At 69.5% G+C, this 113,428-nt stretch carries 99 protein-coding genes, 3 tRNA genes and 1 pseudogene (2 of these 103 cut by a window edge); 51 read left to right on the top strand and 52 right to left on the bottom strand.

Going from position 1 to position 113,428, the window contains the following annotated elements; genetic code table 11:
- The 3 genes from ACZ7L5_RS06015 to ACZ7L5_RS06005 form a co-directional block, all read left to right on the top strand.
- On the top strand, positions 1-1,306 hold the 3' portion of the coding sequence (locus ACZ7L5_RS06015; RefSeq protein ID WP_471514797.1) for a carboxyl transferase domain-containing protein. It extends 35 nt beyond the left edge of the window; only the last 1,306 of its 1,341 coding nucleotides appear in the window; the start codon falls outside the window, past its left edge; its stop codon occupies positions 1,304-1,306.
- Positions 1,307-1,699: 393 nt separating this feature from the next.
- On the top strand, positions 1,700-2,734 hold the full coding sequence (gene mreB / locus ACZ7L5_RS06010) for a rod shape-determining protein (protein ID WP_362382581.1): 1,035 nt from the start codon (positions 1,700-1,702) through the stop codon (positions 2,732-2,734).
- A gap of 378 nt (positions 2,735-3,112) precedes the next feature.
- Positions 3,113-3,424 carry a DUF1876 domain-containing protein gene (locus ACZ7L5_RS06005; protein ID WP_471514795.1) on the top strand — a complete coding sequence of 104 codons (312 nt, stop codon included), beginning with the start codon at positions 3,113-3,115 and terminating at the stop codon, positions 3,422-3,424.
- Here the strand turns inward: ACZ7L5_RS06005 and ACZ7L5_RS06000 are convergent.
- A complete protein-coding gene (locus tag ACZ7L5_RS06000) occupies positions 3,421-4,119 on the bottom strand; it encodes a response regulator (protein WP_471514793.1) in 699 nt (232 codons plus the stop codon). The genes ACZ7L5_RS06005 and ACZ7L5_RS06000 overlap by 4 nt on opposite strands.
- Entirely contained in the window at positions 4,116-5,807 is a 1,692-nt protein-coding gene (locus ACZ7L5_RS05995) for a sensor histidine kinase (RefSeq protein ID WP_471514791.1), read from the bottom strand. The genes ACZ7L5_RS06000 and ACZ7L5_RS05995 overlap by 4 nt, the downstream gene beginning before the upstream one ends.
- A gap of 145 nt (positions 5,808-5,952) precedes the next feature.
- On the opposite strand from ACZ7L5_RS05995, the gene ACZ7L5_RS05990 reads away from it, so the two are divergent.
- From ACZ7L5_RS05990 to ACZ7L5_RS05970, 5 genes are all read left to right on the top strand, one after another.
- Entirely contained in the window at positions 5,953-6,915 is a 963-nt protein-coding gene (locus ACZ7L5_RS05990; RefSeq protein ID WP_471515815.1) for a Bug family tripartite tricarboxylate transporter substrate binding protein, read from the top strand.
- Positions 6,912-7,451: a tripartite tricarboxylate transporter TctB family protein gene (locus ACZ7L5_RS05985; protein WP_471514789.1), complete on the top strand. Its 540-nt coding sequence runs from the start codon at positions 6,912-6,914 to the stop codon at positions 7,449-7,451. The genes ACZ7L5_RS05990 and ACZ7L5_RS05985 overlap by 4 nt, the downstream gene beginning before the upstream one ends.
- Positions 7,452-7,458: 7 nt before the next feature.
- Positions 7,459-8,961 (top strand): tripartite tricarboxylate transporter permease, encoded by a 1,503-nt coding sequence (locus ACZ7L5_RS05980; protein WP_471514787.1) that lies wholly within the window; start codon positions 7,459-7,461, stop codon positions 8,959-8,961.
- A gap of 49 nt (positions 8,962-9,010) precedes the next feature.
- Positions 9,011-9,406: a universal stress protein gene (locus ACZ7L5_RS05975; protein WP_471514786.1), complete on the top strand. Its 396-nt coding sequence runs from the start codon at positions 9,011-9,013 to the stop codon at positions 9,404-9,406.
- 622 nt (positions 9,407-10,028) lie between these two features.
- The gene (locus ACZ7L5_RS05970) at positions 10,029-11,768 is read left to right on the top strand and encodes a VanW family protein (RefSeq protein ID WP_471514785.1); all 1,740 of its coding nucleotides are present in this window, start codon (positions 10,029-10,031) and stop codon (positions 11,766-11,768) included.
- A gap of 46 nt (positions 11,769-11,814) precedes the next feature.
- Here ACZ7L5_RS05970 and ACZ7L5_RS05965 read toward each other — a convergent pair.
- The 3 genes from ACZ7L5_RS05965 to ACZ7L5_RS05955 form a co-directional block, all read right to left on the bottom strand.
- Positions 11,815-11,891: transfer RNA gene (locus tag ACZ7L5_RS05965), tRNA-Ile, on the bottom strand.
- A 178-nt stretch (positions 11,892-12,069) separates the two neighbouring features.
- Positions 12,070-12,142, bottom strand: a tRNA-Asn gene (locus tag ACZ7L5_RS05960).
- Between the two features lie 5 nt (positions 12,143-12,147).
- A tRNA-Asn gene (locus ACZ7L5_RS05955) sits at positions 12,148-12,220 on the bottom strand.
- Positions 12,221-12,379: 159 nt separating this feature from the next.
- On the opposite strand from ACZ7L5_RS05955, the gene ACZ7L5_RS05950 reads away from it, so the two are divergent.
- The 4 genes from ACZ7L5_RS05950 to ACZ7L5_RS05935 all read left to right on the top strand — a co-directional run bounded on the left by ACZ7L5_RS05950 (position 12,380) and on the right by ACZ7L5_RS05935 (position 18,175).
- Positions 12,380-12,688, top strand: coding sequence for a YtxH domain-containing protein (locus ACZ7L5_RS05950; RefSeq protein WP_362382565.1), 309 nt, complete (start codon positions 12,380-12,382; stop codon positions 12,686-12,688).
- Positions 12,689-12,887: 199 nt separating this feature from the next.
- Entirely contained in the window at positions 12,888-14,342 is a 1,455-nt protein-coding gene (locus ACZ7L5_RS05945) for an FGGY family carbohydrate kinase (protein WP_471514784.1), read from the top strand.
- A 171-nt stretch (positions 14,343-14,513) separates the two neighbouring features.
- A complete protein-coding gene (locus ACZ7L5_RS05940; RefSeq protein WP_471514782.1) occupies positions 14,514-16,247 on the top strand; it encodes an ABC transporter ATP-binding protein in 1,734 nt (577 codons plus the stop codon).
- Positions 16,247-18,175: an ABC transporter ATP-binding protein gene (locus ACZ7L5_RS05935; protein ID WP_471514780.1), complete on the top strand. Its 1,929-nt coding sequence runs from the start codon at positions 16,247-16,249 to the stop codon at positions 18,173-18,175. Before ACZ7L5_RS05940 ends, ACZ7L5_RS05935 begins: the two co-directional genes overlap by 1 nt.
- Before the next feature lie 121 nt (positions 18,176-18,296).
- Here ACZ7L5_RS05935 and ACZ7L5_RS05930 read toward each other — a convergent pair whose 3' ends face one another.
- The 5 genes from ACZ7L5_RS05930 to ACZ7L5_RS05910 all read right to left on the bottom strand — a co-directional run bounded on the left by ACZ7L5_RS05930 (position 18,297) and on the right by ACZ7L5_RS05910 (position 25,809).
- Positions 18,297-19,607, bottom strand: a complete 1,311-nt coding sequence (locus ACZ7L5_RS05930; RefSeq protein ID WP_362382559.1) for an RNA polymerase sigma factor — start codon at positions 19,605-19,607, stop codon at positions 18,297-18,299.
- Between the two features lie 114 nt (positions 19,608-19,721).
- Positions 19,722-21,623 (bottom strand): DNA primase, encoded by a 1,902-nt coding sequence (gene dnaG, locus ACZ7L5_RS05925; protein ID WP_471514778.1) that lies wholly within the window; start codon positions 21,621-21,623, stop codon positions 19,722-19,724.
- 108 nt (positions 21,624-21,731) lie between these two features.
- Positions 21,732-22,997, bottom strand: a complete 1,266-nt coding sequence (locus tag ACZ7L5_RS05920) for an NAD(P)/FAD-dependent oxidoreductase (RefSeq protein WP_471514776.1) — start codon at positions 22,995-22,997, stop codon at positions 21,732-21,734.
- Between the two features lie 172 nt (positions 22,998-23,169).
- The gene (locus tag ACZ7L5_RS05915; protein ID WP_471514774.1) at positions 23,170-24,423 is read right to left on the bottom strand and encodes a deoxyguanosinetriphosphate triphosphohydrolase; all 1,254 of its coding nucleotides are present in this window, start codon (positions 24,421-24,423) and stop codon (positions 23,170-23,172) included.
- A 513-nt stretch (positions 24,424-24,936) separates the two neighbouring features.
- Entirely contained in the window at positions 24,937-25,809 is an 873-nt protein-coding gene (locus tag ACZ7L5_RS05910) for a sirohydrochlorin chelatase (RefSeq protein WP_471514772.1), read from the bottom strand.
- Between the two features lie 223 nt (positions 25,810-26,032).
- Here ACZ7L5_RS05910 and ACZ7L5_RS05905 point away from each other — a divergent pair, with 223 nt between their 5' ends.
- The 3 genes from ACZ7L5_RS05905 (at position 26,033) to ACZ7L5_RS05895 (ending at position 29,517) form a co-directional block, all read left to right on the top strand.
- A complete protein-coding gene (locus tag ACZ7L5_RS05905; protein ID WP_328881844.1) occupies positions 26,033-26,719 on the top strand; it encodes a SanA/YdcF family protein in 687 nt (228 codons plus the stop codon).
- A 175-nt stretch (positions 26,720-26,894) separates the two neighbouring features.
- Positions 26,895-27,191 carry a hypothetical protein gene (locus ACZ7L5_RS05900; RefSeq protein ID WP_467480752.1) on the top strand — a complete coding sequence of 99 codons (297 nt, stop codon included), beginning with the start codon at positions 26,895-26,897 and terminating at the stop codon, positions 27,189-27,191.
- A 202-nt stretch (positions 27,192-27,393) separates the two neighbouring features.
- On the top strand, positions 27,394-29,517 hold the full coding sequence (locus tag ACZ7L5_RS05895; RefSeq protein WP_471514770.1) for a molybdopterin oxidoreductase family protein: 2,124 nt from the start codon (positions 27,394-27,396) through the stop codon (positions 29,515-29,517).
- Positions 29,518-29,665: 148 nt separating this feature from the next.
- Here the strand turns inward: ACZ7L5_RS05895 and ACZ7L5_RS05890 are convergent, their stop codons facing one another.
- On the bottom strand, positions 29,666-29,932 hold the full coding sequence (locus ACZ7L5_RS05890; RefSeq protein WP_471514768.1) for a hypothetical protein: 267 nt from the start codon (positions 29,930-29,932) through the stop codon (positions 29,666-29,668).
- Positions 29,933-30,210: 278 nt separating this feature from the next.
- On the bottom strand, positions 30,211-30,645 hold the full coding sequence (locus ACZ7L5_RS05885; protein ID WP_471514766.1) for a gamma-glutamylcyclotransferase family protein: 435 nt from the start codon (positions 30,643-30,645) through the stop codon (positions 30,211-30,213).
- A 298-nt stretch (positions 30,646-30,943) separates the two neighbouring features.
- Between ACZ7L5_RS05885 and ACZ7L5_RS05880 the strand changes: the two genes are divergently transcribed.
- The 4 genes from ACZ7L5_RS05880 (at position 30,944) to ACZ7L5_RS05865 (ending at position 35,223) form a co-directional block, all read left to right on the top strand.
- Positions 30,944-32,590: a M4 family metallopeptidase gene (locus ACZ7L5_RS05880; RefSeq protein ID WP_471514764.1), complete on the top strand. Its 1,647-nt coding sequence runs from the start codon at positions 30,944-30,946 to the stop codon at positions 32,588-32,590.
- 75 nt (positions 32,591-32,665) lie between these two features.
- The gene (locus tag ACZ7L5_RS05875; RefSeq protein WP_471514762.1) at positions 32,666-33,598 is read left to right on the top strand and encodes an aminoglycoside phosphotransferase family protein; all 933 of its coding nucleotides are present in this window, start codon (positions 32,666-32,668) and stop codon (positions 33,596-33,598) included.
- A gap of 272 nt (positions 33,599-33,870) precedes the next feature.
- Positions 33,871-34,389, top strand: a complete 519-nt coding sequence (locus tag ACZ7L5_RS05870; protein WP_471514760.1) for a hypothetical protein — start codon at positions 33,871-33,873, stop codon at positions 34,387-34,389.
- A 117-nt stretch (positions 34,390-34,506) separates the two neighbouring features.
- Positions 34,507-35,223: a class F sortase gene (locus ACZ7L5_RS05865; RefSeq protein ID WP_471514758.1), complete on the top strand. Its 717-nt coding sequence runs from the start codon at positions 34,507-34,509 to the stop codon at positions 35,221-35,223.
- Here the strand turns inward: ACZ7L5_RS05865 and ACZ7L5_RS05860 are convergent.
- Entirely contained in the window at positions 35,161-35,607 is a 447-nt protein-coding gene (locus ACZ7L5_RS05860; RefSeq protein ID WP_471514756.1) for a winged helix-turn-helix transcriptional regulator, read from the bottom strand. The two genes, ACZ7L5_RS05865 and ACZ7L5_RS05860, sit on opposite strands and share 63 nt — an antisense overlap.
- Positions 35,608-35,704: 97 nt before the next feature.
- Here ACZ7L5_RS05860 and ACZ7L5_RS05855 point away from each other — a divergent pair, with 97 nt between their 5' ends.
- Entirely contained in the window at positions 35,705-36,616 is a 912-nt protein-coding gene (locus ACZ7L5_RS05855) for an NAD(P)-dependent oxidoreductase (RefSeq protein ID WP_471514754.1), read from the top strand.
- Positions 36,617-36,623: 7 nt separating this feature from the next.
- On the opposite strand, the gene ACZ7L5_RS05850 is transcribed toward ACZ7L5_RS05855, so the two are convergent.
- Entirely contained in the window at positions 36,624-37,406 is a 783-nt protein-coding gene (locus ACZ7L5_RS05850) for a sulfite exporter TauE/SafE family protein (protein WP_471514752.1), read from the bottom strand.
- A gap of 211 nt (positions 37,407-37,617) precedes the next feature.
- Here ACZ7L5_RS05850 and ACZ7L5_RS05845 point away from each other — a divergent pair, with 211 nt between their 5' ends.
- From ACZ7L5_RS05845 to nirD, 3 genes are read left to right on the top strand one after another with little or no spacing between them, the layout of a single operon-like run.
- The gene (locus ACZ7L5_RS05845; protein ID WP_471514750.1) at positions 37,618-38,829 is read left to right on the top strand and encodes an NAD(P)/FAD-dependent oxidoreductase; all 1,212 of its coding nucleotides are present in this window, start codon (positions 37,618-37,620) and stop codon (positions 38,827-38,829) included.
- Complete coding sequence (gene nirB, locus ACZ7L5_RS05840; protein ID WP_471514748.1) at positions 38,829-41,435, top strand: nitrite reductase large subunit NirB; 2,607 nt, start codon at positions 38,829-38,831, stop codon at positions 41,433-41,435. Before ACZ7L5_RS05845 ends, nirB begins: the two co-directional genes overlap by 1 nt.
- Complete coding sequence (gene nirD, locus ACZ7L5_RS05835; protein ID WP_471514746.1) at positions 41,432-41,782, top strand: nitrite reductase small subunit NirD; 351 nt, start codon at positions 41,432-41,434, stop codon at positions 41,780-41,782. The genes nirB and nirD overlap by 4 nt, the downstream gene beginning before the upstream one ends.
- 27 nt (positions 41,783-41,809) lie before the next feature.
- Here nirD and ACZ7L5_RS05830 read toward each other — a convergent pair whose 3' ends face one another.
- From ACZ7L5_RS05830 to ACZ7L5_RS05815, 4 genes are all read right to left on the bottom strand, one after another.
- A complete protein-coding gene (locus ACZ7L5_RS05830; protein WP_471514744.1) occupies positions 41,810-42,736 on the bottom strand; it encodes an oxidoreductase in 927 nt (308 codons plus the stop codon).
- 38 nt (positions 42,737-42,774) lie between these two features.
- Positions 42,775-43,173: an excalibur calcium-binding domain-containing protein gene (locus ACZ7L5_RS05825; RefSeq protein WP_471514742.1), complete on the bottom strand. Its 399-nt coding sequence runs from the start codon at positions 43,171-43,173 to the stop codon at positions 42,775-42,777.
- 96 nt (positions 43,174-43,269) lie between these two features.
- Complete coding sequence (locus ACZ7L5_RS05820; RefSeq protein WP_471514740.1) at positions 43,270-44,949, bottom strand: SulP family inorganic anion transporter; 1,680 nt, start codon at positions 44,947-44,949, stop codon at positions 43,270-43,272.
- A gap of 50 nt (positions 44,950-44,999) precedes the next feature.
- On the bottom strand, positions 45,000-45,605 hold the full coding sequence (locus tag ACZ7L5_RS05815; RefSeq protein WP_471515813.1) for a carbonic anhydrase: 606 nt from the start codon (positions 45,603-45,605) through the stop codon (positions 45,000-45,002).
- Between the two features lie 192 nt (positions 45,606-45,797).
- On the opposite strand from ACZ7L5_RS05815, the gene ACZ7L5_RS05810 reads away from it, so the two are divergent.
- The 6 genes from ACZ7L5_RS05810 (at position 45,798) to ACZ7L5_RS05785 (ending at position 51,332) form a co-directional block, all read left to right on the top strand.
- Positions 45,798-46,724 (top strand): response regulator transcription factor, encoded by a 927-nt coding sequence (locus ACZ7L5_RS05810; RefSeq protein ID WP_471514738.1) that lies wholly within the window; start codon positions 45,798-45,800, stop codon positions 46,722-46,724.
- Complete coding sequence (locus tag ACZ7L5_RS05805; protein ID WP_471514736.1) at positions 46,721-48,217, top strand: sensor histidine kinase; 1,497 nt, start codon at positions 46,721-46,723, stop codon at positions 48,215-48,217. Before ACZ7L5_RS05810 ends, ACZ7L5_RS05805 begins: the two co-directional genes overlap by 4 nt.
- Positions 48,218-48,373: 156 nt before the next feature.
- The gene (locus ACZ7L5_RS05800; protein ID WP_471514734.1) at positions 48,374-49,534 is read left to right on the top strand and encodes an alkaline phosphatase PhoX; all 1,161 of its coding nucleotides are present in this window, start codon (positions 48,374-48,376) and stop codon (positions 49,532-49,534) included.
- Between the two features lie 390 nt (positions 49,535-49,924).
- Positions 49,925-50,128 carry a hypothetical protein gene (locus ACZ7L5_RS05795; RefSeq protein ID WP_471514732.1) on the top strand — a complete coding sequence of 68 codons (204 nt, stop codon included), beginning with the start codon at positions 49,925-49,927 and terminating at the stop codon, positions 50,126-50,128.
- A gap of 126 nt (positions 50,129-50,254) precedes the next feature.
- Complete coding sequence (locus ACZ7L5_RS05790; protein ID WP_471514730.1) at positions 50,255-50,428, top strand: hypothetical protein; 174 nt, start codon at positions 50,255-50,257, stop codon at positions 50,426-50,428.
- A gap of 577 nt (positions 50,429-51,005) precedes the next feature.
- A complete protein-coding gene (locus ACZ7L5_RS05785) occupies positions 51,006-51,332 on the top strand; it encodes an SANT/Myb-like DNA-binding domain-containing protein (RefSeq protein WP_471514728.1) in 327 nt (108 codons plus the stop codon).
- A gap of 29 nt (positions 51,333-51,361) precedes the next feature.
- Here ACZ7L5_RS05785 and ACZ7L5_RS05780 read toward each other — a convergent pair whose 3' ends face one another.
- The 5 genes from ACZ7L5_RS05780 to ACZ7L5_RS05760 all read right to left on the bottom strand — a co-directional run bounded on the left by ACZ7L5_RS05780 (position 51,362) and on the right by ACZ7L5_RS05760 (position 57,006).
- Positions 51,362-51,841, bottom strand: coding sequence for an SLATT domain-containing protein (locus ACZ7L5_RS05780; protein ID WP_471514726.1), 480 nt, complete (start codon positions 51,839-51,841; stop codon positions 51,362-51,364).
- Between the two features lie 7 nt (positions 51,842-51,848).
- Positions 51,849-53,327: a reverse transcriptase domain-containing protein gene (locus ACZ7L5_RS05775; RefSeq protein ID WP_471514724.1), complete on the bottom strand. Its 1,479-nt coding sequence runs from the start codon at positions 53,325-53,327 to the stop codon at positions 51,849-51,851.
- A 211-nt stretch (positions 53,328-53,538) separates the two neighbouring features.
- Positions 53,539-54,564: a tyrosine-type recombinase/integrase gene (locus ACZ7L5_RS05770; RefSeq protein WP_471514722.1), complete on the bottom strand. Its 1,026-nt coding sequence runs from the start codon at positions 54,562-54,564 to the stop codon at positions 53,539-53,541.
- 744 nt (positions 54,565-55,308) lie between these two features.
- Positions 55,309-55,572 (bottom strand): hypothetical protein, encoded by a 264-nt coding sequence (locus ACZ7L5_RS05765; protein ID WP_471514720.1) that lies wholly within the window; start codon positions 55,570-55,572, stop codon positions 55,309-55,311.
- Positions 55,573-56,193: 621 nt separating this feature from the next.
- Positions 56,194-57,006 carry a hypothetical protein gene (locus tag ACZ7L5_RS05760; protein ID WP_471514718.1) on the bottom strand — a complete coding sequence of 271 codons (813 nt, stop codon included), beginning with the start codon at positions 57,004-57,006 and terminating at the stop codon, positions 56,194-56,196.
- A gap of 842 nt (positions 57,007-57,848) precedes the next feature.
- On the opposite strand from ACZ7L5_RS05760, the gene ACZ7L5_RS05755 reads away from it, so the two are divergent.
- Both ACZ7L5_RS05755 and ACZ7L5_RS05750 read left to right on the top strand, forming a co-directional pair.
- A complete protein-coding gene (locus ACZ7L5_RS05755) occupies positions 57,849-59,858 on the top strand; it encodes a zinc-ribbon domain-containing protein (RefSeq protein ID WP_471514716.1) in 2,010 nt (669 codons plus the stop codon).
- Between the two features lie 434 nt (positions 59,859-60,292).
- A complete protein-coding gene (locus tag ACZ7L5_RS05750) occupies positions 60,293-61,387 on the top strand; it encodes a pentapeptide repeat-containing protein (protein WP_471514714.1) in 1,095 nt (364 codons plus the stop codon).
- A 43-nt stretch (positions 61,388-61,430) separates the two neighbouring features.
- Here the strand turns inward: ACZ7L5_RS05750 and ACZ7L5_RS05745 are convergent.
- A pseudogene (locus ACZ7L5_RS05745) lies at positions 61,431-61,678 on the bottom strand (IS982 family transposase); the annotation flags it as partial.
- Between the two features lie 248 nt (positions 61,679-61,926).
- On the opposite strand from ACZ7L5_RS05745, the gene ACZ7L5_RS05740 reads away from it, so the two are divergent.
- Positions 61,927-62,508 (top strand): hypothetical protein, encoded by a 582-nt coding sequence (locus tag ACZ7L5_RS05740; RefSeq protein WP_471514712.1) that lies wholly within the window; start codon positions 61,927-61,929, stop codon positions 62,506-62,508.
- Between the two features lie 149 nt (positions 62,509-62,657).
- Here the strand turns inward: ACZ7L5_RS05740 and ACZ7L5_RS05735 are convergent, their stop codons facing one another.
- The 5 genes from ACZ7L5_RS05735 to ACZ7L5_RS05715 all read right to left on the bottom strand — a co-directional run bounded on the left by ACZ7L5_RS05735 (position 62,658) and on the right by ACZ7L5_RS05715 (position 69,322).
- On the bottom strand, positions 62,658-62,972 hold the full coding sequence (locus ACZ7L5_RS05735) for a hypothetical protein (protein ID WP_471514710.1): 315 nt from the start codon (positions 62,970-62,972) through the stop codon (positions 62,658-62,660).
- 179 nt (positions 62,973-63,151) lie between these two features.
- On the bottom strand, positions 63,152-63,481 hold the full coding sequence (locus ACZ7L5_RS05730; protein ID WP_471514708.1) for a hypothetical protein: 330 nt from the start codon (positions 63,479-63,481) through the stop codon (positions 63,152-63,154).
- Positions 63,482-63,707: 226 nt separating this feature from the next.
- The gene (locus ACZ7L5_RS05725; protein WP_471514706.1) at positions 63,708-64,361 is read right to left on the bottom strand and encodes a hypothetical protein; all 654 of its coding nucleotides are present in this window, start codon (positions 64,359-64,361) and stop codon (positions 63,708-63,710) included.
- A 630-nt stretch (positions 64,362-64,991) separates the two neighbouring features.
- Positions 64,992-67,712 (bottom strand): pyruvate, phosphate dikinase, encoded by a 2,721-nt coding sequence (ppdK, locus tag ACZ7L5_RS05720; protein ID WP_328881794.1) that lies wholly within the window; start codon positions 67,710-67,712, stop codon positions 64,992-64,994.
- 407 nt (positions 67,713-68,119) lie between these two features.
- Entirely contained in the window at positions 68,120-69,322 is a 1,203-nt protein-coding gene (locus tag ACZ7L5_RS05715; RefSeq protein ID WP_471514704.1) for an ROK family transcriptional regulator, read from the bottom strand.
- A 120-nt stretch (positions 69,323-69,442) separates the two neighbouring features.
- Between ACZ7L5_RS05715 and ACZ7L5_RS05710 the strand changes: the two genes are divergently transcribed.
- The 3 genes from ACZ7L5_RS05710 to ACZ7L5_RS05700 all read left to right on the top strand — a co-directional run bounded on the left by ACZ7L5_RS05710 (position 69,443) and on the right by ACZ7L5_RS05700 (position 75,080).
- On the top strand, positions 69,443-70,930 hold the full coding sequence (locus ACZ7L5_RS05710; protein WP_471514702.1) for an MGH1-like glycoside hydrolase domain-containing protein: 1,488 nt from the start codon (positions 69,443-69,445) through the stop codon (positions 70,928-70,930).
- The gene (locus ACZ7L5_RS05705) at positions 70,927-72,864 is read left to right on the top strand and encodes an amylo-alpha-1,6-glucosidase (protein WP_471514700.1); all 1,938 of its coding nucleotides are present in this window, start codon (positions 70,927-70,929) and stop codon (positions 72,862-72,864) included. The genes ACZ7L5_RS05710 and ACZ7L5_RS05705 overlap by 4 nt, the downstream gene beginning before the upstream one ends.
- A gap of 176 nt (positions 72,865-73,040) precedes the next feature.
- Positions 73,041-75,080, top strand: coding sequence for a sulfatase-like hydrolase/transferase (locus tag ACZ7L5_RS05700; RefSeq protein WP_471514698.1), 2,040 nt, complete (start codon positions 73,041-73,043; stop codon positions 75,078-75,080).
- Here ACZ7L5_RS05700 and dusB read toward each other — a convergent pair whose 3' ends face one another.
- The gene (dusB, locus tag ACZ7L5_RS05695) at positions 75,081-76,247 is read right to left on the bottom strand and encodes a tRNA dihydrouridine synthase DusB (RefSeq protein ID WP_363040042.1); all 1,167 of its coding nucleotides are present in this window, start codon (positions 76,245-76,247) and stop codon (positions 75,081-75,083) included.
- Between the two features lie 64 nt (positions 76,248-76,311).
- On the opposite strand from dusB, the gene ACZ7L5_RS05690 reads away from it, so the two are divergent.
- Positions 76,312-77,757, top strand: a complete 1,446-nt coding sequence (locus ACZ7L5_RS05690) for an MFS transporter (protein WP_471514696.1) — start codon at positions 76,312-76,314, stop codon at positions 77,755-77,757.
- Positions 77,758-77,765: 8 nt separating this feature from the next.
- Here ACZ7L5_RS05690 and ACZ7L5_RS05685 read toward each other — a convergent pair whose 3' ends face one another.
- Complete coding sequence (locus ACZ7L5_RS05685) at positions 77,766-78,686, bottom strand: helix-turn-helix transcriptional regulator (RefSeq protein WP_471514694.1); 921 nt, start codon at positions 78,684-78,686, stop codon at positions 77,766-77,768.
- A 101-nt stretch (positions 78,687-78,787) separates the two neighbouring features.
- Between ACZ7L5_RS05685 and ACZ7L5_RS05680 the strand changes: the two genes are divergently transcribed.
- Positions 78,788-80,215, top strand: a complete 1,428-nt coding sequence (locus ACZ7L5_RS05680; RefSeq protein ID WP_471514692.1) for an MFS transporter — start codon at positions 78,788-78,790, stop codon at positions 80,213-80,215.
- 158 nt (positions 80,216-80,373) lie between these two features.
- Complete coding sequence (locus tag ACZ7L5_RS05675; protein ID WP_471514690.1) at positions 80,374-80,592, top strand: hypothetical protein; 219 nt, start codon at positions 80,374-80,376, stop codon at positions 80,590-80,592.
- A gap of 588 nt (positions 80,593-81,180) precedes the next feature.
- Here ACZ7L5_RS05675 and ACZ7L5_RS05670 read toward each other — a convergent pair.
- Together ACZ7L5_RS05670 and ACZ7L5_RS05665 are read right to left on the bottom strand one after the other, a co-directional pair.
- Entirely contained in the window at positions 81,181-81,780 is a 600-nt protein-coding gene (locus ACZ7L5_RS05670) for a TetR/AcrR family transcriptional regulator (protein ID WP_471514688.1), read from the bottom strand.
- A 41-nt stretch (positions 81,781-81,821) separates the two neighbouring features.
- Positions 81,822-82,829, bottom strand: a complete 1,008-nt coding sequence (locus tag ACZ7L5_RS05665; RefSeq protein WP_471514686.1) for an aldo/keto reductase — start codon at positions 82,827-82,829, stop codon at positions 81,822-81,824.
- A gap of 203 nt (positions 82,830-83,032) precedes the next feature.
- On the opposite strand from ACZ7L5_RS05665, the gene ACZ7L5_RS05660 reads away from it, so the two are divergent.
- Positions 83,033-84,079, top strand: coding sequence for a chitinase (locus ACZ7L5_RS05660; RefSeq protein ID WP_471514684.1), 1,047 nt, complete (start codon positions 83,033-83,035; stop codon positions 84,077-84,079).
- Between the two features lie 3 nt (positions 84,080-84,082).
- Here the strand turns inward: ACZ7L5_RS05660 and ACZ7L5_RS05655 are convergent, their stop codons facing one another.
- Complete coding sequence (locus tag ACZ7L5_RS05655; RefSeq protein WP_328881780.1) at positions 84,083-84,694, bottom strand: LysE family translocator; 612 nt, start codon at positions 84,692-84,694, stop codon at positions 84,083-84,085.
- A 207-nt stretch (positions 84,695-84,901) separates the two neighbouring features.
- Entirely contained in the window at positions 84,902-86,284 is a 1,383-nt protein-coding gene (locus ACZ7L5_RS05650) for a glycine--tRNA ligase (RefSeq protein WP_328881779.1), read from the bottom strand.
- Positions 86,285-86,446: 162 nt separating this feature from the next.
- Between ACZ7L5_RS05650 and ACZ7L5_RS05645 the strand changes: the two genes are divergently transcribed.
- The 4 genes from ACZ7L5_RS05645 to ACZ7L5_RS05630 are packed head-to-tail and all read left to right on the top strand — an operon-like array spanning position 86,447 to position 89,574.
- Positions 86,447-87,412, top strand: coding sequence for a metal ABC transporter solute-binding protein, Zn/Mn family (locus tag ACZ7L5_RS05645; RefSeq protein ID WP_363040022.1), 966 nt, complete (start codon positions 86,447-86,449; stop codon positions 87,410-87,412).
- Between the two features lie 19 nt (positions 87,413-87,431).
- Entirely contained in the window at positions 87,432-88,199 is a 768-nt protein-coding gene (locus ACZ7L5_RS05640) for a metal ABC transporter ATP-binding protein (RefSeq protein WP_471514682.1), read from the top strand.
- On the top strand, positions 88,199-89,101 hold the full coding sequence (locus ACZ7L5_RS05635) for a metal ABC transporter permease (RefSeq protein ID WP_471514680.1): 903 nt from the start codon (positions 88,199-88,201) through the stop codon (positions 89,099-89,101). Before ACZ7L5_RS05640 ends, ACZ7L5_RS05635 begins: the two co-directional genes overlap by 1 nt.
- 59 nt (positions 89,102-89,160) lie before the next feature.
- Positions 89,161-89,574, top strand: a complete 414-nt coding sequence (locus ACZ7L5_RS05630) for a Fur family transcriptional regulator (protein ID WP_363040018.1) — start codon at positions 89,161-89,163, stop codon at positions 89,572-89,574.
- A 117-nt stretch (positions 89,575-89,691) separates the two neighbouring features.
- On the opposite strand, the gene ACZ7L5_RS05625 is transcribed toward ACZ7L5_RS05630, so the two are convergent.
- The 5 genes from ACZ7L5_RS05625 to ACZ7L5_RS05605 all read right to left on the bottom strand — a co-directional run bounded on the left by ACZ7L5_RS05625 (position 89,692) and on the right by ACZ7L5_RS05605 (position 92,575).
- On the bottom strand, positions 89,692-90,537 hold the full coding sequence (locus ACZ7L5_RS05625) for an isoprenyl transferase (RefSeq protein WP_471514678.1): 846 nt from the start codon (positions 90,535-90,537) through the stop codon (positions 89,692-89,694).
- Between the two features lie 17 nt (positions 90,538-90,554).
- Positions 90,555-91,301 (bottom strand): DNA repair protein RecO, encoded by a 747-nt coding sequence (gene recO, locus ACZ7L5_RS05620; protein ID WP_471514676.1) that lies wholly within the window; start codon positions 91,299-91,301, stop codon positions 90,555-90,557.
- A 195-nt stretch (positions 91,302-91,496) separates the two neighbouring features.
- Positions 91,497-92,126: a DUF1266 domain-containing protein gene (locus ACZ7L5_RS05615; RefSeq protein WP_471514674.1), complete on the bottom strand. Its 630-nt coding sequence runs from the start codon at positions 92,124-92,126 to the stop codon at positions 91,497-91,499.
- A 30-nt stretch (positions 92,127-92,156) separates the two neighbouring features.
- Positions 92,157-92,372 (bottom strand): hypothetical protein, encoded by a 216-nt coding sequence (locus ACZ7L5_RS05610; protein WP_363051117.1) that lies wholly within the window; start codon positions 92,370-92,372, stop codon positions 92,157-92,159.
- On the bottom strand, positions 92,369-92,575 hold the full coding sequence (locus ACZ7L5_RS05605; protein WP_471514672.1) for a hypothetical protein: 207 nt from the start codon (positions 92,573-92,575) through the stop codon (positions 92,369-92,371). Before ACZ7L5_RS05605 ends, ACZ7L5_RS05610 begins: the two co-directional genes overlap by 4 nt.
- Positions 92,576-92,689: 114 nt before the next feature.
- Between ACZ7L5_RS05605 and ACZ7L5_RS05600 the strand changes: the two genes are divergently transcribed.
- Positions 92,690-93,523: a helix-turn-helix domain-containing protein gene (locus ACZ7L5_RS05600; protein ID WP_471514670.1), complete on the top strand. Its 834-nt coding sequence runs from the start codon at positions 92,690-92,692 to the stop codon at positions 93,521-93,523.
- Entirely contained in the window at positions 93,505-93,780 is a 276-nt protein-coding gene (locus ACZ7L5_RS05595) for a DUF397 domain-containing protein (RefSeq protein ID WP_471514668.1), read from the top strand. Before ACZ7L5_RS05600 ends, ACZ7L5_RS05595 begins: the two co-directional genes overlap by 19 nt.
- Here the strand turns inward: ACZ7L5_RS05595 and ACZ7L5_RS05590 are convergent.
- The 6 genes from ACZ7L5_RS05590 to ACZ7L5_RS05565 all read right to left on the bottom strand — a co-directional run bounded on the left by ACZ7L5_RS05590 (position 93,764) and on the right by ACZ7L5_RS05565 (position 100,327).
- On the bottom strand, positions 93,764-94,636 hold the full coding sequence (locus tag ACZ7L5_RS05590; protein ID WP_471514666.1) for a DUF6879 family protein: 873 nt from the start codon (positions 94,634-94,636) through the stop codon (positions 93,764-93,766). The genes ACZ7L5_RS05595 and ACZ7L5_RS05590 overlap by 17 nt on opposite strands.
- Positions 94,637-94,740: 104 nt before the next feature.
- The gene (locus ACZ7L5_RS05585; RefSeq protein ID WP_471514664.1) at positions 94,741-95,712 is read right to left on the bottom strand and encodes an SCO2521 family protein; all 972 of its coding nucleotides are present in this window, start codon (positions 95,710-95,712) and stop codon (positions 94,741-94,743) included.
- 1 nt (position 95,713) lies between these two features.
- The gene (locus tag ACZ7L5_RS05580; RefSeq protein WP_471514662.1) at positions 95,714-96,694 is read right to left on the bottom strand and encodes an SCO2522 family protein; all 981 of its coding nucleotides are present in this window, start codon (positions 96,692-96,694) and stop codon (positions 95,714-95,716) included.
- Entirely contained in the window at positions 96,691-97,608 is a 918-nt protein-coding gene (locus tag ACZ7L5_RS05575; protein ID WP_328427759.1) for an SCO2523 family variant P-loop protein, read from the bottom strand. The genes ACZ7L5_RS05580 and ACZ7L5_RS05575 overlap by 4 nt, the downstream gene beginning before the upstream one ends.
- 4 nt (positions 97,609-97,612) lie before the next feature.
- Positions 97,613-99,463, bottom strand: a complete 1,851-nt coding sequence (locus ACZ7L5_RS05570) for an SCO2524 family protein (RefSeq protein ID WP_471514660.1) — start codon at positions 99,461-99,463, stop codon at positions 97,613-97,615.
- 72 nt (positions 99,464-99,535) lie between these two features.
- The gene (locus tag ACZ7L5_RS05565; RefSeq protein ID WP_363051120.1) at positions 99,536-100,327 is read right to left on the bottom strand and encodes an SCO2525 family SAM-dependent methyltransferase; all 792 of its coding nucleotides are present in this window, start codon (positions 100,325-100,327) and stop codon (positions 99,536-99,538) included.
- 180 nt (positions 100,328-100,507) lie between these two features.
- Between ACZ7L5_RS05565 and ACZ7L5_RS05560 the strand changes: the two genes are divergently transcribed.
- Together ACZ7L5_RS05560 and ACZ7L5_RS05555 are read left to right on the top strand one after the other, a co-directional pair.
- Positions 100,508-101,047: a GNAT family N-acetyltransferase gene (locus ACZ7L5_RS05560; protein WP_471514657.1), complete on the top strand. Its 540-nt coding sequence runs from the start codon at positions 100,508-100,510 to the stop codon at positions 101,045-101,047.
- A 271-nt stretch (positions 101,048-101,318) separates the two neighbouring features.
- On the top strand, positions 101,319-102,800 hold the full coding sequence (locus ACZ7L5_RS05555) for an alpha/beta hydrolase (RefSeq protein ID WP_471514655.1): 1,482 nt from the start codon (positions 101,319-101,321) through the stop codon (positions 102,798-102,800).
- A 1-nt stretch (position 102,801) separates the two neighbouring features.
- Here ACZ7L5_RS05555 and ACZ7L5_RS05550 read toward each other — a convergent pair whose 3' ends face one another.
- Together ACZ7L5_RS05550 and ACZ7L5_RS05545 are read right to left on the bottom strand one after the other, a co-directional pair.
- Complete coding sequence (locus ACZ7L5_RS05550) at positions 102,802-103,236, bottom strand: VOC family protein (RefSeq protein ID WP_363039996.1); 435 nt, start codon at positions 103,234-103,236, stop codon at positions 102,802-102,804.
- Between the two features lie 14 nt (positions 103,237-103,250).
- The gene (locus ACZ7L5_RS05545; protein ID WP_471514653.1) at positions 103,251-104,411 is read right to left on the bottom strand and encodes an abortive phage infection protein; all 1,161 of its coding nucleotides are present in this window, start codon (positions 104,409-104,411) and stop codon (positions 103,251-103,253) included.
- 173 nt (positions 104,412-104,584) lie between these two features.
- On the opposite strand from ACZ7L5_RS05545, the gene bla reads away from it, so the two are divergent.
- On the top strand, positions 104,585-105,466 hold the full coding sequence (gene bla / locus ACZ7L5_RS05540) for a class A beta-lactamase (RefSeq protein ID WP_471514652.1): 882 nt from the start codon (positions 104,585-104,587) through the stop codon (positions 105,464-105,466).
- Positions 105,467-105,529: 63 nt separating this feature from the next.
- Here bla and ACZ7L5_RS05535 read toward each other — a convergent pair whose 3' ends face one another.
- The 4 genes from ACZ7L5_RS05535 to ACZ7L5_RS05520 form a co-directional block, all read right to left on the bottom strand.
- A complete protein-coding gene (locus ACZ7L5_RS05535; protein ID WP_471515811.1) occupies positions 105,530-105,955 on the bottom strand; it encodes a helix-turn-helix transcriptional regulator in 426 nt (141 codons plus the stop codon).
- 123 nt (positions 105,956-106,078) lie between these two features.
- The gene (locus ACZ7L5_RS05530; RefSeq protein ID WP_471514650.1) at positions 106,079-108,442 is read right to left on the bottom strand and encodes an ATP-binding cassette domain-containing protein; all 2,364 of its coding nucleotides are present in this window, start codon (positions 108,440-108,442) and stop codon (positions 106,079-106,081) included.
- Between the two features lie 94 nt (positions 108,443-108,536).
- Positions 108,537-108,947 carry a VOC family protein gene (locus ACZ7L5_RS05525; RefSeq protein WP_471514648.1) on the bottom strand — a complete coding sequence of 137 codons (411 nt, stop codon included), beginning with the start codon at positions 108,945-108,947 and terminating at the stop codon, positions 108,537-108,539.
- A 98-nt stretch (positions 108,948-109,045) separates the two neighbouring features.
- Positions 109,046-109,789, bottom strand: coding sequence for a FadR/GntR family transcriptional regulator (locus ACZ7L5_RS05520; protein ID WP_471514646.1), 744 nt, complete (start codon positions 109,787-109,789; stop codon positions 109,046-109,048).
- Between the two features lie 239 nt (positions 109,790-110,028).
- Between ACZ7L5_RS05520 and ACZ7L5_RS05515 the strand changes: the two genes are divergently transcribed.
- The 3 genes in view from ACZ7L5_RS05515 to ACZ7L5_RS05505 are tightly spaced (at most 10 nt apart) and all read left to right on the top strand, a layout consistent with a single transcriptional unit that may run on beyond the window.
- Complete coding sequence (locus ACZ7L5_RS05515) at positions 110,029-111,657, top strand: ABC transporter substrate-binding protein (protein WP_467480835.1); 1,629 nt, start codon at positions 110,029-110,031, stop codon at positions 111,655-111,657.
- Between the two features lie 10 nt (positions 111,658-111,667).
- Complete coding sequence (locus tag ACZ7L5_RS05510) at positions 111,668-112,627, top strand: ABC transporter permease (protein WP_471514644.1); 960 nt, start codon at positions 111,668-111,670, stop codon at positions 112,625-112,627.
- Positions 112,624-113,428, top strand: partial view of a dipeptide/oligopeptide/nickel ABC transporter permease/ATP-binding protein gene (locus ACZ7L5_RS05505; protein WP_471514642.1) — the start only. The gene runs 1,226 nt beyond the window's last position; only the first 805 of its 2,031 coding nucleotides appear in the window; its start codon is at positions 112,624-112,626; the stop codon falls past the right edge of the window. Before ACZ7L5_RS05510 ends, ACZ7L5_RS05505 begins: the two co-directional genes overlap by 4 nt.

The raw sequence follows: 113,428 nt of genomic DNA, 5'->3' as shown, positions 1-113,428 counted from the left end.
CGCGCTGGTCGCCGACGAATCCACGTTCACCGAACTCCCTTACCCGGCAGGGGACTCCGGGCCGGACGGCCCCCTCGGCTGGCAGGGCTACGACGCCTCACGCGCGCGTGCCGCCGAGCGCACCGGCGAGGCGGAGTCCGTCGTCTGCGGCACCGCGAGCGTGGCAGGCACCCGGGCCATGCTGCTGGCCTTCGAGTTCGGCTTCCTCGGCGGCTCGCTCGGCCGACGCACCGGGGACCGGCTGGAGTCGGCGTACGCCCATGCCCGCGCCCACCGTCTCCCGGTCGTCCCGCTGGTCGCCACGGGCGGCAGCCGGATGCAGGAGGGCATGTTCGCGCTGACCCAACTCCAGCGCGTGGCACGGCAGTCGACGCTCACCCGGGAGGCCGGGCTGGCGCAGATCGCGGTCCTCCGGGACCCGACGACCGGCGGCGGCTGGGCCACCCTGGGCGCGGGCGCCGACGTGACCCTCGCCCTGCCCGGCGCCCAGGTCGGCTTCGCGGGCTCCCGGGTCCGCCCGCCCGACGCCGATCCGACGGCATACACGGCTGAGGCGCAGGTGGCGGCGGGGGCGGTGGACGCGGTCGTCCGGCCGCAGGTGCTGCGGGCGGAGCTGGGGCGGTGGCTGCGGCTGCTGGCGGGGCCGCCCGCGCAGGAGGCCCCGGTGCCCCACGCCCTGGGTTCGCCCGGCCTGCCGGCCACCGGCTGGGAAGCGGTCCGACGGGCCCGCGCACCACAACGCCCGCGCGCCGGGGCGTACTTGGACGCCTGCTTCACCACCCGCGTCACGATCAGCGGCGACCGCTGCGGCGGCACCGACCCCGAGGGCATCCTCTGCGGCTTCGGCACCCACGACGGCCGTACGGTCGCGTACGCCGCCCAGACCGGCACCGCCACCCGCCCCGCCGGCTACCGCACCGCCACCCGCCTGATCCGCCTCGCGGACCGGCTCGGCATCCCGGTGCTCACCCTGGTGGACACCCCGGGCGCCGCCAACGACGCGGACGCGGAGCGGCAGGGGGTCGGCGCGGCGATCGCGGACCTGTTCGCCGCGGTGGCCAGCGCCCGCGTCCCGATCACCACGCTGGTCATCGGCGAGGGCGGCTCGGGCGGCGCGCTGGCACTGGCGGCACCGGGCAACACCTGGGCGACGCCCGACAGTTACTTCTCGGTGATCGCGCCGGAGCCGGCGGCGGCGATTCTGAAGCGGCGGGCGGCGGAGGTGGAGGCGACGGCGGATCAGCTGCGGATTCGGCCACAGGACCTGGTGGAGCTGGGGGTGATCCGGGGGGTCGTGGAGGGGTAGGGGGTGGCGGGGGCGTCGAAAGTCGGGGCGGGAGGGCGGGAGGGGGCGGAAACCGGGACAACCCGGATCGACGGCCGCCGAGGTCACCGCCGCCCGGCAACTGGACCTCCCCGTCATCGGCTACGCCGACTCCCCCGCCGCCGAGCGACGCCTCCGCAAAGCCGGCTGCGACGTGATCGTCGACTCCCTGCGCCCCATACTCGACGCGGCCCGCTCCCTGTGACCCGACACACCGACCTGACCTCCCATCAGAAACAAAAACCCCCATTCAGCGGCACCCCACCCGGCCCCCTCCAGAAGGCGGCCCCCTCCCTGCGGCACGCACGATCGAGGTCACGGAGGCCCGCCACCCAACCCGGCGGACCCACGGTCTGCGCTCTCGGGAGGACCCCCATGACCGCCACACTGGAGCAGCTGCGCCGCTGCCATTTCGCCGTCGACCTGGGGGCTGCCAGGACCCGCGTCTACGTGAAGGGCGCCGGACTCGTCGTCGACCAGCCCTCAGCCGCCGCCGTCAACACCCGCACCGGCGCCCTCATAGCGGTGGGCGAGTTCGCGGAGAAGATGACCGGCCGCACCCCGGACTACATCCGCGTCGTACGGCCCGTCTCCGGCGGCACCGTCGTCGACATCGAGATGGCGCAGCGCATGCTGCGGCACCTCCTCGGCGACAAGATGCGCCGCGCCCTGCGCCGCAAGCCCTTCCTGCGCGCCGCCGTGTGCACGCCGCACGACGCCGACCCGCTCGCCCAGCGTGCCGCGATAGAAACCCTGGTCGGTCTCGGGGCCAGGCGCGTCGAGCTCGTCGACACCCTCATCGCCGCCGCGGTCGGATGCGGTCTGCCCGTCGAGCAGCCCGAGGCCAGCATGATCATGGTGTGCGGGGCCGCCGCGACCGAGGTCGCCGTGCTCTCCCTCGGCAGCATCGTGACCGCGGAACGCATCCGCGTCGGCGGCGAGGCGGTCGACCACGCGATCGTGCAGCACCTGCGCCACCAGCACGAGCTGATGCTGCCCAGCCAGAACGTACGGCCCCTGCAGCTCGCCCTGTCCGGCAACGGGCTGACCCCGCAGGGCCCGGCCTCCACCGAGATCCACGGCCGGGACGTCTGCACCGGCCTCGCCCGCTCCGTCCAGGTCGACACCGCCGCCGTGCGGGACGCCATCCAGACCCCCCTCACGGCCGTCCTCGACAGCATCGGCAAGGTGCTGCGGGACTGCCCGCCGGACCTGGTCGCCGACCTCGCCGACCGCGGGATCATGATGGTCGGCGGCAGTGCGCTGCTGCCCGGGTTCGACGAGATGCTGCGCCAGGCCACGAGCATGCCGGTGCACATCGCCGAGCGCCCCGACGTCTGCGCCGTACAGGGCCTCGGCACCATGCTGGAGGGCAAGATCGAGCCCTTGGAGCTCGACCCGGCCACCTGAGTCGGTACGGCTGAGTCAGTAGGGCCGAGTCAGTACGGCAGAATCCGCCCCGAAGGAGTGCGCCGGTCGATCTCGCCCCTCGTGTCACGGGGAGCGGCAGGCCGGCGGGTGACACGAACGCGAACGTGGGTCTGGCGGTTCATGGCGCCCTCCTCGTATCCCGGGTCCGTTGCGACCAGCCTTCTCTCCGCAACCTTTCGGCACATCGTGCCCACGGAGGCACTTGTCATGCCTCCGCGGCAGGAGCGGGTGCGTGCCGGGGTACTTCCTTGGGAGGAGGGCACCCCTGGGGGAACTCGGCGACCTGCGACGGTCCGGCCCGGCAAAACGGGCGCACTCTCGTCAGTGGGGTCCCCAACCCGTACGGAAGTGATCTCGATGGAAGACAAGCACTGGACCGTCCGGATCCACATCACCGAGGACGGCGACGACACCCGCGCCGAAGCGGTACTCACCGCTCAGGAACCGACCACTCAGGACACGCCCGAGGACATGAGGGCCGTCACCGGCCGGGGCATGGCCCACCGCAACCCGGTCGACCGGCCCGCCCCCGAGATCGGCGACGAGCTCGCCGCGAGCCGCGCTCTGCAGGACCTGGCGATCAGGCTGCACGATCTCGCCTCCGACGACATCGTCCAGCTGGCGGGCCCGGTCGATCAGGACGGCAGCCGGGCGTGGGAGCGGCCCTAACCGTCCAGCCAGCTGTACCGCCGCTCCGGACGCCCCGCGTGCCCGTACCGCAGGGACACCTCCGCCTGCCCCGTGACGCTGAAGTGCTCCAGGTACCGTCGGGCGCTGACCCGTGAGACCCCGAGGCGGGCCGCGCACTCGGCGGCGGAGAGGCTGCCGTCGGCGGTGCGCAGCTCGCGTTCGATCAGTTCGGCGGTCTCCACGCTCATGCCCTTCGGCAGAGTGGCCGAAGTGGCGGACGGCGCCGCGCCCCTCGCCAGCGCCCGGTCCACGTCGGACTGCCCGCTGACCACGGCCGCGTACAGGTTGCTGCGCCGCGCGGCGTACTGCTCCAGCCGGGCCCGCAGGTCCTCGGCGTCGAACGGCTTGAGCAGGTAGTCCACGACGCCCTGGCGTACGGCGCCCCGGACCGCGTCCGACTCGCGGGCCGCGCTGATCACCATGACGTCGCAGTCGTGCCCGGCGCTGCGCAGCCGCGGGATGATCTCCAGGCCGAACATGTCGGGGAGGTAGAGGTCGAGCAGGACGAGGTCGGGCTGCAGCTCGGCCACCGCTGTGAGCGCCTGCTCCCCGCAGTTCGCCGTGCCGATCACCCGGAACCCGTCGACGTGGTTGACGAATCCGCGGTGGATCCGCGCCACCATGAAGTCGTCCTCCACGATCAGCACGTCCAGTGGGTCCGGTACACCGGTCATCGGGCTCCCTCCGTCACTCGTACGGCCGGCCGGCCGACGGACATCCGGGCGGTGAACATGGCCCCCGCCTGCGTGTTGGTCACCGACACCTCTCCACCCCGGCGTTTGCACACCAGCCGGGTGAGCGCCAGGCCGATCCCCCGGTCGCCGCCCTGCGCGGCCTTGGTGGTGAACCCGTGCGAGAACACCTCCTGCGCGAGCTCCGGAGCCACGCCCGGCCCCGAGTCCCGTACGACGATCTCCACGCTGGAGGCGTCCTGGCGCAGTTCCACCTCCACCCAGGCCTCGTGGTCGTCGTCCCCCGCCCTGGAACCGCTCGCGGCGGCGTCGACCGCGTTGTCCACGAGATTGCCGAGTACGGTCGCCACGTCCGCGGAGTCCGTCGGCTCCAGCCGGTCAAGTGCCGTGCGCTCGGAGATCTTCAACCGCACCTTGCGCTCCGCGGCGAGCGCCGACTTGGCCATGAGCAGCGCGGCGACGGCCCGGTCGCGGACCCGGCTGGTGAGGTTCAGGTCGAGCGACTCGCGGTGTTTGCGCAGGGCGCGGACGTACCGTACGACCTCGTCGTGCTCGCCGATCTGGATGAGCCCGGAGATGGTGTGCAGCTGGTTGGAGAACTCGTGGGCCTGTGCGCGGAGCAGCTCGGTGGTGCTGCGGAAGGAGCCCAACTCCCGTTCCAGCTGGGCGAGTTCGGTGCGATCCCGCAGGGTCGTGACCGAGCCGAGGCGGCGGCCGTCCTTGGTGACGTCCATCCGGTTCATCACCAGGACCCGGCCCCGGCGTACGACCACCTCGTCGCGCCGCGCGAGATCGCCGGGCTCCCCCTCGGGCGCGGTCCCGGCCAGGACGTCGTACAGCCGCCCCTCGATCCCGAGGTCGGCCAGGCTCATCCCGACGCAGGCCTCGGGCAGGTCCAGAAGTCTGCGGCCGACCGAGTTGACCAGCGTGAGCCGCTGCTGCGGGTCGAGGGCCACCACGCCCTCGGCGATCCCGAACAGCATCGCCTCCCGGTGTTCGGCGAGCCCGGCGATCTCGCGCGGCTCCATGCCGAAGGTCTGCCGTTTGATCCGCCGGGCCAGCAGCCAGGAACCGGCCACCCCGAGGACGCTGGCGACGCCGAGGTAGACCAGCAGATAGGACGAGGCGCCCACCAGCCGCTGCCCCACCGACGGCGAGGCCCGCCCGATCATCACCGTGCCGAGGTGGTCTCCGGCGTTGCCCAACTTCGCGCCGAGCACCGGCGCCTGGGCCACCAGCTGGATGACGCCGCTCACCGGCAGCTCGCCGGACCAGCCGCGGCCCCCGGCGACCTGCGGGCCGTCGGACGGCATGCGCGTGCCGACCAGCGTGGGGTCGGTGGCGGCGACGATCTTTCCGTGCGCGTTCGCCACCGCGGCGGACGTGACACCGGACCTGGTCAGCGTGGACTGGAGGAGCGGGGCGAGCATCTCGGCCGGAGCGGGCCGCACGAGCTGGGTGCGCACGAGGGGGTTGCCCGCCATCTCCTCGGCGAGCGCGGTCACCCGGCGTCCCTCGACGCGGTCGAACGTCGCCTTCGACTGCGCCAGCGACACCGCGGCCACGGCGGCCAGCACGATCACGACAATGGCGAGCTGCCATACGAGCAGCTCGCCGGCGAGGGTCTGACGCCGCTGTTTTCGGGACGGTGACCGTGACGCTATGACCACTATGAACTCAACCTTCAATGGTCACACAACCGAGACGGGGTGTCTCAGGAACCGCACAATCATGGCGCCGGAACGGGCCGAGCGAAAGAGATGAGCCATGAGAACTCGACGAGCCGCACTTGTCGGAGCACTGGCCGCCGTGTCGATGATCGCGGTCAGCGCCTGTGGCGCGACCGCCGACAAGGAGGAGTCCGGAAGTGGGAGCGGGTCCGGCAAGCCCGTGACCGGCCTCCGGCTCATGGTCCCCAACACCCCGGGCAGCGGTTACGACCTCACCGCCCGCACCGTCTCCCAGGTCATGCAGGACACCAAGGTCGCCTCCGGCATCCAGGTGTTCAACCTGCCCGGAGCCAGCGGCACCGTGGGCCTGCAGCGCCTGGTGAACGAGAAGGGCAACGGCAAGATGGCCATGCAGATGGGCCTCGGCGTCGTCGGAGCCTCGTACACCTCCAAGTCGAAGGCGACGCTGACCGACACCACCCCGGTCGCCAAACTGATCGAGGAGGCCGGCGCGATCGTCGTGCCGAAGGACTCCCCGTACAAGACGATGGACGACCTCGTCACCGCCTGGAAGAAGGACCCCAAGAAGCTTGCCGTGGGCGGTGGTTCGTCGCCGGGCGGCCCCGACCACCTCCTGCCGATGCAGCTGGCGAAGGCGGTCGGCATCAAGCCGAAGGACGTCAATTACGTCTCGTACGACGGCGGCGGCGAGCTGCTTCCGGCCATCCTCGGCAACAAGATCGCCTTCGGGGCCAGCGGTTTCGGTGAGTTCCTCGACCAGATCGAGGCCGGGCAGGTGCGGGTCCTGGCGGTGACCAGCGAGAAGCCGATCGACGCGCTCAAGGACGCCCCCACCCTCAAGGACTCCGGCATCGACCTGGTCTTCACCAACTGGCGCGGCATCGTGGCCCCTCCGGGCATCACCGACGAGCAGGAGCAGACCTGGGTCGACGCGATGACCAGGATGCACGACTCCGACGAGTGGAAGGCGCAGCTGGAGAAGAACGGCTGGGTCGACGCCTTCGCCACCGGCGACGAGTTCGGCGCCTTCCTGACCGAGCAGGACAAGGCGGTCGCCGACCTGCTGGCAGAGCTCGGGCTGGCATGAGCTCCGAGGTGAAGGACGAACGGACCGCGGAGGACTCCCCTCCGCCCCGGGAGGGCGGGGACCGCGCACAGTACGGCGTGTGCGTGTTCCTCGCCCTGCTGGGCACCGCGGTGATCGTGGACGCCCTCGGCATCCCGCACATCACCAGCGGCACCGACCCGGTCGGCCCGCGCGCGGTCCCGCTGATCCTGGGCGCGCTGCTGGTACTGCTCGCGGCGCTGTACGCCGTCGACGTGGCCAGGGGTGGCCGCGGTGAGCCGGAGGCCGGCGAGGACGTCGACCTGTCGGGCGGCAGCGACTGGCGCACCGTGGCCCTGCTGGTCGCGGTGTTCGTGGCGAACGCGCTGCTCATCGAGCGGCTCGGCTGGGTGATCAGCGGTGCCCTGCTCTTCTGGGGCACGGCGTTCGCCCTCGGTAACCGCCACTACGTCCGCAACCTGCTGATAGCGGTCACGCTCTCCCTCACGACCTTCTACGCGTTCGCGATCGGCCTCGGCGTGAACCTCCCCGCCGGTGTCCTGCAAGGAATCCTGTGAGGCCGCGATGGACAACCTGAACAACCTCATGCAGGGCTTCGCGGACGTCATGGCCCCGCTGAACCTGCTGCTCGCCCTGGTCGGCGTGGTCATCGGCACCGCGGTCGGCGTCCTGCCGGGCATCGGCCCGGCGATGACGGTGGCCCTGCTCCTGCCGGTCACCTACGGCATGGAGCCGGTGCAGGCGTTCATCATGTTCGCCGGCATCTTCTACGGCGGCATGTACGGCGGCTCGACGACGTCGATCCTCCTCAACACCCCCGGCGAGTCGTCGTCCGTGGTCACCGCGATCGAGGGCAACAGGATGGCGAAGGCGGGCCGCGCGGCCCAGGCCCTCGCCACGGCGGCGATCGGGTCCTTCGTGGCGGGCACGATCGGCACCCTGCTGCTGGTCCTGATCACCCCGTTCGTGGTCGACTTCGCGGTCAGTCTCGGCGCCCCCGACTACTTCGCGCTGATGCTGCTGGCGTTCATAGCGGTGACGTCGGTGCTGGGCTCGTCCCGCATCCGGGGCTTCATCTCCCTCCTCCTGGGCCTGACGATCGGCCTGGTCGGCATCGACTCGGTCTCCGGCCAGCAACGACTCACACTCGGCATACCGCAGTTGGCCGACGGCATCGACGTCGTCGTGGTCGCGGTCGGCATCTTCGCGGTCGGCGAGGCCCTGTGGGTGGCCGCACACCTGCGCCGCAAGCCGGCCGAGGTGATCCCGGTCGGCCGCCCCTGGATGGGCCGGGACGACTGGAAGCGCTCATGGAAGCCGTGGCTGCGCGGCACGGCGTACGGCTTCCCGTTCGGCGCACTGCCGGCCGGCGGCGCCGAGATCCCGACCTTCCTGTCGTACGCCACCGAGAAGCGGCTCACCAAGCACCCCGAGGAGTTCGGCAAGGGTGCGATCGAGGGCGTGGCCGGCCCCGAGGCCGCGAACAACGCGTCGGCGGCGGGGACGCTGGTCCCGATGCTGGCGATCGGCCTCCCGACCAACGCCACGGCGGCCGTGATGCTGGCCGCCTTCCAGTCGTACGGCATCCAGCCCGGGCCTCTCCTCTTCGAGCGTGAGGCGAGCCTGGTCTGGGTCCTGATCGCGAGCCTGTTCATCGGCAACCTGCTGCTCCTGCTCCTGAACCTCCCCCTCGCCCCGGCCTGGGCGAAGCTGCTGCAGATCCCGAGGCCGTACCTGTACGCGGGCATCCTCTTCTTCGCCTCGATGGGCGCGTACGCGGTCAACGCCCAGCCCCTGGATCTGTTCATCCTCCTCACCCTGGGCCTCCTGGGCTTCGCCATGCGCCGCTTCGGACTGCCGGTCCTGCCGCTGATCGTCGGCGTGATCCTGGGCCCGCGTGCGGAGTTGCAGGGCCGCCGCTCCCTCCAGCTCTCCGGCGGCGAGTTCTCGGGGCTGCTGGGCGGCCCGGTGTCGTACACGGTCTACGCGGCGATCGCGCTGGTCCTGGCGTGGCCGCTGATAGGCAGGTTCGTCGTACGTCCTCTGCGCGCGCGCAGTGCCGCGTGAGACTTCCTGAGACATCGCCTGGGACTTCCTGAGACATCTGGAGATCGAGATGACCATCCTGGTCGGCTACGTCCCCTCACCCGAGGGTGAGGCGGCCTTGCGCGCGGGGATCGGCGAGGCCCGGCGGCGCGGAGAGAAACTGCTGGTGGTGAACACGACCCGGGGCGACGCGTATGTGGACCCGCGCTTCGCCCAGGAACCCGACCTGTCCCATGTGCGCGAGGACCTCGCGGCGCTCGGCGTCGACTTCGACATCCGGCAGGTCCTCGGCGCCCGCGACGCCGCGGCGGAGATCATCGACATGGCGGAGACGATGGACGCGTCCCTGGTCGTGATCGGCCTCCGCCGCCGCAGCGCCGTCGGCAAGCTGATCATGGGCTCGGCGGCGCAGCAGATCCTGCTGGGGGTGGACTGCCCGGTCCTCGCCGTGAAGGCGGAGAGCTAGCCGAGGACGCGGCGAACCCTCGGCTGATCGTTCGCCGCGACGGCACCCGGCCTTGTCTGCGCCGCGTGGCAGTGAGGCCGGTAGGCCTGACCTGCACGCGGCGCGACCCGCAGGAACGCACCCGCCGCAGGCCAGCGCGGGTGCGTTCGCCCGGGCCCGACCGGAACGTGCCGCACATCGCCCGGAACACAGCCACCCCGCACGCCCCGGCCGCAACGCACCCGTCACCGCCCCGCACGCCTGCGATCCCCCACACCGCCCACCCCGACAGCAGCGCCACCCGACCACACGCCGCGCACCCACCCCCGACCCGCCCAGCCACCCCCGCACGCCCCGGCCGCACCCACCCGCCACCGCCCCTGCCCTGTGCGATGCCGCACACCCTTCGCCCGAGCCGCACCGGGGACACGACCAGGCGCGACGCGTTCCGTCGCCCGTCGAGGGGGGTCCGTCGGGGCCGTCCGTATGCCCGTGGGCGGGACACGGGCGTGATCCGGAACATACGTGTCCTGGGACATATACGTTTTCGCCCGATTATGGCTAGCTGGATGTGTTTGCCTCGCGCCCAGCGACGCGTCATCCGACCCGCCGCCGTCCTGTCGATCGTCCGCCCGGGAGACCCATGCGCCTGCGCGCCCCCTCCGACCCTCCGAACGCCTCACCACCCCGTATCGCGTCCATCCCGCCCCTTGCCCTGGCCGGCGGCGCCCTGGCCCTGGGTGTCGGTGGGCTGTATGTCGCCGGGCTGCTGATCGCGGGCGGGGACATAGACGCCGGGACGACGGTGCGCGGCGTGGACATCGGGGGCCTGAGCCGCGCGGCGGCCATCGAGAAGCTGGAGCAGCGGCTGGGGCCGGCCGGCTCGCGGGACCTGCCCGTGACGGTCGGTGACGGCAAGGGCACGGTCGATCCACGACAGGCCGGCCTGACCTTCGACTTCGGGGAGACCGTCGACCGGGCGGCCCGCACCCACGACGCCGATCCGTTCACGGTGATCGGCGGCCTCTTCCGGTCGGGCGGCACCGTCGATCCGGTCGTGGACGTCGACGAGGACAAGGCCCACGCCGCCCTCGGAAAGCTGGCGAAGTCCCTGGACCGGAAGGTCCGCGACGGCGCCATCACCTTCACCGACGGCCAGGTCCACCAGGTCACGCCGCACAACGGCTACGCCCTGGACAAGGACGCAGCGATCGACCCCCTGCGCACGGCCTTCCTGAAGGGCGGGACCGACGCGGTCACGACCCTGCCCACCAGCGAGACCAAGCCCAAGGTCACCGACCGGGAGATGCAGCGAGCGGTACGCGACTTCGCGCGCCCGGCCATGTCGGCGCCGGTCACCCTCGTCGCGGCCGGCCATCGCTTCACGATCGACCAGCCCGTTCTCGGCGAGTACCTGACGATGCGCCCGGACGACGGCGGCCGGCTCACCCCGAGGCTGGACGCCAAGGGCCTGCGGGCCGACCCCGAGGTGGACCGCCCGCTGTCCGTGCTGCCCAGCACGGCCCGGAACGCCGACCTGCGCCTCGTCGGCAACAGGGTCGCGGTGGCCGAGGACGGCCGGGCCGGTCACGTGATCACCGACAAGGCGCTGAGCAAGGCCGTCATGCCGCTGCTCAGGAGGACCGGCGCCGCCCGCAGCGGCGAGATCGCCACGCACGTGAGCGAGCCGCAGGTGACCCGCGACAACGTCGAACGGCTCGGCCTGCGCGAGCGGATGTCGTCCTTCACCGTCAACTTCGAGCCGGCGCCGTACCGCACCCGGAACATCGGCCGCGCGGTGGAACTCATCAACGGCTCCGTCGTCATGCCGAACAAGACCTGGAGCTTCAACCGCACCGTCGGCGAACGCACCGAGGCCAACGGCTTCGTCGACGGCGTCATGATCCTGAACGACGAGTTCCACAAGGCCCCCGGCGGCGGCGTCTCCGCCGTGGCGACGACCATGTTCAACGCGATGTTCTTCGCGGGGGTCGACCCCGTCGAGTACGGCGCCCACTCGTTCTACATCGAGCGCTACCCGGAGGGCCGCGAGGCGACGGTCGCCTGGGGCAGCCTCGACCTCAAGTTCAACAACGACTCCGGCAACGCCATCTACATCCAGGCCGAGTCCACCGACACGTCCGTCACCATCACCTTCCTCGGCACCAGGAAGTACGACGAGATCGGCTCGATCACGGGACCGCGCACCAACGTGGAGGAGCCGGCGAAGAAGGTCAGCACCGACAAACAGTGCGTGCCGCAGACTCCGTTGGAGGGATTCGACGTCACCGTGCAACGGGTGTTCGTCGCCGACGGCCGAGAGCTGAAACGAGAGCCGTTCCGCACCCACTACAAGCCGCGTGACGAGATCGTCTGCGAGTGAACTCCCGGCAACGGGCTGGTCGCATCGTTTCTGCGCGAATGGTGCGTGGTGGGGCGGGTGGGACTCGAACCCACGGCCGACGGATTATGAGTCCGCTGCTCTAACCGGCTGAGCTACCGCCCCATAGCGGCGTGTCGCGTACATGTGTGCGCGCCGTCTGCCGCAGCATAGCCGCTCATACGATCTCCTGCTTCGTATGGTCGACTTCGCATGCCCTCAAGGACTCCCCCACGACCTGCACGGTTCCCGTGACAGGTGATCACACATGAAAAAGGACCCCATCGGGGTCCTCTTCAGCATGCTCCCCCGACTGGACTCGAACCAGTAACCTGCCGGTTAACAGCCGGCTGCTCTGCCAATTGAGCTACGGAGGACCGAGCTCCCCCGACTGGACTCGAACCAGTAACCTGCCGGTTAACAGCCGGCTGCTCTGCCAATTGAGCTACGGAGGAATGCCTCGTTTGCATCGAACGTACCTACCTGGGTATTCGCCAGGGGGCGTGCGCTCGCTGCGACACATACATTAGCGCAAGCAGGGGGGTGCTCCGCCAATCGGTTCCCCCCGGCGCCGACGCCGCACCAGGGACCTACGCAAGGGAAGGGTGGCCGCCATGCGCTACCGACTCACGTTCGTCATCGGACTCGCCGTCGGTTACGTCCTCGGCACACGCGCCGGACGCGAGCGCTACGAGCAGCTCAAGAAGTCCGCGCGCCAGGTCGCGCAGAACCCCGCCGTCCGCAACACCGCGGAGACGGCGGCACAACAGGGCCGCGTCTTCGCCGGCAAGGCGTACCACACGGTGAGCGACAAGATGGGCGACCGCGTCCCCGAGTCCGTCGCCCAGCGGGTCCGCTCCCTGCGCGAACGCAGCGCCCACAACGGAGGCGCGGAGGACGACTGGGGCACCAGCAACACGTAACGGACATGGCGATGCGTGTGGGATCGGGGCCTCCTGGGCGCCGGTCCCTGCCACGTCCTCATGGGCGCGGGTCTGTATCGATTGCGGCTCCGCCGTGTGGGCGCGACCAGCCCCCACACATGCCGCACCCGAAACACAACCGGCACCCCCACGCCGCCCACGGCCCAAGCAAGCGCAGCGCTACGGCACAATTTGGGCCATGGGGATAGTCGCCGGGTTGGACAGTTCGCCCGATTTCACTCGCATCGTCGTCTGCGACGCAGACACAGGCGCCGTGCTCAGGCAGGGGTATGCCCCGCACCCGGTGGAGTCGCCGGACGGAACCGCGCGTCCGTCCGACGTGGATCCGCAGGCCTGGCTGCTGTCCCTCGGTGAGGCGGCGGGCGGCGGGCTGCTCGAAGGTGTGCAGGCCATCGGCGTGTCGGCGCAGCAGAACGCGCTGGTGCCGCTCGACGCGCAGGGCAACACCGTGCGCCCCGCGATGGTCGGCGGCGACAAGCGGGCGCAGGTCGCAGCGGCCGACCTGATCGACGCGCTGGGGGGACGCGAGGCGTGGGCGCAGGCCGTGGGGTGTGTGCCGCAGGCCGCGCAGCCGGTGACGAAGCTGCGCTGGCTCGCCAAGACCGAGCCGGAGAACGCGGCGCGCGCCGCCGTTCTGATGCAGGCGCACGACTGGCTGGTGTGGCAGCTGCTCGGCCGCCCTGTGAGAAGGACCACGGACCGGGGCGGCGCCTCCGGCACCGGCTACTGGTCGGCGGCGACCGGCTCCTACCGCAGCGATCTCGTCGAGCTGGCGCTCGGCCATCAGGCGATGCTGCCCGAGGTGATCGGGCCCGCCGAGGCGGCCGGTACGACGCCGGAGGGGCTGCTGATCTCCGCGGGGACCGGCGAGACCATGGCCGCCGCCTTCGGGCTCGGCATCGGGCTGGGCGACGCGGTCGTGTCGCTCGGCGCCTCCGGGTCCGTGATGGCCGTTCATCCCGAGGCGCTCGTCGACAGCAGCGGGATGATCACCTCACTGGCCGACGCGACCGGCATGCACCTCCCGGTCGTCACCACCCTCAACGCCGTACGCACCCTGCGCGGCGCCGCCGAACTCCTCGGCGTGGCCGATCTGGAGGGCCTGTCCGATCTGGCGATGAAGTCGACGCCGGGCTCGCACGGCCTCGTGCTGCTGCCCTATCTGGAGGGTGAGCGCACGCCGCAGCTGCCGCACACGGCGGGGATGCTGGCGGGGCTGCGGCGGGAGTCGATGAAGCCGGAGCATCTGGCGCGGGCCGCGTTCGAGGGCATGCTGTGCGGGCTCGCGGACGCGCTGGACGTGCTGCGCGGCCGGGGTGTCGAGGTACGGCGGATCTTCCTGCTGGGTGCGGCGGCCGAGCTGTCGGCGGTGCAGGCGGCGGCGCCCATGCTCTTCGGGGCGCAGGTGGTCGTACCGCAGCCCGCGGACTACGCGGCGATCGGCGCGGCCCGGCAGGCGGCGTGGGCGCTGGGCGTGTCGCAGGGCACGCTCGACCCGCGCACTCCGCCGGTCTGGCAGGGCGCGGCCGCGCAGGTCCTGGAGCCCGGTGAGGAGCTGGCGGTGGGGCAGGCGGTGCGGCAGCAGTTCGTGTCGGTGCGGGAGCAGACGCATCCGGGGGCGTTCCGGGCGTAGTGCGGGGCCGCCGGACCCGTGGAACGTAAGAGACCGGTAGGAGTTCGCACCCGGAAGGCCGTATGAGGCGGCGCTGACGGATTAATCGGTTGGGGTAACGCGGCGGGAGTGTCCGACGATAGGGGCCAGGGGCAACCAATCGCCCCGTCGTCGACCTCCGAGAGAAGCAGCGTGCTCATACGACTTCTGCGGACCTACCTCAGGCCCTACCGAAAACCCATTGCCTGGCTGGTGCTGCTGCAGTTCCTGCAGACCTGCGCCACGCTCTACCTGCCCACGCTGAACGCGGACATCATCGACAAGGGTGTCGTCACCGGCGACACCGGCTACATCTTGTCCTACGGCGCCCTGATGATCGGCATCTCGCTGGCGCAGGTCGTGTGCAACATCGGTGCCGTGTACTACGGCGCCCGGACCGCGGCGGCGCTCGGCCGGGACGTGCGGGCCGCCGTCTTCGACCGGGTGCAGTCGTTCTCGGCGCGTGAGGTGGGCCACTTCGGCGCGCCCTCGCTGATCACCCGGACGACCAATGACGTCCAGCAGGTGCAGATGCTGGCGCTGATGACGTTCACGCTGATGGTGTCGGCGCCGATCATGTGCGTGGGCGGCATCGTGCTCGCCCTCGGCCTGGACGTACCGCTGTCCGCGGTGCTGGTGGCCGTGGTGCCGGTCCTCGGCATCAGCGTGACCTTGATCGTGCGGCGGCTGCGGCCGCTGTTCCGGAGCATGCAGGTGCGTCTCGACACGGTGAACCGGGTGCTGCGCGAGCAGATCACCGGCAACCGCGTGATCCGTGCCTTCGTCCGCGACGAGTACGAGCAGCACCGCTTCCGCAAGGCCAACGCCGAGCTCACCGACATGGCGATGGGGACGGGCAAGCTGCTCGCGCTGATGTTCCCGATCGTCATGACGGTGGTGAACCTGTCGTCGATCGCGGTGGTGTGGTTCGGCGCCCATCGCATCGACAGCGGCGGGATGCAGATCGGTGATCTGACGGCCTTCCTCGCCTACCTCATGCAGATCGTGATGTCCGTGATGATGGCCACCTTCATGTTCATGATGGTGCCGCGCGCGGAGGTCTGCGCCGAGCGCATCCAGGAGGTCCTGGACACGTCGTCGAGCGTGGTGCCGCCGGTCGCGCCGGTGCGGGAGCTGCGCCGGCACGGTCATCTGGAGATCCGGGGTGCCGGGTTCCGCTACCCGGGTGCCGAGGAGCCGGTGCTGAAGTCGATCGACCTGGTCGCGCTGCCGGGCGAGACGACCGCCGTCATCGGCTCGACGGGCAGCGGGAAGTCGACCCTGCTGGGCCTCGTCCCGCGACTGTTCGACGCGACCGACGGGCGGGTGCTCGTGGACGGGGAGGACGTGGCGACCATCGATCCCCAGCTGCTGGCCAGGACCGTCGGGCTGGTGCCGCAGAAGCCGTACCTGTTCGCCGGGACGGTCGCGACCAACCTGCGCTACGGCAATCCGGACGCGACGGACGAGGAGCTGTGGCAGGCGCTTGAGGTGGCGCAGGCCAAGGAGTTCGTCGAGCGGCTGGAGGGCGGGCTGAACGCGCCCGTCTCGCAGGGCGGGACCAATGTCTCCGGTGGTCAGCGGCAGCGGCTCGCGATCGCGCGGACGCTGGTCCAGCGCCCGGAGATCTATCTCTTCGACGACTCCTTCTCCGCCCTCGACTACGCCACCGACGCCGCCCTGCGTGCGGCGCTCGGGCGCGAGACCGCCGAGGCGACCGTCGTCATCGTCGCCCAGCGGGTGGCGACCATCCGGGACGCCGACCGGATCGTCGTGCTCGACGAGGGGCAGGTAGTCGGCACGGGCCGGCACCACGAGCTGATGGCGGACAACGAGACATACCGGGAGATCGTTCTCTCCCAGCTGACGGAAGCGGAGGCTGCCTGATGGCCGGGCCGATGGGGCGGATGATGGCCGGCGGCGGCCCCGACCAGCGCTCACTGGACTTCAAGGTGTCGGGCAGGCGGCTGATCGCGCACTTCAAGCCCGAGCGGGTCACCATCTACGCGCTGCTCGTCTGCGTGGTCGTGAGCGTGGGCCTGTCGGTCGCCGGGCCGAAGATCCTCGGTACGGCCACCGACCTGGTCTTCGCGGGCATCGTCGGGCGGCAGTTCGAGTCCGGGATGAGCAAGGAGCAGGCCCTCGCGGCCATGCGGGAGCGCGGCGACAACCAGATCGCCGACATGCTGCGCAGCACCGACTTCACACCGGGCCAGGGCATCGACTTCGGCGCGGTGGGGAACGTACTGCTCTTCGCGCTCGCCGTGTTCTTCGTGGCCGGTCTGCTGATGGCGGTGGCGACTCGGCTGGTGAACCGTGCCGTGAACCGGACGATGTACCGGATGCGGGAGGACGTCCAGACGAAGCTGTCGCGGCTGCCGCTGTCGTACTTCGACAAGAGCCGGCGCGGTGAGGTGCTGTCCCGGGCGACCAACGACATCGACAACATCGGGCAGACGCTCCAGCAGTCGATGGGCCAGCTCATCAACTCGGTGCTCACCATCATCGGTGTGCTGGCGATGATGTTCTGGGTGTCGTGGCTGCTGGCGCTGGTCGCGCTGGTGACCGTGCCGCTGTCCTTCGTGGTCGCCACGCGCGTCGGCAAGCGGTCGCAGCCGCACTTCGTGCAGCAGTGGCGCACGACCGGCAAGCTCAACGCGCACGTCGAGGAGATGTACACCGGGCACACCCTGGTGAAGGTCTTCGGGCGGCAGGAGGAGTCGGCGCAGCAGTTCGCCGAGCAGAACGAGGCGCTGTACGAGGCCGGGTTCAAGGCGCAGTTCAACAGCGGGGTCATGCAGCCGCTGATGCTGTTCGTGTCGAACATCAACTACGTCCTGGTCGCGGTGGTCGGCGGTCTGCGCGTGGCGTCCGGCTCGCTGTCCATCGGTGATGTGCAGGCCTTCATCCAGTACTCGCGGCAGTTCTCGATGCCGCTGACGCAGGTCGCGTCGATGGCGAACCTCGTGCAGTCGGGTGTCGCCTCGGCGGAGCGGATCTTCGAGCTGCTGGACGCCGAGGAGCAGGGCGCGGATCCGGTGCCGGGTGTGCGGCCGGAGGAGCTGCGGGGGCGGGTGGCGCTGGAGGGCGTGTCCTTCCGGTACGACCCGGAGAAGCCGCTGATCGAGGACCTGTCGCTGACGGTGGAGCCCGGGCACACGGTCGCGATCGTCGGTCCCACGGGTGCCGGCAAGACGACGCTGGTGAACCTGCTGATGCGCTTCTATGACGTGTCGTCCGGGCGCATCACCCTCGACGGGGTCGACATCGCCCGGATGTCCCGGGACGAACTGCGGGCCGGGATCGGGATGGTGCTCCAGGACACGTGGCTGTTCGGCGGCACGATCGCGGAGAACATCGCGTACGGCGCCTCCCGGGACGTCACCCGGGGCGAGATCGAGGAGGCGGCTCGGGCCGCCCACGCCGATCGGTTCATCCGTACGTTGCCCGACGGGTACGACACGGTGATCGACGACGAGGGCAGCGGGGTCAGCGCCGGTGAGAAGCAGCTGATCACCATCGCTCGGGCGTTCCTGTCGGATCCGGTGATTCTGGTGCTGGACGAGGCGACGTCGTCGGTCGACACCCGTACGGAAGTCCTGATCCAGAAGGCCATGGCGAAGCTGGCGCATGGGCGCACGTCGTTCGTGATCGCCCATCGGTTGTCGACCATCCGGGACGCGGACACGATCCTCGTCATGGAGAACGGCTCGATCGTGGAACAGGGCGCTCACGGGGAGCTGTTGGCGGCCGACGGGGCGTACGCGCGGTTGTACCAGGCGCAGTTCGCGCAGGCGGTGGCGGAGGTGGACTGACGGCTGCGGGACCGTTGTGGCTGCTCGCGCAGTTCCCCGCGCCCCCAGAGGGGCGTCACCCGCACGTACCCAAGGGGCGCGGGGAACTGCGCGACCAGCCCCCACCGGCCCGCAGACGGTGTCAGTCCAGATAACCCCTCAGCTGATCCGCGAACGCATGATCCCGCAGCTTGTTCAGGGTCTTCGACTCGATCTGCCTGATCCGCTCCCGAGTCACCCCGAAGATCCGCCCGATCTCCTCCAGCGTCCGGGGACGCCCGTCCGCCAGCCCGTAGCGGAGTTGGACGACCTTGCGTTCCCGTTCGCCCAAAGTCGACAGCACGGCCTCCAGATGCTCCCTGAGCAGCAGGAACGCCGCCGACTCCACGGGTGACGTCGCGTCGCCGTCCTCGATGAGGTCGCCGAGCGCCACGTCGTCCTCCTCGCCCACCGGCGCGTGCAGCGACACCGGCTCCTGGGCCAGCCGCAGCACCTCGCTGACGCGTTCGGGCGCGAGGTCGAGGTGGGCGGCCACCTCGTCCGGCGTCGGTTCGTAGCCGCGTTCCTGCAGCATGCGGCGCTGGACGCGGACGACCCGGTTGATCAACTCGACGACGTGGACCGGCACTCGGATGGTGCGGGCCTGGTCGGCGAGGGCGCGGGACATGGCCTGGCGGATCCACCAGGTGGCGTACGTCGAGAACTTGTAGCCACGGGCGTAGTCGAACTTCTCGACGGCCCGGATCAGGCCGAGGTTGCCCTCCTGGACCAGGTCGAGCATGGTCAGCCCGCGGCCGACGTACCTCTTCGCGACGGACACGACGAGGCGCAGGTTCGCCTCGATCAGGCGGCGCTTGGCCATCCGGCCCATGACGACCAGGCGGTCCAGGTCGAGGGCGAGGCGGCTCTCCAGGTCGGGGGTGCTGCTCAGCTTCTCCTCGGCGAACAGGCCGGCTTCGACCCGGCGGGCGAGTTCGACCTCCTCGGCCGCGGTGAGCAGGGGGATGCGGCCGATCTCCCGCAGGTACTGGCGGAACAGGTCGGAGGAGGGGCCGCTGGTGTCGGCGGCGCGGGTGCGGGCCGGCAGCGGTGCTTCCACCGGCTCGGCGGCCTCGGCGCCGTCCAGCGCACCGACCGGCGGCTCCGCGGGCTCGGGCGAGGCCTCCGGCTCCGCCTCGGGGTGGTGCGCGACACGGCTCTGCGGCGGGACCGCGACGAGAACGTCGGTCTCCGCGTCCGGCTCCGTGCCGTCCGAACTCTTGTCGGTCTCGATCAGGGTCTGGGTCTGCACGGGGGCGACCTCCAGGATGATCGCTGCCGAGGCGTACGGCAGCGCTGCTTCGAGGGCGGAGTCGGCGGCCTCGCCGCTGTCCGTCCCGTACGCGATGAGCGGAACCGCGGGGGTGTGGGACCCGTGGGGAACGGATCGGCCGCGCTCCGAGGACTCAGGCACCGGAACCCAGTGTGGAGTACGACACATCGCCGCCACGAGGGGCGTGCGGTGACTTTTTGCGTCCGGTCCGTGACCGCGTGGTTATCCTGCCGTACGCGGAAGCCCGCGGATCCGTCAGAGCGCCGCGGCGCCCTGCCCCTGCAATGCCTGGTCGTATTGCTGGAGCACCCACAGCTCGTTCTGTACGGCGGCCAGTTGGGCGGGGTCGCCGCCCGAGGACAGGCGGGTCATCTGGGACTGGATGTCGCGGATTCGGCGCTCCACCGCGCGGCGGCGGACCTGGACCAGGACCGTGCCCGCGTACACCTCGTCGACGGTGCGGCGCATGATCGGCTCGACCGCCAGTTCCGTGACCATCGCGCGGACCTGGTCGTCGGGGGCCGCCTCGCGGACGCGGACCAGGTACTCCTGCGGGTCCCGGATGCCGAACTCCGCGCCGCCCGCGTCCATGATCGTCTGGCGTACGGCGGCGTAGGGCGCGGCGGTGAACTCGTCGACGCCGTATGCGTCGAAGGCCGGGGATGCCAACTCGGGGCGTTGGAGGGCGAGTTTGAGGAGTTCGCGCTCGGTGGCGTAGACCGGGTTACGGAGGGTGAGAGCCGGGCCGGAGGTGCGGGGGCCGGGGGCGGCGTCGTACTGCCGCGCGTCGCGGGACTGCGGGGCCGGGCCCCGTCCGCCCCGGTCGCGGGCCCAACGCGCCAGCTGTGCCACCCGCTTGACGACGAACTGGGTGTCCAGGATGCCGAGCATGCCGGCGAGCTGGACGGCCACCTCGTGCTGGGCGCCGCTGTTCTTGATGCGGGCGACGATCGGGGCCGCCTCGTCCAGCGCGGAGGCGCGGCCCGCGGGGGTGTCCAGGTCGTAGCGCAGGACGATCTGGCGCAGCGCGAACTCGAAGAGGGGGGTGCGGGGTTCGGCCAGGTCGGCGACCGCGTCGTCGCCCTTGGCCAGGCGCAGCTCGCAGGGGTCCATGCCGTCGGGCGCGATGGCGATGTACGTCTCCGCCGCGAACTTCTGGTCGTCCTCGAAGGCGCGCAGGGCCGCCTTCTGGCCGGCCGCGTCGCCGTCGAAGGTGAAGATGACGCGGGCCGAGCCGTTGTCCATCAGCAGTCGGCGCAGGATCTTGATGTGGTCGCCGCCGAAGGCCGTGCCGCAGGTGGCGATGGCGGTCGTGACGCCGGCGAGGTGGCAGGCCATGACGTCCGTGTAGCCCTCGACGACGACCGCGCGGCTCGACTTCGCGATGTCCTTCTTGGCGAGGTCGATGCCGTAGAGGACGTTGGACTTCTTGTAGATCGCCGTGTCGGGGGTGTTGAGGTACTTGGGTCCGTTGTCCGCCTCGTACAGCTTGCGGGCGCCGAAGCCGACCACGTCGCCGCCGATGTCGCGGATCGGCCACATCAGGCGGCCCCGGAAGCGGTCGATGGGGCCGCGGCGGCCCTCCTGCGACAGCCCGGACAGGAGCAGTTCCTTGTCGGTGAAGCCCTTGCCGCGCAGATAGCGGGTCAGGTGGTCCCAGCCCTGGGGGCTGTAGCCGACACCGAAGTGGACGGCGGCGGCCTGGTCGAAGCCGCGCTCGGCGAGGAAGATCCGGCCGGTGTCGGCCTCGGGGCTGCTCGCGAGCTGCTCGGCATACCAGTCGGCGGCGATCTTGTGGGCCTCGACCAGGCGGATCCGCTCGCCGCGCTGGTGGGACGGGTTGTACCCGCCCTCCTCGTAACGCAGGGTGATGCCGGCCTGGGCGGCGAGCCGCTCGACTGCCTCGGAGAACGAGAGGTGGTCGACCTTCATCACGAACGTGATGGTGTCGCCGCCCTCCTGGCAGCCGAAGCAGTGGAAGAACCCCTTGCTCGGGCTGACCTGGAAGGACGGCGACTTCTCGTCATGGAAGGGGCACAGCCCCTTGAGGTTCCCGCCCCCGGCGTTGCGCAGCTGGAGGTACTCAGACACCACGGCGTCGATCGGGACCGCGTCCCGTACCGCCTTTACGTCCTCGTCGTTGATCCGTCCTGCCACGTGGTGATTCTACGGGGCAGAACTGACACTCCTGGGGCGAGTCCGGCCTTCGGCCGGGGGGTCCGGGGGTTGTCCCCCGGGAATTGCAGCACGGGTGCGGACTGACACCTACGGTGCGAGGGATTCGAGTGGAATGTGCGGGTCCGCCAAGGCGTCCGTGTTCACCTGTGCCTTCGAGCGGATCAGCTGCTGAATGGGGTCTGTGACGTCCCACACGTTCACATTCATCCCGGCCAGCACCCGGCCGTCCTTCACCCAGAACGCGATGAACTCCCGCTTCCCGGCGTCCCCGCGGATCACCACCTCGTCGTACGACCCCGGCGGCGCCCATCCGCTGTACTCCATGCCCAAGTCGTACTGGTCGGAGAAGAAGTAGGGCACGCGGTCGTAGGTGACGTCGCGGCCCAGCATCGCCCGCGCCGCGGCCGGGCCGCCGTTGAGCGCGTTGGCCCAGTGCTCCACGCGCAGCCGGGTGTCGAAGAGGGCGTGCGGGAAGGAGGCGACGTCGCCGGCCGCGTAGATGTCGGGGTCGGAGGTGCGCAGCCGTTCGTCGACCACGACGCCGCGGCCGTAGGAGCGGTGGGCGATCTCCAGCCCGGCCGACTCCGCCAGCGAGGTGCGCGGGGCGGCGCCGATGGCCGCCAGGACGTCGTGCGCGGGGTGCTCCTCGCCGTCGTCCGTGCGGGCGGCCAGCACCATGCCGTCCTGGCCGACGATCTCCGTCAGCCGCCGCCCGAAGTGGAAGCGCACGCCGCGCTCACGGTGCAGCTCGGCGAAGAGTCCGCCCAGCTCGGGGCCCAGCACTCCGTGCAGCGGCGTCGGCTCCGGCTCGATCACGGTGACCTCGGCGCCGTACTCGCGGGCCGCCGCCGCGACCTCCAGGCCGATCCAGCCGGCGCCGGCGATCACGATGTGGCCGTTGTCGCGGCCGAGCGAGGTGAGGACGCCCTTGAGGCGCTCGGCGTGCGCGAGCCGGCGCAGATGGTGGACGCCGGTCAGGTCCGTGCCCGGGATGTCCAGGCGGCGCGGCTCGGCGCCGGTGGCCAGCAGGAGCTTGTCGTAGTGGACGACGGTGCCGTCCTCGCCGAACCGCACCGTCTTCGCCGTACGGTCGATCGCGTCGACGGTCTGGCCGAGGTGCAGCTCGATGTCGTTGCGCGCGTACCAGGCGGGCTCGTGCACGAAGACGCTGTCGCGCTCCTCCTTGCCGAGGAGATAGCCCTTGGAGAGGGGCGGCCGCTCGTACGGGTGGTCGCGCTCGTCGCAGATCAATATCACCCGCCCGGTGAAGCCCTCCGCTCGGAGCGTCTCGGCCGCCTTGGCGCCGGCGAGTCCGCCTCCGACGATGACGAATGTCTGATCCGCGTCGACCACTTGATGCCTCCTCGTAAGGGTGCCGCCACATGAGCGTCCCGCACGCAGCGTGATGCGGGAAGAGGGGGTGACCCGATCAGGCCACGCAGGGTCACTTTCGAGTGCCCGTTCGCCACAGGTGTCTCACCCGTACCGGTCGGGTGAGCGCACCACCCCCGTGTCCCGGGTCCCGTCAGGCGCGCTGAGTGAGCCGTCTGTGCAGGGTGCGGGCCGACGCGTCCGTCAGGGAGGCGATCTGGTCGACGATCACACGCTTGCGGGCACGGTCGTCCTCGGCCTCGTCGAACAGGGCCCGGAACTGCGGGTCCAGCCCTTCGGGCGCACGGGCGGTGAGCGCCTCGGCCAGCTCGGCGACCACGATGCGCTGGTCGGCACGGAGCCGCTCCTGCTCGGCGCGCTGCATGACGTACCGGTCGGCGACGGCCTTGAGGACCGCGCACTCCAGGCGCGTCTCGTGCGGTACGACGAGTTCGGCGGCGTAGCGGGAGAGCCGGCCAGCGCCGTACGCGGTGCGCGTGGCGCTCTCGGCGGCCAGGCAGAACCGGCCGATGAGCTGGCTGGTGGCGTCCTTCAGACGGGCCTGGGCGACGGCCGAACCGTCGTAGCCGTGCGGCCACCACGGTTCTTCCTGGAGCCGGTCGAGGGCGGCGGCCAGCTCGGCCGGGTCGGTGCCCTCGGGGACGTACCGGCCGATGGCGACCGCGAAGATCTCCTGCCGCTCCGGCTCGGCGTGCAGGCAGTTGGGGTCGATGTGGCCGGCGTGCAGGCCGTCCTCGACGTCGTGCACCGAGTAGGCCACGTCGTCGGACCAGTCCATGACCTGGGCCTCGAAGGTGGTGCGGGTGCCGGGGGCGTCCTTGCGGACCCAGTCGAAGACCGGACGGTCGTCATCGTAGACACCGAACTTCGGGGACTTCGGGTCGGTCGGGTGGGCGCCGCGCGGCCAGGGGTACTTGGTGGCGGCGTCGAGGGTGGCGCGGGTGAGGTTGAGGCCGACGGAGCCCTCCGGGGTGAACCGCTTGGGTTCGATGCGGGTGAGGAGCCGCAGGGACTGGGCGTTGCCCTCGAAGCCGCCGCAGTCCTCGGCGAATTCGTTCAGTGCCACTTCGCCGTTGTGCCCGAAAGGGGGGTGGCCGAGGTCGTGGGAGAGGCAGGCTGCTTCCACGAGGTCGGGGTCGCAGCCGAGGGCTGCGCCGAGCTCTCGGCCGACCTGGGCGCACTCCAGGGAGTGGGTCAGGCGGGTGCGGGGGCTGGGGTCCCAGGCATGGCTGTGGGTTCCTGGGGTGACTACCTGTGTCTTGCCGGCGAGTCTTCTCAGGGCCGCGGAGTGGAGTACTCGGGCGCGGTCGCGTTGGAAGGCGGTGCGGCCGGGGCGTTTGTCCGGCTCGACAGCCCAGCGCTCGATGGCCGACTCGTCGTAGTTCATGCACCCGACATTAAAGGCAGGCGCTGACAAACGGAGGACTGCCTTGCGCCTACTCGTCTGCCGAGATCCGTTGGCGTGCTAGGTCGTGTCCGCATAGTCCCGTCGTTCGCCCGGAGGACGGGCCCCGCGGCGTCTGGTGCGTGCTCTCGGCGTGCCGGGCGGAGGCCCTCGTACTGGACGTACTTGGGCCTTCGACCGGTGCCGCGGTGGGGGACCCTCCCGCTCAAGCGAAGCCGGGATTGGGGGGCGTGGGGCCTGGGGCGTCCAGCTGCAAGACGAGGAGGGAGTCAACGCGATGGGGGTCCCCCGCGCGAGCAGCGCGAAGCCGGTTCGAGCGTGGGGGAGTCGGCGACCGACGACAAGGCCGCAGATGCGCGTGCCAGGGCCCGCGACGCCGGGATGATCCAAACGACAGGGCCTGGTGCGGGTTGCGGCGGGCCGGTCGCGCCCACGCGGCGGAGCCGCAAGTCGATACAGTCCCGCGCCCCTGGGTTGGCCGTCCCGCCCGGCGTTTCAAGCCGACGCCAGTTCAGGCGCCGTGGTGGCCGGAGTCCGCGCTGTCCGGTCGTAGTGGTGAAGGATCAGCTTCGCCATGGCCGGGTGCGTGCCCAGCGGGGCCGCCGCGATCCACGGGGCCGTCTCCGCGCACTCCGTTGCGAAGCGGCCCGGGGCCGTGAAGTAGGAGGCGACCGCTACCCGTGTGCGGCCCCGGGCCGCCAGGGCGGTGATGGCTTCCGGGACCGTCGGGGTCGCCGTGGTCGCGTAGGCCGGGATCACCGGGACGCCCAGGCGGTTGGCCAGGAGGTGGGCCGTGTGGGCCGTGTCGACCTTGGAAGCGGGGTCGCGGGAGCCGGCCGCTGCCAGCACGACCGCGCTCGCTCGGCGGGTGGGCTCGTCCATGCGGTTGCGCCAGCCGGCCTCGACGAGGCGGGCGTACAGGGCCTCGACCAGCAGGGGGTGCGGGCCGAGTGCGGGGGCCACGCGCGCGTGGACGTCGGCTTCGGCGGCCATCTCGGGGATGTCCCGCTTGACGTGGTAGCCGCGGCTGAGGAGGAGAGGGACGAGGACCGCCTCGCGGGTGCCGAGGGCGGCGAGGGTGTCGGGGAGCAGGGGCTCGTTCAGCTCGATGTGGCCGAGGTGGACCGGCAGGCCGGGGCGCAGGGCGCGGACCTTGTCGAGGAGCGCGCGTACGGTGCTCAGGGCGCGCGGGTCGCGGCTGCCGTGGGCCACGACGACGAGCGCGGGCGGTTCGGGCCGCCGTCTGCCGTCGAGCGAGACGAGGCTGAGCTGGCTGGCGAGCTGGCTGCTGATCCGGTTCATGAGGTGCGCCGTACTGTCGAGGTGGGCCGTCGTGGACTCGTCGTGAAGCGGGTTCGACGCCGTCATGAACCGATGGTGGCGGCAGGACGTTGCCTCCCCGTTGCGCGGGAATGACGGGTTTTTACACCGGGTTCACCGCGGGGGGTGCGGGGTGTGTGAGGTGTGGTGACCTGCGGTTTCGCAGTCGGAGTGAACCTGGTCACGTCACCCGGGGTGAACCGCGGGGGCTGACGGGACGTCCCTTTGTGTCGAGGACAGGCGGTTCGCCGACCGGGGAGGGACCATCCACATGCGCCGACCGAAGCTGCGAAGACCACGTCTGCCGCGCACCCGCGCGGGGCAGCGGCGGCTGGTGCAGGCCGTGATGGCCGGGTGCGTGCTGGGGCTGCTTCCGGCCACCTGGATGTACGTCGTGACCGACGGCCGGCTGCACACCAAGGCCGACGTGCCGCGCACCGAAGTCGCGGTCGTCTTCGGCGCCGGACTGTGGGAGGGCGAGCCGTCCCCCTACCTCGCGCACCGGCTCGACGCGGCGGCCGAGCTGTACCGCGAAGGGCGGATCGAGGTCGTCCTCGTCACCGGCGACAACAGCCGCAAGGACTATGACGAGCCCGACGCCATGCGGACGTATCTGACCAGGCACGGCGTGCCCGACTCCCGCATCGTCAGCGACTACGCCGGGTTCGACACCTGGGACTCCTGCGTCCGCGCGAAGAAGATCTTCGGCGTCGACGAGGCGGTGCTGATCAGCCAGGGCTTCCACATCCGGCGGGCGGTCGCGCTGTGCCAGGAGGCGGGCGTGACGTCGTACGGGGTCGGGGTCGACGCCCGCCACGACGCCACCTGGTACTACGGCGGGACGCGGGAGATCCTCGCGGCCGGAAAGGCGGCCCTGGACGCCGTGTTCGAGCCGGATCCCCGGTTCCTCGGGCCGCGGGAGGCGGGGGTGGCGAACGCGTTGGCGGCGGAGCGGTGAGGCGCCCGGGCGGGGTGGCGGATGCTCTTACGCGCAGGTTTTGACGCGCGCACGCCAGCCAACTGTGTGAAGAGCCCGGCGGAAGCTGTCCGTAGCCGAGCGACTACCCATAGTGTCCACGGCAGTGCGGGGGCGGATCGGGCCGCCTGCCGCGACCTGGGGGAAAGGACACCTGATGACTCGTCTTCGCTCGCTGTTCGCCACGGCCGCCGTGGTGGCACTGCTCACCGGGGCGACCGCGGCGGGTACCGCCACCGCGGCCGAGGCCGCTGACGCGAGGGAGCCGGGCTGCGCCCACGTCGTCGCCTACGGCTACGGCTGGGCGGACATCTGGAACGAGTGCGGGTACACGATCTACGCGACCGTCGAGGTCGACGGGTTCGACCCGCCGTGCATCCAGATCGGTCCGGGCGAGACCGCGAGGATCGGTCTGGAGCCCGGCGACACTCCGTACTACGCCTACGAGTGCTGACCAAGGGCGTCCTCTGACCAAGGACCGTCCCTGACCGGGCGGGAGCGGGGCCGATGCCCTGCTCCCGCCCTTCGGCGTGCCGGGCCGTGTCGACAAGGACGGCTCGCCTCACGGCGCCCCGACGCCGGCGAAGAGGTCACCGTCCCGGACGCGTAACAGGGAGCCGTGCCGCACGTAACACGCCCGAAGCACGCTGTACGACATGCCGAACTCCGCGACGCCCACGCACTGCCCGTACTGCGCCCTGCAGTGCGGAATGAACCTCACGCCCTTGCAGGGCGGGGGTGTCGCGGTGGTCGAGCGGCCGGACTTCCCGGTGAACAAGGGGGCGCTGTGCGGCAAGGGCCGTACGGCGCCAGCGGTGCTGGAGTCGAGCGTCCGCCTGACCTCGCCGCTGGTGCGGTCGGGCGGCACGCTCGTGCCGGCCACCTGGGACGAGGCGCTGGACCGCGTCGCCGAGGGCCTCGCCCGCACGCGTACGGAACATGGCCCGGACGCGTGCGGGGTCTTCGGCGGCGGAGGACTGACGAACGAGAAGGCGTACAGCCTCGGCAAGTTCGCGAGGATCGTGCTCGGCACCTCGCAGATCGACTACAACGGCCGTTTCTGCATGTCGTCGGCGGCCGCGGCCGGGATCAAGGCGTTCGGCCTGGACCGGGGGCTGCCGTTCCCGCTCGAGGACATCCCTCGGACGGGCTGCGTCATCCTCGTCGGCTCCAACCTCGCGGAGACGATGCCGCCGTCGCTCCGCTTCTTCAACGAGCTGCGCGAGAACGGCGGCACGCTCGTCGTCGTCGACCCGCGCCGCACGAAGACCGCCGAGCAGGCCGACCTGCACCTGGCACCCCGCCCCGGCACCGACCTCGCGCTGGCCCTCGGGCTGCTGCACCTGGTCGTCGCCGAGGGGCGGGTGGACGAGGAGTACGTCCAGGAGCGCACGGCCGGCTGGGAGGACGCGCGGGCGGCGGCGATGGCGCACTGGCCGGAGTACGTGGAGCGGATCACGGGGGTGTCCGTTCCTCAACTCCGGGAAGCCGTAAGGCTGTTCTGCGAGCCGGAGCACGCGATGGTGCTCACCGCGCGCGGGCCCGAGCAGCAGTCCAAGGGCACGGACACGGTGGGCGCGTGGATCAACCTGTGCCTGGCGACGGGACGGGCGGGCCGGCCGCTGTCCGGGTACGGCTGTCTCACCGGGCAGGGCAACGGGCAGGGCGGACGCGAGCACGGCCAGAAGGCCGACCAGCTGCCCGGCTACCGCAAGCTGGACGACCCTGCGGCGCGGCGGCATGTCGCCGAGGTGTGGGGCGTGGACCCGGACAGCCTGCCCGGGCCGGGGCGCAGTGCGTACGAGCTGCTGGACGCGCTCGGCTCGGACATCAAGTCGCTGCTGCTGATGGGCTCCAACCCGGTGGTGTCGGCGCCGCGTGCCGCGCACATCGAGGAGCGGATCAAGTCCCTTGATTTCCTTGCGGTGTGTGACGTGGTGCTGTCGGAGACGGCCGCACTCGCGGACGTCGTCCTTCCGGTCACGCAGTGGGCGGAGGAGACGGGCACGACGACCAACCTGGAGGGCCGGGTGCTGCTGCGCCGGCGGGCGATCGGCCCGCCGGAGGGGGTGCGCAGCGACCTGGAGGTCATGCACGAGCTCGCCGCGCGGCTGGGTGACGGAAAGGGAACGGCCCTGGAGAAGGGCTTCCCGACCGACGCCGAGGAGGTGTTCGAGGAACTGCGGCGGGCGAGTGCGGGTGGGCCTGCTGACTACTCGGGGATCACGTATCGGAGGCTGGCGGAGGAGGACGGGGTGTTCTGGCCGTGTCCGGCGGTGAGCGCGGCCGGCGAAGAGGGCAGGAGCGCCGCCGCGCACCCCGGCACGCCGCGCCTCTTCCTCGACCGGTTCGCCACGCCGGACATACGGGCGCGGTTCGTCCCCGTGTCGCACCGTGCGGCCGCCGAGGAACCCGACGACGAGTACCCGGTCCTCCTCACGACCGGCCGGGTCGTGGCGCAGTACCAGTCCGGCACCCAGACCCGCCGCGTCCCCGAACTGAACGCCGCCGCGCCGGGCCCCTTCGTGGAACTGCACCCCCGCCTTGCGGCACGGCTCGGGGCGGCCGAGGGCGACCCGGTGGCCGTGGTCTCACGCCGGGGCCGTGCGGTGGCCCCCGCCCGCATCACGACCGGCATCCGCCCCGACACCGTCTTCATGCCCTTCCACTGGCCGGGCGAGGGCCGCGCCAACACCCTGACCAACCCGGCACTCGACCCGACATCACGCATGCCGGAGTTCAAGGCATGCGCGGTGCGGGTGGAGGCGGTGAAGTCCTAGTCGGGCGGGGGTTTTTGGGTACGGGGGCTGCTCCGCTCGGTTGGGTGGGCATTCGGGCGACGACGACACGGCCACATGCGACCGGACTCAGCCGGGCGGCCACTTGCCTCGACCCCGCCGACACTGCGCCCAGCCGGCGCCCGCCACCTCACTCAGCCACACCGGCACCCGACCCAGCCAGGCGGCCGTGCCGCCCCGGCACCGCCATCACGGTGAAGTCGTATGTGGACTGGGCCAGTCGGAGGCGGTGCGGCTGCTCGCCCCAATCGGACAGGCACTCGGCCGGGCCCGGCGGCCCCTTGGCTCGGCGCGGCCGACGCTCCGCGAGCCTGACGCCCGCCGCACCCTGCCGCACCGCACCCCAACTCAGCCAGCCAGCCGTGTCGCCCAGGCGCCGCTCTCGCGGTGAAGTCATAGGCAAAATGCGCCAGTTGGCGCCTCATGAACGCTCGCCCCAATCGGATAGCCGCTCGGCCGGGCCGGGCGAGCTTCTTGGCTCGGCCCCCGCCGACGCTCCGCACAGCCGGGCGGCGCCGCCTGTTTCACTGCCGGGCGCCCGCCACCTCACTCAGCCACACCGGCACCCGACCCAGCCGCGCGGCCACTCGGCACAGCCGCGCCGACACTCGGCACAAGCGCGCCGCCACCTCACTCAGCCGAGCCGCCGCTCACTCATCCGCAACGGCACCCGACTCAGCCAAGCCGCCGTGTCGTCCAGTCGCCGGTCTCGATGAGTCTGCCTCGGGAGCGCAGGCGGGCTGCGACTGGGGGCGCCGCGACATATACCCAGGCTTGTACGGCCGTTCCGTCGGTGTCGCGGAGTACCTCGCGGGCGACGCGTTCGTAGAGGCTGTGCGGGTCGTTCGGGACGTACTCCTCCAGGTGGTCCAGGGCGGCGAGGAGCGCGGGGTAGTCCTCGGGTCGGGCCGTGACGAGGTCGCCGTGCACCGTGCCGCTGCCGCCCAGGGCCTCGACGGCGTACGGGTAGCCGGGGCCGTCGTACAGCACCGCCCCGGCCAGTCGTGCCGGTTCCTCCGTGAGGGTGCGGCCGCGCAGGAGGGCGTCGTGGTTGGGCTCGCCGGGGCGGAGGGTGCCGTAGACGAAGAAGGGCAGGGGCGGCGGGGTCACTTCGGGCCGTCTCCTCGGCGCGGGCGCGGGCGCCGGCACGGCGCAGGGCTGGGACTGGGGCTGGGGCTGAGCAGGTGGCCGGGGGCCTCGGCGGGCGGCCGAGGCGCAGCGTACCGGCCGGGGGCGTGCGCTCGGGATGCCGGCCTCGGCGGCACCGGTGCGCACACCAGGATCACCGCCTTCGCAGAAACGGTCCTCTCCCCTCACACACCTGCACGTACTCACCCTGTCCACGGCATACGCACGGCCCCTTGAATCTTGGTCATCTTCTGTGCTCCCGCCTGCTCGAAGGAGACCGATGAGCCGAATACGGCCGCACCTGAGTGGTTCCCGACTCGCCACGGCCGGCATCGCCGCCACCACCGCCACCCTGCTGGCCACCACGCTCTCCCCCAACGCCGGTGCGGACGACAGTCCGACCAGGGCCACCGCGCTGAAGAACGCGGCGTCGGCCCTGAAGGATCGCGCGGGGAGCCTGGGGCTGACGGCAGCCACGGACACCGCCGTGCGGGACGTGATCGTGGACGCGGACGGCACCCAGCACGTCCGCTACGACCGCACCTACCGCCAACTCCCGGTTCTCGGCGGCGACTTCGTCGTCCACCTGGCGAAGGACGGTACGTACCGCAGCGCCTCCCGCGCGACGAAGGACGCGCTGTCCCTGTCGAGCGTGACGCCCAAGGTCTCGGCGCCCAAGGCGGCCGACCTCGCGGCGACCGTGCTGCGTGCGGCCAACGTCGGCGAGACGCTGAAGAGGCTCACGTCCAAGCCCGAGCTGGTGGTAGACGCCCTGCACGGCGCCCCGAAGCTGGCCTGGCGGACCGATGCCGTCGCCCAGGACTCCGCCGGTAACCCGGTCGCCCGCACGGTGCTGACGGACGCCCGCACCGGGGCGAAGATCGACGCGTGGGACAGCATCGAGCAGGCAGCGGGCGACGGGAAGTCGCTGTACGCGGGCACGGTGCCGCTGGAGACGACGGCGTCGGGGTCGACGTACCAGTTGAAGGACGCCACGCGCGGAGGCACGTACACCGGGGACGCGGCGAACAAGACCGACCTGTGCATCCTGACCATCTGCCTCAGCCGTGCCCCGTCGACCGTCTTCACGGACGCCGACAACCGCTGGGGCACCGGTGCGGCGAGCGACCGTGCGACGGCCGCGGTGGACGCTCAGTACGGCACGGACGTGACGTGGGACTACTACAAGGACGTCCACGGCCGTAACGGCATCGCGGGTGACGGCAAGGGCTCGTTCAACCGCGTGCACTACGGGAACGACTACAACAACGCCTTCTGGGACGACACCTGCTTCTGCATGACGTACGGCGACGGTGACGGCAACCAGCTCGGGCCGCTGGTGTCGCTGGACGTGGCCGGCCACGAGATGACGCACGGCGTGACGTCGAAGACGGCCGCGCTGACGTACTCGGGCGAGTCCGGTGGCCTGAACGAGGCGACGTCGGACATCTTCGGGTCGCTCGTGGAGTTCCACGCGGGCAACTCCTCGGATCCGGGCGACTATCTGATCGGCGAGAAGGTCGTCCGGTCGGGGCTCGGCCGGAGCGCCCTGCGGTACATGGACAAGCCGTCGAAGGACAGTGTCTCGGTCGACTGCTGGAGCACCGGGACGGCGGACCTCGACGTCCACTACTCGTCGGGCATCGGCAACCACTTCGCGTATCTGCTGGCCGAGGGCAGCGGGGCGAGGACGGTGAACGGCGTCAGCTACAACTCCCCCACCTGTGACGGCTCTTCGGTGACGGGGATCGGCCGGGGGAAGCTCGGCAAGATCTGGTACCGGGCGCTGACGGTCTACATGACGTCCTCGACGAACTACGCGGGGGCGCGGTCTGCGACGCTCAGTGCGGCGAAGGACCTCTACGGGGCCGGGAGTGCGGAGTACTCCGCGGTCGGGGCTGCCTGGAAGGCCGTGAACGTAGGCTGAGTTGTCGGATTCGGCAGCGGGGTCGGATACGCTCCGCTGCCGTCCGGCCCTCCACCCCCGCCGTTACGGAGTCACATGTCCTCGCCCGCGAAGATGCACGCCGACGAGCTGGACACCGACGAGGGGCTGGTTGCCCGCCTGATCGCGGAGCAGTTCCCGCGGTGGGGCGGGCTGGCGGTGCTGCGGGTCGGCTCCGCCGGGACGGACAACGCCATGTACCGGCTGGGCGACGACATGGTCGTACGGCTGCCCAGGCTTCCCGGCGGCGGGCGTCAGGTCGACAGGGAGCACCGGTGGCTGCCGCGCCTGGCCCCGCATCTCCCCCTCACCATCCCTACGCCGCTCGCGAAGGGCACGCCCGGGCACGGGTACCCGCTTGCGTGGGGCGTGTACGAATGGCTGGGCGGCGAGAACGCGTACGACGCGCCTTTCACCGAACTACGGGGAGCCGCCGAGGAGTTGGGGCGTTTCGTGGCTGCGCTGCGGAGCGTGGACGCGGGTGACGGCCCGCCGTCCTACCGCGGCGGGCCGGTCGGCGCCGATGACGCCGGCGTCCGGGCCGCCATCCGTGACCTGGGTGCCGCGGGCACGCTCGACGCGACGGCGGCGACGGTGGCCTGGGAGGACGTCCTGCGTCTGCCCCAGTGGGACGCCGACCCCGTCTGGCTCCACGGCGACCTCCTCCCGGGCAACCTCCTGACCTCCTCCGGCCGCCTCACCTCGGTCATCGACTTCGGCTGCCTCGGGGTCGGCGACCCGGCCGCCGACACGATGGCGGCGTGGACGGTCTTCGACGCCGGTAGCCGGGGGGTGTTCCGTGCGGCGGCCGACGTCGACGCGGCGACGTGGGCGCGGGGGCGGGGGTGGGCACTGCGCTTCGGGCTGACGGCGGAGCACTACTACGGCGAGGTCTGCGGGAACGGCACGAACCCGGTGCTGGCGGCGGTGGGCCGCCGTGCGGTGAGCGAGGTGCTGGCGGAGTGGGCTTCGGGGGACGCGCCGGGCTGAACCGGCCGACACCGTCACCCGTTCACACCCCCACCCCCCACCCAACCCATTCTCTTCCCCCGACCCACCCCGCCCCCCGCGATGACCTGCTGAAACAGGCCCACCCCCCGCTCTCCTCCCACCCGCTCGACACCCATTCACCCCACTTCCGGCCCCTTCTCGGGAAGCGCTCGCGGCGAGGTGGCCCTTTGCTCGGAAGGGCAGGGCTCGGCCGAGGCGGCGGCACTTGGGGGTGCCGCGGGTCGTGAGTCCGTGTGCTCGGAGGAGCTTCGATGCGACGTACCGCCCGTCTGCTGACCGGGACCGCGCTGGCCGTCGGCGCCGTCGGTCTCGTCGTCACACCCGCGTACGGCGGCGACGCGGGTGAGCTGAAGGTCTCCCCGGCCTCGGTCGTACCGGGCGGGCAGGTCACCGTGGCCACGGCCGCCTGCCGGAACGGCGGGGCGGCGGGCGACGCCAGCGCGGTCGGCGCCGGTTCCTTCTCGCTGGCGCCGAGCACGGACGAGGAGGACGCGACCGGGGAGTTCCGGGTGCCGCCGAGCGCACAGCCGGGGACGTACGAGATCGTCGCGACCTGCGCCGACGGCGGCCGGAAGGTCACGGGAGACCTGGTCGTCATGCTGACGGCCGCGCGCGGGCAGGTGCATCCGAAAGGAAGTGTGAAGACGGGGGTCGGCGGCGCTTTCGGCCGCGATCCCGTGCAGACCGTGGCCGGCGTGACGGCTCTCGCCGTCGCCGCCGCGGGCGGTACCTGGCTCCTGCATCGCCAGGCGAGAGGCGACGGGATCTGACGGACACCCTCCGCTGTCCGTCGCCGGTACCGCACGTCCCCTCCCCCTCCGGGTCCGACGCCCCTCGCGGCCCGGAGGGGGACGAGGGCGAACGGAGGAGAGTCCCGGGAGGCTCACGTGCGCAATCGCAGTCGTCGCAGTCGCGGGAGCGTCGGCAACGCCGCCATAGCCGCGGTCACCGCCCTCGCCCTGTGCTCCGGCGCCTGGCTCCTGCGCAACGGCACCGAGACGCACGCCCCGCCGCAGCCGTCGGCAGCGCAGGCCGGGGAGAGCGCAGGGGCCAGGAAGGGTGCCGACGGCAGGACCCATGCCGGGACCCGCGAGACCGCCGCCGCCGACGAGGCCCCCGAGGCCGGGCGGAGCGCCGCCCCCGCACTTCCCCCCTCCCCTCCCGACCACATCCGCATCCCCTCGATCCGCGTCTCCGCGCCCCTCATGGGCCTGGGTCTGACGCGGACGGGCAGCCTCGATGTGCCGCCCGCCGAGCGGAAGAACCTCGCCGGGTGGTACGAGGCCGGCACCACGCCCGGTGAGACCGGAACCGCGATCGTCGCCGGCCACGTCGACAACGCCGAAGGGCCCGCCGTCTTCTACCGCCTCGGCGCCCTGAAGAAGGGCAGCACGATCGAGGTGGACCGGCGCGACGGCGGCACGGCGCTCTTCTCGGTGGACGCCGTCGAGGTGTACGACGCCGAGGACTTCCCCGACGAGAAGGTGTACGGCCCGGCACCGCGCCCCGAGCTGCGGGTGATCACCTGCGGTGGCGGTTACTCACGGACGACCGGGTATCAGGGCAACGTCGTCGTGTTCGCGCATCTCACCGGCAGCCGCTGAATCCGGCGTCGCGGATCCGTGCGCCTCGTCGGCCGTCTCTCCGGCCGGCTCCCCGGCGCCACCCAGGATGTTCACCCTGCCCCAGACCCCGAGCGGGCCCAGCGCCTCATTGAGCGAGACCCCGAGCGGCGTCAGCGAGTACTCGACTCGCGGTGGGACCTCGTCGTACGCCTCCCGGTGCACGATCCCGTCCGCCTCCAGCTCCCGCAGCTGCGCCGCGAGCACCTTCTCCGTCACACCGGGCAGCTCGCGCCGCAGCTCCCCGAAGCGGTACGGCCGCACATGCAGCGCCCAGAGGATGAGCACCTTCCACTTGCCGCCGACCACGTCCATCGCCGCGTCGATCCCGCAGACGTACGCCCCCGGCCGCCTTCCGATCCCCATGCTGCCGTCCTCCTGCCTGGACTCATTCCCCGTGGTAACCACCCACTCCAAAGTGCGTACTTGAGCAGGCGGTTCCCCTACCACGAGCCTAATCGTCATGACTGACAACGCCCCTGCGCCCGGCACGACCCCAGACCCCACCCCCACCCCGCTCACCCTCCTCGGCACCGGTGCCATGGGCACCGCCCTGGCCCGCACCTGGCTCGCCGCCGGGCATCCGCTCACCGTCTGGAACCGCACGCCCGCCCGGGCCGAACCCCTGGCCGCCGAGGGTGCGACCGTCGCCGCGAGCGCGGCCGACGCGGTGGCCGCGAACCGGCTGGTCGTCGTCTGCCTCCTCGACGACACCTCGGTCGGCGAAGCCCTCGAAGGCGCCGACCTGTCGGGGCGTGACCTGGTGAACCTCACCACCGGCACCCCCGCCCAGGGCCGCTCCCGCGCCGCGTGGGCCGAAGCGCGCGGCGCCCGTTTCCTGGACGCCGGGATCATGGCCGTACCGCCGATGATCGGGCATGCGGAGTCGGGGGCGTACGTCTTCTACAGCGGCTCCCCCGAGTTGTTCGAGGAGCACGGCGAGACCCTCGCCGTCCCGGCCGGCACCCGTTACGTCGGCTCGGACCCCGGCTTCGCCGCGCTGCACGACGTCGCGCTGCTGAGCGCGATGGACGGCATGTTCGCGGGCGTGCTGCACGCCTTCGCGCTGATCCGCCGGGAGGACATCGCCCCGACGGACTTCGCGCCGCTGCTGGTGTCGTGGCTCGGCGCGATGGCGCCCGCCGTGCACACGGCCGCCGAGCAACTGGAGAGCGGCGACTACGGCAAGGACGTCGTGTCCAACCTCGCCATGCAGGTCGCGGGCAACGCCACCCTGCTGGCCACGGCCGAGGAGCAGGATGTGAGCGCCGAGCTGCTGACGCCGTACACGACCCTCATGGAGCGGTGGCTCGCCGAGGGACATGGCAACGAGGACACCACCGGCATGGTCGAGCTGCTCGACCTCAGGCGGTAACCCTCGGTCAGGCCAACCACTGCTCGTATGCCAGCTTCGCCACCAGCGCGAACACCACCGTCAGCAGCACCACCCGCACGAATCCGCTGCCCTTCTTCAGTGCCGTACGGGCTCCGAGCGTGCCGCCCGCCAGGTTGAACACGGCCATCACCGCGGCCAGCTGCCACAGGACCGTGCCCTGCCAGGCGAAGGTGGCGAGCGCACCGGCGTTGGTGCAGCAGTTGACGATCTTCGCGGTGGCGGAGGCGGTGACGAGGTCGAGGTGGAGCATGGCGGTGAGGGAGAGGACCAGGAACGTGCCGGTGCCGGGGCCGATCAGCCCGTCGTAGAAGCCGATGCCCAGGCCGGCCAGGCCGATCGCGGCGAGGACCCGGCGGCGGGAGGCCGGGCCCGTCGCCGGTGCGGTGCCGAACGCGGGGCGCAGGATCACGAAGGCGGCCACGGCGAGCAGCACCACCATGATCACGGGCTTCAGCACCTCGGTGCTCATGCCGGCCGCGAAGAAGGCGCCGCCGGAGGAGCCCGCGAGGGCCGCGAGACCGATGCGTACCGCGAGCCGTACGTCCACGGGTGCCTTGCGGGCGTACGTCACCGCGGCGCCCGAGGTGCCGACGATCGCGACCGCCTTGTTGGTGCCGAGCGCGTACGCGGCCGGGGTGCTCGCCGGCAGGCCGAGCAGCAGCGCCGGGAGCAGCAGGAGGCCTCCGCCGCCGACCACGGCGTCGATCCAGCCGGCCGCGAGGGCCGCGAGGCACAGGACGACGACCATGGTCAGCGATATGTCGGGCATGATCGCGACCCTAGGCAGACGATGCGTGTGCCGTCCATGTACATGAGGAGCATCTGAGGTTCGGGCCACGGCACCGGAGTGACCTCACAGCCCGCCCCCTGCGTGCTCTCCGAACCCTCACACCGCCCCCGCGCCCCCGCTGAGGGCAGCGTTCCTCGTGGGAAACAGACGTGATGCGGTCGGGAAACACCCGCACCGCACGCTCGACGCCATGACCTCGAATACGCGTGTGGTGGTGATCGGCGCCGGCCTCGCGGGCGTACGGCTCGCCCGGCGGCTCGGCGAGCTCGGCACGCTCGTGACGCTCGTCGGCGACGAGGAGCACCGCCCGTACAACCGGGTGCTGCTCGCGGAGGTGCTGGCCGGCCGGTACAGCCCCGACGTGATCGCCCTCCCGGCGCCGGCGGAGCTGACGCGTGGCCGGGTCACCGGCATCGACCGCGAGGTGCGAGCCGTACACCTCGTGGACGGGTCGGAGATCGCATACGACACGCTGGTCCTGGCCACCGGTTCGAACCCGGTGCTGCCGCCCCTGCGGGGTCTGTTCACGCCCGACCATGTGCTGCCCGAGGGTGTGCACGCGTTCCGGACCATGGACGACTGCCTGGGCCTGTCCAAGGCCGTACGGCCAGGTGTCCGGGCGGTCGTGATCGGCGGCGGGCTCCTCGGGGTCTCCGCGGCCCGTGCCCTCGCGCTGCGCGGCGCGCAGGTCGTGCTCGCCCAGCAGTCCGAGCGGCTGATGGAGCGGCAGCTCGACCCGGCCGCCTCGAAGCTGGTCCGGCGCCATCTCGTCGACCTCGGCGTGGAGGTGCACACCGACCTGCGCGTGCGTGACGTGCGCTGCGTCGGCGGCGCGGTCCGCTCGGTGGAGATGGCCGACGGATACGCCCTTGACGCCGACCTCGTGGTCCTCGCCTGCGGAGTACACCCGCGCGCGGGCCTCGCGCAGATCGCGGGGCTGGACGTCCGCAAGGGGATCGTCGTCGACGACGAGCTCCGTACGTCCGACCCGCACATCCGGGCCGTCGGCGACTGCGCGCAGCACGCCGGGACGGTGTACGGGCTGGCCGCGCCCGCCCTCGAACAGGCCGACGTCCTGGCCGAGTTGCTGGCGGGCAACGGCAGCGCCCGTTACAAGGGCACCCGGGCGCTGACCCGGTTGACGCTGGCCGGTGAGGGCTTCTTCGACCTCGCCGCGTTCGGCGAGACGGAGGCCCTGCCCGGCGACGACGTCGTGCAGCTGACCGACGCCACCCGCGGCACTTATCGCAAGGTCGTCGTCCGCGACGACCGCCTGGTCGGCGGGGTTCTCGTCGGCGAACTCGGCACCGTCGGCGCGCTCGCCCGCGCCTGGGAGGGAGCAGAGCCGCTCCCCGACGACGCCCCGCTGCTCCACCTGCTCACCAACGATGGAGGCTCCTGATGACCGCCACCCCGGAGGCCACGGAGGCCGCCCCCACGATCGTGCTCGTCGGCCACGGCATGGTCGGCCAGCGCTTCCTGGAGGCGCTCGCCGAGCGCGGCCTGACCGCCACACACCGCGTGGTGGTGCTGTGCGAGGAGCCGCGTCCGGCGTACGACCGCGTGGCGCTCACCTCTTACTTCTCGGGCAAGACGCCCGAGGACCTCTCCATGACCGACATGGAGTTCATCAAGGACCACGGCATCGAGCTGTACGTCGGTGACCCGGCCGTCTCCGTCGACCGCGAGGCCCGGCAGGTCACCGCCGAGTCCGGCCGGGTCTTCGCGTACGACGCCCTCGTCCTCGCCACCGGCTCGTACCCCTTCGTGCCGCCGGTCCCGAACAAGGACGCCGCCGGCTGTTTCGTCTACCGCACGATCGAGGATCTGCTCGCGATCGAGGAGTACGCGAAGACGAAGGCCACGACCGGTGCCGTCGTCGGCGGCGGTCTGCTGGGCCTGGAGGCCGCCGGCGCTCTCAAGGGACTCGGTGTCGAGGCGCACATCGTGGAGTTCGCGCCGCGGCTGATGCCGGTACAGGTCGACGACGGCGGCGGCGCGGCGCTGCTGCGCACCATCGAGAACATGGGCCTGACCGTCCACACCGGCGTCGGCACGCAGGAGATCGTCGTCGACGCGGACGGCGCCGTCACCGGCATGAAACTGTCCGACGGCTCCGAACTCGCCGCCGACATGGTGGTGTTCAGCGCCGGGGTCCGCCCCCGGGACCAGCTGGCCCGCGACTGCGGCCTCACCGTCGGCGAGCGCGGCGGCATCACGGTCGACGAGCAGTGCCGTACGGTCGCCGACCCGCACGTGTTCGCGATCGGCGAGTGCGCGCTGGCGTCGGACGGCCGGGTGTACGGCCTGGTGGCCCCCGGCTATGAGCAGGCGGAGACCGCGGCGGCGACGATCGCGTCCGACGAAGCCGCGTTCATCGGCGCCGACTTGTCGACGAAGCTCAAGCTACTCGGCGTGGACGTCGCCTCCTTCGGTGACGCGCACGGCACCGCGGAGGACTGCCTGGACGTCGTGTACTCCGACTCCCGCGCGGGCCTCTACAAGAAGCTGGTCATCGGCCGCGACGGCACGCTGCTCGGCGGCATCCTGGTCGGTGACGCGGACGCGTACGGCACGCTGAAGGCGTTCACCGGCTCGGTGCCACCCGTCTCGCCCGAGTCGCTCGTCCTGCCCGCCGGCGCCGGCGGCCCCGCCCAGCTGGGCCCGTCCGCGCTGCCGGACGAGGCGGTGGTGTGCTCCTGCCACAACGTCACCAAGGGCACGATCCGCGGTGCGGTGACGGAGCACTCCTGCACGACCGTGCCCGAGGTGAAGAAGTGCACCAAGGCCGGTACGGGCTGCGGCTCCTGTGTGAAGGTCCTCGGCCAGCTGGTCACCGCCGAGCTGGAGGCGTCCGGCGTCGAGGTCGACAAGGGCCTGTGCGGCTGCTTCTCGCAGACCCGCGAGGAGCTGTACGAGATCGTCCTGGCCCTGCGTATCAACACCTACCAGGACCTGCTGGACCGCTACGGCCGCGACGGCGCCCGGGGCGGCGACGGCTGCGAGATCTGCAAGCCGGCGGTGGGGTCGGTCATCGCGTCGCTGGCGCCCACGATCGGCGCGAGCGGCTATGTCCTGGACGGCGAGCAGGCGGCTCTGCAGGACAGCAACGACCACTTCCTCGCCAACATCCAGAAGAACGGCTCGTATTCGGTCGTACCCCGGATCGCCGGTGGTGAGATCACCCCGGAGGGGCTGATCGTGATCGGCGAGATCGCCCGCGACTTCGGTCTCTACACGAAGATCACCGGCGGCCAGCGCATCGACATGTTCGGGGCCCGGGTGGAACAACTCCCGCTCATCTGGGCCCGGTTGGTGGACGCCGGCTTCGAGTCCGGCCACGCCTACGGCAAGTCGCTGCGCACGGTGAAGTCCTGCGTCGGACAGACCTGGTGCCGCTACGGCGTCCAGGACTCCGTACGGATGGCGATCGACCTGGAGCTGCGCTACCGGGGCCTGCGCTCGCCGCACAAGCTGAAGTCGGCGGTGTCGGGCTGCCAGCGCGAGTGCGCGGAGGCCCAGTCGAAGGACTTCGGCGTGATCGCCACCGCCAACGGCTGGAACCTCTACGTCGGCGGCAACGGCGGCGCGACCCCGCGCCACGCGGACCTCCTCGCCCAGGACCTGTCGGACGCGGAGCTGATCCGCCTGATCGACCGCTTCCTGATGTTCTACATCCGCACCGCGGACCGTCTGGAGCGCACGAGCGTGTGGCTGGAGCGGATCCCCGGCGGCCTGGACCACGTGCGTGACGTGGTCGTCGAGGACTCCCTCGGCATCTGCGAGGAGCTGGAGTCCCTGATGGCGGCCCATGTCGCGAACTACCGCGACGAGTGGTCGGAGACCATCAACGACCCCGAGAAGCTGGCCCGGTTCGTGTCCTTCGTGAACGCCCCCGACACCCCCGACCCGGTCGTCGGCTTCGTCGCCGAGCGCGACCAGATCAAGCCCGACCTGCCGCTGCTGACCATCGGCCACCGCCCCCTGGAAGGAAGCGCCCAGCGATGACCCTGGCACCCGAGACGACCGACCTGAAGGTCCAAGTACGCCTGAACGATGACTGGTTGACGGTCTGCGACCTCACCCACCTGCTCCCCGGCCGCGGCGTCGCGGCCCTGCTGCCGGACGGCGGCCAGGTGGCCCTGTTCCGCGACCGCGCCGGCCGGCTGTACGCCATCGACAACCGCGATCCGTTCGGCGGCGCGGCAGTCCTCTCCCGCGGCCTGACCGGCACCCACCAGGGCCGCCCGTTCGTGGCGTCGCCCCTGCTGAAGCAGCGCTTCGACCTGGAGACCGGGCAGTGCCTGGACGACGAGGCGGTGCGGGTGACCGCGTACGAGGTGCGGGCCGCGTAGCGGGCCCCGTGGACGGTGGCCTCGCGCTCACACCTTCAGGTCGTCGTACGCCACCCCGGTCAACCGCTCCGAAGCCTCCCAAAGCCGTTCGCCCGCCCGGTCGTTGAGGGTCCATGGTGCCCGCCAGGACCGGGCGGGTGAGCCGCGCCAGCCGGCGAGGGACGGGCCGGTGAAGGAGTCGGGGCGGACGTCGGGGGCGGTGGCGGCGTACAGGGTGGGCAGGGCGCCCGCCTCGGCGGGCTGGGCGAAGACGCGGTTGCCGAGGCGGGCGAACCACTCGCTCCCCCGGCGCCCCGCCATGCGCGGCCCCGCCGTCTGGAGGTTGGTGTCCGCATACCCCGGATGAGCGGCCGCTGCCACCACGTCCGCCCCCTGCCCGGCCAGCCTGCGTGCGAGCTCGTGCGTGAAGAGCAGGTTGGCGGTCTTGGACCGGGCGTAGGCGGTCCAACGCCGGTACCGATGCTCGCTGTTGAGGTCGTCGATGTCGATGTTGGACATCGCGTGCAGCGGGCTGGAAACGGTCACCACCCGCGCGCCCGGCGCACCGAGCAGCGCGGGCAGCAACAGCCCGGTGAGCGCGAAGTGCCCCAGGTGGTTGACCCCGAACTGCGTCTCGAAGCCGTCCACGGTGGTGCCGTACGGCAAGGCCATCACACCGGCGTTGTTCACGAGCAGGTCCAGGCGGTCGTACGGGAATTCCGCGCAGAACTCCCGTACGGAGCCGAGGTCCGCGAGGTCGAGCCTTCTCAACTCGACTTCCGCGCCCCGCACTTCGGAGGCGATCCGCTCCCCCGCCGCCGCGCCCCGCGCCTCGCTCCGGCACGCGAGCACCACCCGCGCCCCCTTGCGCGCCAGCTCGCGCGCGGTGACGTACCCGAGACCGCTGTTGGCCCCGGTGACGACGGCGACGCGGCCGCTTCGGTCGGGGATGTGCTGTGCGTTCCAGCCGGGCATGAGGAGCTCCTTCCGGATGTGGACGGCTCCGGCCCAGCCTACGAGCGGCCGTCCGTCCGGCGCAGCCTGCGCGCCGCCACCAGCACCCCGCCGCCGGCGAGCAGAGCGGCCGCGCCGCCCGCCGCCAGGTACGGGGTGCTGTCGTCGCCGCCGGTCGCGGCGAGGTCGGCGCCGTTCTGCTCCGCGGTCTCGTCGGAGGTGTCGTCGGCCGGGACGAAGTCCGAGGGCGGGTTGTCGCAGCCGAGGCCGTCGCCGTCCCGGTCGAGGTGGGAGCCGTAGTGCTCGTCCCCCTTCGGGATGTCGGAGTACCCGCCGGCGTAGGCCTCGGTGCAGTTCTTGAACGGGTGGACTCCTTCATGGGCCGCGGCGGTGGCCGGCAGTGCGGCCAGTGCCAGCGCGGCGACGACGATGGCGCCGGGCTTGCGGAGCAGGTTCACGGGGGGTCCTCCCTGGTCGTTCATGACGGTCGTTCGCGAGGTGACGAACGTAGCCAGGGGCCGCAGTTGCGGAGGAGATATGAAGGACCCGTGATGCTAACGTGACGTGACCGGAAAGTAGCTCTCCGCATGGTCCGCGTGGCCCTCGGACGGCGGCCGGGTGTCCAGATAGAACCACTGGGCGTCCGGGCCGGGGGCCGACGCCGCGGGCGGTGCGGGAGCCGGCGTCGCGACGACGGGTGTCTCCGTCTTCGCCGGCCCCGGCATCAGCAGCTCCACCCGCAACCCGAGCCCCCGCTGTTGCGCCGTGAACTCCTCCACCTGGTTCCGGCAGGCGTGGTCCAGATGGGTCACGCCGGTCAGGTCCAGGCGGATGCGCGGCTTGCCCGAGGCTGCCGCTCCTTCCAGTGCCTCGATGACCTGCGGCAGCCGTAGGAAGGTGGCGTTGCCGGCCATGACGACCTTCGCGGTGTCGTCCTCGACGTGTTGCCGGATCACCGTCCGGGACATGCGCAGGGCGGCCAGGACGATCCCGGCCGCGAGGCCGATGAGGACGCCCTCAAGCAGCGCGGTCGCCACGATGACCAGGGTGGTCGTCGTCATCACGACGAACTCGCCGCGGTCCTGCCGCCACATCTTCGGGAACTCGTCCGGCGCGAACAGCTTCCAGCCGCTGTGGACGAGGACGCCCGCGAGCACCGAGATCGGGATCAGGGCCAGGACCTGCGGCAGCAGCAGCGCGAACGCGAGCAGCCACAGGCCGTGCAGGGTGCGGGAGATACGGGTCTTGGCGCCGGCCTGGACGTTCGCCGAGCTGCGGGCGACGACCGCCGTGATCGGGAGGGCGCCGAGGATGCCCGCGACGGTGTTGCCGGCGCCCTGGGCGATGAGTTCGGTGTTGTAGCGGGTGCGCGGGCCGCTGTGCATACGGTCCACGGCGGCCGCGGTGAACAGGCTCTCCGCGGAGGCGATGACCGTGAAGGTGAGGATGGCCGTGATGACAGCGGTGTCCGCGAGGCCCGCGAACTGCTCGGCCCCCGGCACCTGCACCGACGCCACAAGATTGCCGACCTGGAGCGTCTTCACGTCCACGCCGGGCAGCGCGGCGACCGCGATGCCGATGCCGACCGCCACGAGCGCGGCCGGGACCTTCTTCGCCGGGCCCGGGACCTTCTTCCACAGGAAGCTCAGCACGATCGTGGCGACGCCGAGCAGCGTGGCGATCATCGCCTGGGGGCTGGTGAGGATGTCCGCGAACAGGCCCGGGATGCCCGCCATGTTCTCGATCGGCGTGCCCGGGGCCTTGGAGTCCGCCATCGGGTAGGCCTGGCTGAACATCAGCGGCAGTCCGATGCCGGCCAGCATGCCCTGGACCACGGCGAGGGAGATCGCCTGGAACAGCCGGCCGAGGCGTACGACGCCGAGGACGATCTGCAGGATGCCCGAGAACAGGACGATCACGCCGAGCATCGCCACGCCGAGCTCCGTCACCGTCTCCGCGACCAGCGCGGCGAGCCCGGCGGCCGGCCCGCTGACCTGGAGCGTGCTGCCCCGGACCGCGCCCACGACCAGGCCGCCGATCACCCCGGAGATGATCCCGAGCTCGGCGGGGACCCCGGAGGCGACGGCCACGCCGATGCACAGGGGCAGGGCGACGAGGAAGACGACGAGGGAGGCGGTGATCTCGTTGGCGAGGTCGGGCTTCGCGCCTCCGGCGGCGCCGTTGCCCCCGTTTCCCGACGGCCTGACGGCACTCTCGGCCTTCGGCGTGCCCATCCTCGGCACGTTCACCTTCGTGCGCGTACGCCCGCGCGCGTGCGCCCCGCTCATCCGGCGTGCACCCGGAACCGGCCGTCGTCCTCCAGCTCGTGCACCTGCCCGGTGTCGACCTCGTAGTACCAGCCGTGCAGCCGCAGCCGCCCCCCGTCCAGCCGCTGCCGCACCACCGGGTAGGTCCGCAGTACGGCAAGCTGGTTGACGACGTTGCCCTGGGACACGTCCGGCAGCGACGGGTCGTCCGAGGCGGCCGTGAGGACCGGCGCCAGTTCGGGGCGGGCGAGCTGCAGCCAGGCGTCCACGTCGGGCAGCGCGGACAGATCGTCGCCGGACTTCAGCGCGCCCATCGCGCCGCAGTGTGAGTGACCGCACACGACGATGTCCTGAACCCCGAGCACCTCCAGTGCGTACTCGATGGTGGCCGCCTCGCCGGAGGCACCAGGGCTGCCGTACGGCGGCACGATATTGCCCGCGTTTCGCAGCTCGAATATCTCCCCGGGCCGTGCGCCGGTAATCAGGGCGGGTATGACCCGTGAGTCCGAGCAGGTAATGAACAGCGCCTCGGGATATTGCCCGTCGGCCAGTTTCCGGTATTCACCGTTCTCGAAATCGACCCGTCGCTTGAACGAGCGGGCGCGGTCCAGCAACGCGTTCAACAGTGCCTCCGAGGTGGGGAGTTCGGCAAGTTCACAGCACCGTAGAGGAGCCGACACCAGAGGAAGGTTAAGTAAAGGCCAGAGCGCGTCCAGCAATTGGACATTCTTTGTCGCAACTCCCTGCAAGCGCTTGTTTCTTGTAGCGTGTCGACGTCAGGGCAGAGAATGCAAATTCACCGAGAGACAGGACGCATGGGCATACGAGTGCTGCTCATCGAGGACGACGAGACGATCGCCGAACCACTCGCCGAGGGCCTCGGCCACTTCGGCCTGACGGTGGATCACGTGACCACCGGCGCCGAGGGACTGAGAAGGCCGTACGGCGATGTCGTCCTGCTCGACCTCGGGTTGCCGGACATGGACGGCATCGACGTGTGCCGGGGCATCCGGCGGGTCTCGGACGTGCCGGTCATCATCCTGAGTGCGCGGGGTGAGGAGGCCGACCGGGTGCTGGGCCTGGAGCTGGGGGCGGACGACTATCTTGCGAAGCCGTTCAGCGTGCGGGAGTTGGTGGCGCGGGTGCGGGCGGTGACCCGGCGGACGCAGCGCACGGAGGCGGAGCCGAGCGGCGTGGCGGCGCCGGTCGGCATGGCGGCGTCCGTGGACATGACCGCGCCCCTGGACATGGCGGCGTCGGTCGAGCGGGGACGTACGGAAGCGCTGGTGGAGCGGCTGCGCACGGAGGCGGCGGCTTCAGCGGCGGTCACCCGGCCACCCGCACCGCCGTCCCCGCCACCCGCACCCCTGTCGCGCGAGACGGCGCCGGGCCCGGCGTACGAGGAATCCGCACCCTCACCCTCGTACGCCCCCGGCCCCCTCGTCGTCGACCGCCGCACCCGTCAGGTCTGGGTCGGCGAGGTCCCCGTCACCCTCACCCCCAAGGAGTTCGAGCTGCTGGCGCTGCTGACCGAGGATCCCGGCGCGGTCTACTCCCGGCAGCAGATCCTGGACCGCGTGTGGGACCCGCACTACGAGGGTCCGACCAAGACGCTGGACGTCCATATCGCCGCGCTGCGGCGGAAGTTGGGGCACCCGGCATGGATCCAGACCCTGCGCGGGGTCGGTTTCCGGCTGGCGGTGCAGACCGAGCCGGGCGGGCCGCAGGTGTCCTCGCCATGACCCGCCGGCTGCTGCTCAGCTACCTCAGTCTCGCCGCGCTCGTCCTGGCCTGCCTGGAGATCCCGCTGGGCTTCGTCTACTCGCGCAGCGAGCGGGAGCGGGTGGTGAGCGCGGCGAAGGACGAGGCGGAGTCGGTGGCCGCCTACGCGTCGCTGTCCCTCAGCACCGGCCGTGCCGAGCGGGATCTGCCACGCCGGGTGGCGCGCTGCGCCGAGCGCATCGGCGGGCAGGTGGTGATCGTGGACGCCTCGGGTGCCCTGCTCGCCACCTCGCATCCGCGGGCGTCGGTGATGTCGTCCAACCTGGCGTCCCGCCCCGGCATCGCGGCCGCCCTGCGCGGCACGTCCACCGTGGACGTCCGTACGTCGACCATCGGCGGCGTCGAGTATCTGTCGGTCGCCGGTCCGGTCATGCGCGATGCGCGGCTGCAGGGTGCCGTGTGGCTGACGCTGCCGACGCGGACGGTGCATGAACGCGTCCATCACGTCTGGCTGTTGCTGGCGCTCGGCGGGCTCGGGGTGCTCACCGCGGTCGCGGTGGTCGGGTTCGCCATCGCCTGCTGGGCCGGCCGTCCCATCCGTGAACTGGAGCGCGCCACCCATGAGTTGGCGGAGGGCGGCCGGGCCCGTCCGGTGACGATGACGAAGGGCCCGCCGGAGGTCCGCCGGCTGGCCGCCGCGTTCAACCGTACGGCGGCCCGGCTCGCCCATCTCCTCGCCGCGCAGCGGGCGTTCGCGGGCGAGGCGTCGCACCAGCTGAAGACGCCGCTCGCGGCGTTGCGGCTGCGGCTGGAGAACCTGGAGCCGAACGTCTCCGACCGCGGCATCGGCAGTCTCACCGCCGCCGTGACCGAGACTGACCGGCTCGCGCGGATGGTCGAGGGGCTGCTGGCGATGGCCCGCTTGGAGGAGGACTCCGCGACGCCCGCCCCGGTCGACGTGGGCGCGGTCTGCGCGGAACGGCACCGCACCTGGCTGCCGCTGTTCGAGCAGCAGCGGGTCTCCCTGGTGCTGTTCGCGGGCAGTGTGGGGCCGGTCCTCGCGGTGCCGGGCGGGGTCGAGCAGATCGTGGACAACCTGCTCTCCAACGCCCTGCGCGCCTCACCGCCCGACAGCACCGTCGCCATCGAGCTACGGCTCCATGTGCCGGCCCGCCGCGCCCTGCGCGACGCCCGCCCCGCCTGGGTCGACCTGCACATCACCGACGAGGGCCCGGGCATGACCTCGGAGCAGCGCGCTCGCGCCTTCGACCGCTTCTGGCGCGCGCCGGGTGCCCCCAAGGGCGGTACGGGGCTCGGCCTTTCGCTGGTCCACCGGCTCGCGCACGCGAGCGGCGGTGAGGCGAGCCTGCACGCCTCGGCCGCGGGCGGCCTGGACGCGGTGGTCCGGCTGCCGTCGGCGGAACCGCCGCGCGAGGCGCACGGGCCGGGAGTCGAGCGGCCCGGGCAGCGGACGCGGGGGCGGGGGCGGGGGGTGCCGGCGCTGCGCGCCTGACCTGCTCCCTCATGGACGGCTCTCAGGTACGCCGTCCGATGGCCATTAACTGGCTACGATCCGTCCACCATGCTCCCTTAGGTTCCATGCCGCTCCCTCTGGCACGACCCCGTCGTCGACCGGCGGCGGGGCGGTACGGCACCTCTTGGAGTGAGAGTGGAACGTCGTAGCCTCCTGCGTGCGGCCGTCCTCGGCGGCTCGGCCGCCGTGTTCGGCGGAACCCTGTGGCGCGGCGCCGCGTACGCGGCCCCGGCCCAGCCCGGCACCGGCCCCTACGGGGCGCTGGGTTCCCCCGACGCCAACGGCATCAGACTCCCCAGCGGCTTCACCAGCCGCGTCATCGCCCGCTCCGGGCAGACGGTCTCCGGTACGTCGTACACCTGGCACAACGCCCCTGACGGCGGCGCGTGTTACGCGGACGGCAGTGGCTGGATCTACGTCTCCAACTCCGAGATCAACCCCTCCGGCGGCGCGAGCGCGGTGAAGTTCTCGTCGGCGGGCGCGATCACGGCCGCGTACCGCATCCTTTCCTCCACCCGCCAGAACTGCGCGGGCGGCAAGACCCCGTGGAACACCTGGCTGTCCTGCGAGGAGGTGTCCCTCGGTTACGTCTACGAGACGGACCCGTGGGGCACTCAGGCGGCGGTCCGCCGTGCCGCGATGGGCCGCTTCAAGCACGAGGCGGCGGCCGCGGACCCGGTGCGCAAGGTGATCTACCTGACCGAGGACGAGACGAACGGCCGCTTCTACCGCTTCGTCCCGACGACCTGGGGCAACCTGTCCTCGGGCACCCTTCAGGTCATGGTCGCGGGCAGCGCCACGTCAGGCTCCTTCACCTGGGCCGACATCCCCGACCCGGACGGCTCCCCGACGGCCACCCGCTCCCAGGTCTCGGGCTCCAAGTCCTTCAACGGCGGCGAGGGCTGCCACTACGCCGACGACACGGTGTGGTTCACGACGAAGGGCGACAACCGGGTCTGGCAGCTCAACCTCACGTCGAACACCTACGAGCTGGCCTACGACGACTCCCTCGTCACCTCCGGCACGGCCCCGCTCACGGGCGTCGACAACATCACCGGTACCTCCTCCGGCGACCTCTTCGTCGCCGAGGACGGCGGCAACATGGAGATCTGCGTCATCACTCCGGCCGACGTCATCGCCCCGTTCCTCCGCATCGACGGCCAGTCGGGCTCGGAGATCACGGGCCCTGCCTTCTCCCCCGACGGCACCCGGCTCTACTTCTCCAGCCAGCGGGGCACCAGCGGGAGTTCGTCAGGCGGGATCACGTATGAGGTGAAGGGGCCCTTCCGGACGTAGCCGGGCGCACCCGCACACTTCGAGGCACCCCCGGGCGCCGGTCTCCTGGGAGGCCGGCGCCGTGGACGACCTGGGAGGAAGCGACGGCCTTCTGGGCACGGCAGCCCGCGGGATTCCCGGTGGGCGCTTGCCGCATGTCTCCACCCCCTGCACCGCCCGCGATCACGACCGCTTGCGCCAGGCGCACGAGGCCGCACGCATGCGCCGCCACGTTGCAGGCGCACGCCCGCGTAATCGCCCGTCCGAGGGACCGTAGGCCTTGTCCGAGGCGCACAAGATACGTCCTGACAAAACAGACGCCACTATGTGTCCAAGCAGGAGGCCCGCACCACCGAACGGGCTTGGCGGCATGGTCGGTGAGGCGGGCTCTGAGTACCAGGAGGTACCGCTATGAGTGTGGCTCCAACCCGCTCCGTACTGTCAATCGCTCGCCCGAAGGACTGGGCGGCCCTGGTCATCGTCATCGTGATCGTCTATGGCCCGGCGGCACAGATCCAGGACATCCTGACCAGTCTGATCGCTCTGTCAGGAGTACTCGTCTCGGGCTCGGCAGTGAGAGCCGTATCAGCGCGACAGACGCAGACGGCCGCCTGAGAAGGCCTGGGCTCGATCGGGCCGGGGCCACGGATGGGTTCCGGTCGATGCAAGGGAAGGAAAGCCTGCGTTTTGCCCCCTGCCTCAAGGGCACACGGCCAGGTGAGACCTCGCGGAGGTACCGAGATGAGTGCCGGAGAGAGAGCCAAGGCAAAAGCCGAACAGCTCGTAGGCAAGACCGTGCGCAAGGCGGCCCACACGGTGCACAAGGAAACCCTCGCAGCAAAGGGCGCCGCTCTCGAAGCACGGGGCAAGATGCGGGGCCAGAAAGAACGGACCAAGGGTTCGTTCGGGAGCTGACGAGGCTTCCCCGAGACAGCTCCGCGGACGATGGAGTAGAGGGCGGCACCCCCGCACAGGGTGTATGGCTGGCTTCCTGACCTGGGAAGCCAGCCGTTCTTCATGCCCTTAGGGCACTCTCAGGGCACACCGCTCAAAATGGCTTCCATCATGTCGGCCCGTCCGATCCACCTCCACCCTCCACAGATGAAAGACGTTCAACGATGGAGCTCGCCACCAACTACGAAGGTTGACTGGGGAAGCCAGCCGCGCGGACAGCGATGGCTCTGTGGCAGCCGGGCGGTAGTGGCCTGTGAACGTCCTGTGCCAGGGAAACTTGAGCATGCGCCATCGGAGTCTGGCATGTGGATCAATGGGCCACACAGCGCGGCGTGCCCCGCCTCAGCGGCCTGGTCCGCTCCGCCCTTCGCCAGCGAGGCGCCCGCAGGCGGGCGCCTGGGCTAGCGGCTCCCTGTTCTGAACGGCGTTTGTCGGGCACGCTGGAGCCATGGGGGTACCTACAGTGCGAGCGCTGTTGCGTCTCAGCTTCACCGACTACGTGCCGGACCCGAGTGACGCCGACTGTCTACGGCGCTCCATGACGATTCCGGCCAATGAGATCACTTTCGAAGACTCGCAGCTCATACTCTGGCTGGCGGGCACTGAGATTGCGCGGTTCGAGCTCAGCGCAATCGTATCTGTCAAGATCGAGAGCGCGCCCAGCAACGGACGCCGCGAAGGTCCAGAAGAACTGCGCAGCCGCTATCCCAATTTCGGACAGCCCTGGACTGCCGAAGACGAAGCAAAGCTGCTCACCCTATACCGGGAGGGTGAACGAGATTTCGATGCACTTAGCGCGAAATTTGGCCGACAGCCTAGCGCTATTCGATCCCGACTCAGCAAGCTTGGGCTAGAGCAGCTTTGACATGCTGAGGCCGGCCTACGGAGCCGGCCTCACGATGCCAATCCTTGCCCGATTCGTTCGCGAGCTGTATTGAAGGACCGATTAGGAACCGGGACATCGTTCTCGACTATACGGGTGTATGCCGCGCTAAGCTCTCGGAGCATTTCCTGCGCCTTATCATAGTCCGTCACCTCAGATAGTAATCCAAGCTCCAACCGGAGGCGATGTCGGAGCGAAGTGTAAGAGCGTGCCGATAGTTGATAGTCAGCAGCTTTTTTGGTCGTACCCAGAAAGGAGGCGGTGGCCGCAATGGCGCCTGCCACAGCCGAAATAGCGCCCCAAACTTCAACCTTGCTCATGGTTGACATGAATCCTGACACGGCTGCAAAGCATGCCGGTATGAACACCATGAAACGCCCCCAGAACTCGGCGCGCTTCGCCGCTTCGAAGTACGCTTGAGCACTGTATAGGCAGTTGTCGGCTAGACGCTCAAGTTCAGACTTGATCGCCTCAAATTGCACCTGTTCCATTATCACCTCACGACGTCGGAATCTTCGGATTCTGTTCCAAGTACATGCAGAGCCAGCTCAAGCCCGGAAGAGCGTTCTTGACGTCTCGACGATATCGCGGCGAAAGATAGCCCGATTCGTAGAGCGCGATGAACAAAGCCCTCCGCATAGCCTCACTCGGCTCGCGTTCAAATTCGTGGCGCAGCAGCTGTGATTCGGCGACGGATGCGCATCGACCGAGGTAGCGAGCGGCAAATTCACGAGGAAACTCTTCCCGATTCCTGTCGTGAAGAATATTCCAAGCAGCCTCCTTGAGGCGCTCGTTATCTACATTCGCATGGATTAAATACCGAAGCACACGCTGCTCAACGTACGGATAGCTGGAGCTTTCGCGAGAGTGCATGAACGCGGTGAGCTTCCGTTGCACTTCAGGCAGGCGATGCTCGCAAGCAGCGAAGTAGGCGAAGATCTCCTTACTCACGTGCGCAATATACCGGAGATTATTCAGGCACCAACTAACTGCGTAATCATCCCTCCTTCTACGCAGCTTATTAAGTGCGAACTTAAGGCGCCGAGTATCAATTTCACTTCGTTCACATATCTTGTTGAAGTACGATCGAATTTCGATGTCGACATCGGGGTCGCCCACGAAAACTCCGTGGTCTATTGAGGCTTCGCGAGCATTCTGCAGCCGGTCATAGGCCGTCTCATAGTCAACTATTGCGGTCTTATGGGCAGCCATCGAGAGCTTCCTGGCGCGGAAAATTTTGTTGACACCTGCCAAAATATCACGCAGAGAATTCCAATCCTCATCAAATATGGAAACGTCATCCGAGTAGCGAAAAAACGGAACCCGGCAATTCGACAGGTACTGATCCGTCGACGCTAAGTAGACATTGGCCAGTATTCCAGAGGCGTCTGAGCCTTGAGGAAGCCCCCAAGCGTGATTGATGTTTTGAAACTTATCGAGAAAATTCGACACTCGACGAACTGCCAGCCGGTCGGGGACCATAAGCCCTAGATCTTCCGACAAGAGGTTGACGTCGATGTGTTCATAGAACGATGAGACATCGAGGGAGGCCATGCAGAGTCTGCGATTTCGCCCAAGAGTCAGTAGCGCATTTCTCCTCATAAGCTTCCACGATTGACTCCAGAAAACCGGCTCTCCGGCACGGTGGTCCCATCGATAGCTATAAACGGAGTTATGCCTGTGCAGATCGACATGTGCAGCTAAATCAAAGACTAGAGCATCATAGATCAATCTATCGCGGGCCGAAAACCGCGCAAGCGGTCGCACGGCTATGGCATTCTTAGGGTAATCAACGATCTCCGTATGGCGCGGCCCATAGTCGTCGTCCAAGATCGAGCGCATAAGGATCTCGCGATACCCTTTTCTCCACTGATCTTTAATGTCGGCGTACAGAGCCACGTCAGGTATTTCTGAAAATTCCTGCCCCGCACTCAGTAGCCTGACCGCAGCGTCGAGCCGTGTTAACAGATCTCCCACGGCCTCCCCGATCCCCCGAACCCGCCCCTGAGCTGAAATGATAGGCGCAGGCACTTCGACCTGTGCACCAGTGCTGTGGGAAGAGGCGGAACCGTGCTCTACATCCAGGAACCTGATGACTAGCAGCCCTAGAAGGCCGATGCACGGCAGAGGGTGTATGGCTGGCCCCCTGAGCTGGGAGCCAGCCGTTTTTCATACCGTCAGGGCGCTATCACGGAACATCGCTCAGTACGGCTTCCATCATGTGGGCTGTCTGATCCGCCTCCGCCTCCCACAGATGTGTGTAGACGTTCAGCGTGATCGATGGCTTTGCGTGACCGAGGCGCATCTGTACCTGCTTCGGCGTCGCCCCGCTCTTGATCAGCACGGAAGCGTAGAAGTGGCGCAGGTCGTGGAGCGTAGTGCCCTCAGGGACGCGTACCTTGCTGCCGGACTTGGACAGGTGGGTGTTCGCCCGTTTGATGTTGCGGGCCCACAGCTTCGCCCAACTGCCGCGCCGGATCGCCCCGCCCGTCTCGCTCGTGTACAGCAGCCGGGCACGTCGCCACACGGGCTTGCGTGGGTTCGTCCGGTCCTCGATGTACACGACCTTGGGAGGGAAACCCTTCCGATGACGCTCGATCTCGTCGACGACAGACTGCCCCTGGGGCACGGCTCTGTAGCTCTGCTTGGTCTTCGGTTCTCCCAGGTACGGCACGCCCTTGTCGGGGCCGATCAGTTGCTGCGTGACCGCGACGCTAGCGGCCGGCTCAGCGTCTTCCAGGCCGAATAGTTCGCCCTGGCGGAGCCCCGTGGAAGCCGCCTGCCGAACCAATGCCCGATACCTCGGGGACGCTGTGACGATCAGCGCCCTCACTGCTTCCGGGTCGAGCGGATGAATCTCCGGATAGAACACCTCTGGCGGCTTGAGGCCCTCCCACGGGTACTTCGGGATGATGCCCTCCTGGTGGGCCATCTTCAGGATGCTGGTACACACGTTCCAGGGCGTCGCGAACGTCGATGGAGCGATGACTGTGGATCGATCTTTGATCCACTTCTGGCCGTCTGCCCTCTGGATGCTCCCGATCTGCCGGTTGCCGAACGTCGGGAAGATGTGCAGCCGTAGCGCCCGCTCAACGTTCGTCTCTGTCCGCTCGCGGTGCACGGCCGTCTCTTGCCAGCGCTCTGCGACGGCCCTGAATTTTTGCTTGCCAAGCTCCCGGTTCACGAACGTGCCGCCGTCGAGTTCAGCCTTCACCTTGGCAGCCCGAGAGTCCGCGGCCGTCCGCTTCCGGTCCTCAGGTCCGTCAACAGGCGCACCCCGAGGGAGGCTTCGTCGCCCTCCTGGGCTGCGGTCACCTCGATGCCAGCCTGTATGTACTTGTCAAGGATGGATCCTCGACTGCCAGCGCTAACCCACACACTCGGCCGACGCCGAGCCGTGCGAGGTGCACAGCACCAAGACGGCGACCGTGTACCCGAGCACAGAGCATGGAGTCGGCAAGCGCTGGCAGGTGCGCTACCGGGGGCTGTGAGGTAGGCAGCGGCCTCGTCCGGGGTGAACAATCCGACGTCAAGGAACTGGCGCCCCTCGCTTATGAGCGCTGCATACGTCGTTGCGTCCCGCGACCGCAAGCGCACCCGCCTCTACTTCACCGCAGCCAGACCTGTCACAATCGCTGATTGATCACTCCTGCCATGAGTTGAAAGCACCGCTGCGCGGCCTGGCGCACCCTCGCGGAGCACATCGCCGAGAGTGCTTTTCACCGGTCTGTGCGTCGTACGCGACACCGGTCGGAGACAGGCGAATTGACCGGGGTTTCCTACATGCACCGCCCCGTGCATGTTGAAGGCAGCCGCCGAACCCCGATCTGACTTGATATCAACATCCCCACCAACGGCCGTTCCGTGGTCACCGGCTGCCACACTCTTGCCACCCTGTTGCTGTACCAGTCCTACGAGACTGCGCAACTCGCTAGCCGCATGCTCACGTTCTGCATCGTCAAGCCCTCAAGAAAATCTGAGAACCGCGTTTGCCAAGATGCTTCCTGGCTTTTCTGCATGTGTTCTCTATCTTCTTCGCCGCCTCGGTCAGTGCGCCCGCAGTCTTGTCGAGCCGCTCGCTGACCACCCGAGCCTCCCGTTGATTGCCCCGGGCGAAGACGTTAGCAACGCGGTCGCGAAACCCTGCCCACAGATCAGTACCTGCCGCCTGCACCACCGCAGTTCCAGCTGCAGAGGCCAACGCGATCATCGCCTCAAGCATGGCACTTCTCCTCGAATAAATGCGATCAACGCCTATAGGGGCGTTCAGTGCCTCTCGAGAGCCCCTCCAAGAACCACATTAGTCCCGTCCCATGAGATGCGCGCGGCGACTAAGGCCCCGGCAGGCTTGCCCCATTCCGCTCCTGTGTTGTAGACCACGTGCCCAAGGGGGCGGCTGGATTCAGAGGCAATCTGCTGACGGGAGCTTGCAGTTGCTTCTGGACTGAGAAGTCTTTATCCCAAGAGCTCCCCACCACGCTCCGCCCTCGCTGCTTGCTCCGACAGACGTCACTGAGGAGCGTGGCTGGGGCTCGGTGGTAGGTGCCCTGACATACGCGCGCCGGATCGGTCGACGCACCCGCCGTCGTGGCTGACTGTCGTCGGCTGAGGCTCAGACGCTCCGAGACTCAGCCTCTGACCAGGGTGTTCGGGGCTGAAGGGGCCGTGCCATTCGCGTGCCAGATCGTGCGGGGAACCACGGGGAACAGCGGGGACTGGCCCCACGCATGCGACCGGGCCCCACACTGCCCCGCCGCAGGTCATCGCAGCAACTGCCGCCAGAAAACCCAAGCTTCCCAAGCTGAGAGGCCTTGAGAGCCGATGACCGGCCGGTTAACCCGCGTCAGGCAAGGGCGGAGGGATCACTTATCGGTTGCGGCTCGGCGTGCAATGCCGTCCGGGTCGTCGTGATGAAGTCGCCGATGGCGGTCTCAAGAGCGGACGATGCGTCCCCGTAGGCGCTTGGCTCCTGCTCGGTCAGCAGGAAGGGGATCCGCCCAAGTAGGCCGATGGCGCGCAGTAGGGTGCGGAGTTCACTCAAGATCTCGTCCGCTTCGTTTGGCATGTCCGGAGAGCCGATCAGGTGCCAGTAGTTCCTGACACGGAAAGTTGCGGCCAGATCCGCGATTCGCTCCACTTGTTGCGGATTGCTCGCACGACATTCGTCGAGCAGCGTGCGGGTGAGAGCCGAGTTCGCCCAGGTGCGGCATACCTTCATGAGGCCCTCGGCAACGTCCACCAGAGCTTGTGCAGCGTTGGACACCTCGTCCGGACCCTCCAGTCTCACCACCAGATTCTTGTGTGTCATGTCGGCCGCCAGCGGCTTGGAAGCGGCGATGACATCCGGTGCCTGATGCCCGTCGGTGGCGCCCTGCGAGAACACGCTGCTTGCCTGCTCTTTGTAGTTCAGGACGGCTTGCAGCAGGGCGGCGTATGCGTCTCGCCGGATGCCACGTCTCCATTGCTCGTGCTCATTGCTGCCCTGTGCGCGTACAGAGTCCAGTGCGGCCCGATAGGTGGAGTCTGCCTGCCTCATGGCGGCCTGCGCTGTCTGGAGTGCCGCCTTCGTCTGCCATCGGCCCACGAGCAGCGTGGCGGGGACGCTGAGCAATGCCACGCCGGCCGCGGCCAGCGCTCCGACTCCTTGAAGATCCATGGACAGATGATCCCGCTGGCCGGTGGGAGCGCGCGGGGTGTTCTACTCTCCCGGTACGCCGCAGGTTGTGGGCCGGGCGAGAAGCGCGGGAGACAAGAACACGACCCGTGGCCAGGACAAAGAACACCTTCAACGAAGAGCCCCACGTCGTCGAGATCGGCGACCTCGAACTCCTGCTCCGCCCCCAGGTGATGTGCGACGAGTTCGTCGAGGCGTACGCCGGGCCGAGGAGACAGGCACCTGGGCTCAGTGCCTCCCCCGTACGGCCACCCAGGGACGACCCAACAGGTTCAGCACCGACCCTGCCGGCTCCTCGGTTGTCGATTCAGTCCGCTGGAAAATCAGCACGAGCGAGAAGGGCAGCCCGTCTCAGTTTCCGTCTCATTCAGGGCCGTTCACAGACGTTCAGACGAGACCGATGGCGGTATCAGCTCCACGACCGGACGACCATGCACACAGGTGAACGGCCCTGTCCGAAGTCTCTGCACCTACCAACACAGTTGGAAAACGTGTTGGCATCGGAGTTGTGTTACGGCCCGCGCAGGACGGCGATGCGTGATCCGCTTGGGAAGTGGAGACCATCACGCCAGCGGCATAGCCGTCCTGGGGGCGCTGCTCGGTTCGGGGATCACTTTGGCATTCCAGCAGCGCACCACAGACAGGAGCCACCAGTGCACCCGCCGCGAGACGCTCTATCAAGGAGCATCTCGAAGCTACTCGGCCTATGCCGGCGCGTTGCTCAACTACCGCCGCTGCCCGGCACACCTTGGTTCCGCGAGGACGAACAGCCACCACCGGAGGACCCTGAAACGGTGCGTTCGTGACACATCTCCGACACATGCATGCCTCCTCGTAACGACCGCCAGCGTCGCCTCCTTGCCGCTGGCGTGCCCTTCGCGCTTGCACTAGAGATTCCGCCAATTGCCACCCACGGCAGCGATCTCGCTATATTATGCGGCTATTTCGATCTGCTAGCTAGGGGGGGCATGTCGCGCTCAATCGGTGCGCCCGACAGACAGCACCACGTACTCACGGTTTCACATCCTCACATCGCAGCGGAGCTGATCGCAGTCATCGGCCACGACGCCGTAACGAGTGACTGTCTTCAGCCATCCGACCAACTGGAGTACAGGTGGCGCTGCGCGGTATGCGCCTATGAATGGTCGTGCTCCGTTACCAAGCGGGCAACTGGCGGCGTCGGCAGCGGATGCCCGAAGTGCGCCCGCCTGCGGACAATCAACGCACGCAGGGTCGCTCGGCCGGGTGAGTCCCTTGCAGACCTGCATCCCGAATTGGCTCAAGAGTTCGTCGCGAACCTAGAAAATGAACTCACCCCTTCACAACTCAAGCCAGGCAGTGGCTACAAATGCCGCTGGCGCTGTCGAGTCTGCAATAACGAATGGGTTGCAATTCCACAAAACCGCGTAGCCAATAGGACAGGTTGTCCAGCGTGTTTTGCAGCAAGGCGGGGAAAGTGGAAACGAAAACCGCAGAGCGAATTTCAAACCGCGCACGATGCACTCGAAGAGGTCGCCAAAGAGTTTATCCGAAACGAAACAACGCCAGATCATGACCTGACCCTGCTCAGACCTGGATCTGGCGATAGATGCGTCTGGCTGTGCTCTACCTGCGGTCACAAATGGATTGCTACGGTCGCATCCCGTGTCCGCTCCAATGAGAATCGTAGCGGCTCCGGATGCCGGAAGTGTTATGACCAACTCATCGCCGCACGCCGCAGAGCTCCGAAGCAAGGAAATTCCCTCGGGGAGCGATTCCCAAAGATTAGCCGCTCCTTCGTGCAAAACCTAACAACGCCAGGAGCAGGACCCGAGCACCTGAGAATACGCAGCAATGACCGGTGCCTTTGGAGATGCGACTACGGGCACGAATGGGAAGCTAACGTCCTGTCCCGCACATATGGTTCCGGTTGCCCTAAGTGCACGTCAGCTGGCAGGTCACGCTTCGAGCTGGAGGTGCAGTCTCTTCTTGCAGCAGCAACAGGGACCGAAGTCGTGTGTGACCACGCCGTGGAGTCTGTGCGGGGAGCGTCGGGGCGGCATCCCCGAGTGGATCTATTCATCCCCTCTATTCAACTTCACGTGGACCTTGACCCATTCCATACTCACAGCACAGACCACCTCCGAGAGAAGGACGCCAGGAAGAGCACACTCCTACGCGATTTGGACTATGTGCGGGTTCGCGCCGATGGCCTTGCTCGTATCCCTGGCGAGTGCATAGTGGTCACCGACGACCCTCGAAGCGGAATCGATCCATGGGTCTGGGCATCCGCCATTGGCCCGACGTTGATTGCTCGCGGAATTCAATTCGAGAAGCTTAGTAAGGCACAAAGGGAGAGAGCGCTGGGGCATGCAGCAGATACCTGGGCAACGATCAAGGGAGGAGTTAGGTTTGAGTCCGCAGCAAAGAAGCACCCCGATCTTCTCTCCGAGTTTAGAAGGAATCTCACCCGCCCTGAGTACGACCTCACTCTGTGCTCGCCCTCTTCGTTCGACGTGGCAGAATGGAAATGCGGCAAGTGCGGGCACATCTGGGAAACAATGATCCGCAATAGAGCACACAGCGGCTCCGGATGCCACGCATGCCACCGCCAAGGGGTAAACAACAACAACGTTTCCCGATCAATGGCGCAACCTGGGAAGTCACTTGCCGAGCTCTGTCCAACCATCACCGCTAGGTTCATCCGTTGCCTGAAGGATCCAACCCGTACTCCAGAAAACCTCAGACTCAAAAGTAACTTGAAGTGCGAGTGGTTCTGTCAGACAGGAGCGCACACGTTCACAGCGTCGGTTTATGTTGTGTCGGGCGGAGCTAAGCGCAGGTGTTGTAAATAGCGCTTGCGTGGCGCACTCTGCTTCGCCTCCACTTCATTGGAGGTCTGCCCGGTCCCGGAGCGGGGTCGCTGACATCCAAAGCTGACATCACAACCCCGGACGGGTCGTGCCAGGGCACGCTTCCGCGTGTTGGGTGAGTGCTTCGAGTTTGGTGGCGTCGGCGGTCAGGCTCCAGCGCAGTTTGGTCGCGATCCGTATACCGGGGGTCACGGAAATGCAGCACAACAGAGGTCCGTTGGCGCGAGCCTACCTCGACTGTAGCCACTCCGGCCATGACCCACTTCGGGTGTGGGTACGCCACTGGGGCGCGGCGGGCGTCCGCTCTTGACGACGGCTCAGGCCGCGTAGTCTCTCCACCTGTTGAACCTCAACTTCTGCTCTGAGTCATGAGGTCCCCCGGTTGCGCGGGCCACGGCTGGGCCATGATGCACGGCATGAACGCGCTTGTGAAGCGCATCGCTTTGGTGATGCTGGTCGCCCTGGGCGCCGTAGGGATCTATGCGTTGATCACAGAGGTGCCATGGGCAGTAGAAGGCGACAACGCTCGGGACAAGACTCTTCAACCGTCGGCGGGAATTCTCATCACCGGCCTGCGCACGGCGCTCCTTGCTGCGCTCGCTGGACTCATCGCCCTTGGAACCCTCTACCTCGCCTGCAAGAACCACAGGGTCTCGCTGGATCAGCTTCGGGAGACGCGGAAGCAATTCGACCTCGCTCAGCAGCAGTTCGTGCACGTCCAGGAGCAGTTCGAGCACACCCAGGCGAAGGATCGAAGGCAGGAGGAGCTGACACGCGAAGGCCAAGTCACTGATCGCTATGTGGAGGCCATCAAACTGCTGTCAGCGGAGAAGAACCTCACGCAGTGGCTCGGCGGCATTTACTCGCTGGAGCGCATCATGCGCGACTCGGAGAAAGATCACGCGACCGTTGTCGAGGTGCTGGCGGCTTTCGTTCGTCAGCATGCGCCACGCGAGATCGGAGGCGGAAGCGAGAAGGACAACGCTCCTCCCACAAGTGCCACCGAAGACGGTTATCGGTTTGTTCCCGAGGAGCACGTTCGGACGGCGCTCACAGTGCTCGGCCGTCGACCTCCTCGCGACGAGTCGTTCCGGGTCGACCTGTCTGACACCGCTTTGCACGGGGCACAGTTGTCCGGAGCCCGCCTCGAACGGGCCAACCTGTTCGGAGCTGACCTGTCCGAGTCAACCCTGACGAGCGCCAAGCTCATGGGCGCAGACCTGACCGCGACAGACCTGTCCTCGGCAAACCTGATCGGGGCGGACATGACGGGGGCAGTGATGGACTTCGATCCGCCACTGACCGGCACGGATCTGGCCGGTGCGGACCTGACCGGGGCCATTCTCACTGATGTCGTTGGCTGCACAGTCGAATTGCTCGTTTCCGCCCACCTGTACTCCTCCACCCGGCTTCCCATGGAGTTCGGGAATCATTCGCAGATCCAGGCTCATATCAAGGAATGCGAGGACAAGCAGAACCCTCTGCGGGCAGCGGCTTCGGGCCTCGGGTGAAATTCGGAGAGTGACCACCATCCTTAGCCCTGAGGGCCGGCCTCTTGAGCGGGGCTTCTCCCGGCCGCTGGGCGCCGCGGTTGCGGTAGGAGAGCCGCGGCAGGCTGACGCTGCGGGCGGCCAGGAAGCGGTCGAGATCGGCGGCGATGTAGCTGCCGGATAAGAAGATCGGGCCGGTCAGCGGCCAGGTCCGGTTCATTATCGATCAGGGCGGCCAGCACCTCCTGCTCGTCGATCTTGAAATCAGCCTGGGCCCCAGGTAACTGGCAGGCCGGCCGGAGTGCGCACCAAGCCCCTCCCCGCAGCCTGTATGACCTTCTTCTGATCTCTGTAGAGCTACGGATTAGGCGGCTCCTGACATCCACAGCTGATATCAACGGCGCGGGACAGGGGCGCACATCCGCACCTCTACCTGGCTGCCGCTTCAGCCGACAGCCGCAGGCGGAGCCAGCTCGGATCGAACTCCTAAAGCGGGTGTCGCAGGCTCGAATCCTGCCGGAGGTACACGACCAAGGGCCAACACCCGGCACACTTCAGGCATGACTGTCGAGCAGGCGACCGTGATCGCGGCCTTAGTAGGTGTTGTGGGTGCGGGGTTTGCTGGCGTCTACATCGGACGTCGGCAGGTTCGGGACGAGGCGGTCGTGGACCACAAACAATGGCTCTGCGGACAACGACTGGAGTCGTATACAGCGCTTCTCGCTGCCTGGGATTCGAGCGTCTCGAAGCTCATCGATCTACCCCCGTACGGGGAGTACTGGACTCACCTAGAGGCCACATACCAGGGAGACCTAATCGAGGCGACCGAAGAGAGCATCTGGAACGAGTCGCTCCAGATCAAGGAGGACCTCAAAAAGCACCTTGAACGGGTGCAACTGCTGGGCCCCAGCATCGCTCATGCCGCGTGTGTCACCCTCGCCAACACTGCGGAGACGGCAGTCCAAACGGTTCGTCGGGTCCGCTTCCCTTTGAATGAAGAAGCCTTCGAGGAACTGCACAAGTTACAAGACCACGCCGATGCAGCACGCACAAAGTTCTTCAGTGCCGCTCACCAGGTGATCCACACCCCCCCGAGTCCAAGACGGCGAGAGCCGGCGTTCGAGTCAGACAGCACGATGTAACTCAGTTCCTCGCCGCGGCACAGCAACGAAGTACAGCAACCGCAACCGGTTCTCTGCGGTCGAGTAGCCGCTCTCATCCTCAATCACCGAAGCCGCAGCTCAGGCCCAGGATCACTCAGCCTCTCTCCTAAAGTGGTTGTCCAGCCCGTTCACTGAGTCCACACCCGCAGGAACTCTTCGGCCGGGATGATCTCCAGCGGATCCTCTTCAGGATCGATCGCTTGGTCCGTCAGGAAGCCGTGCTCGTCCTCCAGGTGCTCCCAGCTGTACCGGTGGAGCTGGCCGACCGAAGTCAGCTCGGCTTGCTTGATGACGACCAACTCACCGCGGTCAGGTACGGCCTCGATGTACCACAGACCGCCCTCCTCGTCAGCGTGGCGGAAGTGGTGCCGCAGGGTGGCGGCTTCATCGAGTGCTCGGAAGTACGCCACGGTCTCTGCTTTGATGCGCTCCAGGTCAACCACGGGACCATCGTGCCAGCGAGCGCGCGCGGGTTGCTCCGTTCTGACATCCACGAGTGACATCAACGACGCCGGACGCTAGCACTCCTAGGCGGTCCGACACGGCCAGTGTGGCCGGGTGGTTCCCCGGCAGTGCCGAGGAGCGATCGAACTCCTAAAGCGGTGCTCGCTCCCTACACCGCTCAGGACGAGGGCGTGAAGCCGGCGGACTGGTCGAGGTGAAAGGCGGTGCCCGGAACCGTCGGAGTCCAACCCACACGCAGGGCAAACCGAACAGCCGCGGCGACACCGGACGGCAGTACAGGCTCAGCCTCGCGGCCGATCCAATTACTCGGATGCGGCCGGTCGGTGGTGACCACCAGCGTCGTGCCCGGGGTGTCCACATGCTCGACTGCGAACGTGCACGGCGACCAGGAGAGCCCCTGGAAGTACGTCGGGCTGCCCCGTAGCCGCCAGCGGTAGACCGTGCCGTCGACAACGATCCGTCGTGCCCCCTTGCGGACCAGCGCCATGCCTTCCCCCTCTTCAACAGCAGAGATGCTACCGAGCCCGGCTACACCGCCCGTCTCATTTTCCGTCTCGTTCAGTACCGTTCACGGCCGTTCAGGCGAGGCCTGAGGGTGCCCCAGCATTGACAGCCAACCGCCCATAAACGCAGGTGAACGCCCCCTGCACGCCGCCCGACAGCCCACCACCACAGTTGGAAAGCGTGTTGCGCGATCTGCTACCGAGGGACTGTCACGGCCCGAGAGGCGCGTCGTCTGAGGTGAAGTCAGGGTCAGCGTCATCGAAAGCCTCGCGTCGCAGACGCTCGTAGTCCCGACGCTCGGCTTCCTTCCTGCGGTCGTAAGTCTCCTGGAACTGCTCGACGTTGCGGCTCACCTTCGGAAGCTCTTCCTGGCGTAGGTAGTCGAGCAGCACGCTGATCATGTCCTCGACCATCAAGCGCACCCACCGGACACGCAGCGGATGCCGGGGGCCGGCATACCTGTATGCACGAGCCAGATCGTAAGGCTTCTGGATTCGGTCGGGCAGAGTGTGACCGGGAATGCGACCAATGGTGACAGCGGCCCTGGTCAGTGACGCCGTAGCTTGCTCCTCCCACGGATCCGGACTGATCGGACCTGTCGGCACCGTCACTGTCTCCAAGTACTCACGTAGCTGGAGGAGCGTCGTCAGAGCCTCTTCACCTGCCAGTCTGCCGATCTCGTATCTGCGCGCTTCCCGAGCGTCCTCCGACTGTTTTCGGAGAGTGAGCCACGTCCCTGCCAGTGACGCTCCTGCACCCAAGACCGCGCCGCCGAAGCCCACAAGGGCCGTCGCTATGTCCACGTTCATGAACATCATCTTGAGGGATGGAAGGGGGCAGATGACCAGGGGCGTGCCAGACACGTGCCAGATAGTGCGGGGGAACCACGGGGAATCAGCCGACCGCCACCAGGCCCCGCCGCTACTCACAGCAGGTCAGCCCCGAAGCAAGCCCCGAATGCGCTTAGCTGCCCAGGCTGAGGAGCGGGCCCGCCCGCTCACTCACGATCGGGCCGCACCAGGGCGGCGACAGCTGCACCGAGGCCAATAAACCCGACGTCCACGTCGCGTGTCTGATTCGCGGCTCTACCCACCTGCCACAGCCTACGGACAGTTGGAAAGCGTGTCGGGGGCAACGCTTCGCGAGCCGAGGTCTGGAATCCTCCACCGCCGCCTCAACTAGCAAAACGACAGCCCCGCCCTGGAAGATACCCAATCGGCGCGGGGCCTCTGTGGTGTCGGATCGGACAGGCTCAGCCGCATGTGGAGGGCACAACGAGGGCACAACGACTTCTCGCAGGTTCAATGGCAGCCAACGCCAGCAAACGCCATTTTCCCTGGTCAGCGAAGTAGCTTGACAGTCTCCTCAGGCGATGCAGGTGAGGGCGGCACCCCCGCACAGGGTGCCGCCCTCCTTGGTGCACCGGAGTCGCCCCCCATCGGTCTTGAGGGTCGGGGACAGGAGACGACTCCGGAGTTGCGTGGCCGTACGGCCTAGCGGTGGTCGCTGCCCACCGAGGTGGAGGCCGCGCGGCCGGCCTCAAGGCGGGCGACCGGGATGCGGAACGGGGAGCAGGAGACGTAGTCGAGGCCGACCTCGTGGAAGAAGTGGACCGACTCGGGGTCGCCGCCGTGCTCGCCGCAGACGCCGAGCTTGAGGTCGGGGCGGGTCTCACGGCCCGCCTTGGCCGCGGCCGCGACCAGGGAGCCCACGCCGTCCTTGTCGATGGTCTCGAACGGGGAGACGCCGAAGATGCCCTTCTCCAGGTACGCCGTGAAGAACGAGGCCTCCACGTCGTCCCGGCTGAAGCCCCACACCGTCTGGGTGAGGTCGTTCGTGCCGAAGGAGAAGAACTCCGCCGCCTCGGCGATCTGACCGGCCGTGAGGGCGGCGCGCGGGAGCTCGATCATCGTGCCGATGGAGAGCTTCAGCTTCGTACCCGTCGCCGCCTCGACCTCCGCGATGACCTGGTCGGCCTCCTCGCGGACGATCTCCAGCTCCTGGACGGTGCCGACGAGCGGGATCATGATCTCGGCGCGCGGGTCGCCCTTGGCGTTCTTGCGCTCGGCGGCAGCTTCCGCGATCGCGCGGACCTGCATCGTGAACAGGCCGGGGATGACCAGGCCGAGGCGTACGCCGCGCAGGCCCAGCATCGGGTTCTGCTCGTGCAGGCGGTGCACGGCCTGGAGGAGGCGGAGCTCGTTCTCGTGGGGCTCCTGGCGGGACTCCGCCAGGGCCACACGGACCGAGAGTTCCGTGATGTCGGGGAGGAACTCGTGCAGCGGGGGGTCCAGGAGACGGACCGTCACCGGGAGGCCGTCCATCGCCGAGAACAGCTCGACGAAGTCCTTCTTCTGCAGCGGCAGCAGCTCCGAGAGGGCGGCCTCGCGGACCTCCTCGGTGTCGGCGAGGATCAGCTTCTCGACCATCTCGCGGCGCTCACCGAGGAACATGTGCTCGGTGCGGCACAGACCGATGCCCTGGGCGCCGAAGCGACGGGCGCGCATCGCGTCCTCGGCGTTGTCCGCGTTGGCGCGCACCCGCAGGCGCCGCTTGCGGTCGGCGAACGCCATGATCCGGTGCACGGCCTCGACCAGCTCGTCGGCGTCGTTGGCGCCCGCGTGCATCCGGCCCTCGAAGTACTCCACGACCGGGGACGGGACGACCGGGACCTCGCCCAGGTACACCTTGCCGTTGGAGCCGTCGATGGAGATCAGGTCGCCTTCCTCCACGACCTGTCCGCCCGGAACCGTCATACGGCGGCGCTTGGTGTCGACCTCCAGCTCCTCGGCGCCGCAGACACAGGTCTTGCCCATGCCGCGCGCCACCACGGCCGCGTGCGAGGTCTTGCCGCCGCGGGAGGTCAGGATGCCCTCGGCGGCGATCATGCCGTCCAGGTCGTCGGGGTTGGTCTCCCGGCGGACCAGGATGACCTTCTCGCCGGAACGCGACCACTTCACCGCGGTGTACGAGTCGAAGACCGCCTTGCCGACCGCCGCACCCGGCGACGCCGCGATGCCCCGGCCGACCTGCTCGACCTTGGCCTCGTCGTCGAACTTCGGGAACATCAGCTGTGCGAGCTGGGCGCCGTTGACGCGCTGGAGCGCCTCCGCCTCGTCGATCAGGCCCTGGTCCACCAGCTGCGTCGCGATACGGAAGGCGGCGCCCGCCGTGCGCTTGCCGACGCGCGTCTGGAGCATCCACAGCTGACCGCGCTCGATGGTGAACTCGATGTCGCAGAGGTCCTTGTAGTGGTTCTCCAGCGTCTCCATGATCTGCATCAGCTGGTCGTACGACTTCTTGTCGATCGACTCCAGCTCCGCCAGCGGGACGGTGTTGCGGATGCCCGCGACCACGTCCTCGCCCTGGGCGTTCTGCAGGTAGTCGCCGTACACGCCCTGGTGGCCGGAGGCGGGGTCACGGGTGAAGGCGACGCCCGTGCCGGAGTCCGGGCCCAAGTTGCCGAAGACCATCGAGCAGACGTTGACGGCCGTACCCAGGTCGTGCGGGATGCGCTCCTGACGGCGGTACAGCTTGGCGCGGTCGGTGTTCCAGGAGTCGAAGACCGCGTGGATGGCGAGGTCCATCTGCTCACGCGGGTCCTGCGGGAAGTCCCGGCCGGCCTCGGTCTTGACGATCTTCTTGAACTTGGTGACCAGCTTCTTGAGGTCGGCCGCCTCCAGGTCCGTGTCGACCGAGACCTTCTTGGCGGCCTTCGCCGCCTCCAGCGCCTCCTCGAAGAGGTCCCCCTCGACGCCGAGCACGGTCTTGCCGAACATCTGGATGAGGCGTCGGTAGGAGTCCCACGCGAACCGCTCGTCGCCGGCCTGCTCGGCGAGGCCCTTCACGGACTTGTCGGAGAGCCCGATGTTGAGGACCGTGTCCATCATTCCGGGCATGGAGAACTTGGCGCCGGAACGGACCGAGACGAGCAGCGGGTTGTCGGCCTGGCCGAGCTTCTTGCCCATGCGGGACTCAAGGGCGTCGAGGTGCGCACTCACCTCGTCACGCAGTGCCGCGGGCTCCTCGCCACTGTCGAGGTAGACCTTGCAGGCCTCCGTCGTGATCGTGAAGCCGGGAGGAACGGGAAGCCCCAGGTTGGTCATCTCGGCGAGGTTCGCGCCCTTGCCACCCAGGAGGTCCTTGAGGTCCTTGTTTCCCTCGGTGAAGTCGTAAACGAACTTCGCTACGTGGGGTTCTTTGTTTTCCGACACGGTCTCGACTCCCTCGAGGACGCGGTGGCTGCCCTGACGGCGAGGAACATACCCAGATCGAAGGCGCCTGGGTACGTCTACTCACGCGTCATGCGCCTGTAACCACCCGTCCGCCAGTGGATCGAAAGTCAAGGCTTGGCAAGCCGCGACGGGCGGATGTTTTCACTTCTTGAACGCAAGAGGGTTCACAGGTGCGGTAAATCGCTCAGATGAGCGGCCATCCCGCACGTTTGATTTCGATCGATGAACGATCAAAGGGTGGCACCGAGTGCCACCCTTTGGAGAAGTGCAGCCGCTCAAGATCCGCTCATCTGAGCGCAACCCTTATCAAGGGTGGCGAGAATCACGCTGCCACAGCCGACGAGATTTCACCATGCGGACGTCCCCTGAGACGGGAAACACGGACGTCACACGCCCAGCGCGAGCAGCCGTTCCTCCACCCGGGAGGGCGCGTAGAGATGCTCCACGACCAGCGCCCCGGCACCCACCAGACCGGCCCGCTCCCCCAGCCGCGAGGTCACGACGTTCAGATGAGCGGTGGAGCGCGGCAGCGCCCGCTGGTACAGCAACTCCCGTACACCGGTGAGGAAGGGCGTCCCCGCCAGATCCCCGGCGATCATCAGCACCCCGGGGTTGAGCAGCGTCACGACCGTCGCCAGCACGTCCCCGACCTGCCGCCCGGCCTCACGTGCCAGCGCCGCCGCCCCCGGATGCCCGGACGCCAGCACGTCCCGCACATCCGAGCCGGACGCCGCAGGCACCCCGGTCCCGGCCAGCCGCCGGGCCACGGCGCCGCCACTGGCCACTGCGGCGAGACAGCCGTACGAACCGCACCGGCACAGCGCGTCCGCGCCCGCCGGCACCCGGATGTGGCCGATGTCGCCGGCGCCCCCGTCGATACCCCGGTAGATGGAGCCGTCGACCACGACCCCGGCGCCGATGCCGGTCGACACCTTGACCAGGACGAACGCCGAGCAGTCGGGGAAGCCCGAGCGCTGTTCGCCGTACGCCATCAGGTTGGCGTCGTTGTCGACCAGCACCGGGACCGGCGCTGCGCCGGTGGCCTCCGTGAAGGCCCTGGCCAGGCGTCCGGTTATGTCGTAGCCGTCCCAGCCGGGCATGATCGGCGGCTGGACGACCCGGCCGGTCCCGCTGTCCACCGGACCCGGCACCGCGAGCCCGATGCCGCCCACCTCGTCGGCCCGGCGCCCGGTCTTCTCCAGCAGCTCGGCGAACCAGTGCCCCAGCCCGCCCAGCACCACGTCCGGTCCGTCCTCGATGACCAGCGTGCCGGTGTGCTCGGCGAGGATCTCGCCGGTCAGGGACAGTACGGCGGCACGGGCGTGCCGGGTCTCCAGGTCGGCGGCGAGGACCACGGCGTGGGCGTCGTCGAACTCCAGGGTGATGGAGGGACGGCCGCCCAGCGGGGAGTCCACGGGACCGCCGGCGCCCTCGCGCAGCCAGCCGGCCCGGAAGAGGCGGTCGAGGCGCTGGCCGACGGTGGCGCGGGAGAGGCCGGTGGCCTGCTGGAGCGCTCCGCGCGTGACAGCTCGCCCGCTCCGCACCAGTTCGAGCAGTTCCCCGGCACTCGCTTGGCCCCGTGCGCTCATGCACACCCCCTTGTGCTTCTCAACTCTGCATTACATATTGGGTTTTGCGTGTTAAATAGACGTAACTCTACGGTAGCCATGACCGAACCGGTCGGCCGGACGTCTTTCGGGGAGCCCCGAGTGGATCGCACTGCCCAGCTCACAGCCCGCCCCACGGAGCGTGACATTGCATACGATCCGCCTCCCGTGGCGGATTCACTGCACGTCAGGGCTGCCCGGGTGCTGGAGGACAACTGGACGGGCGCCTCGACGGTGCCCTCGCGCAGTCTGTATCCGCACCAGTGGTCCTGGGACTCGGCGTTCATCGCGATCGGCCTGAGGCACGTCTCGCCGCTGCGGGCGCAGACGGAGCTGGAGACGCTGCTCGGCGCCCAGTGGGGTGACGGGCGGGTCCCGCACATCGTCTTCAACCCCTCCGTGCCGCTCGACGCCTACTTCCCGAGCCCCGACTTCTGGCGCTCCTCGACCGCGGGGCGCGCTGCGGGCGCCCCGCGCACCGTACAGACCTCCGGCATCGTGCAACCACCGGTGCACGCGCTGGCGGCCTGGCTGGTGCACCGCGCCGACCCGGGCCTGTCCCGGGCGCGCGGCTTCCTCACCCGGATGTATCCCCGCCTCGCCGCCTGGCACCGCTATCTGCTGCACCGGCGCGACCTGGGCGCCGGCGGCCTCGCGTCCGTCGTGCACCCCTGGGAACAGGGTATGGACAACAGCCCCTGCTGGGACGCCCCGCTCTCCCGCGTCACCCCGGCCCCGGCCCGCTCCTTCCGCCGCGCCGACCTCGACCACGGGGCGGCCGAGGACCGGCCGACGGATCTGGACTACGGGCGGTATGTGCGGCTGGCGACGGACTACCGGGACGGCGGGTACGCGGACGGCACCGGGGACTTCGCGGTCGAGGACCCCGCGTTCAACGCCCTGCTCATCGCGTCCGAGCACGCGCTCGCCGAGATCGCCCGGGAGCTGGGGGCGACGGGCACGGCCCGGCACGCGCGCGCCGAGCGGCTGACGGCGGCGCTGATCGAGCGACTGTGGGACCCGGCGGAGGGCATGTTCTTCTGCCGGGACGTGCGCAGCGAGGGGCGGAGCGACGGACCGGTCGAGCCGTGGAGCGACAGGCTGAGCGAGAGGCGGAGCGACGGGTCGGCGGCAGGGGAGCCGATCCGCGAGCGCAGCGTCTCCGGCCTCGTCCCCCTCCTCCTCCCGACCCTCCCCCGCGACATCGCCGCCGCGCTGGTGCGGACGCTGGGCGGACCCCACTTCGGCCTCGGCGGCACGACCCGCCTCGTGCCGAGCTACGACCTGCTCGGCGAGGCCTTCGAACCGCACCGCTACTGGCGTGGCCCGTCCTGGTTCAACACGAGCTGGCTGCTGGAGCGCGGGCTCCGGCTGCACGGTGAGCGCGGCCGGGCCGACGCCCTGCGCAGGGCGATCCTGCACACCGCCGACGCCTCCGGGTTCGCCGAGTACGTCAGCCCGTACAGCGGCGACGCCTGCGGAGCCACCGGCTTCAGCTGGACCGCCGCGCTCACGCTCGACCTGATGCACGACCACCCCGCGTGGGACACGAACGCCGTCAGGGAACTCAAGGGAGGGGACCGGGGATGACGGACCGCCATCATCTGCTCGTCTACGGGGGAACGTTCGCCGCCGTGGGCGACGGCGGGGACATCAGCGGCGTACGCGCCGCCGGCTCCCCTGAGGGCTTATTCGTACGGGACGCCCGGCATCTGAGCCGCTGGCAGCTCACGGTGGACGGCGCCGTACCGGAGGCGCTCTCCCCGGTCGCCGACGGGGACACGGCCCGCTGTGTCCTGGTCCCGCGCGGCGGCCGCAACGAGCCTCCGGCCTACACCCTCTTCCGTGAACAGGCCGTCGGGGACGGGTCGTTCATCGAGTCCCTGCGTGTGACGAGCAACCGCCCGGTGCCGACGACGATCCGCCTGGCGATCACCGCGGACGCCGACTTCACCGACCAGTTCGAGCTGCGCTCCGACCACCGCACGTACGCCAAGACCGGCGTCACCCGCTCCCGCCAGGTCCTGGACCACGGTGTGGAGTTCACGTACCAGCGAGGCGAATGGCGTTCGATCACCACCGTGACGGCCGACCCCGCGCCCGACGGCGTGGAGGAGACCGGCACCGGCGCCCGCCGCCTGGTCTGGACCCTCGATCTCGACCCGCACGGCACGGCGGAGCTGACCCTCCGGGTGATGGCCCGCCCGCACGGCGACAAACGCGCCCTGCGCGTCCCCCGCTCCCCCGCGGCCCTGTCCTCCCACCTCCTCTCCCAGGAGGGCGAGTTCGTGGAGGGCGTGGCCTTCCCGACCGGCTGGCCCGAGTTGGCCGCCGCCTGCGCCCGGGGCCTTGCCGACCTGGCCGCGCTCCAGGTCCCGGCGACGGGTCCGGACGGCGAGGAACTGCGCGTCCCCGCGGCCGGCGCCCCCTGGTTCCTGACCCTGCTGGGCCGCGACGCCCTCCTCACCTCGCTCTTCGCCCTCCCCTACCGCCCCCGCCTCGCCGCCGCCACCCTCCCCGCACTGGCCGCGACCCAGGCCACGGAGATGGTCCCCGAGTCCGTCGCCCAGCCCGGCAAGATCGTGCACGAGGTACGGCACGGCGAGCTGGCGCACTTCGGGCAGGTGCCGTACGGCCGCTACTACGGCTCGGTGGACGCGACGCCGCTGTTCCTGATCCTGCTCGGCGCATACGTGGAACAGACCGGCGACACAGCCCTGGCCCGCGCCCTGGAGCCCCACGCCCGCGCGGCGATCGGCTGGATGCTGGACCACGGCGGGCTGACCTCCCGCGGCTACCTGGTCTACCGCGCCGACCAGGGCGGCCTCGCCAACCAGAACTGGAAGGACTCCCCCGGCGCCATCTGCTCGGCGGACGGCACCCGTCCCGGCGGCCCCGTGATGGCGGCGGGCGCCCAGGGCTATGCGTACGACGCCCTGCGCCGCACGGGGTGGCTGGCCCGCACGGTGTGGCAGGACGAGACCTACGCGGCCCTCCTGGAACAGGCGGCGGGCGACCTCCGTGACCGTTTCCAGCGGGACTTCTGGATGCCGGAGCACTCCTTCCCCGCGCTGGCGCTGGACGGCGGGGGCCGCCGGGTCGACGCGCTGGCCTCGGACGCGGGGCATCTCCTGTGGTCCGGGCTGCTGGACAAGGAGTACGGCGAGGCGGTGGGCCGTCGCCTCCTCGAACCGGACTTCTTCTCGGGCTGGGGAGTCCGCACCCTGGCCTCCGGCCAGCCTGCCTACCATCCCCTCTCCTACCACCGCGGCTCGGTCTGGCCGCACGACAACGCGCTGATCACCCTGGGCCTGGCCCGCTACGGCCTGCACGACGAGGCCCGCACGGTGGCCCACGCCCTGGTCGACGCGGCGACGACCACCGGCCACCGGCTCCCGGAGGTCCTCGCGGGCTACGGCCGCGACACCCACGCGGAGCCCGTGCCGTACCCGCACGCCTGCGTCCGCGAGTCCCGCTCGGCGGCGGCCCCGCTGGCGCTGCTGACGGCGGTGGGCGGGGCCTAGAGACCTTGCCCGCGGGCCTGTTGGCCTGCCGTTTGCCCAGCGTTTGCCGAGCGCTGGGGCACCGGAGCTGAACACCGGCCGGGGGCCGGCCGTACGGGATGACGGCGGGCCCCCAGCCTCCCCAGCGAGGCCCGCCGCACCACTCCACCAGGGGCCTCGCACGGAAGGACCTTCGGGTGCCTGTCTTCACGCGCCTACGTCAACTACCCGGCAAGAAGAACACCTTGCCCGACGAGACGTCCCCCAGCGAGCCCACGCCGTCCCCGCCCGCGTCCACCGAGGGCGGGGACACGGCACCGGAACCCGCCGCCCCCTCCGTCGAGACACCAGCGCCCCACGACGACGCGGGCACCGACAGCGAGGACACCTCGCAAGGACCACCCACCCCCTCCGACAAACCCGCGCCAGCCGACAGCAGGGACGCACCACACCCCGCCCAGGGACCCGCAGCCGCCGACCGCGAGGACACGGCACAGGAGCCACCGGCACCGGGCGACGAAAGCAGCACGGGTGGTTCGGGTGGGAACAACGACACGGGCGAAGGCGCAGCCGAGCCCGAAGCAACGCCCCCAACCACCCGCGCCCTCAGAATCAGGCGCGCCCTCCACTGGACGACCACCACCCTCGCCGCCGCCCTGATCCTCGCCGCCCTCCTCCTCCCCAACACCCTCCCCGCCCTGCAGCCGAACAGATTCACCCGCATCCCCGCCGAGGCGATCATCGGCGCAGTGGTCATGCTCGCCCTCCCCCGCCGCCCAAGACTCGTCGCGGCAACGCTCTACGGCATCGGCCTCGCCGTACTCACCGTGCTGAACCTCCTCGACATGGGCTTCAACGAGTACCTCGGCCGAGGCTTCAACGCCGCCCTCGACTGGGACCTCCTCCCCGACGCCCAGTCGTACGTCGCCGACACGATGGGCGGAGCCGTGGCCACCGGCGCTGCCATCGGCGGCGTCATCCTGATCCTGCTGCTGATGGCCCTCATGGCAGCCGCAACGATCCACCTCAGCACCCTCCTCACGACGCACAAGGCGAGGGCCACCCAGGGGGCACTCATAGCCGGCACGGTCTGGATCACCTGCACCGCACTCAACCTCCAGGCCTTCGGCATACCGATTGCCTCCGACCACGCCGCCGGCGCTCTGAGGACCCACGCGCAGCGGACGGTGGACTCCCTGGAGGACGAGGCCCGGTTCGCCGAGGAGGCCAAGGCCGACACCTTCGGCAACACGCCCCCCGACCAACTGCTGCCGGACCTGCGCGGCAAGGACGTCGTCTTCACGTTCATCGAGAGCTACGGCCGCAGCGCCATCGAGGACCCGATCATGGCCCCCGGCGTCGGCAGAACCCTCGACGCGAGCAACGAGGCCCTGGCCAGGGCGGGCTTCCACGCGAGGAGCGGCTGGCTGACCTCGGCGACGTTCGGCGGCAGCAGTTGGCTCGGCCACTCCACGACCATGTCGGGCCTGTGGATCGACAACCAGCGCCGGTACCGCACCGTTACCGCCGGCGAGCACCTCACCCTCACCAAGGCGTTCCAGAAGACCGGAGCCTGGGACACGGTCGGAGTCATGCCCGGCGTGCAGAAGGGCTGGCCGGAGTCGAAGTGGTACGGCCTCGACAGGCTGTACAACGCCTGGCAACTGGGCTACAAGGGCCCGAAGTTCAGCTGGTCGACGATGCCCGACCAGTACGCCCTGGAGGCCTTCCAGCGCCAGATCCACGGCAAGAAGCACGACAAGCCGCTGATGTCCTTCGTCATCCTGACCTCCAGCCATCAGCCCTGGGCCCCGATCCCGAAGATGGTCGACTGGGACGACCTGGGCGACGGCTCGGTCTTCGACGCGATCCAGAAGGCCGGGAAGAAGCCGGGTGACGTCCTCACCGACACCACGAAGTCCCGCGAGGAGTACGGCAAGTCAGTCGAGTACTCGCTGACCAGCCTCACGCAGTGGATGGAGCGCTACGGCACCGACGACACCGTTCTCGTCTTCCTGGGCGACCACCAGCCCATGGCCCGCGTCAGCGGCAACCACGCCAGCCGTGACGTACCGATCTCCATCGTCGCCAAGGACCCCAAGGTCCTCGACAAGATCGCCGACTGGAACTGGACGGACGGCCTCAAGCCCGCCAAGGACGCCCCGGTCTGGAGGATGAGCGCCTTCCGGGACCGCTTCCTGACGGCGTACGGCTCGACACCGCACGCCTCGAACTAGTCAGCCCCCGGACGTGTCCAACTCGGCGTCCTCGCCCACGCCCGCGCAGTCGTACGGGTCCTTCAGCCAGCCGTCCGGCAGCACCACCCGGTTGTTGCCGGACGTACGGCCACGGGGGCCGTCGGCTCCGACAGGCCAGGCCTGGTCGAGGTCCAGCTCGTCCAGCCCGGACCGGAGTTCGGCCAGCGACGACGTGACGGCGAGCCGCTTGCGCATCTCGGAGCCGACCGCGAAGCCCTTCAGATACCAGGCGACGTGCTTGCGGAAGTCGATGACGCCCCGCGCCTCGTCCCCGATCCACTCGCCGAGCAGCGTGGCATGCCGGACCATGACGTCGGCGACCTCGCGCAGGCCGGGCCGCGCGACGGCCTCCGTACGCCCCTCGAAGGCCGCGACCAGATCGGCGAACAGCCAAGGCCGCCCCAGGCACCCACGCCCGACGACCACCCCGTCGCACCCGGTCTCCCGCACCATCCGCACCGCGTCCTCGGCCGACCAGATGTCGCCGTTACCGAGCACGGGGATCTCCGGGACGTGCTCCTTGAGCCGCGCGATGGCGTCCCAGTCGGCGGTGCCGCCGTAGTGCTGGGCGGCCGTACGGCCGTGCAGCGCGATGGCCGTCACGCCCTCCTCGACGGCGATCCGGCCGGCGTCGAGGTAGGTGATGTGGTCGTCGTCGATGCCCTTGCGCATCTTCATCGTGACCGGCAGGTCACCGGCCCCGCTGACCGCCTCCCGAAGGATCGCCCGCAGCAGGTTCCGCTTGAACGGCAGCGCGGAGCCGCCGCCCTTGCGCGTCACCTTCGGCACCGGGCACCCGAAGTTCAGGTCGATGTGGTCGGCCAGGCCCTCCTCCGCGATCATGCGGACGGCCTTGCCGACAGTGGCCGGGTCGACGCCGTACAGCTGAATCGAGCGCGGCTTCTCGGTCGCGTCGAAGTGAATCAGCTGCATGGTCTTCTCGTTGCGCTCGACCAGCGCCCGGGTCGTGATCATCTCGCTCACGAACAGCCCCTTGCCGCCGCTGAACTCCCTGCACAGGGTGCGGAAGGGCGCGTTCGTGATCCCGGCCATCGGGGCCAGGACGACGGGCGGCTGCACGGTGTGCGGGCCGATCGGCAGGGGCGGGGCGACGGGCGAGACAGCGGGCGGGGCGGTCATGGACATCCACCCATTCTCACGTACCGAACCGGGTGCGGCGAAATTCATTAGTTAGGCGTACTATTCAAGGATGCCGGAGCTCAGCCCTCGCCGCCGACTGCTGGTCCTCGCGATCTGCTGCATGAGCCTGTTGATCGTGAGCCTCGACAACACCGTGCTCAATGTCGCCCTGCCCGCCCTGCAGCGCGACCTCGACGCGAGCACGTCGGGCCTGCAGTGGACGATCGACGCGTACACCCTCGTCCTCGCCTCGCTGCTGATGCTGGCCGGCTCCACGGCGGACCGGATCGGCCGCAAGCGCGTCTTCATGGCGGGCCTGGTCATCTTCACCATCGGCTCCGCGCTGTGCTCCCTCGCGCCGAACCTCGACGCTCTGATCGCGTTCCGGATGGTGCAGGCGGTGGGCGGTTCGATGCTCAACCCGGTCGCGATGTCGATCATCACCAACACCTTCACGGACCCTCGCGAGCGAGCGCGGGCGATCGGGGTGTGGGGTGGCGTGGTCGGCCTCTCCATGGCGGCGGGCCCGCTGGTCGGCGGGCTGCTGGTGGAGTCGGTCGGCTGGCGGTCGATCTTCTGGGTCAACCTGCCGGTGGGCCTGGCGGCACTCCTCCTCACCCTCCGCTACGTCCCCGAGTCGCGCGCCGCGCGGGCCCGCCGCCCCGATCCGGTCGGCCAGGTGCTGGTCATCGCGCTGTTCGGCGCACTGACGTACTCGATCATCGCGGCGCCGACGGCACCCGCGTCCGACACCCTGCTCCTCGGCAGCGTGGCCCTGGCCGCACTGATCGCCCTCCTGTTCTACGAGCCCCGCCGCGCAGAGCCCCTCATCGACCTGCGGTTCTTCCGTTCGGCGCCGTTCAGCGGGGCCACGGTGATCGCGGTCAGCGCGTTCGCGGCGCTGGGCGGGTTCCTGTTCCTGTCGACCCTGTACCTCCAGAACGTGCGGGGGCTCGACGCCCTGCACGCGGGGCTGTGGATGCTGCCGATGGCGACGCCGATGTTCCTGTGCGCACCCCTGTCGGGACGGCTGGTGGGTACCCGGGGGCCACGGCTGTCGTTGCTGATCGCCGGCACCGCGATGACCCTGAGCGCGGCCCTGTTCGCCCTCTTCGACGCCGAGACGTCCAACGCCACGCTGATCCTCGGGTACGCGATGTTCGGCATCGGCTTCGGGTTCGTCAACGCGCCGATCACCAACACGGCGGTCTCCGGAATGCCGCGCGCGCAGGCCGGGGTCGCGGCGGCCGTCGCGTCCACGAGCCGGCAGTTGGGGCAGACGCTCGGGGTGGCCGTGGTCGGTGCCGTGCTGGCGGCCGGGGTGTCGGTGTCGTCGTACCGGCAGACGTTCGTCGACGCCGCTGTGCCCGGCTGGTGGATCCTCACCGGGTGTGGGTTCATGGTCCTGATCGTGGGCGCGGTCACGAGCGGGCCGTGGGCTCGGCGTACTGCTGAACGCACGGCTGAGCGGCTGGAGTCGGTGGAGGTTCGCGACGCGTCCCGGGTCAGTGCGTAGGGCGGCGGCTAACGGCCGGTGAGGGCTGGTCGCGCAGTTCCCCGCGCCCCTGCGAGGGCGATTTCGTGCAGCCTCTCCAGTCGTTCCCTCGACTCCTCGTCCGCCGGCACGTACGTCACCATCCTCGGCCCCACCTCCGGACTCAGCCACAGGTCCGTGTGGTCGACGACCACCCGCCCCACATGACGGTTGAGGAACTCCTTGCGCTTGCTCCGGTGAGACACCACCTCGTGGCGGTCCCAGGCCTCGCAGAACTGCGGGGACTCCGCGCGCAGCCTCTTCAGCAGCATCTTCCAGACGGGCTCGGCCAGATGGCCGGCCATCGCGGCCCGGAAGCGGGCGGCCATGAGGCGTTGGACCTCCTCCAGGTGCACGATCGACGACTGCCACTCCTCGTGCGTGTACGACAGGATCAGGCAGTTGCGGTCCTCGGGCGGCACCGCCTCCAGGTCGCACAGCAGCAGACCGTAGGTGCGGTTGTGGGCGAGGATGTCGTAGCGGCTGTTCTGCAGACAGGCCGGGTACGGCTCCAGTTGCTCCAGGACGGCCCGCATCGCGGGCGTCACCGACGGGCAGGTCGTCGCCGGGGTCGGATCCACCGCCCCGGCCAGCTGGAAGAGGTGGGAACGCTCGCTGGGGTCGAGCATCAGCGTACGGGCGAGCGCGTCCAGGACCTGGACGGAGACCTGGATGTCCCGCGCCTGCTCCAGCCACGTGTACCAGGTGACACCCACGGCGGCGAGCTGGGCCACCTCCTCTCGGCGCAGGCCCGGGGTGCGGCGCCTGCGGCCGCGGGGCAGGCCGACCTGCTCGGGGGTGATGTGCTCGCGGCGGTGGCGCAGGAAGGCGGCGAGTTCGTGGCGCCGGATCGCCGACGCGGCGACGGGGCGGGGAGCTTCGGTCGCCGTTTCCTCGGCCATGGTCGTCATTCCTCCAGCCTGCCGCTCCCTGGATCCTGTTTCCAGGTGCTTCCGCTACCAGGATAAGGACACTCTGGTACCCGTCTCTGAGCGGGCGCAGGCTGTTGACCGTGACCGAAACCATCACTTCACGCAAGGCCCCGGCCATCGCGGCACCACCGTCGCTCGGCGGCCTCGGACTCTTCACGGTGCTGCTGGGCGCGGCACTTCCGCTCATCGACTTCTTCATCGTCAACGTGGCCCTGCCCACCATCGGCCACGACCTCGCGGCGAGCGAGGCCGTGCTCGAACTCGTCGTCGCGGGCTACGGGTTGGCGTACGCCGTGCTGCTCGTCCTCGGCGGGCGGCTCGGTGACCTGTTCGGCCGGCGGCGCCTCTTCCTGGGCGGCATGGCGGCGTTCGGGCTGACCTCGCTGGCGTGCGGGCTCGCGCCCAGCGCATGGACGCTCGTCGCGGCGCGGGTCGCGCAGGGCGCGGCGTCGGCGGCGATGCTGCCGCAAGTGCTGGCCACGATCCAGTCGGCCACGAGCGGTCAGCGCCGCGCGAAGGCCATGGGCCTGTACGGCGCGACGGCCGGTCTGTCGATGGTGGCCGGGCAGATCCTCGGCGGCGTGCTCGTCGCCGCGGACATTGCGGGCACCGGCTGGCGCTCGGTCTTCCTCGTCAACGTCCCCGTCGTCCTCGTCGGCCTCTTCCTGGCCTCCCGCGCGGTCCCGGAGACCCGTTCCCAGCGCCCCGAGCCGCTGGACGGACCCGGCACGGTCCTGCTCGCCGTCTCCCTCCTCGCGTTGCTGGCCCCGCTCACCGAGGGCCGGGCGGCGGGCTGGCCGCTGTGGACGTGGCTGTCGCTGGCGGCCTTCCCGTTCGCGGCGGGGGCGTTCTACGCGGTGGAGCGCAGGGCGGACCGGGCGGGGCGCACTCCGCTCGTACCACCGAGCCTGTTCGAGCTCACGTCCCTGCGGCGCGGGTTGATCATGATCGTGCCCTTCTCGATCGGCTTCAGCGGCTTCATGTTCGTGATCGCGGTGGCGTTGCAGCAGGGTGCGGGACTCGGCCCGGTCGCGGCGGGACTGGCGCTCGTGCCGATGGCGGTGGTGTTCTTCTTCGTCTCGCTGGCCGGTCCCCGGCTGGTCGCCCGCTACGGCACCCGTGTCGTGACCGCCGGTGCGGTGATCCAGGGGGTGGGCGTGGTGCTGATGGCGGTGGCCGCCTGGCGCTTCTGGCCGGACTTCGGCTTCGTCGAGCTGCTTCCGGGCGCGGCGACAGCCGGTGCCGGGCAGGCCCTCCAACTCCCGGTCATTTTCCGGATCGTCCTCTCCGAGGTGCCGGCCGCGCGGGCGGGCGTGGGCAGCGGGGTGATGATCACGACCCAGCAGTCGTCGCTGGCTCTGGGTGTGGCGACGCTGGGCACGCTCTTCCTCTCCCTGAGCTCGACGATCGGCATGGGCGACGCCCTGGTCACCACGCTCCTGGTCCAGTTGGCCGGAGTGGCGCTGACGGGCCTGCTCAGCCTGCGTCTGCCGCGCACGATCGGCTGACCCCGCGTTGAGATCATCCGGTGAGGGTGTGGCCACAGGTTGGTCAACTCGCCGGGGAAAAGTCCCTGTTGATGTTGGTCTTGCTGCACACTCCTTGCTGCGCACGGCTGCTCCCGGCCGGGCACGCGGACTCGATGTCCTCGGACGCTGGAGGCGTCATGCTGGAGATCAACACGAGCAAGGTGAGCCGCTGGGACCACCACGGACGCGAGCACGTCGTGCGAGTACAGCGCAAGGGCGCGCAACGCACGATCAGATGCGACACCTGCGGCTGGCGCAAGAACGCCCAGTTCCTGCCCTGGCTGAAGGCAGAGGAACACCTGGCGGAGGCCCACCAGGCAACGGTGGACCCGACGGATCCCCACCCGGACCGCTGACACCCACAACGCGTCCACACCCAGGTGCCGGGCCCCGTCGCCGGAAGCGCCCGGCCTCCGCGCCAAGCGGACGACCTCGACCCTCAGGCCGGCAAGCCCGCGGACGGCGACGCCGGCCCAGGCCGAACCCCAGCCACACCGCCGCCCCACCAGGCACGGCCCACCACCGCCGGCCCCGCACCCACACGCGAGACCGCACCCCGCATCAGCGCACCACAACCGGGCAGCGGACCCCCGACCGAGACAGCGCCCAGCCTCCACGCCACGCGGACAACCTCGCCCCCTCACCAGCGAGCCCACCAAGGGCAACGGCAGCCTCGACCAAGCCCCAGCCGCACCGCCGACACACACCCGCCCCCACGGGAGACGCCGCCGCTCAATCACGGCCCCGCACCCACACGCGAGACCGCACCCCGCATCAGCGCACCACGACCGGGCGGCGGACCCCCGACCGAGACAGCGCCCAGCCTCCACGCCACGCGGACAACCTCGCCCCCTCACCAGCGAGCCCACCAAGGGCAACGGCAGCCCCGACCAAGCCCCCGCCGCACCGCCGACACACACCCGCCCCCGCCGGAGGCACCCCGCTCAGCTCCGAGCCCGCAACCCCCGCATCAACAGGTCCACGACCGCCTCGAACTCCCTCTCCACCCCGGGCTGTTCCCACTCCCCCGCGAAGTGCGGGTCGTGGAAGCGGTCGGTCGCGCGGAAGAGGGCGAACGCCGTGGTGGCGGGGTCCTCGGTGGTGAAGGCGCCCGCTTCGGCGCCCGTGCGGACGATCTCGGTCAGCTGGCCGGTGAGTTCGGCGATGTGTTCGCCGACGACCGTTTCGACGGTCTCGGTGGTCAGCACCGAGTACGTGGCGAAGAGCTCCGGGTCGTCGAACGCCTTGCGGCGCTTGGCGGCGAACAGGGCCGCGAGCCACTCGCGCACCCGGGTCTCCGGATCGAGGTCCGGGGCGGCGACGATGGCCGCCAGGACCCCGGTCGTCCGGTCCAGCCACCTCTTCGTCACCGCCTCCCGCAGCGCCGCCTTCGTACGGAAGTGCCGGTAGACGCTGCCATGGCTGACGCCGAGGGCACGGGCCACGTCGACCACGGTGGCCTTGGCCGGGCCGTGGCGGCGCAGCACCTCCTCGGTGGCTTCGAGGATGCGCTCGGCGGTCAGGGTCGTGGGCGTCTGCGACATGCCCTAGACCGTACCCGGCCCAGGACCCGGCGCCGGGGCCACTACCTGCTGCCCAGGTGCGCCATCTGCGCGGCCGGGTAGCGGTCGCCCGCCGCCGCGTCCGCCGGCACCGCCTCCTCGATCGCCGTCAGGTCGGCCGCGTCCAGCGTGACGTCCAGCGCGCCCAGCGACTCGGCGAGCCGCTCCCGGGTGCGGGCGCCGACCAGCGGCACGATGTCGTCGCCGCGGGAGAGCACCCAGGCGATGGCGATCTGCGCGACGGAGACCCCCTTCCGCTCGGCGATCTTCCGCAGCGCCTCGACCAGGGTCAGGTTGTGCTGGAGGTTCTCGCCCTGGAAGCGGGGCGAGTAGGCGCGGAAGTCGTTCGCGGCGAGCTGCCGGTCCGGGGCGAAGTGGCCGGAGATCAGCCCGCGGGACAGCACGCCGTACGCGGTGACGGAGATCCCCAGCTCACGGGTGGTCGGCAGGACCGACTCCTCGATGCCGCGGGAGATCAGGGAGTACTCGATCTGCAGGTCGGCGATCGGCGCGGTCGCGGCGGCCCGGCGGATGGTGTCGGCGCCGACCTCGCTGAGGCCCACGTGCCGGACGTACCCCTTCTCGATCAGTTCCGCGATCGCGCCGACCGTCTCCTCGATCGGTACGTCGGGGTCGAGCCGGGCGATCCGGTACACGTCGATGTGGTCCACGCCGAGGCGCTGCAACGAGTACGCGGCGAAGTTCTTCACGGCGGCGGGGCGGCCGTCGTAGCCGACCCAGCCGCCGTCCGGGTCGCGCAGCGCGCCGAACTTCACGCTGACCTGGGCCTGTTCGCACAGCCCTGCGGGCGCGGCGCGCAGGGCCTCGCCGATCAGCATCTCGTTGTGGCCCATGCCGTAGAAGTCGCCGGTGTCGAGCAAGGTGACGCCGGCCTCCAGGGCGGCGTGCACGGTGGCGATCGACTCGGCGCGGTCCGCGTCGCCGTACAGCGCGGACATGCCCATGCAGCCGAGGCCGAGGGCGGAGACCTGGGGGCCGGTGGTTCCGAGGGAGCGGGTTCGCATCGTCATGCCTTCCACCATGCCTTAACAGCTGACAGATTTCAATATCTGTCAGTCCATACTTGTCAGCCCATACTTGTCAGCTCACGCTCGCCAGCCCCTACGTGCCGACTCATGCACCCAACGTGGTCCAGACCTATTGACGAAAGGTCTGGACCACGAGCACTGTCATGCCTACGACACCTCACCGCACCCCCACCGGGAGGCCCCGTATGCTCCGCCGCGCCCTGCGCCTGCTCGCCACCGCCCTGGCGACCGCCTGTCTGACCCAAGTCCCCGTCGCCACCCCCGCCGTCGCCGCCGACACCTGCGCCGTGAAGTCGAAGCCGTCCGGCAAGGTCCTCCAGGGCTACTGGGAGAACTGGGACGGCGCCGCCAACGGGGTCCACCCACCCTTCGGCTGGACCCCGATCACCGACTCCCGCATCGCGGCCCACGGCTACAACGTGATCAACGCGGCCTTCCCGGTGATCCGCTCCGACGGGACGGCGCTGTGGGAGGACGGCATGGACAGCGGGGTGAAGGTGGCGACCCCCGCCGAGATGTGCGCGGCGAAGGCGTCCGGCCAGACGATCCTGCTCTCGATCGGCGGCGCGACGGCCGGCATCGACCTCAGTTCGACGGCCGTGGCGGACCGTTTCGTCGCGACGATCGTCCCGATCCTGAAGAAGTACAACTTCGACGGCATCGACATAGACATCGAGACGGGCCTGGTCGGCAGCGGAAGCATCAGCCAACTCTCCACATCACAGGCCAACTTGATCCGCATCATCGACGGGGTCCTGGCCCGGATGCCGTCGAACTTCGGCCTCACCATGGCCCCCGAGACGGCGTACGTCACCGGGGGCAGCGTCACCTACGGCTCGATCTGGGGTGCCTATCTGCCGGTCATCAAGAAGTACGCCGACAACGGCCGCCTGTGGTGGTTGAACATGCAGTACTACAACGGCAGCATGTACGGCTGCTCCGGCGACTCCTACTCCGCCGGCACCGTCCAGGGCTTCACCGCCCAGACCGACTGCCTCAACCAGGGCCTGGTCATCCAGGGCACGACCATCAAGGTCCCGTACGACAAGCAGGTCCCGGGCCTGCCCGCCCAGTCCGGCGCGGGCGGCGGCTACATGTCCCCGTCCCTGGTCGCCCAGGCCTGGCGCCACTACGGCACGTCCCTCAAGGGCCTGATGACCTGGTCGCTCAACTGGGACGGCTCGAAGAACTGGACGTTCGGCGACAACGTGAAGTCCTTGCAGGGCCGTTGAGGCTCACTTGGTCGTGAGGGCGAGCTTCGCCCCCAGCGCCACGAACGACCCCGCGAAGCTCCGCCGCAGCCACGTCATCACCCTCGGCCGGGAGGTGACGTGGCTGCGCACCGACGCGGCCAGGACGCCGTACGCCGCGAAGACCAGGAACGTCGCCAGCATGAACACCCCGCTCAGCGCCAGCATCCGCATCAGCGCGTGCGGCTCGTGCGGGCTCACGAACTGCGGCAGGAACGCGAAGAAGAAGATCGTCAGCTTCGGATTGAGGATGTTGATCAGCACGGCCCGGACGATCACCTGCCGCGCCGAGTCCGGGGTGGTGCCCTCCTCGACGGCGATCGCGTCCTTGTCCCGCACGGTCGCCCAGGCCATGTAGAGGAGATAGGCGACACCGGCGTACTTGAGGATCTGGAAGGCGGCAGCGCTGGCATTCAACAGCGCCGCCAGCCCGGTCACCGTGGCCAGCACGTGCGGCACGATCCCGAGGGTGCACCCGAGCGCGGCAACAACGCTGGCCCGCCGCCCACGGGACAGCCCGGCCGCCAGGGTGTAGACGACACCGGTCCCGGGCGTCGCAACGACAACAAGGGTGGTCAGCAAGAAGGCGATACTCATGCCCGCCACCTTCCGGCCCCGGGCACCCCGCCAACAGGTCCAATCGCCCACGCCCGAAGAGGACCAATCACCGGCGCCCCATAAACGCAGAGTTCCCCGCACCCACCCAAGGGGCGCGGGGAACTGCGCGGCCGGCCACGACGAACCCGCGGCGGCGAATCACACGAGCAAGGCAGACGCAGCCCCACTCAGCGATCTAGCAACCACCTAGCAACCGACGAGCCTCGCAGCGAGGTACCCCTCGATCTGGTCCAGCGACACGCGCTCCTGCTTCATCGAGTCCCGCTCACGCACGGTCACCGCATTGTCGTCCAGCGTGTCGAAGTCGACGGTCACGCAGAACGGCGTACCGATCTCGTCCTGGCGACGGTAGCGACGGCCGATCGCGCCGGCGTCGTCGAACTCGATGTTCCAGTTCTGCCGCAGCGCCTGCGCGAGACCCTTGGCCTTCGGGGACAGCTCCGGGTTGCGCGACAGCGGCAGCACCGCGACCTTCACCGGCGCCAGACGCGGGTCGAGCCGCAGCACCGTGCGCTTCTCCATCTTGCCCTTGGCGTTGGGCGCCTCGTCCTCGACGTACGCGTCGAGCAGGAACGCCAGCATCGCGCGGCCGACACCGGCCGCGGGCTCGATGACGTACGGCGTCCAGCGCTCGCCGGCCTCCTGGTCGAAGTAGGAGAGGTCCTGGCCGGAAGCCTTGGAGTGGGCGTTCAGGTCGTAGTCGGTGCGGTTGGCGACGCCCTCCAGTTCGCCCCACTCGCTGCCGCCGAAGGAGAAGCGGTACTCGATGTCGGCGGTGCGCTTGGAGTAGTGGGAGAGCTTCTCAGCCGGGTGCTCGTACCAGCGCATGTTCTCCTCGCGGAGACCGAGGCCCGTGTACCAGTTCCAGCGCTCCTGCATCCAGTACTCCTGCCACTTCTCGTCCTCGCCCGGCTTGACGAAGAACTCCATCTCCATCTGCTCGAACTCGCGGGTGCGGAAGATGAAGTTGCCGGGCGTGATCTCGTTGCGGAAGGACTTGCCCATCTGCGCGATGCCGAACGGCGGCTTGCGGCGCGAGGTGGTCTGCACCTGACCGAAGTTGGTGAAGATGCCCTGGGCGGTCTCGGGGCGCAGGTAGGCGATCGAGCCGGAGTCCTGGGTCGGGCCGAGGTGCGTCGACAGCAGACCCGAGAACTGCTTGGGCTCGGTGAACTGGCCCTTGTTGCCGCAGTTGGGGCAGTTGATGTCGGCGAGGCCGTTCTCCGGGGCGCGGCCCTTCTTCTCCTCGTACGACTCCTCCAAGTGGTCCGCGCGGAACCGCTTGTGGCAGGAGGTGCACTCGGTGAGCGGGTCCGTGAAGGTGGCGACGTGGCCGGAGGCGACCCAGACCTCGGGGGCCAGGATCACGGACGAGTCGATACCGACCACGTCCTCGCGCGACGTCACCATGTAGCGCCACCACTGGCGCTTGAGGTTCTCCTTGAGCTCGACACCCAGCGGCCCGTAATCCCATGCGGCACGCTGACCGCCGTAGATCTCACTGCAGGGAAATACGAAGCCACGGCGCTTGCTCAGGCTGACGATGGTGTCGATCTTGTCGGCGGCCACGGTGCTCTCTTCATTACGACGACGGGCGACGAAGCGAGGCGCTTCACAGCGAATGCTTCAGGGTACCGGCGGGTCCTCCCCCTCAACCAAATCGGTAGCCCTCTGTGGACAGCCCCTCACGCTTGTTGACAATCGTTTCCACCTTTGCTGAAAATGACTGTCATGAACGTACGACGACATCACATATCCGGGCTTGCCCTGGCGGCCGTCACCGCTCTCGGTATCGGCACGCTCTCCGCCTGCTCCTCGGACAGCGCGGCCGCGGGCAACACGGACAAGTTCGACGTCGTCGCGTCGTTCTACCCCATGGCCTTCCTCGCCGAGCAGATCGGCGGCAGCCATGCGAACGTCTCCAGTCTGACCGAACCCGGCCAGGAGCCGCACGACCTGGAGATCAGCGCCCGGCAGCGGGCCCAGCTGGAGGACTCCGACGCGGCGCTCTACCTCAAGGGTCTCCAGCCGTCCGTCGACGAGACCATCGAGCAGTCGGGCCTCAAGACCAAGATCGACGCTGCCACGCTCACCAAGCTGGAGGACCACGGCGACGTCGAGCACGAGCACGCGGGCGAGCACTCCGAGGAGGAGCACTCCGAGGAGGAGGGCCACGCCCTCGACCCGCACGTCTGGCTCGACCCGGTGAAGTACGCCGAGATCGCCAAGGGCGTCGGCGCGGCCTTCGAGAAGGCCGACCCGGACCACGCGGCCGACTACAAGAAGAACACCGACGCGCTGGTCAAGAAGCTCGACGACCTCAACACCCAGGTCGCGGACGGGCTCAAGAACACCGAGACCAAGGTCTTCTTCACCAACCACGCCTCCTTCGGCTACTTCGCGGAGCGCTACGGCCTGACCCAGGAGGCCATCTCCGGCGTCGACCCGGACAGCGAGCCCAGCCCGGCCCGGATCAAGGAGCTCCAGACGGAAGCCAAGGCCGACGGCGTGACCACCGTGTTCTACGAGACACTGGTGTCCGACAAGACCGCGAAGACCCTCGCCGACGACGCGGGCCTCAAGACGGACGTTCTCGATCCGCTGGAAGGCATCACCGACAAGTCCAAGGGCGACGACTACTTCCAGGTCATGGAGGCCAACCTCAAGGCGCTGCAGACCGCGCTGGGGGCCAAGTGACCAACCTACGGAGGACGGCATGACCGAGCCCGTCATTTCGCTGCGCGGCATCCGCGCCGAGCTGGGCTCGCGCCCCGTGCTGCGCGGCATCGACCTCACCGTGGGCCGCGGTGAGGTCGTCGCCCTGCTCGGGGCCAACGGCTCGGGCAAGTCGACCGCCGTGCGCAGCATCATCGGCCAGGTGCCGGTCAGCGCCGGCGAGATCGAGCTGTTCGGCACCCCGCGGGCCCGGTTCCGCGACTGGGCGCGGGTGGGTTACGTCCCGCAGCGCACGACGGCCGCGGGTGGCGTGCCCGCCACGGTCGGCGAGGTCGTCTCCTCGGGCCGCCTGTCGCGCACCCGCTTCGGCATCTTCCGCAAGGCCGACCACGCCGCCGTACGCCGCGCCCTGGACCTCGTCGGCATGACGGACCGGGCGAAGGACTCGGTGGGCGCCCTGTCCGGCGGCCAGCACCAGCGGGTGCTGATCGCCCGCGCCCTGGCCTCCGCGCCCGAACTGCTGATTATGGACGAGCCGATGGCGGGCGTGGACCTGGCCAGCCAGGAGGTGCTCGCGCAGACGCTCAGGGAGCAGGTCGCCGCCGGCTCGACGGTCCTGCTGGTCCTGCACGAACTCGGCCCGCTGGAGCCCCTGATCGACCGGGCGGTGGTCCTGCGCGACGGCTGCGTGACGCACGACGGCCCGCCTCCGAAGGCCGTCGGCCAGCACGCGCTGCCCGGCCACGACCACGTACACCCGCACGCGGCTCACGACGCCGAACCGATCCGGACGGGGCTGCTGAGCTGATGGAATTCCTGAACTACGACTTCATGCAGCGGGCGCTGCTCGCCGCCGTCCTGGTCGGCATCACCGCGCCCGCCGTCGGGATCTACCTCGTCCAGCGCCGCCAGGCCCTGATGGGCGACGGAATCGGCCACGTGGCGATGACGGGCGTCGGCCTCGGCTTCCTGCTCTCCTGGTCGCCGGTGTGGATGGCGACGCTGGTCTCCGTCCTCGGCGCGGTGCTGATGGAGCTGATCCGCTGGTACGGCAAGACCCGCGGCGACATCGCCCTCGCCATGCTCTTCTACGGGGGCATGGCCGGCGGCGTGATGCTCATCAACCTCGCGCCGGGCGGCTCGAACGCCAACCTGACCTCGTACCTCTTCGGCTCCCTGTCCACGGTGAGCGAGTCGGACGTGACGGCGATCATCCTGCTCGCCGCGTTCGTGGTGCTGGTCACCCTCGGCCTGCGCCGCCAGTTGTTCGCGGTGAGCCAGGACGAGGAGTTCGCACGGGTCACGGGCCTTCCGGTGCGCGCCCTCAACCTGCTGACGGCGATCACCGCGGCGGTGACGGTGACGGTCGCGATGCGTGTGGTCGGGCTGCTGCTGGTGAGCGCGCTAATGGTGGTGCCGGTGGCGGCGGCCCAGCAGCTCACCCGGAGCTTCGCGGCGACGTTCGCGATCGCCGTCGCGATCGGGGTCACGGTGACGATCGGCGGCACGGTCACGTCGTACTACCAGGACGTCCCGCCCGGCGCGACGATCGTGCTGCTGACCATCGGCGCGTTCATCGCGCTGACCGCCCTGGCGACCCCGCTGGCCCGCCGCAGGGCCCGTGCGCTGGCCGCGGCGCAACCCGCCGGCGATCCGGCGGAGTGCACGATTCCGGCCAGCCGGGATGCCACCGGCAAGGTCGGCGTCTGACTGCCGACTGTCCGGGCTGGCACAATGGCCCGGCAAGTGCAGACGTGAGGAGGCAACCGGTGACGACCGCTGGACCGCCCGTAAAGGGCCGCGCGACTCGGCAGCGGGCCGCCGTGGCGGCGGCCCTCGACGAGGTCGACGAGTTCCGCAGCGCCCAGGATCTCCACGACATGCTGAAGCACAAGGGCGACTCGGTCGGGCTCACCACGGTCTACCGCACCCTGCAGTCCCTCGCCGACGCCGGCGAGGTCGATGTCCTGCGCACCTCCGACGGCGAGTCGGTCTACCGCCGCTGCTCTACCGGCGAACACCACCACCACCTCGTCTGCCGCGTCTGCGGCAAGGCCGTCGAGGTCGAGGGCCCCGCGGTGGAGAAGTGGGCGGACGCCATCGCCGCCGAGCACGGCTTCGTGAACGTGGCGCACACGGTGGAGATCTTCGGCACGTGTGCGGAGTGCGCGGCCGCTCAGTAAGTCGGCCCAGCCTGCGGGCAGTCGTGCCGCTGGGCGCGGCACGGGTGGGCGCAGGCGGCACCCCCGCAAGCGCGGGTGAGCGACACGCCCCCACCCGCGCCGACGCCGGGCGTACGGTCAGCCGTCTGCCGGCTCCGACCGCCCCTCCATCGCCAGCAGTTCCTCGTTCGGGATCGCCCCGCCGAACCGCCGGTCGCGCGATGCGAACTCCACGCAGGCGCGCCACAGGTCACGCCGGTCGAAGTCCGGCCACAGGACGTCCTGGAAGACCATCTCGGCGTAAGCGCTCTGCCAGAGAAGGTAGTTGGATGTGCGCTGCTCGCCGCTGGGGCGCAGGAACAGGTCCACGTCGGGCATGTCCGGGTAGTAGAGGTACTTCGCGAAGGTCTTCTCGGTGACCTTGGACGGGTCCAGCCGCCCGGCCCGTACGTCCTCGGCGAGGGCCTGCGCGGCGTCCGCGATCTCGGCCCGGCCGCCGTAGTTCATGCAGAAGTACAGGGTCAGCTTGTCGTTGTCCTTGGTCTGCTCCTGGGAGATCTCCAGCTCCTTGGCGACCGACTTCCACAGCTTGGGCATCCGGCCGACCCACCGCACCCGGATGCCCAGCTCGTCGAGCTGGTCGCGGGTCTTGCGGATGAAGTCGCGGTTGAAGTTCATGAGGAAGCGCACCTCGTCCGGCGACCGCTTCCAGTTCTCGGTGGAGAAGGCATACAGGGAGATCGCGCCGACGCCGATCTCGATCGCGCCTTGGAGGACGTCGAGCACCCGCTCGGCACCGACCTTGTGGCCCTCGGTGCGCGGCAGCCCGCGCTCCTTCGCCCAGCGGCCGTTCCCGTCCATGACGATCGCCACATGGTTGGCGACCAGTTCGCCGGGGAGCTTCGGCGCGCGGGCACCGGACGGATGCGGCTCCGGCTTCTTGTACTCGCGGCGCCGGCGCCCCAGGAACCCACTCACAACCATGTGCTTTCCGTCTCCCTCTACTTTTCCACGTACCGAAGCGAGCGCAGCCCGCGCTCCAGGTGCCAGTGCAGATAGGCGGACACGATCCCGCTGCCCTCCCGGACGTACCGCGGCTCGCAGGCGTCCGCCGACTCCCAGTCTCCCGTAAGCAGCGCGGCGAGCAGTTCGAGCGTCTGCGGCGACGGTACGACGCTACCGGGCACCCGGCAGTCGACACAGACCGAGCCCCCGGAGCCCACGGAGAAGAAACGGTTCGGACCGGGCATACCGCACTTCGCGCAGTCGCTGAAGCTGGGGGCGTAGCCGTTGACGGCGAGCGACCGCAGCAGGAAGGCGTCGAGAACGAGGTTCGGGGCGTGCTCGCCACGGGAGAGGGTGCGCAGGGCCCCGACGAGCAGCAGGTACTGCTGTACGGCCGGCTCGCCCTCATGATCGGTGAACCGCTCCGCGGTCTCCAGCATGGCCGTCCCGGCGGTGTAGCGCGCGTAGTCGCTGACGATCCCGCCGCCGTACGGAGCGATGGTCTCGCTCTGCGTGCACAGCGGCAGCCCGCGCCCGATGAGTTCGCTCCCCCGCGCGAAGAACTGCACGTCGACGTGGGAGAAGGGTTCGAGGCGGGCCCCGAACTTGGACTTCGTCCGCCGCACACCCCGGGCCACGGCCCGCACCCGCCCGTGTCCACGGGTGAGCAGGGTGATGATCCGGTCGGCCTCGCCGAGTTTCTGTGTCCGCAGGACGATGCCGTCATCCCGGAAAAGACTCATTCCGCACCCCCGCGGGCTTTCGGCCGGGGGCCCGGGGGTTGTCCCCCGGGGCAGCACAGCATGATCCGGTCCGCTTCGCCCAGCTTCTGGGTGCGCAGGACGACGCCGTCATCCCGGAAGAGGCTCATCGCGGGCCTCCGTGGACTTCCGGCCGGGGGAACAGACTCATGGGGTCATTCTCTCGTACGCCCGGAGTCAGCGGGGGCGGTCCGGGTGGCTGATGGTGCCCCAGGGGGCGAGGTTCCAAGGGCTGGAACGATTCGCCGGGTCCAGCAGCGACCGCAGATGCACGTCGGCGGTGGCTTGCGGAGCCGGGAGGTCGGAGGCGGATTCCGCCCTTCCCCGCAGCCCGTCCCGCCAGACCTGCCGGCCGAGCAGATAGTGAGCGGCGTACTCCTGCCAGGAGCCGTACGTCCCCACCACCGCCGGCACGATGTTCTTCAGCGCGGTCCAGGCGTCCGGCTCGTCGATCAGCCCGCAGCCGAAGCCACGGCGGGTGATGTCGACGTACAGCGCGGCGTCCCAGGCGAGCGGCGCGACACCGGTGACCTGCAGCGCCCGCGCCCGGTACCCGGTGCGGGACAGGTCGTCGAGCCGGTCGACCAGCTCCTCGCGCGAGGTGATCTCCCACTGTTCGGCCAGCCAGCGCCGGGCACTGTCGTCGTCGATCCGCGTGTACGGGTAAAGAGTGTTCCGCGAGGCGCCGCTGTCCCGGCTCACCGGCGCGCTCAGCGACACCATCCACAGCTGGTGCGTGGTGAGCGGCACGGGATAGCGCCGGGACGTCTTCGGCCCCCGGCTCCTCCATCTCTTCCACAAGCCCATGCCGCCGCACTTTACGGGCCCGCCCTTACGTCAAGGAACCTCACCCCGGCTGCGTGCGTTGGCGTACGCCGTCGCCGCGCGCAGCCGCTCGGCGGGGGTGGCCGTGCGTACGGCGCCCGGCTCTGCGTCCCACTCCTTCCCGCCCCCGTACGGTCTCAGCTGAACGTACGGCCCCTCATGTCCCATCACGACGCCGATCCTCCCCTTTCGTGTGTCCACGACGTACGACCCGATCGGTGGCTTCACCGCAACACCGCCGCGAGGCGCCGCGCGGTCTCGACCGAACACCGGCCCAATTCGACGAGCGGGCAAGGGGCTTCACGCGCAAGACTCGCCGGATCGATCCGGAGTGTCGGAAGCGTAATTCCTGCCTTCTCCAGCACCGCCCGCAATTCCTTCACTGCTTCCTCCGCTTCTTCGACGCAGTGCGCCGAGTGTCGTGCCGACACCTTGCTCCCCTCCTATTTGGGTTTCACGCATTTCACATCCATGGTGACCTGCGACGCCTACACTCGGCAGGAGTCTGTGCCCTACAAGTGCGGGGCAGTACAAGGGGGTTGGCCATGGCCAACGGTTCGCGGCAGGCGGCCTGGGAGTTCTTCGGTGCGGAGTTGAAACGGCGGAGGGAGGACGCCGGGCTCACCCAGGTGGAGTTAGGGGCTCGGGTATTCGTCTCCGGCGGATACATCGGCCAATTCGAACAGGCCATTCGGAAGCCGCAGAGGGATGTCGCGCAGCGGATTGATGAGGCGCTGCAAACCGACGGTATTTTCGAGCGCCTTTGGCGAAAGCTCATCAAGGAGCAGCCGTATACGGAGTACTTCGCGCATGTGGTGGAGCTGGAACGGCTGGCGACGGAGATCTGCGAGTACGCGCCGATGGTAGTGCCCGGGCTCCTTCAGGCGCCGGAGTACGCGCGGGGGGTGTTCCTGGCGAACAATCCGTTCGCTACCGACGAGTACATCGAGGAGTTGGTCAGAGGCCGCATGGATCGGGCTCGGATCCTCAAGGACGCTACAAGGCCCGTGTATTGGGCGGTTCTCCACGAGACATGCCTTCGCGTCCCGGTCGGCAGCCGGGAGATCATGGCCCGCCAGCTAGACCGGATCGTGGCGCAGGTGCGGGAGCGCACGGCGCTGGTTCAGGTGCTGCCGTTCGCGGCTGGGGCACACGCGCAGATGGGCAAGTTGATGAAGCTCATGGACTTCGAGGACGCCCCGCCAACTGTCTATACAGAAGGCGTGTTTTCGGGGACTTTGCTGGACGATCCGGCCGTGGTGAAGCGAACCCAGGCGCATTACGATCTCCTCAGGGCCACCGCACTGTCGCGGGAGGACTCCCTGGCCCTGATCGAGTCAGCAGCGGAGGACTACAGACGATGCGAGCGTACGACCTGAGCAACGCCCGGTGGCGCAAGAGCACCTACAGCGGCGGCGCTGGCGGGGAGGACTGCGTCGAGGTCGCGTACGACTTCCCAGGCGCCGCCCGCTGGCGCAAGAGCAGCTACAGCGACGGCAACGGCGGCAACTGCGTCGAGGTCGCCGACGGAGTCCCCGGTGTCATCCCCGTCCGAGACACCAAACTCGCCTCGGACAGCCCCGTACTCCTCATCCCCGCGCACGCCTGGCGCGGGTTCCTCACGTCTCTGCGGTGACCCGCGGAGCCGTCTGCTGACGCTCCGCCTCAGCCCACAGCTCGGTGAACTGGGTGACGTGGTCCTCGATATGGTCCGGCTCGGCGTTCAGCAACGTGCTGTCCGGGTTGTTCTCCTGGTCCGGCTTGGTCTCGTGGCAGAGTTCGCCGTCGAAGACGATGAAGTCGCTCACCCTGGGGTTGGACTGCATCAGCGACCGCACCGCGATACGCGCATCGATACCTCGCCTGCGATGGCCGTCGCACAGCGCTCTGAGTTCCGGCGTGACCTCGTCCTCGGTCCGCACGATGAACAGCCGCCGGATCTCCACGCCCCGCCGCTTGATCGCCTTCTCCTGCGCGGCGAGATACCGCTCGGCGGGCCCGCTGCTCCAGAACTCCCGGTCCACCGAGGTGCTGGTGGCGTCGAGGGTCATCTTGACGCAGTCGGTGATGTCGATCAGCCACTCGTGGTTCTCGCCGGGGCAGTCCGCGCTGCCGCTGCCGAGGCCTTCCATCATCTTGGCGAGCCGGCCCAGTTCCTTCTCGGCGAAGGCCTGCATGATGTCGCCGCCCTGCTCACGGACCTTGGTGTAGCCGAGGACCAGCCGGGTCACCTCGTCGGAGCGCAGCACCGAACCGTCGACCTGGCTGAACAGCGTCGTGGCGGCGAGGATCTCGTTGAAGCGCCGGTCGACCTTCTCGAACCGCTCCCCGAAGTCGATCAGGTACTGCACGATCAGGGCCGCGCTGCCGATGACGATGGACGCCACCCACTGCCAGATGTTCCCGTCGTCCTCACTGAGGATGCTGGTCAGCAGGAAGGCCCCGGCCGCCGCCCCGGCGGTGATCAGGATCCGCCAGAACATCTTGGGCATGCGCGGTTCCTGGCGCGGTACCACTTGCCCGTTGCCACCTGCTCCTAACGATGACGCTCCGCCCATTTCTCTCCCCCGTCGTTATCTGGTTCCGGTACCGCCCCTCAGCGCGTGCTGAGCGCCTGGTGGGGCACCGCCACGGCCTGGAGGGCCAGTCGATCTCTGATGCGCCGGCTCAGGTTCTCCCACTGACGGGAGAACCCCGGTTTCTCTTCGAGCACGTCCCACAGGTGACCCAGCGCGGGGTCCACGTGTGCGCGCGGCATCCACAGATGCAGCAGATGAACCACGACCGGATGCAGCGCCTCGACCACCGAGGGTCCGTCTATGGCGCCGATCCGGTTGTTGTCCAGCATGTGCTGAACGGTCGTCAAAAGCCAGTCGTGCAGGGCGAGATCCTCGCACAGACCGGCCGCGGCGGAGGCCGGGACGTCCTCCGGAAGCAGTAGCTCCACGGTCCGCAGCCCGCCCTCGGCGACGGTGAAGTTCGCCAGGGACGGCCGCTCACCGGCCGGGATCCGCCGCGCGACCCAACGCAGCCGCGTCGGGCTGGACTTGAAGGGCACCCGGCGGTCCAGCAGCGCGTGGCGGCGGAGCTGGGCGAGCAGGCCCTCGGAGATCATCCCGAGGTCGAGTTCGCCACGCCCTGCGCCCCGCAACACGCCTTCCGCTGTGGCCTGTTGGGGCAGCTTGCCGAACGGCTCGACCAGGCCGGGTCGTACGAGGTACTGCCCCCAGGGGCGCCGTGTGTCGGGGCCGGCGGCCGGGAGGCTGAAGTACGCGGTCGACTGGAGCAGCCGGCCCTCGGTCAGCGCCGCGCGGGCGGCCACCGTACCGACGCCCCGGACCTTGCTGCCGTTGGCGGCGGGCAGCCGGCAGTCCACGCCGGTCAGGACCTCGGGCGACAGGACGTACATGCTGGGCCGTTCCGAGACCCGGACGTGGACGTCGGCGCGCAGCCTGAGCAGCTGGGCGGCGGCCCGGGCGTCGAGCGCCTGGAACGACGGCAGCAGACAGGTGCGCACCTCACCGCAGGCGAGGACCGAACGCGCCGGCTGTCCGGTGGCCGCCGTCATCTCAGGTCTCCTCGGGCCGGGAGGAGTCGCCGGGCTCCTCGTAGAAGACGTACGTGGCACGCTGTGCGACCGCCGGCGGGACCGCCATCCCCTCGTCGGCGGACCGCTTGGCGACCTGCTGGAGCGCGCCCGCGTCGACGTCCGTCTGGTCGAGGATGAGCCGCACGGCGTCCTCGACGGCGAGGAAGCGGTTCGGCATGAGGGTGCAGGTGCGGTAGGCGCTGAAGGCCGCCTTGGTGTCGGTGAGCCTGACCAGCGGCGGCAGCCGGTCCCAGTCGTGCGGGAAGTCCTCGCCCTGCCAGTCCTTGGCCTCCAGCACGGGCTCACCGAGGTGCCGTAAGAGCCCCAGCCGGGCCAGTTGCCACACGGCGGCCAGGAAAGGGCAGGACCACAGCCGCTTGCCGTCCTTCTCGGACCACAGCTCGACGTCCATGAAGACGGAGTGGTTGCGGGCGGCGGTCTCCTGGGGCGGCTCCCAGCCCTTGACCGCGCCCAGGGCGCTGCGGGACGTCGAGGGGGTGCGCTGGCCGTTGGCGAGCCAGCCGGTCTGGCTGACGGGCGGGCGGGAGCCGTAGCTGCCGGGTGGCGGCGACTCGACGAGGCGGTGCATGACGGACTCGGCGAGCTCGATCCGGTCGGCGACCGCGCAGGCCGACTCGCGGGCGAGGTAGTCGATGACGAGGCCGGCCCTCTCGGCCTCCTTCAGCACCATCGGGATCAGCTCGGCCGGGGTGGAGAAGCGGGTGAAGTAGTCGTCGACCAGGAAGCAGGTGCTGATGCGGGGCCGCTTGCTGCGGCGGGCGGCCGAGGCGCGCACCGCGTCCGCCCACACCCGTACCTCCGCGAAGTGCTCGCCCAGCCGCTTGGGGCCCGCCTCGAAGTCCTCCATGTAGAGGTGGCCCAGCTCCAGGGAGAGGTGGGACAGCGGCACGGACTGGGTGCGCAGCTCGGCGGTGGTCTCCTGGAACACGGCTTCGCTCACGCCTGCTCCCAGTACTTGTCGTCGGTCAGACGGCCGGCGAGCCGGCTCAGTGCCTGCCAGGTCTCCTGGTTGGCGATCTGGCTGTCGAGCACGTCCTCGTCGGTGATGAGCTGCTCACGCCATTGCAGCACCGGTTCGAGCGGCACCGAGCCGAGGACCTGGCTGTAGCCGATGCCGTGCGTGGAGGCGAGCTGCTTGAGGTCGCCGTCGGTCTTGCGCATCCACGCCGACTGCGTGGGCGAGACCTGCGACCACAGCGGCGATTCCGGGTCGGGTACGGCCGCCCGTACGAAGCGGATCGCGTTGCGGAGCGTCTCCTCGTCGTGGCCCCGGTCGGCGCCGCCCGCGACGATGCCGCGCTTGCCGAAGACGAGGCTCGCGGCGGCCTCGACATGCTGGCGGGTCCAGCGGTGGAAGACCAGCCAGCGGGCCGTGACCTCGCTCATCTCGGGCTGTGCGGTGGCCTCAAGGACCATGTCGACGGCGTAGGAGCGGCCGGCGCTGAGGTCGACGACGACCAGGTCGAACTCGTAGTACAGGTTCATCAGCAGGTCGACGCAGCGGCGCAGGTTGTCGTCGCTGGTCGCGAACTCGCCGCCGCTGACGTCGCCTGGCATCAGGACGAGCCGGCCGCAGCCGGGGGGCGGGAAGCGCAGCACCTGGTGCTCGGTCTCGGCCCAGACGTCGATCCGGGCCGGTTCGCTGACCTCTCCTATCAGGTAGGCGTGCAGACCGCGGTCCTCGGTGGCCTGGCGGGCGTCGCCCACGTCGAAGACGGCCGCCGCGGTCGGGGAGCCGAAGTCGAAGTCCAGATAGCAGACGTCGTCCCCGGCCATCGCGCGGTGATAGGCGAGGTTGGCGCTCGTGACGGAGCGCCCGGTGCCTCCTTTGTCGGAGGCTGCGAAGATCAGCACCGTGTCACACTCCCCGGTCCGCGGCTTCGCGGGCCCGGGCGAGCGAGTCGAGCTGTCCCAACACGTCGAGCGTCAACGCGTAGGCCGTACCCGGCTGTTCGTCCACGAGGCTGCGGGCTCGGCGCAACTTGACCTCGATGTTCCGCAGTTCCATTCCGTGCCGGCCGGAGTCCGTGGGCGCGGGTTCCATCTGTTCGTTGCCGAGCAGATGGGCGGACTCGCTGAGCAACGCCCTTGCCAGCTCGGTCAGTTCGAGGCTGCGGATCGGTGGCTGCCGGTACATGTCGTGGGCCTGGACCATCACCTCGGTGACCCGTTCGGTGATGCTCCATGACACCGGCACGCGCCGCTTCTGGATCTCCGCCTGGGGATACGCGGCGTGGACGTTGTCCCAGAGGCCGACGCCCTCGCCGTCGCGGATGCGGCGCGACCACATGTGGTCGAAGATGTCCTCGGCCAGCCTGAGCAGCCGGTCGTGCGAGGCGAGGCTGCGCGACAGCGTGCACAGCTGGACGGTCCGCTTCAGCAGCTGCGCCGAGAAGTCGGTCATCGACCAGGTCATGGGCGGCCCGATCCGCTCGCTGCCCTGCAGCGGCAGGGCGACGCCCAGGTTGTGCAGTTCCTCGACCATGGGGTCGTCGCGCGTCATCCGGCTGGTGATACGGCCGCGCTCGGCGAGGCGCTCCATGATGCCGACGGTGCGGGTCAGGTCGTCGTCGGTGGCCCGGCGCCGCATCAGGTCGTGCACGAGGATGGCGGCGACGGACAGGGAGAAGTACTCGGACTCCAGCTTCTGTCCCGTCGTACGCCAGGGAATGTCCTCCAGGGGCCAGCGGTCGTCGTCGAAGCGGGCGATGCGGGACCAGTACTGCTGGGTCAGCTCCCATCGCAGCCGCAGCGCCTCGGCGAGCTTCTGCTGCTCGGTGTTGAGCAGGCCGAGGGTGAGGGTGCGGTCGGAGAACAGGTCCTGGATGCCGTCGAGGGCGACCACGGTGAAGTACAGGTACGGCACCGCGTTGGCGACGCCCTCGGGCTGCGGCCCGATGGGTTCGTCGGTCTCGACCTCGGGAGCGTCCTTCACCATGCTCCACGCCCAGCCGCACTCGAAGAGCTGGTTCTCGTCCTTGAGGCCTTCCTGGACGTCGATGCCGAGGAACACGCTCTCGTTGATCGCCGCGCGCAGCGAACGGAAACGATTCTGGAACTTGCTGAGCACCTGCCGCTGCGACAGCCGTCCCTGGCCGAGGAGTTCGCAGAGCGTACGGCCCTGGGAGGCGTCGACGTCGAAGACGTTGACGGTGAAGGAGCGCAGCAGGCTCACCATGGCGGCGGTGAGCCGGTTGCTGGTGGCCAGGCGCAGCTCGGCGATGGTCTCCTTGACGTCACTGCGCCGGGTCCTGGTCTCGTAGATCTTGAGGAAGCCCAGCGTGGCGAGGCACAGGGTGATCGACATGGAGAACGAGTCGACGACGCCGAGTTGGCGCTGTTCCTCGGTGACTTCCCTGGCCTTGTCGGCGGAGCCGAAGTAGTAGCCCCCGGCGAAGGTGGGCCTCTTGTCCTCGCCGGTGTGCGCCCGCATGAAGTCGGCCATGGCGGTGACGAGGTTGGCCGGGACCTCCAGCCGTCCGCCGGCCCGCTTCAGGACCTGCTGGACGTCCTCCTGTGTGGTGTCCGGGTCGTCCAGCCGGAAGGCGGGGATCTCGGTGGCCGGGTACAACAGGCAGAGCAGCCGCTCGGCGTCGGCCACGCTGCTCTCGTTGCCCCACTCGCCCCACTCCCACTCTCCCCCGTCGAAAGAGTGGCGGGCTACCGCCTGCCAGATGTCCAGCAGATGCTGGCGTGGCTTGATCTGCATTCCCTGCCCCTCACACAGACCGCACTGCCATCACTAGAGGAATATCGCTGTGCTGTTGTGAAGCTCCACCGATCAGCCGATCGGAATGAGCGCGTCCGAATTTCGCCAGCCGTAGGCGACGATCATTCCCGAATATCCGTCGCGCACCTCGGCCGCGGATTCGAGTCGCTGAACCTTGAAGTCGCCCGCGAATGCCTCAAGGCTCGCGCGCACCTCGGATTCTCCCACGTCACAGGCCGGGAAGAAATGCTCACCGGCGTGATAGCCCCTGGAATGTTCCATGAAGGCGGCCGCGAAGGGGGCGCCGGGGGCGAGGGCCCGCATGAAACGCTCGACGCCGAGCGAGAACTCCTGGTGGGACGTGGTCATCGACTCGGCGACGAAGAACATGGTCCCCATGGACCACCGGCGCTCGTACCGCGCCAGGTCGAAGAGGTCGCCCTGCTCCACGGAGACGACCTTGCGGAATCTCTCACGCGGGTCCGCACCAAGGGAGTTGTACGCCTCGTGCTCGCACAGGGCCTCCCAGAACTGGTCCCAGTTCCGGTCGTAGGACTCGGCCTGGCGGGAGAGGTACCGGACGTTGGACGGCGAGCGCTCGAAGAGAGTGATCTCCTCGCACCACGGCATCATGGCGAGTGCGGGATAGAGATTGGCGCCGGCGCCTACGTCGATTCCGGAAACCGGGCCGAAGCCCTGCTTCCGGAAATGATCGCCGAAATGATCCCGGATCATGTGCAGGATCTCCGCGTCCTCTGCCTGTAAGTCGCGGTAGTTGTGATCAACGTAGGCGATCGGGTCGAACGCCGCCCAGCGCACATCTTTGTTCTTCAACTGGACGTCCCCCGACGATCTCTGGGTCATTCACTCACGGTACCAAAAGAAGGCGCACTGGGAGCGCGTCGAGGCATAAGCATCACGCACTCTTGAACCACGGGATTGCCCTGCTCAAGATGGGCGGATCTCGAACCGAGCACCTGAAACGGCAGGCAACGGGTGCTCACCCGCATGAGTGACGCCAATCCATCACATAGGGGGCAGTCGATGGCCATGCCGGAGGAACGTTTCCCTGTTCTGGGCCGCCGCTCCGACCAGGCGCTCTTCGCCGGCAGCAGCGATCGGCCACTGACGACACGAGGGGTCACCGAGGCGGACCTGCCCGAGCTCCTGCGGGTGGACCGGGAGGTGTTCCCCGAGGAGCCGTACCCCTACTTCGTACTGCGCCAGCACTTCGACGTCCACGGCGACCGCATCCTCGTCCTCGACGACGGGGACTGTCTGCACGGCTACGTCCTCTTCGTCACCACCTTCGACGGCTATGTGTGCTGGGTCCTGAGCCTGGCCGTCAGCGCCGACCAGCGCGGCCGGGGGCTGGGCAAACGGCTGATGCTGGAGGTGCTGCGGCAGTTGCGCCGGGAGCGGGTGCACGAGGTGCGGCTGACCGTGGAGCCGGCGAACGCGGCGGCGATCATGCTGTACCGGACCCTGGGGTTCGCGGCCGAGGGCGGGGTGCGCAGGGACTATCTGGGGCCCGGGGAGGACCGGCTCATCATGGTGCTGGGGCTGGCCCAGGGCCTGTTGTGAAAGTGGCGTCGTCGCCCGAAGGGCGGCCGCGCGGCGTCCGGTGCGTGCTCTCGGCGTGCCGCCCGGAAGTCCTCGTACTGGGCGTACTCGGGCTTTCGGGCGGTGCGGGGAGAGCGCGTGCCGGGCGTCGCGCGGCAGGCGCCACTTTCGCAACAGGCCCTGGTGGTCGTATGGGGGTAAACCCCAGGAGAGATACGGGAGGTAATCCCCAGGGAAGATACGGGAGTTGCCCGGATGTGACGCTCCGTGAAGGTCCGTCAGGCTGCTGTGCATGAAGCAGATCGCGAAGAGTGCCGCCCTGATCGCAGCCGCCTCCGGAGTCGTCTTCGGGCTCGTCACCCCGCTGACCGCGTCCGCCACCGGCTCGCCCGCGTCGCTGAAGTGGACCAAGTGCGAGGGCGAGGGGCTCGATCCGCGCCAGCAGTGCGCGACCCTCGCCGTCCCGATGGACTACTCCGACCCCGGCGGCCCGAAAATTGACATCGCCGTCTCCCGTATCCAAAGCGAGAACCCGGCCGCCCGCCGGGGCGCGCTGCTGCTGATCGCCGGCGGGCCGGGCGGCGACAGCCTGGGCGAGCCCTCGGACAAGGGGCAGAGGCTGCCGCAGAAGGTGCGCGACACCTACGACCTGATCGGGTTCGCCCCGCGCGGCAACGCCCCGTCGACGCCGGTGAGTTGCGACGTGGAGCACCGTGACCTCGCGCGCACGGCGCTGCGCCCCTGGCCGGCCCCGGACGGCTCCGTCACCGAGAACATGGCCACCGCACGGCGCATCTCGGACGCCTGCGCCCGCAGCGGCGGCGAGCTGATGAGGCACATCAGCACCAGGAACAACGCCCGCGACATCGACAGCATCCGAGCCGCGCTCGGCGAACGCAAGCTGTCCGCCTGGGGCGACTCGTACGGCACCTACATCGGCGCCACCTTCGCCGAGCTGTTCCCGCACCGCACGGACCGCATCGTGCTGGACAGCAACGACAACCCCGACCCCGTACGGGCGGAGCGTGCCTGGCTGGAGTCGTTCGAGGCGGGCGTCGAGGACAACTTCCCCGAGTTCGCCAAGTGGGCGTCCCGGCCGGGCAACCCGAACCGCGTCGCCGGCACACCGGCCGAGGTGCGCTCGCGGTTCCTCGCCCTCGCCGCGCGCCTGGACCGCGAGCCCCTTCCCTGGCCCGGCGCCAACCCGGCAGAGCTGGACGGCAACGGCCTGCGCCAGACGATGCTGGACAGCCTGTACGACCCCGAGGACTACCCGGTGGCGGCCAAGCTGATGCTGGCCGCCGGCAAGGGCACGCTGCCGCCCGCGCCGGAGAGCCCGCCGGAGGCGCTGCTGCAGAACTACACCGCCGTCGGCGCCGCGACCATCTGCAACGACGCCGCCTGGCCGCGGTCGGCCGCGGTGTACGAGAAGGGTGTCGCCGAGAGCCGCGCGAAGTATCCGCTCACCGCGGGCATGCCGAGGAACGCGATGGTCTGCGCCGCGTGGCCGTGGCAGCCGAAGGAGGCGCCGCCGCGGGTGACCGACCGGGGGCCGTCCAACGTCCTGCTGATCCAGAACGAGCGGGACGTGGCCACACCGCTGAGCGGCGCCCTGAAGATGCGCGAGGCCCTCGGCCGGCGGGCCGTCATGGTCACCGTGAATTCCACCGGCCATGGCGCCTACCTGGACAACGGCAACGCGTGCGGCGACGCGACCGTCTCGCGGTTCCTGGCGACCGGCGAACGTCCGCCCCGGGACACGTACTGCAAGTAGGTCAGCGTTCGGTGAGGGGGGCCGGGGCCTCCTGGACCGCCCAGCCGTTGCCGTCGGGGTCCTGGAAGAAGAGGAACGAGGTCCATTTCACCTCGCCCCGGCCCTCCGCCCAGCCGGACGCGCCCACATGCATCACCGGCGTCACGTCGATCCCGCGCTCCACCAGCTCCGCCCTTGCCGCCTCGATGTCCGTGACACAGAGCTGAAGGCCCCGGAGCGAGCCGGGCGCCATCCGGGACTGGCCCGGGGCGTCCGGCATTCCGGCCTCCAGCACGATGGAGCAGCGGGAACCGGGCGGGGTGAGCTGGATGAAGCGTGCGCCGTCGAAGAACGGCGCGTCGATGTCGACGTTGAAACCGCACTGGTCCTTGTAGAAACTCTTGGCCCGGTCCAGGTCCGTGACCGGCACACCGATCAGCTCAAGGGTCCAATCCATACACGCGCACCTCCTCAGCCATGGTCACCCCGGCGGCCGGTCCCCGCCCGTCGGCCGTACTGCCGGGCCACCGCGTGGAACGCCTCCTTCGGTTCCCAGTGCCAGGTGGAGGAGGGGTCGTCGGGGCGGTCCTTGATGGCCTTGGTGATGCCGTAGCTCGCCAGGTCGAGGTCGTAGCGCGGGTTGTCGGGGCGGTGCGGGGCGTCCGCGGTGACGAACTCGAAGGCCATCGCCGCGTACAGGCCCATCGACTCGAAGACCTCCAGCAGATCGACCAGGTAGGCGGCCTGGGTGCGCTCGCTGCGCACCGGGTCGCCCTTGATCTCGTTGGGCTCCTTCGTGTAGTCGACGATGTCCCAGCCCATGCCGCCCGCCTCGGGCGCCCCGACGTACGCGCACGTGCCGAACTCGGTGATGGCCAGGGGCTTGCCCCAGCGCAGATGGCGGCGCAGCTCGCGGACGTAGTCGGTCGGTTGGCGGAAGTACGAGTAGTAGTCGATGCCGACGACGTCGAAGAGGTTCCAGTCGACCGGTTCGAACTCCTCGTCCTGGGCGGCGGCGTAGCTGAGCCGGCCGTGGAAGACGGAGCGGCCGACGGCGGCGGCCTTCGCCGTGAAGCGGGCCAGGCGGCGCTGCATCTTCGCCATGTCGACGTTGCCCTTCTGGAGGTTGTCGACGCGCTCCAGGACCGTCGCGCCGGGGATGATCCCCGGCACGAACAGCCAGAACTCGCAGCCCACGCTGAAGTCGACGCTCGCGCCCTGCCGGCGCAGCCGCTCCGCGAACCGGCCGCACTCGGCGATGCTGTCCAGGATCTCCCGCTCCGGCACATCGCCGAGGGTCGGCTGGAGCCAGACGTGCAGCCCGCGTTCGGCGGCCTCGGCGGCCGTGGCGGTGAGGCGATCGACGCCGTCGCCGGTGACGTCGATGGTGTCGGCGTGCAGGTCGTCGCGGATCACCCGGACGTCCCCGCGCATCCGGGCGGCGCTCCACGCGGTGCCGGGTGTCTCGTCGGCGCCGACGGTGTAGACGACGCCCCGGTGCTTCAGACCGCGGTGCCCGTGCCCTCGCCCGGTCGCCGCTGCCGGCCCGGCGGGCAGTACCGCCCCCGCCAGCCCGACGGCCGCCGCACCGGCCAGAAACCGTGCCCTGCTGATCCCCTTGGTGTTCTCCATACGGCCACTGTGGCGAGCGCGGGCCGGGCGCGCCGTCGGCCGATGGTCTATGCCGTCGGCCGATGGTCTACGGCGTCGCAACCAAGGGATGACGGGCGGCGTCGATCAATGAAGAGATCGTCGACGACCCACGAGCGAAGGAGAGCACGATCCGAGTCTCCGCCCACTCCCCGATGACCCGACGCACCCTCCTCACGGCCGGCACCGCCGCCACCGCGGGCGCCCTGCTCGCGAGCACCTCCGCACACGCCACCGGCGGCACCGAGGTGACCGGCCGCCTGCGCGCGCTGGAGCGGCAACACGGCGCCCGCCTGGGCGTGTTCGGGCACAACCTCGCCACCAGGCGGACCGTCCGGCACCGCGCCGACGAGCTCTTCCCGATGTGCTCGGTGTTCAAGACCCTGTCGTCCGCGGCCGTCGTGCGCGACCTCGACCGCGACGGCGAGTTCCTGCGCCACCGCATCCACTACACGGAGGCCGACCTGACGAAGGAGGGCTCCGACAAGACCAGGGAGAACCTCGCCACGGGCATGACGGTCGCCGAACTGTGCGAGGTCGCCATCACCTACAGCGACAACGGCGCCGCCAACCTCCTCCTGCGCGAACTCGGCGGCCCCACCGCCGTCACCCGCTTCGCCCGCTCCCTCGGCGACCCGGTGACGCGCCTCGACCGCTGGGAGCCGGAGCTGAACTCGGCCGAGCCGTGGCGGGTCACGGACACCACGAGCCCCCGCGCGATCGGCCGGACCTACGCCCGCCTGGTCCTCGACGACAACGCCCTGAACCGCGCCGACCGCGAGCTCCTCACGCACTGGCTGCTGAGCAACACGACCAGCGGCAAACGCTTCCGCGCGGGTCTGCCCCCGACCTGGACGATCGCGGACAAGACGGGGTCGGGATCCTACGGCACCACCAACAACGTCGGCCTCGCCTGGACCCCCGACGGCACCCCGCTCGTCCTCGCCGTCCTGTCCACGAAGCCCGCCCAGGACGCCGCGTGGGACGACGCCCTGGTGGCCGGGACGGCCAGGCTGCTGGCGGAGGCGCTCACCTGAGTCGCCGCGCTGGTCAGTGTGACGGGCCGGGGGTGCCGCACCGGGTGCGGCACCCCCGGCCCGTCAGGACGCCTGCGGCTGCGCCGAGCTGCCGACCGGTGCCCTACCGGCGACCGCCGCCGCCCGGCTGAACGGCACTTCCCGGTTCCGCAGCGGCCTGGTCACCTGTTTCGCCACGCACGACGGAATCCCCGCCGTCTCGTCCGCCGCCTGCCGCCGGTAGGCGCTGGGCGTCATGCCGACCAGTTCCGTGAAGCGCGTGCTGAAGGTGCCCAGCGACGAACAGCCGACCGCGAAGCACACCTCGGTGACACTGAGGCCGCCGCGGCGCAGCAACGCCATAGCGCGCTCGATCCGCCGCGTCATCAGGTAGCCGTACGGGGACTCGCCATAGGCGAGCTTGAACTCGCGGCTGAGGTGCCCGGCCGACATGTGCACGCCGCGCGCGAGCGCCTCGACGTCCAGCGGCTGGGCGTACTCCCGGTCCATCCGGTCGCGGACCCGGCGCAGCAGCGCGAGGTTCCGCAGCCGCTGTTCCTCGGACGTCGAGTTCGATCGCACACGCACATTCTCGCGGGCCAGGTCCCGGCCCGTCCAGAAGCACATCGCGGGTCAGCCGCCGACGTAGGCCGCGAGGTGCTCGCCCGTGAGGGTCGAGCCGTCGGCGACGAGGTCGGCGGGGGTGCCCTCGAAGACGATCCGGCCACCGTCGTGACCGGCACCGGGGCCGAGGTCGATGATCCAGTCCGCGTGTGCCATGACGGCCTGGTGGTGCTCGATGACGATGACCGACTTGCCGGAGTCGACGAGCCGGTCGAGCAGGCCGAGCAGCTGCTGGACGTCGGCGAGGTGGAGGCCGGTGGTCGGCTCGTCGAGGACGTAGACGCCGCCCTTGTCCCCCATGTGCGTGGCCAGCTTCAGCCGCTGCCGCTCACCGCCGGACAGCGTGGTCAGCGGCTGGCCGAGGGTGAGGTAGCCGAGTCCGACGTCCGCCATCCGCTCGACGATCTTGTGCGCGGCGGGGATCCGCGCCTCGCCGGCGCGGAAGAACTCCTCGGCCTCGGTCACCGACATCGCGAGCACCTCGCTGATGTCGCGGCCGCCGAGGTGGTACTCCAGCACCGACGCGTCGAACCGCTTGCCCTCGCAGTCCTCGCAGGTGGTGGCGACGCTCTGCATGATGGCCAGATCGGTGTAGATGACACCGGCGCCGTTGCAGGTGGGGCAGGCGCCCTCGGAGTTGGCGCTGAACAGGGCCGGCTTCACGCCATTGACCTTGGCGAAGGCCTTGCGGATCGGGTCCGCCAGGCCGGTGTACGTCGCCGGGTTGCTGCGCCTGGAGCCGCGGATCGGGGTCTGGTCGACCGACACCACGCCCTCGTCGGCGGGGATCGAGCCGTGCACGAGCGAGCTCTTGCCGGAGCCGGCGACGCCGGTGACGACGGTCAGCACGCCGAGCGGGATGTCGACGTCGACGTCCTGGAGGTTGTTCGCGCCGGCGCCGCGGATCGCGAGCGTGCCGGTGGCCTTGCGGACCGTGTCCTTCAGGGTCGCCCGGTCGTCGAGGTGCCGCCCGGTGACGGTGTCACTCTTGCGCAGCCCCTCCAGCGTGCCCTCGAAGCACACGGTGCCGCCTGCCGTGCCGGCGCCGGGGCCGAGGTCGACGACGTGGTCGGCGATGGCGATGGTCTCCGGCTTGTGCTCGACGACGAGCACGGTGTTGCCCTTGTCCCGCAGCCGCAGGAGCAGGTTGTTCATGCGCTGGATGTCGTGCGGGTGCAGGCCGATGGTGGGCTCGTCGAAGACGTATGTGACGTCGGTGAGCGAGGAGCCGAGGTGGCGGATCATCTTGGTGCGCTGCGCCTCGCCGCCGGAGAGGGTGCCGGAGGCGCGGTCGAGCGAGAGGTAGCCGAGGCCGATCTCCACGAAGGAGTCCAGGGTGTGCCGGAGCTTGGCGAGCAGCGGCGCAACCGACGGCTCCTTGAGCCCGCGGGCCCATTCGGCCAGGTCACGGATCTCCATGGCGCAGGCGTCGGCGATGTTGATCTTGCCGATCTTCGAGGAGCGGGCCAGTTCGCTGAGCCGGGTGCCGTCGCAGTCGGGACAGCGGGCGAAGGTGACCGCCCGGTCCACGAAGGCCCGGATGTGCGGCTGCATCGATTCGCGGTCCTTGGACAGGAAGGTCTTCTGGAGCTTCGGGATCAGCCCTTCGTAGGTGAGGTTGACCCCGTTGATCTTGACCTTGGTCGGCTCGCGGTAGAGGAAGTCGTGCCGCTCCTTCTTGGTGTACTTCCGGATCGGCTTCTCCTTGTCGAAGAACCCCGACTCGGCGATGACCCGGACGACCCAGCCGTCCCCGGTGTAGGTGGGGATGGTGAAGGGGCCCTCGGAGAGCGACTTCGAGTCGTCGAACAGCTGCGTGAGGTCGATGTCGGAGACCTTGCCCCGGCCCTCGCAGTGCGTGCACATGCCGCCCGTGCGGCTGAAGCTGACCTTCTCGGTCTTCGTCTTGTCGGCACCCCGGTCGATGGTGAACCCGCCGCTCGCGGAGACCGAGGCGACGTTGAAGGAGTACGCGGCGGGCGGCCCGATGTGCGGTTTGCCGAGCCGGCTGAAGAGGATGCGCAGCATCGCGTTGGCGTCGGTGGCGGTGCCGACGGTGGAGCGGGGGTCGGAGCCCATGCGCTGCTGGTCGACGGTGATCGCGGTGGTCAGCCCGTCGAGGACGTCGACCTCGGGCCTCGCGTTGTTGGGCATGAAGCCCTGGAGGAACGCGCTGTAGGTCTCGTTGATCAGCCGCTGCGACTCCGCGGCGATCGTGTCGAACACCAGCGAGCTCTTGCCGGAGCCGGAGACGCCGGTGAACACCGTCAGGCGGCGCTTCGGGATCTCGATGCTGACGTCCTTGAGGTTGTTCTCGCGCGCCCCGTGCACGCGGATCAGGTCGTGGCTGTCGGCAACGTGCGGCTCGGTCATCGTGAGGTCTCCATCTGCAACTCGGTCGGGAACGCTGCCGGCAAGGGCGGGAGGCAGGGGCAAGGGGTGAGGGGCGGGCCGAGCGGGCCGGGCCTCAGCCCCGCTCCTGGATACGGATCAGGTTGCCCGCCGGGTCGCGGAACGCGCAGTCGCGGATGCCGTACGGCTGGTCGGTCGGCTCCTGGACGACCTCGGCGCCGCTGGCCTGCACCTTCTCGAACGTGTCGTCGACGTTCGCGGTGGCCAGCAGGATCCAGCCGTAAGTGCCCTTGGCCATCATCTCGGCGATCACGCGGCGCTCGTCCTCGGTGACACCGGGGTCGGCGGTGGGGGGTGCGAGGAGGATGGACGTACCGGGCTGGCCGGCGGGGCCGACCGTGATCCAGCGCATCTTGTCCTGACCGACATCGGTACGGACCTCGAAGCCGAGCGCGTCCCGGTAGAAGGCGAGGGAGGCCTCGGGGTCGTCGTGCGGGAGAAAACTGGCGTGAATGCTGATGTCCATGGCGGTCACGCTAGCCGCGTGCGGTTGCGGGCGCTTCTCGATTCCTGACCGGTCAGGATGATTTTCATCGAGCCCGGCAATCCAGCCCGTCCGGCGTTTCAGCCGGCCTCCCGCGACTCCTGCCCCGCCCGCGCCGCGATCCCCCGGAAATGCACCGCCATCGCCCGCTGCGCCCCCTCCACGTCACGGGCCCGCAGCGCCGTCACGATGTCCCGGTGCCGGCCGGCCGTGAGGTCGGGCGAGGGATCGTCGGGCCGGCCCCGGGCTCCGGACACCCGTCGGAAGACCGTCCAGAAGGCGGCAAGCAGCTGCGGCACGAGGTCATTGCCGAGAGACGCGTACAGCAGCTCATGGAATGCGCGGTCGAGGTCGGGAAAGGCCCGCCCCGCCCGACCGGCCGCCTCCATCCGCCCCACGACCGCCTCCAGCCGATCCAGCTCGGCCTCGGTCACCGTCGCCGCGACCCGCCGGATCAGCCCCTCCTCCAGCACCTCCCGCACCTGAAGGATCTCGGCCAGCGCCGCCGAGTCGTCGTGGTCGTGCCGGGCGAGCGTCCGGAACGTCAGCCCGTCGATCAGCGGAGTGAGCGAGGCCTGGCCGACATACGTCCCGTAGCCGTGCCGGATCTCCACGATGTCGAGGGCCTGGAGCGCCTTGAGCGCCTCACGGACGGAGTTGCGGCTGACGCCGAGGTCCTCCATCAGCTCCGCCTCCGTGGGCAGCAGCGCGCCCGCCTGGAGCCTGCGGTCGATGATCAGCTGCATGACCTGCCGCTGGATCCGGCTGTTCCTGGACTCCTCGGACGTACGGCTGTTCCTGGGCTGCCCGGGCATGCGGCGCATCGTACGCGCACCCGGACGTCCCACGTCCCATGTCTGCCCGAACGGCCCCTGACGGGGGGTCAACTCGCGCCATTTCACAGCGCCATTGGTCCGACCTGTGGCAGATGCGCCATTCGTGTGAGATCCCTTGACCGCCCCCATCACCCCACCTATGGTCGCGCTGACCGTCAGGACGTAGGACGTCGTATCTCCTCACACCATCCATCGCCGGAGCACACCACCCCACCGCTGGAGGACCCGTGCGCGACGTGACCCACGACGTGCCGGCGCTGCACCGCCGGTCGTTCCTGAAGTACACCGGCGCGCTGGGCGCGGCCGCCGCCGTCTCCGCGTCGCTGTCGGCCTGTTCGTCGGGGCCCCAGTCCACGAACGAGACCGGCGGAGGCGGTGGCCGGAACCGCACGCTGACGGCGGTCATCGGCTACGGCAACGACGGCAGCTGGGACCCGACCCAGACCGCGTCCGCCTTCTGCATGGCCGCCAACAACCACATCTACGAGGGGCTGCTGGACACCGACCCGATCTCGCGGGAGCCGTACGCCGCGCTCGCGACCCAGGTGCCGGCCGACCCCAACGCCACGACCTGGAAGTTCACCCTGCGGGCGGGCGCGAAGTTCCACGACGGCAAGCCGGTCACGGCCGACGACGTGGTCTTCGTCTTCGACCGGATCCTCGACCCGAAGACCCAGACCCTCGCGAAGGGCTTCTTCGCGAGCTGGCTGAAGGAAGTCCGCAAGATCGACGCGCAGAACGTCGAGCTGGTCCTCAAGTTCCCCTTCCCGGACGGGATTTCGCGGCTCACCCTGGCCAAGATCATGCCGAAGCACGTCTTCTCCCAGCCGGGCGGCTGGGAGGACGCCATCGCGGGCAAGGCGATCGGCTCGGGGCCGTACCGGCAGACCGCGCACCACCCGAAGTCCAACACCACCTTCGAGGCGTATCCCGACTACAACGGCCCGCGCAAGGCGGCCTTCAAGAAGATGAACTGGCTGACGATCGTGGACGCGGCGCCGCGCGTGGCCAGGATCTCGGGTGCCAGTGCGGGTGCGCAGATCGCCGACAACATCCCGTACGCCAACATCGGGCAGTTGGAGGGCGGCGGGCTGACGGTGGCGGGCGGCGCCGGGATGAACAACCTCTTCCTGATGTTCAACACCAAGCACAAGCCCTTCGACGACGTACGCGTCCGCCAGGCGCTGCACTACGCCATCGACACCGGGAAGATGATCGAGGTCGCCCTCAAGGGGCACGGGAAGCCGGCGTCGTCCTTCCTCAACGAGGCCAACCCCAGCTACCGGCGCGCGAAGAGCGTCTACGACTACGACCCCGACAAGGCGAAGGCGCTGCTGAAGGAGGCCGGGGTCAGCGGGCTGAAGATCGAGATCCTGGCCGTCAACGTGAGCTGGATCGTCGACTGTCTGCCGACCGTCAAGGCGTCCTGGGACGCGATCGGCGTCAAGACCACCCTCTCCCCGCAGGAGACGACGGCCGTCTTCACCAAGATGGACCAGAAGCAGGACTACCAGGTGGTCGCCGCCGCATCGAACCCCAACCAGTTCGGCCTCGACGCCGACCTGATCATGCACTACAACTACGGCCCCGAGAACCTGTGGATGCAGTACACGCGGTGGGCCGACAACTCGATCGCCAAGGCGCTCTTCAAGGACATGGACCGGGCGACCCGGGAGCCGGACGCCGAGAAGAAGAAGACGATCGTGCAGGACTACATCGACGTCGTCGCCGAGCAGGCCGTGCTCTACCCGGTCGTCCACAACGAGCTGATGACGGCATGGAACCCCCAGCAGCTCACCGGGATAAGGGCACAGCCGTACCCCGGCATCAACCTCCTCCAGGCCAAGTGGGCCTAGGAGCCCTTCTGTGATCACCGTCGTAAGGATCCTGGCCCGCCGCGTCGCGCTGCTCGTGCCGCTGATGCTGGGCATCGTGCTGTTCGTGTTCCTGGTCATGCGGTTCTCGGACGTCGACCCGGCGTCCGCGTTCTTCCAGGGCGCGAACCCCACCGACCGGCAACTGCACGACTTCCGCGAGGAGAACGGCCTGCTGGACCCCCTCCCGGTCCGCTACGTCGCCTTCATCGGCGACCTGCTCCACGGCGACATGGGCATCAGCGCCCTGACCCGGGCGCCGGTCGTCGACCAGGTCATGACCGCGCTGCCGCTGACCCTCCAGCTCACCTTCCTGGGCCTCGGCATCGCGGTCGTCCTGTCCCTGGCCGGCGGCGTGACGGCCGCCATCTACCGCGACCGTCTGCCCGACCAGATGATCCGGGTCGTCTCCCTCACGGGTGTCGCCGCCCCCGGCTTCTGGCTGGCGCTGCTGATGATCCAGTACCTGGCCGTCGACCTCGGGTGGTTCCCGACCGGCGGCTACATCAACCCGGCGGACTCCTTCACGGGCTGGCTCAAGACCATGACCCTCCCCGCGCTCGCCCTCTCGCTGCCGGTGGCGGCGCAGCTGACGCGGATCGTGCGGACGTCGGTGGTGGAGGAGCTCGACAAGGACTACGTCCGCACGGCGATCGGCAGCGGGCTGCCGCCGCGGGTGGTCGTCGGGCGGAACGTCCTGCGCAACGCGCTCATCAACCCGCTGACGGTCCTCGGTCTGCGCGTCGGCTACCTGCTGGGCGGCGCGGTCGTCATCGAGACGATCTTCTCCCTGCCCGGCATGGGGAAGCTGATGATCGACGCGGTGAAGAACGGTGACCCGGCGGTCGTCCAGGGAGTCGTCCTGACCACGGCGACCGGCTTCGTGGTCGTCAACCTCGTCATCGACATCCTGTACCTGCTGGTCAACCCGCGCCTGCGGGAGGCGACATGACGTTCAACCGCAAGCGTCTCGCCGAGGCGCTGTCCCGGCCCGGCATCCGGCTGCGCGGCTGGCGGCGGCTGCCGCTGCTGTCGAAGGTCGCCGTCTGCTTCCTGGCGGTCGTGGTCCTGACCGCCCTGCTCGCCCCGGTCCTCGCCCCGCACGACCCGCTCGACCAGCAGCCGCCGATCGACGGCACCGGGCATCCGTCCGCCGAGCACTGGATGGGCCAGGACAGCCTCGGCCGGGACATCCTCAGCCGGCTGATGTACGGCGCCCGCTGGTCCCTTGCGATCGGGCTCGGCGCGACCGGGCTCGCGCTCGTCGTCGGCGCCCTGATCGGCGCGATCGCGGCGACCTCACGCAAGGCGGTCGACGAGACGCTGATGCGCTGCCTGGACGTGGTGATGGCGTTCCCGGGCATCGCGCTGGCCGCCGTGCTCGTCGCCGTCTTCGGCGGCGGGATCACCGTCCTGATCTGCGCGATCGCCTTCCTCTTCACGCCGCCGGTGGCCCGAGTCGTGCGGGCGAACGTCCTCGACCAGTACGGCGAGGACTATGTGACGGCGGAACGGGTGATCGGCGCCCGCACCCCGCACATCGTCATCAAGCACGTGGCGATCAACTGCGCCGCCCCGGTGCTGGTGTTCTGCACGGTCCAGGTGGCCGAGGCGATCGTCTTCGAGGCGTCGCTGTCCTTCATCGGCGCCGGCGTCCGTCCCCCCGACCCCTCCTGGGGCAGTGTCATCGCGGACGGCAAGAACATGGTGCTCACCGGCGGCTGGTGGGCGACCGTCTTCCCCGGCCTGCTGA

Source organism: Streptomyces sp. NPDC107528 (genome assembly GCF_055639295.1).
This window is presented reverse-complemented; position numbering and strand designations above follow the sequence as displayed.

Coding starts and splice junctions, on each gene's coding strand:
- mreB (WP_362382581.1), top strand. CDS start 1,700: ATGACCGCCACACTGGAGCAGCTGCGCCGCTGCCATTTCGCCGTCGAC.
- ACZ7L5_RS06005 (WP_471514795.1), top strand. CDS start 3,113: ATGGAAGACAAGCACTGGACCGTCCGGATCCACATCACCGAGGACGGC.
- ACZ7L5_RS06000 (WP_471514793.1), bottom strand. CDS start 4,119: ATGACCGGTGTACCGGACCCACTGGACGTGCTGATCGTGGAGGACGAC.
- ACZ7L5_RS05990 (WP_471515815.1), top strand. CDS start 5,953: ATGATCGCGGTCAGCGCCTGTGGCGCGACCGCCGACAAGGAGGAGTCC.
- ACZ7L5_RS05985 (WP_471514789.1), top strand. CDS start 6,912: ATGAGCTCCGAGGTGAAGGACGAACGGACCGCGGAGGACTCCCCTCCG.
- ACZ7L5_RS05980 (WP_471514787.1), top strand. CDS start 7,459: ATGGACAACCTGAACAACCTCATGCAGGGCTTCGCGGACGTCATGGCC.
- ACZ7L5_RS05975 (WP_471514786.1), top strand. CDS start 9,011: ATGACCATCCTGGTCGGCTACGTCCCCTCACCCGAGGGTGAGGCGGCC.
- ACZ7L5_RS05970 (WP_471514785.1), top strand. CDS start 10,029: ATGCGCCTGCGCGCCCCCTCCGACCCTCCGAACGCCTCACCACCCCGT.
- ACZ7L5_RS05950 (WP_362382565.1), top strand. CDS start 12,380: ATGCGCTACCGACTCACGTTCGTCATCGGACTCGCCGTCGGTTACGTC.
- ACZ7L5_RS05945 (WP_471514784.1), top strand. CDS start 12,888: ATGGGGATAGTCGCCGGGTTGGACAGTTCGCCCGATTTCACTCGCATC.
- ACZ7L5_RS05935 (WP_471514780.1), top strand. CDS start 16,247: ATGGCCGGGCCGATGGGGCGGATGATGGCCGGCGGCGGCCCCGACCAG.
- ACZ7L5_RS05915 (WP_471514774.1), bottom strand. CDS start 24,423: ATGAACTACGACGAGTCGGCCATCGAGCGCTGGGCTGTCGAGCCGGAC.
- ACZ7L5_RS05910 (WP_471514772.1), bottom strand. CDS start 25,809: ATGACGGCGTCGAACCCGCTTCACGACGAGTCCACGACGGCCCACCTC.
- ACZ7L5_RS05905 (WP_328881844.1), top strand. CDS start 26,033: ATGCGCCGACCGAAGCTGCGAAGACCACGTCTGCCGCGCACCCGCGCG.
- ACZ7L5_RS05900 (WP_467480752.1), top strand. CDS start 26,895: ATGACTCGTCTTCGCTCGCTGTTCGCCACGGCCGCCGTGGTGGCACTG.
- ACZ7L5_RS05895 (WP_471514770.1), top strand. CDS start 27,394: ATGCCGAACTCCGCGACGCCCACGCACTGCCCGTACTGCGCCCTGCAG.
- ACZ7L5_RS05890 (WP_471514768.1), bottom strand. CDS start 29,932: ATGACTTCACCGCGAGAGCGGCGCCTGGGCGACACGGCTGGCTGGCTG.
- ACZ7L5_RS05880 (WP_471514764.1), top strand. CDS start 30,944: ATGAGCCGAATACGGCCGCACCTGAGTGGTTCCCGACTCGCCACGGCC.
- ACZ7L5_RS05875 (WP_471514762.1), top strand. CDS start 32,666: ATGTCCTCGCCCGCGAAGATGCACGCCGACGAGCTGGACACCGACGAG.
- ACZ7L5_RS05870 (WP_471514760.1), top strand. CDS start 33,871: ATGCGACGTACCGCCCGTCTGCTGACCGGGACCGCGCTGGCCGTCGGC.
- ACZ7L5_RS05860 (WP_471514756.1), bottom strand. CDS start 35,607: ATGGGGATCGGAAGGCGGCCGGGGGCGTACGTCTGCGGGATCGACGCG.
- ACZ7L5_RS05855 (WP_471514754.1), top strand. CDS start 35,705: ATGACTGACAACGCCCCTGCGCCCGGCACGACCCCAGACCCCACCCCC.
- ACZ7L5_RS05850 (WP_471514752.1), bottom strand. CDS start 37,406: ATGCCCGACATATCGCTGACCATGGTCGTCGTCCTGTGCCTCGCGGCC.
- ACZ7L5_RS05845 (WP_471514750.1), top strand. CDS start 37,618: ATGACCTCGAATACGCGTGTGGTGGTGATCGGCGCCGGCCTCGCGGGC.
- nirB (WP_471514748.1), top strand. CDS start 38,829: ATGACCGCCACCCCGGAGGCCACGGAGGCCGCCCCCACGATCGTGCTC.
- nirD (WP_471514746.1), top strand. CDS start 41,432: ATGACCCTGGCACCCGAGACGACCGACCTGAAGGTCCAAGTACGCCTG.
- ACZ7L5_RS05830 (WP_471514744.1), bottom strand. CDS start 42,736: ATGCCCGGCTGGAACGCACAGCACATCCCCGACCGAAGCGGCCGCGTC.
- ACZ7L5_RS05820 (WP_471514740.1), bottom strand. CDS start 44,949: ATGGGCACGCCGAAGGCCGAGAGTGCCGTCAGGCCGTCGGGAAACGGG.
- ACZ7L5_RS05810 (WP_471514738.1), top strand. CDS start 45,798: ATGGGCATACGAGTGCTGCTCATCGAGGACGACGAGACGATCGCCGAA.
- ACZ7L5_RS05805 (WP_471514736.1), top strand. CDS start 46,721: ATGACCCGCCGGCTGCTGCTCAGCTACCTCAGTCTCGCCGCGCTCGTC.
- ACZ7L5_RS05795 (WP_471514732.1), top strand. CDS start 49,925: ATGAGTGTGGCTCCAACCCGCTCCGTACTGTCAATCGCTCGCCCGAAG.
- ACZ7L5_RS05790 (WP_471514730.1), top strand. CDS start 50,255: ATGAGTGCCGGAGAGAGAGCCAAGGCAAAAGCCGAACAGCTCGTAGGC.
- ACZ7L5_RS05785 (WP_471514728.1), top strand. CDS start 51,006: ATGACGATTCCGGCCAATGAGATCACTTTCGAAGACTCGCAGCTCATA.
- ACZ7L5_RS05780 (WP_471514726.1), bottom strand. CDS start 51,841: ATGGAACAGGTGCAATTTGAGGCGATCAAGTCTGAACTTGAGCGTCTA.
- ACZ7L5_RS05765 (WP_471514720.1), bottom strand. CDS start 55,572: ATGCTTGAGGCGATGATCGCGTTGGCCTCTGCAGCTGGAACTGCGGTG.
- ACZ7L5_RS05760 (WP_471514718.1), bottom strand. CDS start 57,006: ATGGATCTTCAAGGAGTCGGAGCGCTGGCCGCGGCCGGCGTGGCATTG.
- ACZ7L5_RS05755 (WP_471514716.1), top strand. CDS start 57,849: ATGCCTCCTCGTAACGACCGCCAGCGTCGCCTCCTTGCCGCTGGCGTG.
- ACZ7L5_RS05750 (WP_471514714.1), top strand. CDS start 60,293: ATGAACGCGCTTGTGAAGCGCATCGCTTTGGTGATGCTGGTCGCCCTG.
- ACZ7L5_RS05740 (WP_471514712.1), top strand. CDS start 61,927: ATGACTGTCGAGCAGGCGACCGTGATCGCGGCCTTAGTAGGTGTTGTG.
- ACZ7L5_RS05730 (WP_471514708.1), bottom strand. CDS start 63,481: ATGGCGCTGGTCCGCAAGGGGGCACGACGGATCGTTGTCGACGGCACG.
- ACZ7L5_RS05715 (WP_471514704.1), bottom strand. CDS start 69,322: ATGAGCGCACGGGGCCAAGCGAGTGCCGGGGAACTGCTCGAACTGGTG.
- ACZ7L5_RS05705 (WP_471514700.1), top strand. CDS start 70,927: ATGACGGACCGCCATCATCTGCTCGTCTACGGGGGAACGTTCGCCGCC.
- dusB (WP_363040042.1), bottom strand. CDS start 76,247: ATGTCCATGACCGCCCCGCCCGCTGTCTCGCCCGTCGCCCCGCCCCTG.
- ACZ7L5_RS05690 (WP_471514696.1), top strand. CDS start 76,312: ATGCCGGAGCTCAGCCCTCGCCGCCGACTGCTGGTCCTCGCGATCTGC.
- ACZ7L5_RS05685 (WP_471514694.1), bottom strand. CDS start 78,686: ATGACGACCATGGCCGAGGAAACGGCGACCGAAGCTCCCCGCCCCGTC.
- ACZ7L5_RS05675 (WP_471514690.1), top strand. CDS start 80,374: ATGCTGGAGATCAACACGAGCAAGGTGAGCCGCTGGGACCACCACGGA.
- ACZ7L5_RS05670 (WP_471514688.1), bottom strand. CDS start 81,780: ATGTCGCAGACGCCCACGACCCTGACCGCCGAGCGCATCCTCGAAGCC.
- ACZ7L5_RS05665 (WP_471514686.1), bottom strand. CDS start 82,829: ATGACGATGCGAACCCGCTCCCTCGGAACCACCGGCCCCCAGGTCTCC.
- ACZ7L5_RS05660 (WP_471514684.1), top strand. CDS start 83,033: ATGCTCCGCCGCGCCCTGCGCCTGCTCGCCACCGCCCTGGCGACCGCC.
- ACZ7L5_RS05655 (WP_328881780.1), bottom strand. CDS start 84,694: ATGAGTATCGCCTTCTTGCTGACCACCCTTGTTGTCGTTGCGACGCCC.
- ACZ7L5_RS05645 (WP_363040022.1), top strand. CDS start 86,447: ATGAACGTACGACGACATCACATATCCGGGCTTGCCCTGGCGGCCGTC.
- ACZ7L5_RS05640 (WP_471514682.1), top strand. CDS start 87,432: ATGACCGAGCCCGTCATTTCGCTGCGCGGCATCCGCGCCGAGCTGGGC.
- ACZ7L5_RS05635 (WP_471514680.1), top strand. CDS start 88,199: ATGGAATTCCTGAACTACGACTTCATGCAGCGGGCGCTGCTCGCCGCC.
- ACZ7L5_RS05625 (WP_471514678.1), bottom strand. CDS start 90,537: ATGGTTGTGAGTGGGTTCCTGGGGCGCCGGCGCCGCGAGTACAAGAAG.
- recO (WP_471514676.1), bottom strand. CDS start 91,301: ATGAGTCTTTTCCGGGATGACGGCATCGTCCTGCGGACACAGAAACTC.
- ACZ7L5_RS05615 (WP_471514674.1), bottom strand. CDS start 92,126: ATGGGCTTGTGGAAGAGATGGAGGAGCCGGGGGCCGAAGACGTCCCGG.
- ACZ7L5_RS05600 (WP_471514670.1), top strand. CDS start 92,690: ATGGCCAACGGTTCGCGGCAGGCGGCCTGGGAGTTCTTCGGTGCGGAG.
- ACZ7L5_RS05595 (WP_471514668.1), top strand. CDS start 93,505: ATGCGAGCGTACGACCTGAGCAACGCCCGGTGGCGCAAGAGCACCTAC.
- ACZ7L5_RS05590 (WP_471514666.1), bottom strand. CDS start 94,636: ATGCCCAAGATGTTCTGGCGGATCCTGATCACCGCCGGGGCGGCGGCC.
- ACZ7L5_RS05585 (WP_471514664.1), bottom strand. CDS start 95,712: ATGACGGCGGCCACCGGACAGCCGGCGCGTTCGGTCCTCGCCTGCGGT.
- ACZ7L5_RS05570 (WP_471514660.1), bottom strand. CDS start 99,463: ATGCAGATCAAGCCACGCCAGCATCTGCTGGACATCTGGCAGGCGGTA.
- ACZ7L5_RS05565 (WP_363051120.1), bottom strand. CDS start 100,327: ATGACCCAGAGATCGTCGGGGGACGTCCAGTTGAAGAACAAAGATGTG.
- ACZ7L5_RS05560 (WP_471514657.1), top strand. CDS start 100,508: ATGGCCATGCCGGAGGAACGTTTCCCTGTTCTGGGCCGCCGCTCCGAC.
- ACZ7L5_RS05555 (WP_471514655.1), top strand. CDS start 101,319: ATGAAGCAGATCGCGAAGAGTGCCGCCCTGATCGCAGCCGCCTCCGGA.
- ACZ7L5_RS05550 (WP_363039996.1), bottom strand. CDS start 103,236: ATGGATTGGACCCTTGAGCTGATCGGTGTGCCGGTCACGGACCTGGAC.
- ACZ7L5_RS05545 (WP_471514653.1), bottom strand. CDS start 104,411: ATGGAGAACACCAAGGGGATCAGCAGGGCACGGTTTCTGGCCGGTGCG.
- bla (WP_471514652.1), top strand. CDS start 104,585: ATGACCCGACGCACCCTCCTCACGGCCGGCACCGCCGCCACCGCGGGC.
- ACZ7L5_RS05535 (WP_471515811.1), bottom strand. CDS start 105,955: ATGGACCGGGAGTACGCCCAGCCGCTGGACGTCGAGGCGCTCGCGCGC.
- ACZ7L5_RS05530 (WP_471514650.1), bottom strand. CDS start 108,442: ATGACCGAGCCGCACGTTGCCGACAGCCACGACCTGATCCGCGTGCAC.
- ACZ7L5_RS05525 (WP_471514648.1), bottom strand. CDS start 108,947: ATGGACATCAGCATTCACGCCAGTTTTCTCCCGCACGACGACCCCGAG.
- ACZ7L5_RS05520 (WP_471514646.1), bottom strand. CDS start 109,789: ATGCGCCGCATGCCCGGGCAGCCCAGGAACAGCCGTACGTCCGAGGAG.